The 110,164-nt window shown below is 62.4% G+C and carries 113 protein-coding genes and 2 riboswitches (2 of these 115 cut by a window edge); of the genes, 46 read left to right on the top strand and 67 right to left on the bottom strand.

Translation table 11 applies throughout. The features are described from left to right. The 3 genes from ACIOAU_RS14920 to ACIOAU_RS14910 all read left to right on the top strand — a co-directional run. Positions 1-1,144 carry the 3' portion of a hybrid sensor histidine kinase/response regulator gene (locus tag ACIOAU_RS14920; RefSeq protein WP_101320304.1) on the top strand. The gene continues 83 nt to the left of window position 1, outside the view, so only the last 1,144 of its 1,227 coding nucleotides appear in the window; its start codon lies off the left edge, out of view; the stop codon is at positions 1,142-1,144. A 44-nt stretch (positions 1,145-1,188) separates the two neighbouring features. Continuing rightward, entirely contained in the window at positions 1,189-1,566 is a 378-nt protein-coding gene (locus ACIOAU_RS14915; protein WP_101320302.1) for a response regulator, read from the top strand. Between the two features lie 98 nt (positions 1,567-1,664). Beyond that, positions 1,665-2,066 (top strand): hypothetical protein, encoded by a 402-nt coding sequence (locus ACIOAU_RS14910; RefSeq protein WP_101320300.1) that lies wholly within the window; start codon positions 1,665-1,667, stop codon positions 2,064-2,066. 1 nt (position 2,067) lies between these two features. Here the strand turns inward: ACIOAU_RS14910 and ACIOAU_RS14905 are convergent, their stop codons facing one another. Further along, entirely contained in the window at positions 2,068-2,685 is a 618-nt protein-coding gene (locus tag ACIOAU_RS14905) for a LysE family transporter (RefSeq protein WP_401182895.1), read from the bottom strand. Positions 2,686-2,876: 191 nt separating this feature from the next. Here ACIOAU_RS14905 and ACIOAU_RS14900 point away from each other — a divergent pair, with 191 nt between their 5' ends. The 4 genes from ACIOAU_RS14900 to ACIOAU_RS14885 are packed head-to-tail and all read left to right on the top strand — an operon-like array spanning position 2,877 to position 5,515. After that, positions 2,877-3,098, top strand: coding sequence for an MbtH family protein (locus tag ACIOAU_RS14900; protein ID WP_101320296.1), 222 nt, complete (start codon positions 2,877-2,879; stop codon positions 3,096-3,098). Between the two features lie 10 nt (positions 3,099-3,108). Continuing rightward, positions 3,109-3,828 (top strand): thioesterase II family protein, encoded by a 720-nt coding sequence (locus ACIOAU_RS14895; RefSeq protein ID WP_150568941.1) that lies wholly within the window; start codon positions 3,109-3,111, stop codon positions 3,826-3,828. Positions 3,829-3,884: 56 nt separating this feature from the next. Then, positions 3,885-4,436, top strand: coding sequence for an isochorismatase family protein (locus tag ACIOAU_RS14890; RefSeq protein ID WP_401182892.1), 552 nt, complete (start codon positions 3,885-3,887; stop codon positions 4,434-4,436). A 23-nt stretch (positions 4,437-4,459) separates the two neighbouring features. After that, positions 4,460-5,515: a DUF1615 domain-containing protein gene (locus ACIOAU_RS14885; protein WP_401182889.1), complete on the top strand. Its 1,056-nt coding sequence runs from the start codon at positions 4,460-4,462 to the stop codon at positions 5,513-5,515. Positions 5,516-5,559: 44 nt separating this feature from the next. On the opposite strand, the gene ACIOAU_RS14880 is transcribed toward ACIOAU_RS14885, so the two are convergent. From ACIOAU_RS14880 to ACIOAU_RS14840, 9 genes are all read right to left on the bottom strand, one after another. After that, complete coding sequence (locus tag ACIOAU_RS14880; RefSeq protein WP_101320290.1) at positions 5,560-6,447, bottom strand: metal ABC transporter solute-binding protein, Zn/Mn family; 888 nt, start codon at positions 6,445-6,447, stop codon at positions 5,560-5,562. Continuing rightward, the gene (locus ACIOAU_RS14875; RefSeq protein ID WP_101320288.1) at positions 6,444-7,343 is read right to left on the bottom strand and encodes a metal ABC transporter permease; all 900 of its coding nucleotides are present in this window, start codon (positions 7,341-7,343) and stop codon (positions 6,444-6,446) included. The genes ACIOAU_RS14880 and ACIOAU_RS14875 overlap by 4 nt, the downstream gene beginning before the upstream one ends. Further along, on the bottom strand, positions 7,340-8,089 hold the full coding sequence (locus ACIOAU_RS14870; RefSeq protein WP_188036237.1) for a metal ABC transporter ATP-binding protein: 750 nt from the start codon (positions 8,087-8,089) through the stop codon (positions 7,340-7,342). Before ACIOAU_RS14870 ends, ACIOAU_RS14875 begins: the two co-directional genes overlap by 4 nt. Beyond that, positions 8,086-9,003 (bottom strand): metal ABC transporter substrate-binding protein, encoded by a 918-nt coding sequence (locus tag ACIOAU_RS14865; RefSeq protein WP_101320284.1) that lies wholly within the window; start codon positions 9,001-9,003, stop codon positions 8,086-8,088. Before ACIOAU_RS14865 ends, ACIOAU_RS14870 begins: the two co-directional genes overlap by 4 nt. Before the next feature lie 16 nt (positions 9,004-9,019). Beyond that, entirely contained in the window at positions 9,020-9,589 is a 570-nt protein-coding gene (locus tag ACIOAU_RS14860) for a DUF6162 family protein (protein WP_101320281.1), read from the bottom strand. Next, positions 9,586-9,906 carry a hypothetical protein gene (locus ACIOAU_RS14855; protein ID WP_188036235.1) on the bottom strand — a complete coding sequence of 107 codons (321 nt, stop codon included), beginning with the start codon at positions 9,904-9,906 and terminating at the stop codon, positions 9,586-9,588. The genes ACIOAU_RS14860 and ACIOAU_RS14855 overlap by 4 nt, the downstream gene beginning before the upstream one ends. Further along, positions 9,903-10,442 (bottom strand): thiamine pyrophosphate-binding protein, encoded by a 540-nt coding sequence (locus ACIOAU_RS14850; RefSeq protein WP_101320276.1) that lies wholly within the window; start codon positions 10,440-10,442, stop codon positions 9,903-9,905. The genes ACIOAU_RS14855 and ACIOAU_RS14850 overlap by 4 nt, the downstream gene beginning before the upstream one ends. After that, positions 10,439-11,638, bottom strand: a complete 1,200-nt coding sequence (locus ACIOAU_RS14845) for a PepSY domain-containing protein (RefSeq protein ID WP_312391397.1) — start codon at positions 11,636-11,638, stop codon at positions 10,439-10,441. The genes ACIOAU_RS14850 and ACIOAU_RS14845 overlap by 4 nt, the downstream gene beginning before the upstream one ends. 129 nt (positions 11,639-11,767) lie before the next feature. Continuing rightward, entirely contained in the window at positions 11,768-13,096 is a 1,329-nt protein-coding gene (locus tag ACIOAU_RS14840) for a lysine N(6)-hydroxylase/L-ornithine N(5)-oxygenase family protein (RefSeq protein ID WP_401182882.1), read from the bottom strand. Between the two features lie 192 nt (positions 13,097-13,288). On the opposite strand from ACIOAU_RS14840, the gene ACIOAU_RS14835 reads away from it, so the two are divergent. Next, positions 13,289-13,720 (top strand): hypothetical protein, encoded by a 432-nt coding sequence (locus ACIOAU_RS14835; protein WP_401182879.1) that lies wholly within the window; start codon positions 13,289-13,291, stop codon positions 13,718-13,720. Positions 13,721-13,765: 45 nt separating this feature from the next. On the opposite strand, the gene pbpG is transcribed toward ACIOAU_RS14835, so the two are convergent. Further along, positions 13,766-14,686 (bottom strand): D-alanyl-D-alanine endopeptidase, encoded by a 921-nt coding sequence (pbpG, locus tag ACIOAU_RS14830; protein WP_224785493.1) that lies wholly within the window; start codon positions 14,684-14,686, stop codon positions 13,766-13,768. Between the two features lie 280 nt (positions 14,687-14,966). On the opposite strand from pbpG, the gene ACIOAU_RS14825 reads away from it, so the two are divergent. Together ACIOAU_RS14825 and ACIOAU_RS14820 are read left to right on the top strand one after the other, a co-directional pair. Beyond that, on the top strand, positions 14,967-15,167 hold the full coding sequence (locus ACIOAU_RS14825) for a hypothetical protein (protein WP_150569012.1): 201 nt from the start codon (positions 14,967-14,969) through the stop codon (positions 15,165-15,167). A gap of 156 nt (positions 15,168-15,323) precedes the next feature. Next, the gene (locus tag ACIOAU_RS14820) at positions 15,324-15,509 is read left to right on the top strand and encodes a hypothetical protein (RefSeq protein ID WP_101320128.1); all 186 of its coding nucleotides are present in this window, start codon (positions 15,324-15,326) and stop codon (positions 15,507-15,509) included. Between the two features lie 82 nt (positions 15,510-15,591). On the opposite strand, the gene ACIOAU_RS14815 is transcribed toward ACIOAU_RS14820, so the two are convergent. After that, positions 15,592-15,774, bottom strand: coding sequence for a hypothetical protein (locus ACIOAU_RS14815; RefSeq protein WP_101320126.1), 183 nt, complete (start codon positions 15,772-15,774; stop codon positions 15,592-15,594). 237 nt (positions 15,775-16,011) lie between these two features. Here ACIOAU_RS14815 and ACIOAU_RS14810 point away from each other — a divergent pair, with 237 nt between their 5' ends. Continuing rightward, positions 16,012-16,833, top strand: a complete 822-nt coding sequence (locus ACIOAU_RS14810; protein WP_150571848.1) for a shikimate 5-dehydrogenase — start codon at positions 16,012-16,014, stop codon at positions 16,831-16,833. Positions 16,834-16,843: 10 nt separating this feature from the next. Here the strand turns inward: ACIOAU_RS14810 and gloA are convergent, their stop codons facing one another. Beyond that, positions 16,844-17,365, bottom strand: coding sequence for a lactoylglutathione lyase (gene gloA / locus ACIOAU_RS14805; protein ID WP_101320122.1), 522 nt, complete (start codon positions 17,363-17,365; stop codon positions 16,844-16,846). 224 nt (positions 17,366-17,589) lie between these two features. Next, entirely contained in the window at positions 17,590-17,964 is a 375-nt protein-coding gene (locus ACIOAU_RS14800; RefSeq protein ID WP_150569014.1) for a histone-like nucleoid-structuring protein, MvaT/MvaU family, read from the bottom strand. A 280-nt stretch (positions 17,965-18,244) separates the two neighbouring features. Here ACIOAU_RS14800 and cobF point away from each other — a divergent pair, with 280 nt between their 5' ends. From cobF to pssA, 4 genes are all read left to right on the top strand, one after another. Beyond that, complete coding sequence (gene cobF / locus ACIOAU_RS14795) at positions 18,245-18,994, top strand: precorrin-6A synthase (deacetylating) (RefSeq protein WP_401182872.1); 750 nt, start codon at positions 18,245-18,247, stop codon at positions 18,992-18,994. Positions 18,995-19,187: 193 nt separating this feature from the next. After that, positions 19,188-20,066: a DMT family transporter gene (locus ACIOAU_RS14790; RefSeq protein ID WP_101320118.1), complete on the top strand. Its 879-nt coding sequence runs from the start codon at positions 19,188-19,190 to the stop codon at positions 20,064-20,066. 287 nt (positions 20,067-20,353) lie between these two features. Beyond that, entirely contained in the window at positions 20,354-22,603 is a 2,250-nt protein-coding gene (katG, locus tag ACIOAU_RS14785) for a catalase/peroxidase HPI (RefSeq protein ID WP_401182869.1), read from the top strand. Between the two features lie 193 nt (positions 22,604-22,796). Continuing rightward, positions 22,797-24,110 carry a CDP-diacylglycerol--serine O-phosphatidyltransferase gene (gene pssA, locus ACIOAU_RS14780; protein ID WP_150571851.1) on the top strand — a complete coding sequence of 438 codons (1,314 nt, stop codon included), beginning with the start codon at positions 22,797-22,799 and terminating at the stop codon, positions 24,108-24,110. Here pssA and ACIOAU_RS14775 read toward each other — a convergent pair. The 4 genes from ACIOAU_RS14775 to ACIOAU_RS14760 form a co-directional block, all read right to left on the bottom strand. Continuing rightward, the gene (locus tag ACIOAU_RS14775) at positions 24,094-25,281 is read right to left on the bottom strand and encodes a cupin-like domain-containing protein (protein ID WP_401182865.1); all 1,188 of its coding nucleotides are present in this window, start codon (positions 25,279-25,281) and stop codon (positions 24,094-24,096) included. The two genes, pssA and ACIOAU_RS14775, sit on opposite strands and share 17 nt — an antisense overlap. Positions 25,282-25,340: 59 nt before the next feature. Beyond that, positions 25,341-25,844: a DoxX family protein gene (locus ACIOAU_RS14770; protein WP_150569018.1), complete on the bottom strand. Its 504-nt coding sequence runs from the start codon at positions 25,842-25,844 to the stop codon at positions 25,341-25,343. Positions 25,845-25,952: 108 nt separating this feature from the next. Then, positions 25,953-27,239 (bottom strand): HAMP domain-containing sensor histidine kinase, encoded by a 1,287-nt coding sequence (locus ACIOAU_RS14765; RefSeq protein WP_150569019.1) that lies wholly within the window; start codon positions 27,237-27,239, stop codon positions 25,953-25,955. After that, positions 27,236-27,976 carry a response regulator gene (locus ACIOAU_RS14760; RefSeq protein WP_101320108.1) on the bottom strand — a complete coding sequence of 247 codons (741 nt, stop codon included), beginning with the start codon at positions 27,974-27,976 and terminating at the stop codon, positions 27,236-27,238. Before ACIOAU_RS14760 ends, ACIOAU_RS14765 begins: the two co-directional genes overlap by 4 nt. Positions 27,977-28,186: 210 nt before the next feature. On the opposite strand from ACIOAU_RS14760, the gene ACIOAU_RS14755 reads away from it, so the two are divergent. Then, positions 28,187-28,462: a DUF2790 domain-containing protein gene (locus ACIOAU_RS14755; RefSeq protein WP_101320106.1), complete on the top strand. Its 276-nt coding sequence runs from the start codon at positions 28,187-28,189 to the stop codon at positions 28,460-28,462. 41 nt (positions 28,463-28,503) lie between these two features. Here ACIOAU_RS14755 and ACIOAU_RS14750 read toward each other — a convergent pair whose 3' ends face one another. The 4 genes from ACIOAU_RS14750 to ACIOAU_RS14735 form a co-directional block, all read right to left on the bottom strand. Beyond that, the gene (locus ACIOAU_RS14750; RefSeq protein ID WP_220633779.1) at positions 28,504-29,352 is read right to left on the bottom strand and encodes a shikimate dehydrogenase; all 849 of its coding nucleotides are present in this window, start codon (positions 29,350-29,352) and stop codon (positions 28,504-28,506) included. Continuing rightward, complete coding sequence (gene aroQ / locus ACIOAU_RS14745) at positions 29,349-29,798, bottom strand: type II 3-dehydroquinate dehydratase (RefSeq protein ID WP_150569023.1); 450 nt, start codon at positions 29,796-29,798, stop codon at positions 29,349-29,351. The genes ACIOAU_RS14750 and aroQ overlap by 4 nt, the downstream gene beginning before the upstream one ends. A 113-nt stretch (positions 29,799-29,911) precedes the next feature. Then, complete coding sequence (locus tag ACIOAU_RS14740) at positions 29,912-30,871, bottom strand: FecR domain-containing protein (protein WP_401182859.1); 960 nt, start codon at positions 30,869-30,871, stop codon at positions 29,912-29,914. Further along, positions 30,871-31,401, bottom strand: coding sequence for a sigma-70 family RNA polymerase sigma factor (locus ACIOAU_RS14735; RefSeq protein WP_181087258.1), 531 nt, complete (start codon positions 31,399-31,401; stop codon positions 30,871-30,873). The genes ACIOAU_RS14740 and ACIOAU_RS14735 overlap by 1 nt, the downstream gene beginning before the upstream one ends. 170 nt (positions 31,402-31,571) lie before the next feature. Between ACIOAU_RS14735 and ACIOAU_RS14730 the strand changes: the two genes are divergently transcribed. After that, entirely contained in the window at positions 31,572-33,767 is a 2,196-nt protein-coding gene (locus ACIOAU_RS14730) for an OsmC domain/YcaO domain-containing protein (RefSeq protein ID WP_401182856.1), read from the top strand. 34 nt (positions 33,768-33,801) lie between these two features. On the opposite strand, the gene ACIOAU_RS14725 is transcribed toward ACIOAU_RS14730, so the two are convergent. Further along, positions 33,802-33,984: a DUF1289 domain-containing protein gene (locus tag ACIOAU_RS14725; RefSeq protein ID WP_101320094.1), complete on the bottom strand. Its 183-nt coding sequence runs from the start codon at positions 33,982-33,984 to the stop codon at positions 33,802-33,804. Between the two features lie 148 nt (positions 33,985-34,132). On the opposite strand from ACIOAU_RS14725, the gene ACIOAU_RS14720 reads away from it, so the two are divergent. The 4 genes from ACIOAU_RS14720 to ACIOAU_RS14705 all read left to right on the top strand — a co-directional run bounded on the left by ACIOAU_RS14720 (position 34,133) and on the right by ACIOAU_RS14705 (position 38,529). Further along, the gene (locus ACIOAU_RS14720) at positions 34,133-34,570 is read left to right on the top strand and encodes a DUF2231 domain-containing protein (RefSeq protein WP_188036146.1); all 438 of its coding nucleotides are present in this window, start codon (positions 34,133-34,135) and stop codon (positions 34,568-34,570) included. Next, positions 34,567-35,859 (top strand): sorbosone dehydrogenase family protein, encoded by a 1,293-nt coding sequence (locus tag ACIOAU_RS14715; protein WP_103437662.1) that lies wholly within the window; start codon positions 34,567-34,569, stop codon positions 35,857-35,859. The genes ACIOAU_RS14720 and ACIOAU_RS14715 overlap by 4 nt, the downstream gene beginning before the upstream one ends. Positions 35,860-36,044: 185 nt before the next feature. Beyond that, positions 36,045-37,547 (top strand): glycine betaine/L-proline transporter ProP, encoded by a 1,503-nt coding sequence (gene proP, locus ACIOAU_RS14710; RefSeq protein ID WP_181087254.1) that lies wholly within the window; start codon positions 36,045-36,047, stop codon positions 37,545-37,547. An 85-nt stretch (positions 37,548-37,632) separates the two neighbouring features. Next, positions 37,633-38,529 carry a PA4780 family RIO1-like protein kinase gene (locus ACIOAU_RS14705; protein WP_150571859.1) on the top strand — a complete coding sequence of 299 codons (897 nt, stop codon included), beginning with the start codon at positions 37,633-37,635 and terminating at the stop codon, positions 38,527-38,529. Positions 38,530-38,708: 179 nt separating this feature from the next. Here the strand turns inward: ACIOAU_RS14705 and ACIOAU_RS14700 are convergent, their stop codons facing one another. Then, entirely contained in the window at positions 38,709-39,002 is a 294-nt protein-coding gene (locus ACIOAU_RS14700; RefSeq protein ID WP_101320085.1) for a hypothetical protein, read from the bottom strand. Positions 39,003-39,155: 153 nt separating this feature from the next. Between ACIOAU_RS14700 and ACIOAU_RS14695 the strand changes: the two genes are divergently transcribed. Genes ACIOAU_RS14695 through ACIOAU_RS14685 form a run of 3 tightly spaced genes read left to right on the top strand, consistent with a single transcriptional unit; the run spans position 39,156 to position 43,340 of the window. Beyond that, positions 39,156-39,821 carry an ABC transporter ATP-binding protein gene (locus ACIOAU_RS14695; RefSeq protein ID WP_188036144.1) on the top strand — a complete coding sequence of 222 codons (666 nt, stop codon included), beginning with the start codon at positions 39,156-39,158 and terminating at the stop codon, positions 39,819-39,821. After that, the gene (locus ACIOAU_RS14690; protein ID WP_150569031.1) at positions 39,821-42,283 is read left to right on the top strand and encodes an ABC transporter permease; all 2,463 of its coding nucleotides are present in this window, start codon (positions 39,821-39,823) and stop codon (positions 42,281-42,283) included. Before ACIOAU_RS14695 ends, ACIOAU_RS14690 begins: the two co-directional genes overlap by 1 nt. Next, a complete protein-coding gene (locus ACIOAU_RS14685) occupies positions 42,273-43,340 on the top strand; it encodes a lipocalin-like domain-containing protein (RefSeq protein WP_150569032.1) in 1,068 nt (355 codons plus the stop codon). The genes ACIOAU_RS14690 and ACIOAU_RS14685 overlap by 11 nt, the downstream gene beginning before the upstream one ends. Positions 43,341-43,370: 30 nt before the next feature. Here ACIOAU_RS14685 and ACIOAU_RS14680 read toward each other — a convergent pair whose 3' ends face one another. Next, the gene (locus ACIOAU_RS14680; protein WP_150569033.1) at positions 43,371-44,327 is read right to left on the bottom strand and encodes a ribonuclease Z; all 957 of its coding nucleotides are present in this window, start codon (positions 44,325-44,327) and stop codon (positions 43,371-43,373) included. Positions 44,328-44,548: 221 nt separating this feature from the next. Between ACIOAU_RS14680 and ACIOAU_RS14675 the strand changes: the two genes are divergently transcribed. Then, positions 44,549-45,916, top strand: a complete 1,368-nt coding sequence (locus ACIOAU_RS14675) for a PAAR domain-containing protein (protein WP_401182847.1) — start codon at positions 44,549-44,551, stop codon at positions 45,914-45,916. Positions 45,917-46,544: 628 nt separating this feature from the next. Here ACIOAU_RS14675 and ACIOAU_RS14670 read toward each other — a convergent pair. Continuing rightward, on the bottom strand, positions 46,545-47,093 hold the full coding sequence (locus ACIOAU_RS14670; RefSeq protein WP_101320073.1) for a lipocalin family protein: 549 nt from the start codon (positions 47,091-47,093) through the stop codon (positions 46,545-46,547). Positions 47,094-47,263: 170 nt separating this feature from the next. On the opposite strand from ACIOAU_RS14670, the gene ACIOAU_RS14665 reads away from it, so the two are divergent. From ACIOAU_RS14665 to tcuB, 3 genes are all read left to right on the top strand, one after another. After that, the gene (locus ACIOAU_RS14665) at positions 47,264-48,190 is read left to right on the top strand and encodes a LysR family transcriptional regulator (RefSeq protein ID WP_101320071.1); all 927 of its coding nucleotides are present in this window, start codon (positions 47,264-47,266) and stop codon (positions 48,188-48,190) included. 124 nt (positions 48,191-48,314) lie between these two features. Further along, a complete protein-coding gene (gene tcuA, locus ACIOAU_RS14660) occupies positions 48,315-49,769 on the top strand; it encodes an FAD-dependent tricarballylate dehydrogenase TcuA (protein WP_188036140.1) in 1,455 nt (484 codons plus the stop codon). Further along, on the top strand, positions 49,750-50,931 hold the full coding sequence (gene tcuB, locus ACIOAU_RS14655; RefSeq protein WP_401182843.1) for a tricarballylate utilization 4Fe-4S protein TcuB: 1,182 nt from the start codon (positions 49,750-49,752) through the stop codon (positions 50,929-50,931). The genes tcuA and tcuB overlap by 20 nt, the downstream gene beginning before the upstream one ends. A 41-nt stretch (positions 50,932-50,972) precedes the next feature. On the opposite strand, the gene ACIOAU_RS14650 is transcribed toward tcuB, so the two are convergent. Further along, positions 50,973-51,866 (bottom strand): LysR family transcriptional regulator, encoded by an 894-nt coding sequence (locus ACIOAU_RS14650; protein ID WP_101320065.1) that lies wholly within the window; start codon positions 51,864-51,866, stop codon positions 50,973-50,975. A 147-nt stretch (positions 51,867-52,013) separates the two neighbouring features. On the opposite strand from ACIOAU_RS14650, the gene ACIOAU_RS14645 reads away from it, so the two are divergent. The 3 genes from ACIOAU_RS14645 to ACIOAU_RS14635 all read left to right on the top strand — a co-directional run bounded on the left by ACIOAU_RS14645 (position 52,014) and on the right by ACIOAU_RS14635 (position 55,838). Then, positions 52,014-53,087 (top strand): 4-oxalomesaconate tautomerase, encoded by a 1,074-nt coding sequence (locus tag ACIOAU_RS14645; protein ID WP_101320064.1) that lies wholly within the window; start codon positions 52,014-52,016, stop codon positions 53,085-53,087. A gap of 125 nt (positions 53,088-53,212) precedes the next feature. After that, positions 53,213-54,517, top strand: coding sequence for a CitMHS family transporter (locus ACIOAU_RS14640; protein WP_150572467.1), 1,305 nt, complete (start codon positions 53,213-53,215; stop codon positions 54,515-54,517). 67 nt (positions 54,518-54,584) lie between these two features. Beyond that, positions 54,585-55,838: an OprD family porin gene (locus ACIOAU_RS14635; protein WP_150572466.1), complete on the top strand. Its 1,254-nt coding sequence runs from the start codon at positions 54,585-54,587 to the stop codon at positions 55,836-55,838. Positions 55,839-55,862: 24 nt separating this feature from the next. Here the strand turns inward: ACIOAU_RS14635 and ACIOAU_RS14630 are convergent, their stop codons facing one another. Next, on the bottom strand, positions 55,863-56,924 hold the full coding sequence (locus ACIOAU_RS14630) for an AbrB family transcriptional regulator (protein WP_401182838.1): 1,062 nt from the start codon (positions 56,922-56,924) through the stop codon (positions 55,863-55,865). Between the two features lie 113 nt (positions 56,925-57,037). Between ACIOAU_RS14630 and ACIOAU_RS14625 the strand changes: the two genes are divergently transcribed. Continuing rightward, positions 57,038-57,940: a LysR family transcriptional regulator gene (locus ACIOAU_RS14625; protein WP_401182835.1), complete on the top strand. Its 903-nt coding sequence runs from the start codon at positions 57,038-57,040 to the stop codon at positions 57,938-57,940. A 9-nt stretch (positions 57,941-57,949) separates the two neighbouring features. On the opposite strand, the gene ACIOAU_RS14620 is transcribed toward ACIOAU_RS14625, so the two are convergent. From ACIOAU_RS14620 to nikA, 9 genes are all read right to left on the bottom strand, one after another. Then, positions 57,950-58,312, bottom strand: coding sequence for a VOC family protein (locus ACIOAU_RS14620; RefSeq protein ID WP_401182832.1), 363 nt, complete (start codon positions 58,310-58,312; stop codon positions 57,950-57,952). 116 nt (positions 58,313-58,428) lie between these two features. Next, a complete protein-coding gene (locus ACIOAU_RS14615; protein WP_401182829.1) occupies positions 58,429-59,151 on the bottom strand; it encodes an anti-sigma factor domain-containing protein in 723 nt (240 codons plus the stop codon). Next, positions 59,148-59,714, bottom strand: a complete 567-nt coding sequence (locus tag ACIOAU_RS14610) for a sigma-70 family RNA polymerase sigma factor (protein WP_101320050.1) — start codon at positions 59,712-59,714, stop codon at positions 59,148-59,150. The genes ACIOAU_RS14615 and ACIOAU_RS14610 overlap by 4 nt, the downstream gene beginning before the upstream one ends. Positions 59,715-59,803: 89 nt before the next feature. Then, positions 59,804-60,346, bottom strand: coding sequence for a DUF3455 domain-containing protein (locus ACIOAU_RS14605; protein ID WP_181089267.1), 543 nt, complete (start codon positions 60,344-60,346; stop codon positions 59,804-59,806). 98 nt (positions 60,347-60,444) lie between these two features. Beyond that, positions 60,445-61,254 (bottom strand): nickel import ATP-binding protein NikE, encoded by an 810-nt coding sequence (nikE, locus tag ACIOAU_RS14600; protein ID WP_150569042.1) that lies wholly within the window; start codon positions 61,252-61,254, stop codon positions 60,445-60,447. After that, the gene (locus ACIOAU_RS14595; protein WP_150569043.1) at positions 61,251-62,021 is read right to left on the bottom strand and encodes an ATP-binding cassette domain-containing protein; all 771 of its coding nucleotides are present in this window, start codon (positions 62,019-62,021) and stop codon (positions 61,251-61,253) included. The genes nikE and ACIOAU_RS14595 overlap by 4 nt, the downstream gene beginning before the upstream one ends. Next, on the bottom strand, positions 62,022-62,867 hold the full coding sequence (gene nikC / locus ACIOAU_RS14590; protein ID WP_150569044.1) for a nickel ABC transporter permease subunit NikC: 846 nt from the start codon (positions 62,865-62,867) through the stop codon (positions 62,022-62,024). Next, positions 62,864-63,805 carry a nickel ABC transporter permease subunit NikB gene (nikB, locus tag ACIOAU_RS14585; RefSeq protein WP_401182824.1) on the bottom strand — a complete coding sequence of 314 codons (942 nt, stop codon included), beginning with the start codon at positions 63,803-63,805 and terminating at the stop codon, positions 62,864-62,866. Before nikB ends, nikC begins: the two co-directional genes overlap by 4 nt. A gap of 3 nt (positions 63,806-63,808) precedes the next feature. Beyond that, a complete protein-coding gene (gene nikA, locus ACIOAU_RS14580; RefSeq protein WP_401182821.1) occupies positions 63,809-65,371 on the bottom strand; it encodes a nickel ABC transporter substrate-binding protein in 1,563 nt (520 codons plus the stop codon). Positions 65,372-65,596: 225 nt separating this feature from the next. Between nikA and ACIOAU_RS14575 the strand changes: the two genes are divergently transcribed. Then, positions 65,597-66,703 carry a Gfo/Idh/MocA family protein gene (locus ACIOAU_RS14575; protein WP_150572456.1) on the top strand — a complete coding sequence of 369 codons (1,107 nt, stop codon included), beginning with the start codon at positions 65,597-65,599 and terminating at the stop codon, positions 66,701-66,703. Here the strand turns inward: ACIOAU_RS14575 and ACIOAU_RS14570 are convergent, their stop codons facing one another. The 4 genes from ACIOAU_RS14570 to ACIOAU_RS14555 are packed head-to-tail and all read right to left on the bottom strand — an operon-like array spanning position 66,704 to position 70,168. Then, positions 66,704-67,267 carry a membrane integrity-associated transporter subunit PqiC gene (locus ACIOAU_RS14570; protein WP_401182818.1) on the bottom strand — a complete coding sequence of 188 codons (564 nt, stop codon included), beginning with the start codon at positions 67,265-67,267 and terminating at the stop codon, positions 66,704-66,706. Between the two features lie 15 nt (positions 67,268-67,282). Next, positions 67,283-68,938 carry an intermembrane transport protein PqiB gene (locus tag ACIOAU_RS14565; protein WP_401182815.1) on the bottom strand — a complete coding sequence of 552 codons (1,656 nt, stop codon included), beginning with the start codon at positions 68,936-68,938 and terminating at the stop codon, positions 67,283-67,285. After that, positions 68,919-69,575 (bottom strand): paraquat-inducible protein A, encoded by a 657-nt coding sequence (locus tag ACIOAU_RS14560; RefSeq protein WP_181107412.1) that lies wholly within the window; start codon positions 69,573-69,575, stop codon positions 68,919-68,921. Before ACIOAU_RS14560 ends, ACIOAU_RS14565 begins: the two co-directional genes overlap by 20 nt. Continuing rightward, on the bottom strand, positions 69,572-70,168 hold the full coding sequence (locus tag ACIOAU_RS14555) for a paraquat-inducible protein A (RefSeq protein ID WP_101320028.1): 597 nt from the start codon (positions 70,166-70,168) through the stop codon (positions 69,572-69,574). Before ACIOAU_RS14555 ends, ACIOAU_RS14560 begins: the two co-directional genes overlap by 4 nt. Before the next feature lie 162 nt (positions 70,169-70,330). Between ACIOAU_RS14555 and ACIOAU_RS14550 the strand changes: the two genes are divergently transcribed. After that, positions 70,331-71,047, top strand: a complete 717-nt coding sequence (locus ACIOAU_RS14550) for a DUF72 domain-containing protein (RefSeq protein ID WP_401182812.1) — start codon at positions 70,331-70,333, stop codon at positions 71,045-71,047. Here ACIOAU_RS14550 and ACIOAU_RS14545 read toward each other — a convergent pair. Next, positions 71,033-73,681, bottom strand: coding sequence for an excinuclease ABC subunit A (locus ACIOAU_RS14545; RefSeq protein ID WP_401182809.1), 2,649 nt, complete (start codon positions 73,679-73,681; stop codon positions 71,033-71,035). The two genes, ACIOAU_RS14550 and ACIOAU_RS14545, sit on opposite strands and share 15 nt — an antisense overlap. Positions 73,682-73,877: 196 nt before the next feature. Between ACIOAU_RS14545 and ACIOAU_RS14540 the strand changes: the two genes are divergently transcribed. Both ACIOAU_RS14540 and ACIOAU_RS14535 read left to right on the top strand, forming a co-directional pair. Then, on the top strand, positions 73,878-74,582 hold the full coding sequence (locus tag ACIOAU_RS14540; protein WP_101320024.1) for an SDR family oxidoreductase: 705 nt from the start codon (positions 73,878-73,880) through the stop codon (positions 74,580-74,582). A gap of 85 nt (positions 74,583-74,667) precedes the next feature. Continuing rightward, on the top strand, positions 74,668-74,919 hold the full coding sequence (locus ACIOAU_RS14535; protein ID WP_101320022.1) for a hypothetical protein: 252 nt from the start codon (positions 74,668-74,670) through the stop codon (positions 74,917-74,919). Positions 74,920-74,956: 37 nt separating this feature from the next. Here ACIOAU_RS14535 and ACIOAU_RS14530 read toward each other — a convergent pair whose 3' ends face one another. Both ACIOAU_RS14530 and ACIOAU_RS14525 read right to left on the bottom strand, forming a co-directional pair. Next, the gene (locus tag ACIOAU_RS14530) at positions 74,957-76,282 is read right to left on the bottom strand and encodes an MFS transporter (RefSeq protein WP_101320020.1); all 1,326 of its coding nucleotides are present in this window, start codon (positions 76,280-76,282) and stop codon (positions 74,957-74,959) included. Between the two features lie 164 nt (positions 76,283-76,446). Next, positions 76,447-77,139 (bottom strand): FadR/GntR family transcriptional regulator, encoded by a 693-nt coding sequence (locus ACIOAU_RS14525; protein ID WP_101323040.1) that lies wholly within the window; start codon positions 77,137-77,139, stop codon positions 76,447-76,449. Positions 77,140-77,426: 287 nt separating this feature from the next. Between ACIOAU_RS14525 and ACIOAU_RS14520 the strand changes: the two genes are divergently transcribed. The 5 genes from ACIOAU_RS14520 (at position 77,427) to ACIOAU_RS14500 (ending at position 81,085) form a co-directional block, all read left to right on the top strand. Further along, positions 77,427-78,212 (top strand): transporter substrate-binding domain-containing protein, encoded by a 786-nt coding sequence (locus ACIOAU_RS14520; protein ID WP_103437630.1) that lies wholly within the window; start codon positions 77,427-77,429, stop codon positions 78,210-78,212. 23 nt (positions 78,213-78,235) lie between these two features. After that, positions 78,236-78,901, top strand: coding sequence for an amino acid ABC transporter permease (locus ACIOAU_RS14515; RefSeq protein ID WP_401182803.1), 666 nt, complete (start codon positions 78,236-78,238; stop codon positions 78,899-78,901). Continuing rightward, the gene (locus ACIOAU_RS14510; RefSeq protein WP_181107562.1) at positions 78,898-79,548 is read left to right on the top strand and encodes an amino acid ABC transporter permease; all 651 of its coding nucleotides are present in this window, start codon (positions 78,898-78,900) and stop codon (positions 79,546-79,548) included. The genes ACIOAU_RS14515 and ACIOAU_RS14510 overlap by 4 nt, the downstream gene beginning before the upstream one ends. Continuing rightward, a complete protein-coding gene (locus ACIOAU_RS14505; protein ID WP_103437627.1) occupies positions 79,535-80,272 on the top strand; it encodes an amino acid ABC transporter ATP-binding protein in 738 nt (245 codons plus the stop codon). Before ACIOAU_RS14510 ends, ACIOAU_RS14505 begins: the two co-directional genes overlap by 14 nt. Before the next feature lie 84 nt (positions 80,273-80,356). Then, the gene (locus ACIOAU_RS14500) at positions 80,357-81,085 is read left to right on the top strand and encodes a class I SAM-dependent methyltransferase (RefSeq protein ID WP_401182800.1); all 729 of its coding nucleotides are present in this window, start codon (positions 80,357-80,359) and stop codon (positions 81,083-81,085) included. A 7-nt stretch (positions 81,086-81,092) separates the two neighbouring features. Here the strand turns inward: ACIOAU_RS14500 and ACIOAU_RS14495 are convergent, their stop codons facing one another. The 7 genes from ACIOAU_RS14495 to ACIOAU_RS14465 form a co-directional block, all read right to left on the bottom strand. Continuing rightward, positions 81,093-83,243 (bottom strand): TonB-dependent receptor, encoded by a 2,151-nt coding sequence (locus ACIOAU_RS14495; protein ID WP_401182797.1) that lies wholly within the window; start codon positions 83,241-83,243, stop codon positions 81,093-81,095. Between the two features lie 66 nt (positions 83,244-83,309). Next, the gene (locus ACIOAU_RS14490) at positions 83,310-83,717 is read right to left on the bottom strand and encodes a DUF2946 family protein (protein ID WP_101320004.1); all 408 of its coding nucleotides are present in this window, start codon (positions 83,715-83,717) and stop codon (positions 83,310-83,312) included. A 72-nt stretch (positions 83,718-83,789) separates the two neighbouring features. Further along, positions 83,790-84,563: a ParA family protein gene (locus tag ACIOAU_RS14485; RefSeq protein WP_401182794.1), complete on the bottom strand. Its 774-nt coding sequence runs from the start codon at positions 84,561-84,563 to the stop codon at positions 83,790-83,792. 196 nt (positions 84,564-84,759) lie between these two features. Next, positions 84,760-85,128, bottom strand: coding sequence for a hypothetical protein (locus ACIOAU_RS14480; RefSeq protein ID WP_150569058.1), 369 nt, complete (start codon positions 85,126-85,128; stop codon positions 84,760-84,762). An 85-nt stretch (positions 85,129-85,213) separates the two neighbouring features. Continuing rightward, positions 85,214-86,245 (bottom strand): UV damage endonuclease UvsE, encoded by a 1,032-nt coding sequence (locus ACIOAU_RS14475; protein ID WP_150569613.1) that lies wholly within the window; start codon positions 86,243-86,245, stop codon positions 85,214-85,216. A 62-nt stretch (positions 86,246-86,307) separates the two neighbouring features. Then, positions 86,308-87,903 carry a diguanylate cyclase gene (locus tag ACIOAU_RS14470; protein WP_401182789.1) on the bottom strand — a complete coding sequence of 532 codons (1,596 nt, stop codon included), beginning with the start codon at positions 87,901-87,903 and terminating at the stop codon, positions 86,308-86,310. A 77-nt stretch (positions 87,904-87,980) separates the two neighbouring features. Then, the gene (locus ACIOAU_RS14465; RefSeq protein ID WP_101323038.1) at positions 87,981-88,448 is read right to left on the bottom strand and encodes a hypothetical protein; all 468 of its coding nucleotides are present in this window, start codon (positions 88,446-88,448) and stop codon (positions 87,981-87,983) included. 297 nt (positions 88,449-88,745) lie between these two features. On the opposite strand from ACIOAU_RS14465, the gene ACIOAU_RS14460 reads away from it, so the two are divergent. Next, positions 88,746-89,243 (top strand): GNAT family N-acetyltransferase, encoded by a 498-nt coding sequence (locus ACIOAU_RS14460; RefSeq protein ID WP_401182786.1) that lies wholly within the window; start codon positions 88,746-88,748, stop codon positions 89,241-89,243. Positions 89,244-89,382: 139 nt separating this feature from the next. On the opposite strand, the gene ACIOAU_RS14455 is transcribed toward ACIOAU_RS14460, so the two are convergent. The 7 genes from ACIOAU_RS14455 to ACIOAU_RS14425 all read right to left on the bottom strand — a co-directional run bounded on the left by ACIOAU_RS14455 (position 89,383) and on the right by ACIOAU_RS14425 (position 97,783). After that, positions 89,383-90,729: an OprD family porin gene (locus ACIOAU_RS14455; RefSeq protein ID WP_401182783.1), complete on the bottom strand. Its 1,347-nt coding sequence runs from the start codon at positions 90,727-90,729 to the stop codon at positions 89,383-89,385. Then, positions 90,726-91,166 carry a pseudoazurin gene (locus ACIOAU_RS14450; protein ID WP_312386656.1) on the bottom strand — a complete coding sequence of 147 codons (441 nt, stop codon included), beginning with the start codon at positions 91,164-91,166 and terminating at the stop codon, positions 90,726-90,728. Before ACIOAU_RS14450 ends, ACIOAU_RS14455 begins: the two co-directional genes overlap by 4 nt. A gap of 17 nt (positions 91,167-91,183) precedes the next feature. After that, positions 91,184-91,972 (bottom strand): ABC transporter ATP-binding protein, encoded by a 789-nt coding sequence (locus ACIOAU_RS14445; protein ID WP_401182779.1) that lies wholly within the window; start codon positions 91,970-91,972, stop codon positions 91,184-91,186. Then, positions 91,969-92,985 carry an iron ABC transporter permease gene (locus tag ACIOAU_RS14440; RefSeq protein ID WP_220633756.1) on the bottom strand — a complete coding sequence of 339 codons (1,017 nt, stop codon included), beginning with the start codon at positions 92,983-92,985 and terminating at the stop codon, positions 91,969-91,971. Before ACIOAU_RS14440 ends, ACIOAU_RS14445 begins: the two co-directional genes overlap by 4 nt. Then, positions 92,982-93,995 carry an ABC transporter substrate-binding protein gene (locus tag ACIOAU_RS14435; protein WP_401182776.1) on the bottom strand — a complete coding sequence of 338 codons (1,014 nt, stop codon included), beginning with the start codon at positions 93,993-93,995 and terminating at the stop codon, positions 92,982-92,984. Before ACIOAU_RS14435 ends, ACIOAU_RS14440 begins: the two co-directional genes overlap by 4 nt. A 126-nt stretch (positions 93,996-94,121) precedes the next feature. After that, positions 94,122-94,324, bottom strand: a riboswitch (cobalamin riboswitch). 28 nt (positions 94,325-94,352) lie between these two features. Beyond that, positions 94,353-95,519, bottom strand: coding sequence for a DUF1624 domain-containing protein (locus ACIOAU_RS14430; protein ID WP_150569065.1), 1,167 nt, complete (start codon positions 95,517-95,519; stop codon positions 94,353-94,355). Between the two features lie 140 nt (positions 95,520-95,659). After that, positions 95,660-97,783, bottom strand: coding sequence for a TonB-dependent receptor (locus ACIOAU_RS14425; protein WP_401182773.1), 2,124 nt, complete (start codon positions 97,781-97,783; stop codon positions 95,660-95,662). A gap of 111 nt (positions 97,784-97,894) precedes the next feature. After that, positions 97,895-98,099: riboswitch (cobalamin riboswitch) on the bottom strand. 163 nt (positions 98,100-98,262) lie between these two features. Here ACIOAU_RS14425 and ACIOAU_RS14420 point away from each other — a divergent pair. After that, complete coding sequence (locus ACIOAU_RS14420) at positions 98,263-99,009, top strand: outer membrane beta-barrel protein (protein ID WP_401182770.1); 747 nt, start codon at positions 98,263-98,265, stop codon at positions 99,007-99,009. 57 nt (positions 99,010-99,066) lie between these two features. Here the strand turns inward: ACIOAU_RS14420 and ACIOAU_RS14415 are convergent, their stop codons facing one another. The 3 genes from ACIOAU_RS14415 to lpxO form a co-directional block, all read right to left on the bottom strand. Next, complete coding sequence (locus ACIOAU_RS14415; protein WP_401182767.1) at positions 99,067-99,636, bottom strand: GNAT family N-acetyltransferase; 570 nt, start codon at positions 99,634-99,636, stop codon at positions 99,067-99,069. Between the two features lie 77 nt (positions 99,637-99,713). After that, entirely contained in the window at positions 99,714-100,058 is a 345-nt protein-coding gene (locus ACIOAU_RS14410; protein ID WP_181089237.1) for a carboxymuconolactone decarboxylase family protein, read from the bottom strand. A gap of 145 nt (positions 100,059-100,203) precedes the next feature. After that, the gene (lpxO, locus tag ACIOAU_RS14405) at positions 100,204-101,103 is read right to left on the bottom strand and encodes a lipid A hydroxylase LpxO (protein WP_188036118.1); all 900 of its coding nucleotides are present in this window, start codon (positions 101,101-101,103) and stop codon (positions 100,204-100,206) included. Between the two features lie 216 nt (positions 101,104-101,319). Between lpxO and thpR the strand changes: the two genes are divergently transcribed. Beyond that, a complete protein-coding gene (thpR, locus tag ACIOAU_RS14400; protein WP_401182763.1) occupies positions 101,320-101,865 on the top strand; it encodes an RNA 2',3'-cyclic phosphodiesterase in 546 nt (181 codons plus the stop codon). 8 nt (positions 101,866-101,873) lie between these two features. Here thpR and ACIOAU_RS14395 read toward each other — a convergent pair whose 3' ends face one another. The 4 genes from ACIOAU_RS14395 to ACIOAU_RS14380 form a co-directional block, all read right to left on the bottom strand. Continuing rightward, positions 101,874-104,309 carry a TonB-dependent siderophore receptor gene (locus ACIOAU_RS14395; protein ID WP_401182760.1) on the bottom strand — a complete coding sequence of 812 codons (2,436 nt, stop codon included), beginning with the start codon at positions 104,307-104,309 and terminating at the stop codon, positions 101,874-101,876. A gap of 94 nt (positions 104,310-104,403) precedes the next feature. After that, complete coding sequence (locus ACIOAU_RS14390; protein WP_401182757.1) at positions 104,404-105,378, bottom strand: FecR family protein; 975 nt, start codon at positions 105,376-105,378, stop codon at positions 104,404-104,406. Beyond that, on the bottom strand, positions 105,375-105,881 hold the full coding sequence (locus ACIOAU_RS14385; RefSeq protein WP_150569071.1) for a sigma-70 family RNA polymerase sigma factor: 507 nt from the start codon (positions 105,879-105,881) through the stop codon (positions 105,375-105,377). Before ACIOAU_RS14385 ends, ACIOAU_RS14390 begins: the two co-directional genes overlap by 4 nt. 111 nt (positions 105,882-105,992) lie before the next feature. Next, positions 105,993-106,592: an NAD(P)H-dependent oxidoreductase gene (locus ACIOAU_RS14380; RefSeq protein ID WP_181089231.1), complete on the bottom strand. Its 600-nt coding sequence runs from the start codon at positions 106,590-106,592 to the stop codon at positions 105,993-105,995. A 90-nt stretch (positions 106,593-106,682) separates the two neighbouring features. Between ACIOAU_RS14380 and ACIOAU_RS14375 the strand changes: the two genes are divergently transcribed. Then, complete coding sequence (locus tag ACIOAU_RS14375; RefSeq protein WP_101319968.1) at positions 106,683-107,279, top strand: TetR/AcrR family transcriptional regulator; 597 nt, start codon at positions 106,683-106,685, stop codon at positions 107,277-107,279. Between the two features lie 31 nt (positions 107,280-107,310). Here ACIOAU_RS14375 and ACIOAU_RS14370 read toward each other — a convergent pair whose 3' ends face one another. Next, complete coding sequence (locus ACIOAU_RS14370) at positions 107,311-108,246, bottom strand: AraC family transcriptional regulator (protein WP_101319965.1); 936 nt, start codon at positions 108,244-108,246, stop codon at positions 107,311-107,313. A gap of 179 nt (positions 108,247-108,425) precedes the next feature. Between ACIOAU_RS14370 and ACIOAU_RS14365 the strand changes: the two genes are divergently transcribed. Then, the gene (locus ACIOAU_RS14365; RefSeq protein WP_101319963.1) at positions 108,426-109,478 is read left to right on the top strand and encodes an NAD(P)-dependent alcohol dehydrogenase; all 1,053 of its coding nucleotides are present in this window, start codon (positions 108,426-108,428) and stop codon (positions 109,476-109,478) included. A 15-nt stretch (positions 109,479-109,493) separates the two neighbouring features. Here the strand turns inward: ACIOAU_RS14365 and ACIOAU_RS14360 are convergent, their stop codons facing one another. Then, positions 109,494-110,164: the 3' portion of a hypothetical protein gene (locus tag ACIOAU_RS14360; protein ID WP_401182751.1), read on the bottom strand. It continues 646 nt past the right edge of the window; 671 of the gene's 1,317 nt are visible here — the last part of the coding sequence; its start codon lies beyond the right edge, outside the window — the gene reads right to left on this strand; the stop codon is at positions 109,494-109,496.

The raw sequence follows: 110,164 nt of genomic DNA, 5'->3' as shown, positions 1-110,164 counted from the left end.
CGAAGACCGCGAAGTGCACCAGGCGCAGTCTGCCGAAGACGCGTTGGGGCTGTTGCTTGAACACGAATTTGCCTTGGCCATTCTGGACGTGCAGATGCCCGGCATGAACGGCTTCGAGCTGGCGGAGTTGATGCGCGGCACGGAAAAAACCAAACACATCCCGATCGTCTTCGTCAGCGCCGCCGGGCGCGAGATGAACTACGCGTTCAAGGGCTACGAAAGTGGCGCAGTCGACTTTTTGCACAAACCCCTCGACACCATGGCGGTGAAGAGCAAGGTGTCGGTGTTTGTCGATCTGTACCGCCAGCGCAAGGTGCTCGACCGCCAGCTGCAGGACCTGGAGCGCAGCCGTCAGGAGCAGGAAGTGTTGCTCGGTCAGTTACAGGTGGCGCGGGGCGAGCTGGAGCGCGCTGTGCGCATGCGCGACGACTTCATGTCGATCGTGTCCCATGAAGTGCGCACGCCGCTGAACGGGCTGATTCTGGAAACCCAGCTGCGCAAGATGCACCTGTCGCGAGGCAACCTGGCTGCATTCAGCGAAGACAAGCTACAGGCCATGGTCGAGCGCGACGAGCGGCAGATCAACAGCCTGATCAGGCTGATCGAGGACATGCTCGACGTATCGCGCATCCGCACCGGTAAATTGTCGCTGCGGCCGCGCCAGTTCGACCTGGCGCAGCTGGTCAGCGGCCTGGTGGAGAACTTCGAAGCGCAGGCGCTGGCCTCCAACACCCACATCGAGCTGCAATGCTGCGATACAGTTGAAGGTGAGTGGGATGAGTTTCGGATTGAACAAGTGGTAGCCAACCTGTTGTCCAATGCATTGCGTTACGGTCAACGGCAACCGGTGCAGGTACGGGTGTTCGAGCAGGCCGGGATGGCCTGGGTGCAGGTGCAGGACCACGGTATTGGCGTCAGCGCCGCCAACCAGCAGCGGATCTTCCAGCAGTTCGAGCGTGTTGCAGCAGAGCAGGCCATCGGAGGCCTGGGCTTGGGTCTGTATATCTCCGAGCAGATTGTCAGGGCCCATGGTGGGCAGATCCAGATCGACAGCGAGGTAGGCCAAGGCGCGACATTCAGCGTGCTGCTGCCACTGACGGCGCTGTCACAACAAACCGACCAGGCGCAGGCAACCTCTGCTTAAGCCCGGGGTCAGATGGCCAACTTGCTGAATTCCAAGGCGTTGTCATGAGCGAAGATGCACAAGATGTTGTACTGGTAGTCGAGGATGAACCGGCCATTCGGATGATCTTGCGCGACTATCTTTCAGGTGAGGGCTACCACGTGCTGGTTGCCGAAGACGGCCAGCAGGCGTTCGAGATTCTCGCGCGCAAGCCTCATCTGGACCTGATCGTCACCGATTACCGGTTGCCGGGTGGGATCTCCGGGGTACAGATCGCCGAGCCAGCGGTCAAGCTGCGGCCTGATCTGAAGGTGATTTTCATCAGCGGCTATCCAGCCGAGATCCTCGAATCCGGCAGCCCGATTGCGCGCAAGGCGCCGATCCTGGCCAAGCCGTTCGACCTGGATACGCTGCGTGACAAGATCCAGGATCTGTTGCAATGACAGGTTGCTGGCTGATCTGAGCACGGGTATCGATTTGCCCGTTCTCGGATCAGCAACGGCGGTGGTTGCGGCTCGGTGACAACGGCTATGCTAGGCACATGACAGCCAGCCAGCCGATACGTCAACCTTGCCCGCCCGGTGCCTGCGACTGCGGGCGCGATGACTTGCAAGCCGCATCGCCTGCAGCGCAGCGTATCCTGCGCCTGACCCGCCACGAAGAAAAACGTCTGCTCGAACGCCTGGAAAACCTCAAGGGCCTTGAAGATCTGCACCGCTTGCAGCAGCTGATGCATGATCAGCTTGGCATCCGCGTGCACATTGCTCCCAGTTTCAACGAAGTGCGCACCATGCGCGGTATCCTCATCGAACTGGCCGAGCAGCCCGGTCTGTGCCGCAAGACCCGCCAGGCCATCCCCGCAGCCATCCGCCGGGGGCTGGAGCGCAACCCGGAAGTTGCTTTCCGCCTGCTCGATGCGCACGACCTGTTGCGCGACGCCTGAGTCAGCGCATCGCCGCCAGTTTGATCCCGAAGCCAATCAGGCAAGCACCCGCCAGGCGCTCGAGCATATTCGACAGTTTGGGGCTGGCGCGCATGCGTTCGGCCAGGTGATGGGTCAGCAGCACGGCCACCAGCCCGTAAAGCAATGTCAGCGCGGCGATGGTTACCGCCATGAAGGCGAAAGTGACCATGCCCTGGTGCCGAACCGGGTCGATGAACAGCGGAAAGAACGCCATGTAAAACATGATCGCCTTGGGGTTGAGCAGGGTGATCATCATCGTCTGGCGCAGGTAATGGCCGCTGTCCATGCGGCTGACGCGCGGTGCGACGCCGGCCTTGCTGAGCAGCATGCGCAGTCCCAGATAGGCGAGATAGGCCGCGCCGGCCCACTGCACCACATGGAACGCCGTGGGGTAGGCCGCCAGCAGCGTGGCAACCCCAGCCACCGCCAGCCACATCAATACCTGATCGCCGAGAATCACCCCGCACGTGGCAGCCAGGCCACCTTTGATGCCCGCCTTGCCGGTAGCGGTGATCAGCGCGAAGTTGCCAGGACCGGGGATGGCCAGCAGGATCAGAAAGGCGATGACGAAGGCGCCGTAGTCGGTCACACCGAGCATTGTTGTTCTCCTTGAAGTGCTGGGCAGATGTAACTGGATGTATGACAGCATTGGCGGCGCTTGCAAAGACCACGGGTGACTAATTTTGCCCGGGGCTTTTACGTTCTCTTGAAGTCAGTGCCGTTGAGACGGCCGCAACCATCGCCCCGCGCCGACCGTGCTGGGGCGGGCAACTTCCAAGGAGACAGGCAATGACTTCCGTTTTCGACCGTGACGATATCGTTTTTCAGGTGGTGCTCAACCATGAGGAGCAGTACTCGATCTGGCCTGAATACAAAGCGATCCCGGCGGGCTGGCGCGCAGCGGGCAAAAGCGGCCTGAAGCAGGAATGCCTGGCCTACATCGATGAGGTCTGGACCGACATGCGACCGCTGAGCCTGCGTCAGAAGATGGCAGCAGCGGCGGCGCAGTGAGCGTCTGCCGGTGAGCGTAGTCAACCTGTTGTGCCTTCCCTACTCAGGCGCCAGTGCAATGGTCTATAGCCGCTGGCGGCGCAAGCTGCCTGCCTGGCTGCAGGTGCGTCCAGTGGAGTTGCCAGGTCGCGGTGCGCGCATGGGCGAGGCGTTGCACACGGACCTGCTGGGCCTGGCCAGGCAACTGGCCGCTGAGCAACGGTTGGCAGCCAACGCGCCTTACGCGCTGCTTGGGCATAGCCTTGGCGCACTGCTGGCGTTTGAGTTGGCCCACGAGCTGCAGGCGCTGGGTTGCCCGCCGCCGTTGGCGTTGTTTGCCTGCGGTACCGCCGCGCCCACTCGGCGCGAGGACTACGACGGCAACCGCTGGCGCGAGCCACGCAGCGACGTCGAGTTGATCGCCGAGCTGCGCAGTCTGCAAGGTACGCCTGAGGAGGTGTTGAACAATCAGGAGCTGATGAGCCTGACCTTGCCGATCCTGCGCGCTGACTTTCTCCTGTGTGGCCGCTATGCCTATCGTCAGCGGCCATTACTGCGCTGCCCGTTGCGGGTGCTCGGTGGCGAGACGGATCGCGCCAGCCCCGATCAGTTGCAGGCCTGGAGCCGAGAAACGCTTGGGGAGTTTTCTCTGCAGCACTTCCCGGGTGGGCACTTCTTCATTCATGAGCACGAAGACCGTGTGCTGAGCGTGCTGACCGAGGTCCTCGAGCCGCTGCGCCTGACTGCCTGATTGACGTCCTCCCTTGCTTGCGAGAGGCTTGAGTTTTCCTCTGCAAGGGATGGGCAATGTTGATTGATCCGCTCAAGGCCACGCTGCTGGTCGTCGATATCCAGGAAAAACTGATTGGCGCCATGAGCGACCCGGCCGGTACCCGGGCGCGAGCGCGCTGGTTGCTCGCGGCAACTGCCGAGCTGCAGCTGCCAACGGTAATCTCCGAACAATACCCGCAAGGCCTCGGGTCAACCCTGACCGAGCTCACGGCTTCGGCTCCGGCCGCGCAGGTGGTCAGCAAGCAGCACTTTTCCTGCGTGGCCGCGCAGTGTCTGCCGGCCAGCTTGCTCGAGCGCGAGCAGGTGATCGTGTGCGGCATGGAGACCCACGTGTGCGTACTGCAAACCGTGCTTGGCCTGCTCGGTTTGGGCAAGCAGGTCTTTGTCGTCGAGGATGCCTGCGACAGCCGTACCGTGGCGAATAAAGCAGCAGCGCTGGCGCGCATGCGTGCCGCCGGTGCGCAGATCGTCACCCGCGAGATGGTCGTGTTCGAGCTAATGGGCAGCGCTGCCCATCCGCAGTTCCGCCATATCAGCAAAACCTACATGGTCGGAGACCAACCCTGAACCGCCGTCTGGCCGGGGCCGGCGTGGTGATTCTGGCCCTGCTGCAAGGGTGTGCCGGTCAGCGCGAGAGTGCTCCCGAAGCAGACCCGGCCAAGGTTCGCGCGCAACTGCTGCGGCTGCTGCCCGCCCAACTCAACGACCGCCAGGGCTGGGCCGAAGACATCCAGACGGCGTTTACAGCTCAGCAACTTGATCCGAGCAAGAGCAACCTGTGCGCGGTATTGGCCGTGACCGAGCAGGAATCAACCTTTACCTCCGACCCGCAGGTGCCCAACCTGGGCCGCATCGCCCGCGCCGAGATCGACCGCCGGGCCGGCCGGCTGCATATCCCCAAGCTGCTGGTGGACGCTGCGTTGCTGACGCCCTCCGGCAACGGCAAGTCGTATCAGCAGCGGCTGGCGGCGGTGCGCAGCGAGAAGCAGCTCAGCGCGCTGTACGACGAGGTCATCGAACGTTTGCCGTTGGGCAAGACGCTGCTCGGCGGGCTTAACCCGGTGCACACCGGTGGGCCGATGCAAGTCAGTATCGACTTTGCCCAGCGTCATGCCAGCAATTACCCCTACAGCTATCAGGGTACCATTCGCCAGGAGGTGTTCAGCCGACGCGGCGGCATGTACTTCGGCATCGCCCACCTGTTGGGGTATCCGGCGCATTACCCGCGCCAGCTGTACCGTTTTGGCGACTTCAATGCCGGTTGGTACGCCAGCCGTAACGCGGCGTTTCAGGCGGCGCTGAGTCGCGCCAGTGGCGTCAGCCTGGCGCTCGATGGTGACCTGATTGCACCGGGCTCGATCATGCCCGGCGCTACCGAGCAGGCAGCACGCAAGCTGGGGGTGAAGCTGGGCTTGCGCAACACGCAAATACGCAGCCAGCTGGAGGAGGGCGACAGCCTTGCGTTCGAGGAGAGCGAGTTGTATCGCGAGGTATTTGCTCTGGCAGATGCCAAAGCCGGCAAGTCGCTGCCGCGCGCGGTGTTGCCAGGGATCGAGCTGAAGAGCCCGAAGATCACCCGCAAGCTGACCACGGCGTGGTTCGCTGGTCGAGTAGATGAGCGTTATCAGCGCTGTATGAAGCGCTGATGGATGAGCATTTCAGGGGCTGTTGACAGCCCCTGAAACCAGGTCTAGCCGAGCAGAGCGGCGATGACCTGTTCGACACTGGCTTTGAGCCCGGCAACGCTGTCTTGTGGATCACTTTCAACTATGACCAGTTTTGCTCCGGCCGCCTTGATAACCTCGGCGACTTCGGCAGCGGGTTGGCGATGGTGAACCACCAAGGCCACGTCCTGCCCTTTGAGCGTGTCGGCCAAGGCCTTGAGCGCCGCGGCATCCCACTTGTCATCCGCCGGTAGCGGCTGATCGACCACGTCCAGATTGAGCCCGCTGACCAGATAACCGAGGCGCTCGGACAGGTTCACCACACTGAGGTTGTCGGCCTCGGCCAGGCGTGTCTGGCTGCTGGCGTTGAGTTCCAGCATCTGCCGTTTCAGGCCTGCCAGATTGGCCTGGATCCTGGCCTTGTCGTTCGGCGACAAACGCTCGAGATCGTTGGCCACGACGTCGGCCATGCGCCCCATGTTGGTGGGGTTGAGCCATGGATAGCCGGCAAACGCGTTGTCTCCCTGTACCGCAATGCCTGGCAGCGCGCCGTCTACCGGGCGTGCGGCATCGATCTCGACGATGCGGATGTTGCTGCGTCGGGCCATTGGGTAGAGCGGGTCATCGCGCCAGATCGAACGCAGGCCAATGGCGGCGTCGGCCGTCTGCGCGGCCTTGTCCAGGCTGGCGCCACCGCGGCCACTGAAGTACGACGGCTGGCGGGTCGCTGGCAGGTTTGCCGGCGCCGCGCTGTTGAGCTGTACCGACGTGCCTTCGAGCAGCGCGGTGGCCAGGCTGTGGGTGACCGGCAGGCTGGTCAGCACGGTAACCGTTGCCGGTTTGGCCGCCAGCGTCAGCGCGGGCAGGCCCGCCAGGGCCAAGGCCAGAGTCAGTTGCTTGAGGGTAGAAGTCATGCCGGGTTTCCTTGCAGGCGTGGTACCAGAGCGCGGGCGAGGGCGGCAAGGGCGAAGCAGACGCCGGCCACCAGAATGATCGCCGCACCAGACGGCACCGGCAGGTCGAAGACGATCGGCAGCAGAATGCCGCACAGCGTGCTCACCGTAGCGATCAGCACCGAGATGAAGAAAAAGCCTTTCAGCGACTGGCTGACCAGGCGTGCTGCCGCTGCCGGGATCACCAGCAGGGCGCCGACCAGAATCGCGCCGATGACCTTGACCGAAGCCACGGTTACCAACGTCACCAGCACGACGAACAGATAGTCCAGGGTCTTCACCGCTACACCGCGGACCGCCGCCAGCTGCGGGTTGAAACTGGCCAGCATGATCCGGTTGTACAGCGGCAACGCCAGGGCCAGCACCAGCACTGCGACGATGCCCAGCACCAGCAGGTCCTGAGCACTGACCGTCAGCACCGAGCCGAACAAGACGTTTTCGAGGATGTGCACGTTGATCTTGCCCGCGAGCATCAGCAGCAGGCTTGCGCCCAGTGCCAGCGACACCGACAGGAACACCCCGATCAAGGTGTCCGGCGACAGCCCGGTGCGGTTGCGCAGGAAATTGAGCAGGATGCCGAACAGCAGGCAGTAGCCGAACAGGCTGCCGTACGGCCCGGTGTAGGGCTCGCCGAGCAGGATGCCGATGGCAACCCCGGTCAGCGCGGCATGGCCGACCGCTTCGGAGAAGAAGGCGAAGCGTTTGACCACGACCAGGGTGCCGAGGCCACCCAGCACCGGCCCGATCATCACCCCGGCAATCAGCGCGTTGATGACGAAGCCGTAGGCCAGCGCCTCCGGCAGATAGCCAGCGCTGGCCCATTCCTGGATCAGTTGGCGGAAGGCTTCAAAGCTCATCGGGCGAGGCTCTCGCTGCGAGGGTGGACGGAGAACAGACCAAGCAGCCGCTCGGGGGTCAGGGCTTGGGCCGGTGGCGCATCGAACAGTACTTTGCGGCTGAGGCCGGTCACTCGGTCGGCCAAGCGCAGCACCGCTTCCAGGTCATGCTCGATCCACAGCACGGTGGTGCCGCTCTGGCGCCAGCTGTGCAGCAGTTGCTCGAACACCTGGATACCGGCTTCATCGAGGGCCGACATGGGTTCGTCAAGCACCAGCAGTTGCGGCTCGGGGATCAGCCCTTGGGCCAGCAGCACGCGCTGGCGCTCGCCACCAGACAGCGCGCCCATGCGCCGCTTGCGCTTGTCGAGCATGCCCACCCGGGCCAGTGCTGCATCGATGGCAGGTTGGACCCGGCGCGACAGGCCGAGAAAGGCCGGTCGACGCTGGCACATGGCAGCCATGAAGTCGTCGACAGTCATAGGTAGGCCACGATCGAACTCCAGCGCTTGTGGCACATAGCCGATCACTTCGCGCTCGCCCGGCCAGTGCAAGGTAAGCTGGCCCTGATGCGGCATCTGCCCGAGCAGGGTCTTGATCAGCGAGCTCTTGCCGCCGCCGTTGGGGCCGACGATGGCATGCACGCTGCCGGCGACCACGCTGAAACTGACCTGTTCCAGAATCGAAGTCCGCCCGAGAGTCAGGTCGATGCCGGCGAACTCGATCCGCGGGCCCATAACCACGCTGAGGTTGGCCGGCGCAGTCATGCGTTGTTCTCCTGAATCGCTCGGACCACGGTATCGAGGTTGCGCTGCATCTCGACTTCGTACTTCTCCTTGGTGTATTCGCCGTAGGAGATGTGCGTCAGCGGGTAGATGCGCACGCCAGACTCACGCTGGATGGTTTCGACGTAGGCCGAAGGGAAGTCCATCTCCGAGAAGATCACTTTGACGTCGAGCGCCTTTAGCTGGTCGATGGTCTTTTTCAGCTGCGCTGGGCTTGGCTCGATGCCGTGAGCTGGCTCGACCACGGCGGTGACCTCCAGGCCGAAGTCGCGCACCAGATAGTCGTAGGCGGCATGAATGGTCGCTACGCGAAAATCCGCGTGGGGCGCTTCGGTGACCTTGGCCAGGGCGTCGGCGCGCAGCTTGCGCAGGCGCTTGGCATAGGCACGGGCGTTTTGGGTATAGAACTTGGCGTTGTCCGGGTCGAGCTTGCCCAGCTCGCGGGCGATATTGTTGACCTGGGCGATGGTGGTGCTGATCGACAGGAAGGTGTGCGGGTTGACCACCTTGCCTGCACCACGGGCGGCAATCCCGGTCGCGGCCAGCAGCGGCACGTTGGCATTGGCCTCGATGGTTTTGACATCAGGGGTTTCGCTGGCGGCGATCATGCGGTCGGCGAAGTCATCATGGCCGACGCCGTTGAGCACGATCACATCCAGGCCGCCAATGCGTTTGATGTCTTCGGCGCGCGGCTCGTAGGCGTGCGGGTTGAAACCGGCAGGAATCAACGGCACCACTTCGGCCTTGTCGCCGACGATGTTGCTCACGTAGCTGTAATAAGGATGCAGGGTGATGCCGATGCGCAGTGGCTTGCCGGCCTCGGCATGGGCCAGGGCCGGGAGGGCGCAGGCCATGAGCAGGGCGAGGGCGCGGCGGGCGAGGGCGGAGCGAAGCATGGAGGAGTCCTTGGATTCAGTGACGGTGTTGACGGGTAACCCCGGCGTCGTAATGGCTGACCACTTGCTGCCAGCCAGCGGCGATCAGGGCCACCGGCTGCAGGTCGTCCGGAACCACGGCTGCGGTGTCGCGGCGCAGCCAGACATCGGCCCGTTCATCCGCCTGCGCGGGCACGATCAGCAGGAAGCTGCCGGCGACCGCGCTGTCCTGGCTGCGTCCCAGATAGGCGCCGGCAGCCAGCCACTGCCATTGATGGCCACCGCGGCTGACGCTGCTGGCATCGCTGACAAACGGCGGCAGGCCTTCTTCGGCGAGGCTGGCCACTTCAGGCATGGAACCGGTCTCTTCGCGCAACTGGCGGATCTCGTCGAACGCCACCAACAGGTCTGTGAATACCCCTTGTTCGGCCGCCGTCAGGTCGCGCCGGGCGTCGATCTGGTGGCTCTCGATGCTGACTTCATCCTCACGCTCGCCGCGCAGCGTTACCACTGTGGCGGCCAGCGCCAGGATCAGCAGGGCTGTCAGCAGTACATATAGCGTCTCATGCCCGGCACCGGCCGGGCGGATCACCTGGGCGCGGCTCATGGCTCGCCTATATCGGCATGGTCGATTTCAACGATGTGCCCGGGGCCGGCGTCGAACAGCACGTAGAATTCACCGTCGGGGCGCTTGAAGGTCAGCGTCGAGTCGTCTCCCAGCTTGCTGCCAACCAGCACCTGCTCGTCGTAGCCGATCACGTCCAGGGTCACGCCGGGTGCGCCGCTGCCATCGGAGAAGCCACCGGTGCATTTGATCTGCTCGGCATCAACCGGTGCGCACTCGCACATCGGATTGTGCGCCAGGGCAGGGCCCGCGCAGAGCAGCAGAATTGGCAGGGCCAGCCTGCGAGTCAGGTGTTTCATTTGGTGCCTCCTTGTTTCTCGAGCCAGGCCACGGTTGCCGGTGAGGCCTGGGCCAGGGGGACGGATGCCTGGTGCATGCTGCCGTCCCAGCCTTCGATAGTGATCCAGACCTGTGCGTCAGACCGTGTGCGCGGCGGTACCGGCAGCGAAGTGATCATGCGGTAGGGTGCCCCGAAGAAAATCGTCCCCGCAGCGCGCAGGCTGCGCGGCTTGCCGATACGCAGGTAGACCGCTTTAACCTCCGTGGTGCAGGCTTTGCACAGGGCTGCGTTGAACAGTTTGAAATGACCCGCCGGGCCATCCGCCCTGGGCGCTTCGTCGCGCAGTTCGGCCAGGTCGAGCGTGTACGGGCCTACCTGAATATCGCTGACCTGATTGGCGCCCAAACCACTGTCGCCGCGGAACATGGCCGCGTCGGCGAAGTACTTGGGCATGAACCCCAGCGGGATCAGGATCAGCAGGATGTTGATGTGGAATCGCCACTTCAGCCAGAACTGCTTGAGCGGGCTCACCGGTACTGCTTGCGCCTTGCTCATGGCTGCGCCTCCACTGAAGTTTCACTGCGTTCCGGTTGTGCGCGCGCGACTCGATCGGTGCGCTTGAGCGCTGCGGCGGTGGCCTGGGCGGTGCGCTTGGTCCAGATCAACAGCCCGCTGAGTACCATCAGGGTCAATACCAGGCCGAAGAAGAACCAGATCAGCTTGATCGCCAGGCCGCCGAAGTCGCCGGTGTGCAGTGGACGCATCGACTCGGTGACGAACTCCAGCGCGGAGCGGTCTTCGAGCAGGAACTTGCTGTCGACATTGCTGGTGTAGGGGTTGACCGATGCGGTCTGGAACATCAGCGGGTACCAGCCGCGGCCACCCATTTCGACATGGCTGTAGGCCGTGCTGGGCAGGCTGATGAAGGTGATCTCAAGGCCGGGAATGGCCTCGGTGGCGATGCGCGCCGCTGCATCCAGGTCGATCCGCGGTGCCGGGCTGCCGTCGGCAGTCAGCGGCACGTCTTCGCGGGCAATCACCGGCACGATCGGCTCGCTGGAGATGGTTATATGGTTGTCACCGAGAATGGCCTGGATCAGGAACCAGATGCCGGTAATCGAAATGACCGTGATGAACCAGATCGACCAGACCCCCGCCAGCCGGTGTACGTCACCCCAGAAGATCCGCGAGCCGTGGCCGCTGCGCACCGGCTTGAAAAAGCCGCGCCAGAATTTTTTGTACACCACCAGGCCGGTCACCAGCGAGGCCAGCATTGGCAGGCCGAGCAGCGACACCAGGTACCAGCCCCAGCTGTAGCCATTGGTGAACGGCACCAGCCACCAGCCGTGCAGGGCACGGGTGAAGGCTTCGAAGTTGAAGTCCGGCGCCTTGCCCTGGATCACCCCGGTGTACGGGTTGACGTACAGGGTTGGCGTGGTGCCATCCGGGTTGGTGACGCTGGCGGCGAGGGCAAAGTGCGAACCCTCAGGCTGCACCAGCATGCGCACGGCCATGTCAGGCTCGGCCTTGTGCAGGGCGTCGATGATCTGCTGAAAGCTCAGCCGCTCGGCGCCGTCGCTGGGTTTGCTCGCGCGCACGTCAGAGTTGGCCAGCCAGACGATCTCCTGGCTGACTACGGCCAGCATGCCGGTGAAGCAGACGATCAGGACAAAGAACCAGATCGGCAGGGCGAGCCAGCTGTGGACGAGGAACCACAGCTTGGACTTGGACTTTTTCGTAGATTGGGCCATCGGTCATCTTCTGAAAATAAGGGTCGAGCGCATGCTCAACCGTGTAAGGCTGCATTAATAAAGACGAATGAGAATGAAAATCCTGCCTTTTTAAATGCAACCAGATATTTCAGAAGGCGTCCTGTACCCTCAGGCGTTGCTCGCGGCGGCCATTACCGCCGGGCGGGCGCAGCGCTGGGCGAGGTCCTGATAGAGCGCCTGGCCGATTTCCGCGGCACGGGCGGGCAGCACCGACAGCAACGTATCGCTCAGGCCATGAGTGGTTTCGCAGAAGCCTTGCAGGTACACCGAGGCGTGCATGTCCGGGCTGGCCAGTACTCGATAGTTGCGATCGGCACTGAAGTCGTCCAGGTAGCCCTGCAGCGGCGCCAGCAGTTCTCGGTGCGAACGGCGTTCGTAGCCGGTGGCGAGGATCACCGCGTCATAGCGGTGAGTCTGTTGCTGGCCGGTGGCGAGGTCGCGCAGGGTCAGTTCGATGCCATCGGCAGTGGCTACGACCGCATCCACGTTGCGCCGGCACAGTACGTTGTGGCGATACTGGTGGGAGACCTTCTGCCGGTAGAGGATGCCGTAGATGCGGTCGATCAGGTCGAGGTCGACCACAGAATAGTTGGTGTTGTGGTACTCGCCGATCAGCTTGCTGCGCAGTTCGGCAGGCTCGTTGTAGACGAGGTCGGTGTAGTCGGGGGCAAAGATCTCGTTGACGAAAGGACTGTCATCGGCAGGCTTGAGCGCAGTGGCACGCAGGATCATGTCGACCTTGACCGACGGGTAGCTGTCGTTGAGGTCGATAAAGGCCTCGGCCGCGCTTTGCCCGGAACCGATCACCGCGATACGCATCGGCTTGCCTTCGGCGCAGGGTAGCTTGGCCAGGCCGCTGATGTAGCGGGAGTGGTGGAAGACGCGCTCGTCGTCCTTGAACCCGGCGAATTTCTCCGGGATTTTCGGCGTGCCGCCGCTACCAATTACTACCGAACGCGTGCGCCGGCTGTACTCACGGCCCTGACCGTCGCGCGAGACCAGCCGCAGGTGCTCGACCCGGCCAGCGTGCAGTTCCGGTTCGATACGCAGTACTTCTTCGCCGTACACTGCCTGGTCGGCGAAATGCTCGGCGGCCCAGCGCAGGTAGTCGTTGTACTCCAACCGGCACGGGTAAAAGGTGCCGAGGTTGATGAAGTCGGCCAGGCGCTGCTTCTGGTGCAGGTAATTGACGAAGCTGTACGGGCTGGTAGGGGTGCGCAGCGACACCAGGTCCTTGAGGAAGGAGATCTGCAACTCGCTCTGAGTGGCCAGCGTATCGCCGTGCCAGCGGTAGTCTTGCTGCTTGTCGATGAACAGGGCGTCCAGGGCATGGCCCTGGCTCTGGGCGAGTTCTTCGAGGGCGATGGCCAAGGCCAGGTTGGAAGGGCCGAAACCCACGCCGATCAAATCTTTGACTGTTTCTGGGGTCTGGCTCATGGCTGCGTTCCCTGAAGTTCGAATGAACAGGCGCGCCGGAGTTTGGCCCCTGCGCCTTCTACACATTTTGGAACGAGCCAGCTTTGAGGGAATTTAGCCAGCCTGCAGCGCAGGTGCTGCTCACTTCAAGATCTGCTGCGCGCGGCCGATAACCTGGTCAACGCAAGGACCACTTCAGGGCAGGTACGGAACATGGTTACAGTTACAGGCATCTCGATCGCTGGCGCTGCTTCGGCGCAAGTCGGCGGCAAAACCAATCAGCGTGATGACGTCGAGCAGGTCGAGAAGGGCGGCGCCATGCCTGTCGACCTTTCAAAAGTCGCTGGCGGCGCCAAGGTGGCACAAGCAGATAGCGGCTCGGACAGCAGCGAGCCGCCGCACATCAAGCAACTGCGCGAACTGATCAAGCAACTGCAAAAGCAGCTCGCCGAAGAGCAGAAGCAATTGGCCGAGATGATGGCTAAAGACACAGATGATGGTGCCATGATCGCTTTGATTACCGCCAAGCAAGCCAGCGTCAGCACGCTGACTGGCCAGGTCATGGCGGCGACCGCGCAGTTGCTCGAAGCCCTGACCAAGACCGGTGACAGCAGCGCCGGCGGTACGGTCAATACCCAGGCCTGAGACGACGCCCGGCGGTTGGCCTGGCGTCGCCCTGGAGCGTCAGGCTCAGTCGGCAACGACCTTGCGTCGCTCCGCTTTGTACTGCATGGCCACGGCCGGTGCAGGTTTGGCCGCACCGGTTTCCAGCCACTGGCGCATGCGGCTGGCGTCGGCGAAGTGGGTGTACTTGCCGAAGGCATCCAGAATCACCATCGCCACGGGGCGGTTGTCCATCCGGGTCAGCAGCACCAGGCAGTGCCCTGCTTCATTGGTAAAGCCGGTCTTGGTCAGCTTGATGTCCCAGTTGCTCTTGTTGACCAGATGGTCGGTGTTGCGAAAGCCCAGCGTGTAGTTAGGCTTGCGAAACGCCACGGTCTTTTCGCGAGTGGTCGACAAGTCGCTCAACAACGGGTACTTGCGCGATGCCAACAGCAGCTTGCCAAGGTCGCGTGCGGTCGACACGTTCAGCGTCGACAGGCCTGTAGGCTCGACATAGCGGGTATGGCTCATGCCGAGGCTGCGCGCCTTGGCGTTCATGGCCTTGATAAAGGCACCATAGCCGCCTGGGTAGTGGTTGGCGAGGCTGTTGGCTGCGCGGTTTTCCGACGACATCAAAGTGATCAGCAAGGTCTCGCGGCGATCAAGCTGGCTGCCCAGGCGGACCCGCGAGTACACACCCTTCATTTCCGGGTTGTTGGCGATGGTCATGGTCAACTGCTCGTCCATAGGCAGTTTCGCGTCAAGCACTACCATGGCCGTCATCAGTTTGGTCACCGAGGCAATCGGCACCACCCGGTCGGCATGGCTTGCGTACAGCTCCTTGTTGCTGTTGAGGTCGATCAGCAGCGCGCTGCCCGAGGCCAGGTGCAGTTTGGCCGGATCGCGCTGAGTCTGGCTCGGCGGCGGCGCAGCGGCAGCGGTAGTTGCGAGGGTCGAAGTTCCAGTGAGCAACAGCAGCAGGCTGAGGATGGACAGAGAAGTTTTCACGTTGAGGCTCACTAAAAGGAGGTATGTCGTTGGCTTTGCAGGGTTTTCCCCAAAAAACCGCTGCATTGTGGAGTATGGCCGAAAGCGTGTCGAATGCCTTATGACTAAAGGGCGCAAGGTGAAGGAATTTTAATCCGGTATCCATCTTTTAACGCCATCTGCGGCGAAGCTGTGGGGGTGGGGCGTAGCGCGAGCGGGCTACTTTGTAGCTCGTGGTTGCCGAAGACGATGGGCACTTTGTCGATTCATGATTAAATACCGCACTTCAAGGAGGATCATCATGAGCAAGCACAGCACTACCCCTTTTTACGCCGCAGGCGGGTCCATGCTGGTTATCGGTGTTGTTTTCGCCGCCGTAGGCGCTTCTGGTCAGCCTGCGTTTGGCTGGACCGCGGTCGGCCTGTTGATTCCCAGCGCTGTATTGTTGCTGCAGGCGGTTCGGCGCAAACGTCGTTTTAATGACGATGGAGCGTCGAATTGATCAGCACCGGGAAAAAACGATCGGCTTAGCCAATACCCACTGTTAAGAGTTGCTTCTCGAGAGTTAGCGCCGTTGGTCTCGTCGCGGGCACTTGCGTCAATCCCGCGGCTCTCACGCTAAGGCACGGATCATCCGTGCATTGACGAGGGTAGCGCTATGGATATCGACGAAAAAGCACCTGGCAACATCTCTCAGCAGGGCGTAGGCGGCACGACCGACAACGAGACGGCTCATGACCCAATGCCTCCGCTGCCTGAAGATGAAGATGCCGGCCTGGACGAAGAAATGTCTGACGTAGAGACCAACAACACAGTCTCCAGCGAGCATCCAGATCCAGCCTGAGGCGTGCCCCAGCGCGCAAAAAAAAAGCCCGCCAAAAATGGCGGGCAACAAGGGCACAAGGAGCAACACACAACACATTCGTTCAAGCCATCAAGCTGCCGCTCTGCAGCTGATCGGCCATCGCTACTGCACAGGCTTTGGACGCCAGCGGGCCGCTCACCGGCTCGCCATTGCGCATCAGATACCAGCAGGCCAGCAGCCCCTGCTCACGCAAGCGAGTGGGAACTGCGCTACCAACAACCGACATGATCTGGATAGTGGCCATGCTGACCTCCTGTAAGACGTGCGCCAACCTTACCCAGCTGCTGACGGCGTTTGAAATCAACTTCCTCAATAGTGGTCATCAGCTCTATCAACAGTAGTGTCGAGACCACGCTGCGCGATGGCTCCTACTATGGCCGTTGTTACTGTCAACTGAGCGCCGGGAAAGGGTAAAGGTTGTGTAAGCAATGCCCTCTGGTACGCTGGAGCAACGATTCAGCTCAGGCAAACGGAGCAGTAGATGAGCCACATTCCCAGCAGAAACACGCAGTTGTGCATCTCCCTGGCCGGCCGTCCCGGTACCTTTGGCGTGCGCTTTCACAATCATCTCTATGAACAGCTGGGCCTGGATTACTACTACAAGGCCATGACCACAGATGATCTGCCCGCCGCGGTGGCTGGTATTCGAGCATTGGGGATTCGCGGTTGCGGTGTATCGATGCCGTTCAAGGAAGCTTGCCTGGCGTTGGTCGACGAGGTTGATGCGTCTGCGGCTGCCATCGAGTCGGTTAATACGCTGGTCAACAGCGACGGCTACTTGAAGGCTTACAACACCGATTATCTGGCCGTGCAGCAGTTGCTGGCCAAACATGAGGTAGACCCGGCTACAGCGTTCGCGCTGCGTGGCAGCGGCGGGATGGCCAAGGCAGTAGCCTGTGCGTTGAGTGACGCCGGCTTTCGTGAAGGGCTGATTATTGCCCGTAATGAACAAGCTGGGCGGCAACTGGCCGACATGCTGGGTTATCGCTGGCAGGCAGAACTGGGCGACTTGGCGCCGCCGATGCTGATCAACGTCACGCCGATTGGTATGGCCGGCGGCCCTGAGGCGGAGCAACTGGCGTTCCCCGAAACTGCGATTGCAGTGGCAGAACGGGTATTCGACGTGGTGGCGATGCCGGCGCGCACGCCACTGATCTGCCGCGCCGAAGCGCTCGGCAAACCGGTCATCACAGGGCTTGAGGTGATTGCCCTGCAAGCGCTGGAGCAGTTTGTGCTGTATACCGGCGTGCGCCCCACGGCAACGCAGATCGACGCTGCAATTGCCTATGCGCGGGGCGCCTAGTCAGCTGTGCTTACAAGGGCGTCGGTTGAATCACTTCGACCCAGTAACCATCGGGGTCTTTGATGAATGCCAGATGGTTCATGCGGCCGTCGCTCAGGCGCTTCTGGAACGGCACCTGCAAAGCTTCAAAGCGTTCGCACGCTGCAACTACATCAGGCACCGAAATGCAGATATGACCAAAACCGCGTGGGTCAGTGTTGCCATCGTGATAGGCAAACGCTGCATCACTTTCAGTGCCGTGGTTATGAGTCAGCTCCAGCACGCCCGGGATCGACTTCATCCACTGGTGACGAGCATCGTCATCAGCCGGAATTTGCGCGGGGTCAACCAGTGCCAGGAAGTACAGGCTGAACTTGGCTTCGACGAAGTCGCGCTTGTCCACCAGTTTGAAACCGAGCACGCGGGTGTAGAAGTCCAGCGACTTCTCGATGTCCTTGACGCGCAGCATGGTGTGGTTGAAAACGAATTGCGCAGTGGCAGCGTCCGTTTGAGCGGTAACGCCAGGCAAGGTGTTGAGATCGTTCAGGCTCATGAAGGCTCCAGAGACGAGGCCGGGCCCACAGGCACCAGCGGTAAGACAGGCCGTCCATGATACGGGACGTGAGCGGGGAGGCAAAATGAAAGCGCCCTGCACGAGGGCAGGGCGCTGAAATTAGAGGCCCGCGTGTGCGGGCGCAGATGGGGTCGCTAATCCGTTAGCTGGAATTGATCATGGCCCACAAGCTGTGAAAAAAGTGTGAAGTGTATGTCCATGTTTCATGGACGCAACCAGCCGTCGACAGTGCTGGCGCCGTGTTCTTCTTTCCAGGCTTTCAGACCGCGGTGGTTACCGCCCTTGGTTTCGATCAGTTCGCCGGTGTGCGGGTTCTCGTAAACCTTGACCACGCGGGCGCGGCGCTGCTGTTTTGGGGTCGCCCCGGACGCCTTGGTGGCGGGTTTGCTGCTGCCTTTTGGATCAAGGATGGCGACGATATCGCGCAGGCCCTTTTCGTAAGTTTTCATAAGGCCCAGCAGCTTCTGCTCGAACTCGATTTCGCGTTTGAGACCGGCATCCTGCTTGAGCGCCTCGAGTTGGGCGATCTGTTCCTGAAGCGCTTTTTCGGCAGCGCGAAACTCTGCAAGTCTGGACACTTTCATCACTCCTTAAATACGACTGCGTCAAAACGTGACGAACATTGTAAGAAGATTTAACGTCGGTCACGCAGGGATAGTGCTGTTCGCTAGTCCCGAGTGTAGTTGCCGACGGTGTCACGGTAAACCATAAACTTTGCAAGTAGTCAGGGAACTTTACTAGTTTTATGTGCGTTAATTTATTTGCTGTTCACCCACAGCCTTAACTGCTCGACATAGTGTCGGCTCAAGCCGACACTCAGGGTCTGGCAATCACAGCAAACCCGAGCGGGAGTGGCTAATGAAGCAGTTGTTATTGATCGGCATCGGCCCTGGTGATCCGCGGCAGGTGACGTTCGAGGCAGTCGATGCGCTCAAACGGGCCACGGTATTCTTCGTCCTCGACAAGGGCGCCCGCTCTGATGAGCTGGTGCGCATGCGCCGGGCAATTCTCGAGCGCTACCTGCCCACTGGCGACTACCGGTTGCTGCAAGTCGATGATCCGCAGCGTGATGCATTGGCCAGCGATTACATTGAGGCAGTACAGGACTGGCACCAGCAACGCGCAGCGCTCTACGCAAGATTGATCGATGACGAACTCGGCCCGGACGACGTGGGTGCTTTCTTGCTGTGGGGCGAACCAAGCCTGTACGACAGCACGCTGCGGATTCTCCAGTTGGTACGCCAGCACGGTACACAACTGCAACTCGAAGTCATCCCCGGCATCAGCAGCATTCAGGCCCTGGCAGCTCGTCATCAGATCCCGCTGAACCGCATTGGCGAGCCGCTGACCGTACTTCCCGGGCGGCAGCTCGGCGCAGTTAAGCAGATCGACAATGTGCTGGTCATGCTTGATGGCCAGTGCGCGTTCGCCGATATCGACGACCCACAACTGCATATTTACTGGGGCGCCTATCTCGGCACGGCGGACGAGCTGCTGCTTGCTGGGCCTTTGTTGCAGATGAAGGCCCAGATTGTGGCCGCACGTGAACTAGCGCGGCAACGCAAGGGCTGGATCATGGACACATACCTGTTGCGCCGGGAGCTTTAGCGCATCGGTGCTGTCGTACCTGCTGTGAAAAAGTGTTCGATCAGCGAACGCTAAAGCGGCCGGTAGACACGGCAATCCATTACCGGCTATCGCAATTGCGCGCATCTCTTCTAGAATTCGCCCATATCCAGGCCGCCTTTGATGGCAGCCGGATCTTGGCGGAGTAGCTGCCAAGTCCCTATTTGAGTACGCCATGAGTTCGAGTACACCGCTGTCCGGAGTCAATCAGCCGCTGCGAGGCATCGCCCTGGTAGTGGTCGCCACTTTCCTGTTTGCCAGCCATGATGCGCTGTCCAAGTTCCTCGGTGGTCTGTACCCGATCATCATGGTGGTGTGGGTCCGCTATCTGGTGCATACATTGCTGATGGCTGGGATCTTTCTGCCCAAGTCGGGCATGGCGGTGCTGCGTACCCGCAAGCCTGTGTTGCAGACGCTGCGTGCACTGAGCCTGCTGAGTACCAGTCTGCTGTTTACCGCGGGCCTGCAGTATCTGCCATTGGCCGAGGCCACTTCGGTCAACTTTCTCGCACCGGTGTTGGTGACGGCATTGTCGGTACCGCTGCTCAAAGAGCATGTCACCACTGGCCAGTGGGTCGCGGTAGTAATGGGCTTCATTGGCGTGTTGGTAGTGGTACACCCAGGCGGCTCAATGTTCACCCCGGCGATTCTTTTCCCGTTCGGCTCTGCATTGGGTTTCTGCTTTTATCAGCTACTCACCCGCAAAGTGGCTGCCTACGACAGCCCGACCACCAGCAACTTCTTCGCCGGGCTGTGCAATACCCTGGTGATGACGGCATTGGTGCCGTTTTTCTGGAAGATGCCCGAGTGGGACCACCTGCTGCTGATGCTGGCGCTGGGTGGTTTCGGGATGTCTGCGCACCTGCTGCTGACCCAGGCCTTCCGCTTTGCCGCACCGGCCATGCTGGCGCCGTTCAGCTACTGCCAGATCGTGTTTGCCGGGCTGTTGGGCTTTGTGGTCTTCGGCCAGGTGCCAGACCACCTGAGCATGGTGGGCATCGCGATCATCTGCCTCAGTGGTCTGGGCGCTGCTTGGATGCAACGGCGCAAGTAATCTGCTGGCGGGCACGCTGGCTTCGGGGTGCTGACATATTCACGCTATCGGTGGGTAATACTTGCTCTATTAGACCTCTGCCCGCGCTCAGCTAGTCTTGGTCAAGGGACAAGCCTGCGGCTGCGCAGCGCCTGCTGCACAGCACGCCGTATCCAGGCAACCCCTTTGCACGCTTTTGGCGGCCTGACCGCTCCAACTGATGAGCAGACGGCCGAGCCTATGTGCTCGGCTGATCAAGCTGGCCTAGACCGGAACTCTGACAGAACCCGACCCGAAGGTACCCGCAGATGTCGAACGAATCGAAATGCCCGTTCCATCAAACCGCAGGTGGTGGCACCAGCAATCGTGACTGGTGGCCTGACCAACTCAACCTGAACATTCTGCACCAGCATTCAGACAAGTCCGATCCAATGGACCCCGATTTTGACTACGCCAAAGCCTATGCCAGCCTTGATTTTCAAGCGCTCAAACAGGACCTGACAGCGCTGATGACCGATTCGCAGGAGTGGTGGCCAGCCGACTTTGGCCATTACGGGCCGTTGTTCGTACGCATGGCCTGGCATAGCGCCGGCACCTATCGCATTGGCGACGGGCGCGGTGGTGCAGGCTCCGGACAACAACGCTTCGCGCCGCTCAACAGCTGGCCAGACAACGTCAGCCTGGACAAGGCGAGGCGTCTGCTGTGGCCGATCAAGCAGAAATACGGCAAGGCTATCTCCTGGGCTGACTTGATCGTACTGACCGGCAACGTCGCCCTCGAATCGATGGGCTTCAAGACCTTTGGCTATTCCGGCGGCCGAGCCGATGTGTGGGAACCTGACGAAGACGTCTACTGGGGTTCGGAAAAGGTCTGGCTGGGCGGTGACACCCGCTACGGCAAGGCCCAGGCGCCTGGCCAGGGTGACCTGGTTGCCGAGCCCGCCAAGCATGGTGAGGAACAAAGCCGCACCAATGCCGGGCGCGACCTGGAGAATCCGCTGGCGGCGGTGCAGATGGGCCTGATCTACGTCAACCCGGAAGGCCCCGAAGGCAATCCGGACCCAGTCGCATCGGCCAAGGATATCCGCGAGACTTTCGGCCGCATGGCCATGAATGATGAAGAAACCGTGGCCCTGATCGCTGGCGGGCACGCCTTTGGCAAGACCCACGGCGCCGGTCCGGCCGACAACGTTGGCGCCGAGCCCGAGGCTGCCGGCCTGGAACAGCAGGGTCTGGGTTGGCACAACAAGTTTGGCACCGGCAAAGGCCCCGACACCATCACCAGTGGCCTCGAAGTGACCTGGACCTCGACGCCGACGCGCTGGAGCAACGAGTATCTGGAAAATCTGTTCCGCTTCGACTGGGAACTGAGCAAAAGCCCTGCTGGCGCCCATCAGTGGCAGCCAAAGAACGGTGATGGGGCAGGGCAGATCCCCGACGCGCACGACCCAAGCAAGCGCCATGCGCCGTCAATGCTGACCTCCGACCTGGCGTTGCGCTTTGACCCCATCTATGAGCCGATAGCGCGTCGCTTCAAGGATCACCCCGAGCAGTTGGCGGATGCCTTTGCGCGCGCCTGGTACAAGCTGATCCATCGCGACATGGGCCCGCTGGCGCGCTATCTGGGGCCGGAGCTGCCGCAGGAAGAGCTGCTCTGGCAAGACCCTCTGCCCAAAGCCACCCCCTCGGCACTGAGCGAGCAAGACATCGCCTCGCTCAAGAGCAAAGTGCTCGCCTCGGGCCTGAGCGTAGGCGAGCTGGTCAATACCGCCTGGGCTTCGGCCTCGACCTTCCGTGGCTCGGACAAACGTGGCGGTGCCAACGGCGCGCGCATACGCCTCGCGCCGCAGAAGTTCTGGGCCGCCAATCAGCCGCAGCAGCTGGATAAAGTGCTGGGTGTGCTGGAAGGCATTCGCAGCGGTTTCGCCACTGGCGGCCAGCAGATGTCGATGGCCGACTTGATTGTGCTGGCTGGCAGTGTTGCCGTCGAAAAAGCGGCGCGTGATGCCGGCCATGCCCTGACTGTGCCGTTCCGCCCGGGTCGTGTCGACGCTTCGCAGGAGCAGACCGATGTCGAATCGTTCGGTGCGCTGGAACCGTTGGCTGACGGTTTCCGAAACTTCGCCAAGGGCAGTTACAACGTCAAGGCAGAGCGGCTGTTGCTGGACAAGGCGCAACTGCTGACCTTGACCGCGCCAGAGCTGACCGTGCTGATCGGTGGTCTGCGTGTGCTGGGCGCGAACAACGATGCGAGCAAGCACGGCGTGTTCACCGACAAACCTGGGCAGTTGAGCAATGACTTCTTCCGCAACTTGCTGGATATGAGCGTTGAATGGAAGGCGACCGGCGCGGACAACAATGCGTTCGAAGGCCGTGACCGCAAAACTGGCCAGCCGAAGTGGACGGGTACCCGGGTAGATCTGGTGTTCGGCTCCCACGCGCAGTTACGCGCATTGAGCGAGGTTTACGCCAGCAGTGATGCCAGTGAGAAGTTTGCCAAGGACTTCATCGCGGCCTGGGTGAAGGTGATGGAGTTGGACCGTTTCGATCTGAAGTAGCCGTTGGCGCCCCGGGCAGCCCCAGGCAATCTGGGCTGCTCTGGCGGCGGCGACATCTGATCCCTTCTTTTTTTTGTAATGATCGCGATGGTCGGGCGTGCTGGCGTTATTGCTATGATGGGCGCCACGCAATGCACGGGTGAACCTTGCATTTCACTCGAGACCGGAGGTGATCCGCTTGATCCGCACGTCCATGCCTGTTCCCCAGCTTGGTTTTGCCATTGACCCGCAAGCCATCAGCGCGCTGCCTGATGCTGCAGCTTATCGCACGGTGTTGCTCGAACGCATTGCCAGCGCGCAGCGGCGCATCGTCATCGTGGCGCTGTACCTGCAGGAAGACGAAGCCGGTCAAGAGGTGCTGGACGCGCTTTACCAGGCCAAGGCGGCGCGGCCTGAACTGCAGATTGTCATCGTGGTTGACTGGTTCCGCGCGCGTCGTGGCTTGCTTGGCGCTGGCCGCCAGCCCGGCAACGCCGCCTGGTATCAGGCCCAGCGCGAACAGCGCGGTCTGGACGTCGTCATCCATGGCGTACCGGTACAAACCCGTGAGCTGTTTGGCGTGCTGCACCTCAAAGGCAGCGTCATCGATGATTGCGTGATCTACACCGGTGCCAGCCTCAACAACGTTTACCTGCATCGCTTCGATCGGTATCGCCTCGACCGTTATCATCTGTTCGAGTGCCCAAGCCTTGCCGATGCCATGGTCAGCCTGGTCCACGAGGTGCTGGCCAGCGCTGCCACGCCGCGCCTGGACCAGCCCGCGCCGCCGGCCACGCGCACCATGCGCGCTGCTATCCGTCGCTTGCGCGCACGCTTGCGGCGCATGACCTATCCATTGCCGGCTGAACCGGCCAGTCACGGCCTGCGGGTCATCCCGCTGCTCGGCATTGGCCGTGGCAACCCGCTCAACCGTGCGATCTGCGCGTTACTCGCGGCAGCGGACGAGCAGATCGTCATCAGTACGCCCTATTTCAATCCGCCGCGCCTGGTCATGACCGAGATCGATCGGGCACTGGCGCGTGGTGTGGCGCTGGAAATCATTGTCGGCGACCGTACTGCCAATGATTTTTACGTCGCGCCTGGTGAGCCATTCAGCGCCAGTGGTGTATTGCCGTACCTGTACGAAGACACCCTGCGCGCCTTTGCCAAACGCCGCCAGGCGGCGATCGACGCGGGTCAGTTGACCTTGCGCATCTGGAATGACCCCGGCCACACCTTCCACGCCAAGGGCGTTTGGATCGATCAGCGCTACAGCCTGCTCACCGGCAACAATCTCAACCCGCGCGGCTTCAACCTCGACCTTGAAAACGGGTTGCTCATCGATGACCCGCTGGGCCAGTGGTTGGCGCCGCGCGAGAAAGAGTTGCAAGCGCTCAGGCGCCATGCGCCGGCGCTGCGCTCGGCCAGTGAGCTGGGCGAGCCGGGCGAGCATCCGCAGCAGGTGCGCAAATTCCTCAAACGCTTGCGTTTCAGTCGGCTGGAGCCGCTGATCAAGCGGGTACTGTAGGGCAGGGCGCTGCTTCGACCACCTCAGGCAGTGGTGAGCGTGGCCAGCCGCGCCCTGAATCCACCCAGAAATTCACCGACAACGATGTCGACAGAGACTCGACTTGATGAAACCAGCCTTCGGGCAGGAACAGCAAGTCGCCAGCCTGCAGCACAACTTCCAGGAACCGCACCTCGCGGCAATGCGGGAATTGCGCGTAATCGGGCGCTCTGGGGTCAACGTCACAGCCTTCCAGTCCCCCGTCTGGCGATGTCGCCCAGCAGCCTAGGGCCTCGCGGTGATGGGGCGCGGCGAGTATGAACGACTTTTCTCCCCAGACCTGAGCGAACAGGTTGTCGCTGTCGTCGCGATGCAGGGGCGTCAGCGTGCCTTTGGGGCCGATCCAGATGCGCGGCGGGATGAATTGCTCGGCTTCGAAATAGCCTGGGTAGCGGATGTGTTCGAGCAGTTGTGCCGGCAGGATGTTGTTACCCATGTATGCGGGCGGCTTGCCGTCAGTGCCTGCCGCTATGGGGTTGTCCAGGCTGGAGACAAAATCAGCCATGGACGTCGAGCGGAAGTCGCGCTCGGTGGAGAAGGTTTTCTCGACATAGTCGCCGTGGCGGGTGATGCCTTGCAGGTTGGCGAACAGCTCGAGCGAGGCCTTATGACCATTGCTGAACAACGGCCAGTCGTGCAGCGCCTCGCTGATCACCAGCGGAATGCCGTGCAGCATGTAGTGTTGGCGGAACTCGTCTACGGACAAGCCGTCGCGTGGCCGCCGTTCGATTCGAGTTAACGGCGGCTGCGCTGCAGACAGCGCATCGCTTGGTCGGGCGCTTGGCGGATAGCGGCGATTGGCTTCGACCGCAGGCGCCTGGTTACCGCGCAGCGCCATGTCGATCGCCTGCGGCAGCAGAGTAGCCAGGCCCAGGTTGCCGTCGATGATCAGGCGGCCGCTGGCGAATAGTTCTTCGACATTGGCCTGCCCGGCCATGATCGCCATGAAATCTGCGCTGGCAACGGCAATGCTGACATCTGCCGAGCCGTGCTGGCCGCTGCCGCTTTCGGCATGGCCGCCGGCCTCGTACCAGTACGCAGTATGGCCATCGAAGACGAACTGAACCACGCCCTTGAGGCCAACGCTGGCGGCGTTGGCGAACAAATTGCCCAGAATGCTCTGCAGGTCCACGGCTTACTCGCTTGGTTGGCTCATTTGTACAAATGACGAGGGCCGTGGGCGGAAATTTATCACGCGGTTTTGGTGGTAATCGGGCGTCGCTGCCAGAGCCAATGATCCAGGCTCAATCGGCCGGCGCCCCTCAGCAGCAGGGCCAGCAAGACCACCAGGTAAATCAGGGGTAGTTTGAAGTTGCCATAGCCTTGGTCGGTAATCGCATAACCTTTGGCCAGCTCAGCCAGGCTCGACCAGTCGGCAGGCCAGTGAACTGCGGCAATGGCCACCACGGTCAGGATAATCAGTGTCGCCGAGGCCAGCCGGGTGCCCAGACCCAGCAACAGCAGCAGCGGGGCGACCAGCTCGACCCACATCGACAGCTGCCAGTTGAATTGTGCAGGCACCAGGTTGAAAGGGAACGGGAAACTCGCTTGCAGGTCGCCAAACCAGTTGCCGCCGTTGAATTTTTCCCAGCCTGATTCAAAAAACTCCCAGGCCAGGAACAAGCGCAGCGGTATGTCGGCAGTCCAGCCCGCGAAATTGTCGAAACTGCTGAAGGCGCGGTTCATAGCGTTCATGGTCAGACTCCGCTGCATGAAGAGGGGAAGAGCAGAGTCTGCGACGCTGAGGTATCGGCAATGTGTCGACCAAACAGCGTTGTGTATCGCTGTGTACCGGCTACGCCTTCAAGGCACCTCGATTTGGGCGCAGAGTCCGCCGCCCGAGCGGTTGCTCAACGTCAGCCTGGCGCCCATCGCAAGCGTCAGTTGCTGGGCAATCGCCAATCCCAGGCCGGTGCCACCGGTCTGACGATTGCGTGAGCCTTCAACCCGGTAAAACGGCTTGAGTACCTCGTCGAGCTCTTCCTGAGGTATGCCCGGGCCGTCATCGAGCACGCGGATGATCGTCAGGTCGTTATGCCGGGATACATCCAGCTGCGCAGCCCCGGCAAACTTCAGCGCATTATCGAGCAGGTTGACCAGCACCCGGCGCAAGGCATGCGGCCGGGTCTGCACGGTACCGCCGGTATGGCCCAGCCGCTCGACCTGGGCTCCGCTGTCCTGGTAATCGAAGACGATACTGTCGATGAAGGCGTCAACATCAACGCGGCACGGCGCTTCGGTGCCGCCGTCCATGCTGCGGGCATAGGCCACGCCCTCGCGAACCAGATGCTCCATGGCGCTCAGGTCGCTCGATAATTTGTCCTTTTCCTGCCCATCATCCATCACTTCCACGCGCAGTTTCATGCGGGTAATGGGCGTCTGCAAATCATGGGAAATCGCCGCGAGGATTTGCATGCGCTCTTTCAGGTAGGCAGCGATACGTGCTTGCAGGGCGTTGAAGGCCACTGCCGCATACCTGACCTCACGTGGGCCGCTTTCATCCAGTTGCGGCCCGGGGGCGTTGGGGTCGAGGTTGTCCACCGCCTGCGATAGCCTCGTCAATGGGCCGATCGCCAAGTGCACGGCGAGCCAGGTACAGATCAGCAGCAGCACCAGTTGTATCAGCAGCACAACCGGCAGCCAGCTGGCTACCGGTGCCAGGGCGGGCGTTACATCGATGGTCAGCGGGGCGCCGTCGGCCAGGCGCAGATGGACCTGGAAGTGCGCGTCCTGACCGGGGATCTCCAGGAACGTCAGGTGATGGTCCTTGCCAATTGCCTTGACCACCGACTCGGCCGCCATCGGCGGGTTCTCGCTGGGCATGGCCTGGCCGCTCTGGCCGTTGTCGAGCCGGTAGCGGTAGGTGCTGCGCTCCAGCCGCGGCAGCCAGGCGGCGCGCTCTGCTGCGGGCAGGCGGTCGAGAATTGCCACCGAGGTGGCTACATCCTGTTCGAGATTGGTGAGCATCATCGAGCGGCTGCTGACAAAGCGCTCATAGGCCTGCAGGCTGAACGACAGCCCGTAGGCCAGCACCAGCCCGCTGAAGAAGATCAAGGCCAGCCGCGAAGCCAGCGTGTGCGGCCATTTCATAGTGTTGGCTCGAGCAGTTGAACCGCCAGCGAGAACACGTAACCTTCGCTGCGTACGGTTTTGATGCAGGTCGGCTCACGAGCATCGTCGCCCAGACGCTGACGCAGGCGGCTGACCAGCAGGTCGATCGAGCGATCGAAGATATCCGCCTCACGGCCCTGGGTAAGGTTGAGCAACTGCTCGCGGCTGAGCACCCGCTGCGGGTGGTCGAGGAACACCCGCAGCAGCCGGTACTCGGCGCCGCTCAGGGCCACCAGCGTGCCTTGCTGGTCAAGCAGGTGGCGTGCGCTGGTATCCAGCCGCCACTGGCCGAAGGCCAATAATCGGCTGCTTTCACTGATGGTCAGATTCGGCGGCAGCATCCGGGTGCGGCGCAGCACTGCGTTGATCCGCGCCAGTAGCTCACGGGCGGAAAACGGTTTGGTCAGGTAATCATCGGCGCCCATCTCCAGACCGACAATGCGATCGGTCTCGTCATTGCGCGCGGTAAGCATCAGAACCGGCGTAGTACGCTGGCGACCGGCGCGCAACTCACGGCACAGCAGCAGGCCGTCGTCGCCGGGCATCATGATGTCGAGGACGATCAGATCGACCGTGTTCGATTCCAGAAAGCTGCGCATCTGCCGGCCATCGGCGACAATGCTGGTGCGCAGGCCGTTCTTCTTCAGGTAATTGCCGACCAGCTCGCGGATTTCGCGATCGTCGTCGACGATTAGGATGTGGTCGATGTGATCCATCAGGCAAGTCCGTCTCAGCGAGAATGGACGCAGTGTACCGAGCGCCAAGGCGCTTGACTGCGCGGCTTTGTATTGCAGTGTATCTCGCAGTGCTGCAGATACACGGGCTCGCAATAACGCCGCTTCGGCGACACAGGGCAGATACCTGTCGGGGGTGAAATGGCACTCAACGGGAAGCGTGGTCTTCCCCACCTAGCCAGGAGCGTTGCCATGAACTTCAAGACTATTGCCCGTGCAGCCTTGTTCGCCGTTGCCAGCAGCGCCACCATCGCTGCGCAAGCCAGCAGCGTATCGATGGAAAGCAGCAGCGCCATGCACTATCGCTATGGCGATCGGCTGGACGTGAAGAAAGTACTGTCGGTAGAAGATGACCGCAGCAATGCGTGCGGGGTAGTCAACTCGCGCATCGAGTATCTCGATTCGCACGGCCAGCGCCAGAGCGTTGAATACCGCAGCTATGCCACCAGTGGCTGCCATGAAAGCTGAGGCAAGCGGGCTGCAGCCTCGGCAGCCCGTCGCCCGGCATTTCAATTCATGCTGGCGAAATGCGCCTGCATCCTGCTGGCGTCTGCGACTCTGCCGCTGATCAGCTCGAATGCCTTGACCGCTTGAAACACCGCCATGTTGCCACCGTCGAGGGTGCGGCAGCCGAGCGCACGGGCGTGGCGCAGCAGTGCTGTCTCAAGCGGGAAGTAGATGATCTCGGCAACCCATAGCCGCGCGTGCAGCAGTTCCACTGGCAAGGGTGTGCCTGGCAGCTTGGCCATGCCCACCGGTGTGGTGTTGACCAGGCCATCGGCATCGGCCAGGGTGGCAGCGAGATCACCGCCTAGGGCAGCTCGGCCTGCGCCGAAGCGCTGGTTCAGGTTGTCGACCAGGGCTTGCCCGCGCGCAACATCGACTTCGAACAGCACCAGCTGTTCGACTCCTTCAGCGAGCAGGGCATGGGCCACTGCAGCACCGGCGCCACCGGCGCCCATCTGCACCACCAAGCGCTTGCTGACGTCGCCCAGCCCGCGTCGGAAACCCTCGGCGAAGCCCAGGCAATCAGTGTTATGACCAATGCGCTTGCCGTCCTTGAACACCACTGTGTTCACCGCGCCAATGCCACGCGCTTCATCAGACAGCTCATCGAGCAACGGCAGGATCGCCTGCTTGAACGGGAAGGTGATGTTGAGGCCGGTAAAGCCGGTGCGTTGCGCGGCCTCAAGCAGATCGGGCAGGGCGCTGTCTTCCAACCCCAGCTGGTCGGCATCGATCAGCCGATACAGGTAACGCAGCGATTGCGCGTCGCCCTCGTGCTCATGCAGGGCAGGGGTGCGGGATGCCTGGATGCCGCGGCCAATCAGGCCGGCCAGAATGCTTGGTTGGCTCATGCTGCTTGCTCCGCGAACATCTGCCCAAAGTGCGCCAGCGCCATGCGATAGCCATGGCTACCCAGGCCGCAGATCACCCCAACGGCAATCGACGAGACGAACGAGATATGCCGGAACGGCTCACGCTTGTGCACATTGGACAGGTGTACTTCGATCACTGGCAGCTCGCTGGCGACCAGCGCATCACGGATGGCCACCGAGGTGTGGGTCCACGCACCAGGGTTGATCACGATGCCGGCGCAACGACCGCGGGCGGCGTGGATCCAGTCGATCAGTTCGCCTTCGTGGTTGGTCTGGCGGAACTCGATATCCAGGCCCAGATCGCGGGCGCTGTCGGCGCAGCTGTTGGCGAGGTCGGCGAGCGTCTCGCGGCCATACTGTTCAGGTTCGCGGGTGCCGAGCAGATTGAGATTGGGGCCGTTGAGCACGAGAATTCGGGGCGTCATGGCAGATCACTTTGTTGTTTTTGATTGCCCCGATATTTGTACTATCTGGTTAATTCGTCAATCGGCTAGCACGTTTGCTGGTTGAAAATGGGCGATTACCGAACCAGGATGCTTTATAGCGCTACCACTGTGACCCAATAGCGTGTGGTTTGTACTACGCGCACGGGCAGGGTCGTGCTCAGTGCGCGCAAGGTCTGGTCGCTGTCGTCGATCGCGAAGGCGCCGCTGATGCGCAGCCCTGCGACCGCGGGGTCGCAGCGTAACCAGCCGGGGCGATAGCGGCTCAGTTCAGCGAGAAACGCATCCAGACGCTGATCATTGGCCACCAGCATGCCCTCGCTCCAGGCGTCCTGACCGGCATTGATCGGTTGCACCGCGCCAAGCTGGCTGGCGTTGAAGCGGCATTGGGTGCCTGCATCGAGCACCACTGGCGCAGCGCCGTTTGGGGTGACACGCACCTGATGTTGAAAAACGCTGACCAGCGTGCTCGCGCCGTCGGCCCTGACGGCGAAGCGCGTGCCCAGCGCCTGAATGCTGCCCTGTGCGGTCTGCACCTGCAGCGGCCGACGAGCAGGGTCGGCGGCGCTGGTAAGCAGCAGCTCGCCTCTGTGCAGTTGTATTCGGCGTTGAGTTGCGCTGTAGAGCACGTCGACGGCACTGGCGGTGTTCAGTTGCAGGCGCGATCCGTCGGCGAGCACCGTATTGAGCCGCTCGCCGGTGCGTGTCTGGTAGTCAGCCATCCAGCCTGCGCGTTGGCCTTGGCGATAACCTGCGTAGCCAAGCGCGCCGGTACCCATCATCAAGGCGAAACCTTTGAGCACGGCGCGTCTGCTATCCAGCGCGGGCTGATCGGCTAGGCGCAGCGCTCGCCCGGTAACGTTCGTGGGCATGCCATGCAGACGTTGTTGCAGTTGTTCGATCTGAGCCCAGGCCCAGCGATTGTATTCATCGCGGTCGAGCCATGCTTGCCAGCCAGCCTGGTCTGCAACCGAGGCTTCCTCGCATTGCAAAAGCCCAAACCATCCTGCGGCTTGTTCCAGGGCTGCGCGTTGTCGAGCGTGGAGAACGGTCATCAGCGTTCGGCGCCCAGGCTGAACAGCACGCAATGCTGGGTGGCCTTGGCTACATAGCGGGTAACCGTCACCACCGAAACCTGCAATTGCTCTGCAATCAGCTTGTAGCTCATGCCGTCGAGTTGCGACAGCAAAAACGCCTGGCGCACGTTTGGGCCCAGGCCGGCGAGCATCGCATCCAGTTCGCACAGGCTTTCGAGCAAAATCGCGCGGGTTTCTTCGCTGATGCTGACCGCCTCGGGTTGCTCGGCCAGGGCCTGCAGCCAGGCGCGTTCGAGTCGAGCCCGGCGAAAATGGTCGATCATCAGGCGGCGGGCGATGGTGGCCAGGTAACTCTTGGGTTCGCGCACTGCCTCAAGCTGATTCTGCGCATCCTTGGCACTGAGCACCCGAATGAACACATCCTGCACCAGGTCTGCGGCAAGCTCACGGCAGTCGACGCGGGGGCGCAGCCAGCTCAACAGCCAACGCTGATGTTCCTGGTAAAGGCACTGCACCTGACGGTTCAGCGGGCGATGGCTGGAGGTCATAAAAGGCTCGAAGCGCAATTGGGAGTCATTATCATTTTATGAGCGGCCTTGACGCTAAGCAAGCACGCCAGCGGCTGCAACCTGTACGCCGCGCTGATCGGCAAAGACTTGCGCGGCAAAAATCCGGATAATGGCGGCCATTTCGTTTCGCTTTATCATGGTAATCCCGCATGGAAATCAAGGTTAACTTTCTCGACAACCTCCGACTTGAAGCCAAGTTCGATGATTTCACGGTGGTCGCCGATCAGCCCATTCGCTACAAGGGCGATGGCTCGGCGCCGGGTCCGTTCGACTACTTCCTGGCTTCGTCGGCATTGTGTGCGGCTTACTTCGTGAAGTTGTATTGCGAAACGCGCAACATCCCCACCGACAACATTCGCCTGTCGCAAAACAATATCGTCGACCCGGAAAACCGCTACAACCAGATCTTCAAGATCCAGGTCGAACTGCCGGCGGATATCTCCGACAAGGACCGCCAGGGCATCCTGCGTTCGATCGACCGTTGCACGGTGAAGAAGGTGGTACAGGCCGGCCCAGAGTTCGTCATCGAACAGGTGGCTAACCTGGATGCTGATGCGCAAGCCTTGTTGATGCTCGACAGCGATCCGCAGGCAAGCACGTACATCGCTGGCAAGGACCTGCCACTGGAGCAGACCATTGCCAACATGTCGGGCATTCTCGCGGGCCTTGGGATGAAGATCGAAATCGCCTCGTGGCGCAATATCGTGCCCAACGTCTGGTCATTGCACGTGCGCGATGCGCATTCGCCCATGTGCTTTACCAACGGCAAGGGCGCCACCAAGGAAGGAGCCCTGGCTTCGGCGCTGGGCGAGTTCATCGAACGCCTCAACTGCAACTTCTTCTACAACGATCAGTTCTGGGGCGAAGACATCGCCAACGCCGAGTTCGTGCATTACCCGGACGAGCGCTGGTTCAAACCCGGCAGCAAGGACGCCTTGCCTGTCGAGATCCTCGATGAGTACTGCCTCGAGATCTACAACCCCGACGGCGAACTGCGCGGCTCGCACCTGTACGACACCAACTCGGGCAATGTGAAGCGCGGCATTTGTTCGCTGCCGTTCGTTCGTCAGTCTGACGGTGAAGTGGTGTACTTCCCCTCCAACCTGATCGAAAACCTGTACCTGAGCAACGGCATGAGCGCCGGCAACACTCTGGCCGAGGCGCAGGTGCAGTGCCTGTCAGAGATTTTCGAACGTGCGGTAAAACGGGAAATTCTTGAGGGTGAACTGGCCCTGCCTGATGTTCCTGAGGACGTGCTGGCCAAATACCCGGGCATCCTCGCCGGGATCAAGGGGCTGGAAGAGCAGGGCTTCCCGGTGCTGGTCAAGGATGCCTCGCTGGGCGGCGAATTCCCGGTCATGTGTGTGACCTTGATGAATCCGCGCACCGGCGGCGTGTTCGCCTCGTTCGGCGCGCACCCAAGCCTGGAAGTCGCGCTTGAGCGCAGCCTCACCGAGTTGCTTCAGGGACGCAGCTTCGAAGGTCTCAATGACCTGCCGCAGCCGACGTTCGAGAGCCACGCAGTGACCGAGCCGAACAACTTCGTCGAGCACTTCATCGACTCCAGCGGTGTCGTCTCATGGCGCTTCTTCAGTGCCAAGGCCGACTTCGAATTCGTTGAGTGGGACTTCTCTGGTGAAGGGGAAAACTCCAACGAGGAAGAGGCTGCAACCCTGTTCGGCATCCTCGAATTGCTGGGCAAGGAAGTGTACATGGCCGTGTACGAGCACCTTGGCGCCAAGGCCTGCCGTATCCTGGTGCCGGACTATTCCGAGATCTATCCGGTTGAAGACTTGATCTGGGATAACACCAACAAGGCGCTGCTGTTCCGCGAAGACATCCTCAACCTGCACCGCCTGGACGATCGCAGCCTGAAGGCGCTGGTCAAGCGTCTGGATAACTGCGAAGTGGACGAATACACCGACATCACCACCTTGATCGGTGTGGAGTTCGACGACAACACGGTGTGGGGCCAGTTGACCATTCTGGAATTGAAGCTGCTGATCAAGCTCGCCTTGAAGCGCTTCGACGAAGCCAAGGAACTGGTAGAAGCGTTCCTGCAGTTCAACGACAACACCGTTGAGCGCGGCCTGTTCTATCAGGCGCTCAACGTGGTGCTGGAAGTGGTGCTCGATGATGAACTGGAACTGGCCGACTACGAGGTCAACTTGCGCCGCATGTTCGGCAATGCGCGGATGGATGCGGTCGTGGGCTCGGTCGAGGGCAACGTGCGCTTCCATGGCTTGACGCCGACCAGTATGAAGCTGGAGGGGCTCGATCGGCACCTGCGCTTGGTCGACAGCTACAAGAAGCTGCACGCAGCGCGGGCCAAGTTCGCGGGCTAAGCGGTTACCACGCGGGGCTGCTCTGCGGCCCCCCTTATTTTTTGCCTTTCTTGATAGCCTTCAAGCGCGCCTTGGCCTTTTGCACAGCCTCGATGCGCTCGCTCTTCTTCATCTTCTTCCACTTGCGAATATCGTCTTTGCTGCGCCCGCAGCCCAGGCAAACTTCGTCGCGGATCTGGCATTTGGATATGCACGGGTTGTCTGCGTCTTTGCCCAAAACTCTAGTCCTCAACCGGCACCGCTCAGCAAACGGGTAGCGGCCAGATTACAGCCCTGTCTGCAATTGCGCTGAACTATCGCTTTGGCCGAGCGATCTTTCATTAGGCCTCCAGGCGCAGTCTGTGCAGGGAGGGACCTCTGGATCGATGAAAGGAGCCACCGTGAACGACTCAACCCTCTATCGCTGCCGGCCAGGAGCGCTGCACGCGACTCTGTTGGCCGGTACCGTGCCGCTGTTTCTCGGCGCCTTGCTCAGTGACATAGCCTATTACCAAAGCTACCAGATTCAATGGGCCAACTTTGCTGCCTGGCTGATTGCCGGTGGCTTGCTGTTCTGCGGATTGGCATTGCTGTTTGCCCTGGTCAATCTGATCCGCGCCGAGCACAAGGGTGGGCGCCCAGTGGTGTACTTCGCGCTGCTGCTGGCTACCTGGCTGCTGGGCCTGATGAACGCCTTTGAGCATGCCAAGGATGCCTGGGCCGTTATGCCGTCGGGGCTGGTGTTGTCGGTCATCGTCAGTGCGTTGGCGTGCATCGCAACCGGCCTCGGCCTGACCAATCTGCGCTCCGGAGGTGTGCGATGAACCGCGTACATGCACTGACAGCCTTGAGCATGGCGCTGCTGCTCAGCGCCTGCGGTGGCGAGGGCGACGCCACGCAAACCTACGGCGCCAACCCGAAACTGCCTGATCAGCAGCGCGGCCTGTTGCCGAGCATGAAAATCGCCGAGCCGACCGCCTGGGGCGATCTCAAGCCAACCGTACCGCAGGGCTTCAACGTCACTGCGATTGCCACTGACCTGAAGATCCCGCGGCAGACGCTGGTGCTGCCCAACGGCGATATTCTGGTAGCGGAAGGGCGCGGCGGCAGTGCGGCCAAACTCAAGCCCAAGGACGTCATCGCCAGCTCTATCAAGGCCAAGGGCAATACCCAGGTCAAGGGCGGTAACCGCCTGACCTTGCTGCGTGACGCTGATGGTGACGGCAAGTACGAAGTGAAAACGGTGTTCGCCGAAGGCCTCAACGCACCCTATGGCCTGGCCTACTTCGAGGGCAGCGTGTACGTGGCCAATCAGGATGCGCTGGTGCGCTTTGACTACGCGGATGGCCAGACCAAGGCCAGTGGCCCGCCCAGTAAGGTCAGCGACCTGCCGGCCGAGATCAACCACCACTGGACCAAGGCGCTGACGATCAGCCCCGACGGGCGCTACCTGTACGTCGGCATCGGCTCCAACAGCAATATCACCGAGCGCGGCATGGAGGTCGAAATAGATCGGGCCATGGTCTGGCAGATCGACGCCCAGACCGGCGCGCACAAGCCGTATGCGACTGGCCTGCGTAACCCGACTGCGCTGAGTATCGAACCCACCAGCGGTGAACTGTGGGCTGTGGTCAACGAGCGCGATGAGCTTGGCCCTGACCTGGTGCCTGACTACCTGACCTCAGTCAAAGCGGGGGGCTTCTACGGCTGGCCCTATAGCTACTGGGGGCAGAACGTCGACCCACGTGCGCAGCCGCAGAACCCCGAAAAAGTTGCTGCGGCGATCAAGCCGGATTACAGCCTCGGCTCCCACGTTGCGGCTCTGGGCGTTGATTTTTCGGTGGCGGCCATGGGCGCGCAGTTTGCCGAGGGCGCGTTCGTCGGTGAGCACGGTAGCTGGAACCGCCCCAACCCCGTGGGCTACAAGGTGATTTTCGTGCCGTTCAGCAATGGCAAGCCGGCCGGCGAGCCGATCGACTTTGCCACCGGCTTCCGTGGTGAAGATGGCAAGACCCGCGGTCGCCCGGTGGGTGTGACGGTGGATCCGCGTGGTGCGCTGATCATCGCCGACGACCTCGCCAACACCATTTGGCGAGTAACGCGCAGTCAGTAATGCTGCGCTGAGCACCAATACCAGGCCATCTGCGTGGAGCCTCAGAGCGGATGGCCTGTTTGCTGGCGCGAAAAATGTCGGCGCTCAGTGAATTTTTTCGTAACCCTTTGTATCTGATGCCTTAGAGCCTGGCCATTAAAACAATGGCAACCGGTAATGGACACGTCAGTAACAGAGTGGCAGATATGAAATCACGCAAAAAAAGCGTCAAGCCGATCGGCTTGAAAGACATCACCATTGTTGACGACGCCAAGATGCGCAAGGCGATCACCGCCGCAGCGCTTGGCAACGCCATGGAGTGGTTCGACTTCGGCGTCTATGGCTTTGTCGCCTATGTGCTCGGCAAGGTCTTTTTCCCCGGCGCTGACCCCAGCGTACAGATGATCGCAGCCTTGGGTACGTTCTCGGTGCCATTCCTGATTCGGCCCCTGGGCGGGCTGTTCTTCGGCGCCCTCGGCGACAAATACGGCAGGCAGAAGGTCCTCGCCGCCACCATTGTGATCATGTCCCTGAGCACCTTCGCCATTGGCTTGATTCCGTCCTATGCCGCGATTGGTATCTGGGCGCCCATCCTGCTACTGCTGTGCAAGATGGCCCAGGGCTTCTCGGTAGGGGGTGAATACACCGGTGCCTCGATCTTCGTCGCCGAGTACGCCCCGGACCGCAAGCGCGGCTTCCTCGGCAGTTGGCTCGACTTCGGCTCGATCGCAGGCTTTGTTGCCGGCGCCGGCCTGGTGGTGTTCATCTCGGCCATGATCGGTGAAGAGAGGTTCCAGGAGTGGGGCTGGCGGGTGCCGTTTCTGCTGGCGCTGCCGCTGGGCATGATCGGCCTGTACCTGCGTCATGCGCTGGAAGAGACCCCCGCCTTCCAGCAGCATGTCGACAAGCTCGAGCAGGGCGATCGCGAAGGCCTGGCTGGCGGTCCGAAGGTGTCGTTCAAGGAGGTGGCTACCAAGCACTGGCGCAGCCTGCTGACCTGCGTAGGCGTAGTCATCGCCACCAACGTCACCTATTACATGCTGCTGACTTACATGCCCAGCTACTTGTCGCACAACCTGCATTACAGCGAGAACCGCGGGGTGCTGATCATCATCGCGATCATGGTGGGCATGCTCTTCGTGCAGCCTCTGATCGGCTTCCTCAGCGATAAATACGGCCGCCGCCCGTTCATCCTGTGCGGCAGCATCGGCTTGTTCGCACTGGCCATCCCGGCCTTCATGCTGATCACCAGCGGTGTGCTCGGGCTGATCTTCGCCGGTTTGCTGATGTTGGCGGTGCTGCTCAACTTCTTCATCGGGGTGATGGCTTCGACGCTGCCGGCGATGTTCCCTACGCACATTCGCTACAGCGCGCTGGCCAGTGCCTTCAATATTTCTGTGCTGATTGCCGGCCTGACCCCGACCATCGCCGCCTGGCTGGTAGAAAGCACCAACAACCTGTACATGCCGGCTTACTACCTGATGGTCATTGCCCTGATCGGTCTGATCACCGGTATCACCATGAAAGAAACTGCCAATCAGCCATTGCGCGGCGCTGCGCCCGCCGCCTCGGACATCGATGAAGCGCGTGAACTGCTGCAGGAACACCACGACAACATTGAACAAAAAATCGAGGACATTGACGAGCAGATTGCTGAACTTGAGGCCAAACGCACGCATTTGGTACAACAACATCCGCGTATTGATTAGCTCGAAACGAGCAAGTCGGATCAGGCTGTGAGAGGATGGCCGGCAAACCATGTGTCTGGCAGAACAGGACCCTGAATTAAACCTGATGAAGACTCCAAAACGTATTGAGCCGCTGATCGAAGACGGTCTGGTCGACGAGGTGTTGCGGCCCTTGATGAGTGGCAAGGAAGCAGCGGTGTATGTGGTGCGCTGCGGTAACCAGGTGCGTTGTGCCAAGGTCTACAAGGAGGCCAACAAACGTAGCTTCCGCCAGGCGGCCGAGTACCAGGAAGGGCGCACGGTGCGCAACAGCCGCCAGGCGCGGGCCATGGCCAAGGGTTCCAAGTACGGTCGCAAGGAAGCCGAAGATGCCTGGCAGAACGCCGAGGTGGCCGCCTTGTTCCGCCTCGCGCATGCCGGCGTGCGAGTGCCCAAGCCCTACGACTTCCAGGACGGCGTGCTGTTGATGGAGCTGGTGGTCGATGCCGACGGCAACGCCGCGCCACGCCTCAACGACGTTCACCTGGAGCCGGATCAGGCGCGTGAATACCACGCGTTCGTGATCCGCCAGATCGTCTTGATGCTCTGTGCAGGGCTGGTGCACGGTGACTTGTCCGAATTCAACGTCCTGCTCGGCCCGGATGGCCCGGTGATCATCGACTTGCCGCAGGCCGTCGATGCTGCCGCCAACAACCATGCTTTCAGCATGCTCGATCGTGACGTGGCGAACATGAGCGGTTACTTCGGGCGCTTTGCTCCCGAGCTCAAGGACACCCGCTACGCCCGGGAGATGTGGTCGCTGTTCGAGGCCGGGGAATTGTTGCCCGATAGCCCGCTGACCGGCGAGTTCGAGGATGACGACCACGACGCCGATGTCGGCGGCGTGCTGCGCGAGATCGAAGCGGCGCGGATGGATGACGAACGTCGCCGTGCCGGTCGTGAAGAAGCCGAGCGTGGCCCGGTCAAGAGCGAGGAGCCGCCACCGCCGCCGTGGCTGCAGTAATCCCTGGCAATAAGATTCGCCTGATTGCTGCCTGCCCACTGGCCGACCATGATTGCGCGATTGTTCAGGTGCAATGCCTGAACAATCGCAATGGTGGCTGCGGGCGGGCGGTCTTACGACCAACCGAGTGAACCAACCTTATAGCTCGAACTAGCGGGCCCGCTCGTAGCCGCCACCCATCACTTGCACTTGGCCATCACCACCTGACAGGTCTTCGGCGTACCGCCTGAACGGCTCGCATAGCGCATGCAGCTGTCCATGGATTTCTTGCGCGCCGCGCTCAACGTGTTGCCCCATGCCAGGCCACCCTCGCCAGCGGTCGGCACTGCCTTGGCGAAGCAGTTCGCGCCTGCTTGGGCATAGCGCGTAGCGCTGGATTTGTTCGAGCATCCCGTCAGCGATGCAAGGCTGCCGATGAGCAGGATCAGCAGCAACCACGATGGGTGGTAGCCAGGTATCGCAGTGCGGGCCATGGAGGTTCCTGTAAGCCTGATGATGTTCTTACCTCAGTTTAGCCCCGATTGCGCCTACCCTTGAAGGGCAGAACGATGCAACCTATGGCTGCAACGCTGTGCCCAAGAGTTAGTGATTAACGCCCGTTGTGCCCTGAGAGGAAGCCCCCACCGATGTTGGTCGTCGAGCAGCTGCGCAAGTCATTCAATACCGCCCAGGGCGTTCTGCCTGTGCTGCAGGGCGTCGACCTGCAACTGGCGCGGGGCAGCAGCCTGGCGCTGATGGGCGAATCCGGTAGTGGCAAAAGCACGTTGCTGCATCTGCTCGCCGGACTTGATCGGGCTGACAGCGGCAGGATACTGATCGAGGATGTACCCCTCGATACGCGGGACGAAACGGCGCTGGCACGCTGGCGGCGCGACAGCATTGGCCTGGTGTTCCAGCAGTACAACTTGATCAGCAGCCTCGACGTTGCCGCCAATCTGGCGTTTCAAGCCCGCTTAGCCGGGCGCCACGATCCTGCCTGGACCGCGCAGCTGGCGGAGCGGCTTGGGTTGACCGAGTTGTTGCAGCGCTACCCCGAGCAGCTGTCGGGCGGCCAGCAGCAACGTGTGGCGATTGGTCGTGCGTTGGCGGGACGGCCGGCGCTGGTGCTGGCCGACGAGCCCACCGGCAGCCTCGATGAAGCAAGCAGTGAAGAAGTCCTGCAACTGATGCTCGAGCTGGTTGCCCAGGCGGGCAGCAGCCTGTTGATGGTGACCCACAGCCGGCAGTTGGCGGCGCGGCTCGAACATCGGTGCTTCCTCAAGGCTGGACGTGTTCAGCCGGAGCCGGATTGATGGCCAGCCTGCTGATCACCTTGCAGGCGCTGCTCAGCCATTGGCGCCGGCACCGCTTGCAGTGCTTCAGTATCTTTACCGGGCTATGGCTGGCAACGGCATTGTGGACCGGCGTGCAGGCGCTCAACAGCCAGGCCCGCAGCGACTATGCCCGTGCCAGTGGTGTGCTTTCGGGTGCCAGCCAGACGCAACTGGTGCCGCGTCAGGGCGAGCATCTAGCGCAAGCGCTGTATGTGCAACTGCGCACTAGAGGCGTGCCGGTGACGCCGGTTCTGGAAGGCCGCCTGCAACTTTCAGGAAGCGCGACTCAGGCAGTGCGCTTGATCGGTATTGAACCGCTGAGCCTGCCAGCGAAGATGGCCGTGGCCGGGGTACAGGCGCAAGCGTTCGAGCTTGCGGCTTTCATCGACAGCCCTGGGCAAGCCTGGATCAGTCCAGACACGCTACGCCAGTTGAACCTGCAACCGGGTGAGCGCGCGCGCACCCGCGATGGTCAGCTGATGCCGCCGTTGGTCCTGCAAGCGGAACTGGCGCCTGGGGTGATCGTGGTCGATATCGGCCACGCGCAGGCGCTGCTCGGCGCGCCAGGACAACTGTCGCGTCTGCTGCTCGAAAAACAACCCACCGCGCTGCCTGCCGACATCGCCGCCCAGCTTATGCTGCAAACCGGTGGCGACGACGGTGATCTGCAGCGCCTGACCGACAGCTTTCACCTCAACCTGACTGCGCTGGGCTTGCTGGCATTCGTGGTCGGCCTGTTCATTGCCCATGCGGCCATTGGCCTGGCGCTGGAGCAACGGCGCGGCTTGATCAGAACCTTGCGTGCCTGCGGTGTCAGCTTGCGGGTGCTGTTGACCGGGCTGGCGCTGGAGCTGGGTGCGTTCGCGTTGCTCGGCGGCCTCGCCGGGGTGGTCAGTGGTTATCTGCTGGCCAGCCTGTTGTTGCCTGACTTCGCGGCCAGCGTGCGCGGCTTGTATGGAGCGCAGATCGCCGGGCAGCTGAGCCTGTCGCCGCAGTGGTGGTTGGCCGGCGTCGGCGTGAGTCTGCTCGGTGCGTTGTTGGCCGGTGTCAGCAGCGTGCTGCGCGCTGCGCGCCTGCCGCTGCTGGCGCTTGCCCAGCCACAGGCCTGGCGCCTGGCCCAAGGGCCGTGGCTGCTTCGTCAGGCGTTGGTCGCCTTGTTGCTTGGTTTGGTAGCGCTGGGGTGCTGGCAGTGGGGCAATAACCTGAGCAGCGCCTTTGTCCTGCTCGCGGCATTGCTGCTGGCAGCGGCGCTATTGCTGCCGGCCTTGCTCGAGCTTGCCCTGGCCGGTTTGGCGCGCTTGTGCCGGCGGCCATTGCCGCAATGGTTCGTGGCCGACAGCCGCCAGCAATTGCCGGCGCTGAGCCTGGCGCTGATGGCCTTGCTGCTGGCGTTGGCCGCCAGCGTCGGTGTGGGCAGCATGACCGAGGGCTTTCGCCGCACCTTTACCGGCTGGCTCGATCAGCGCCTGTCGGCAGACCTGTACCTGACCCCACGCGACACTGCCCAGGCAGTGCAGATCAGCGACTGGCTGGCACGCCAGCCCGAAGTCACCGCGGTGCTGCCCAACTGGCGCGTCGAGTGGCGGCTGCAGCAATGGCCGACGCAGGTCCAGGGCATCGTCGATCACCCGTACTACAACAATCACTGGCCGCTGCTGGAAAAATCCGCCGGTGCCTGGGAGCAGCTTGCGCAGGGGCGCGGGATCATGCTCAGCGAACAGTTGGCCAGGCGCCTGCAGCTGGGTCTTGGCGACGCCTTGCAACTGCCCGAGCCATCAGCCCAAACGATGCCGGTAGTGGGCATCTATGCCGATTATGGCAATCCCAAAGGGCACCTGCTGATCAGCGCCGACTGGTTACGCCAGCACTGGCCGCAGGCGACGTTGAGCAATCTGGGCCTGACCTTGGCTGGCGAGCATTTGCCGGCGCTAAAGCGGGCGCTGGGCCAACAGTTCAGCCTCGATGACAGCCGCATGGTTGAGCAGACCACGCTCAAGCGATGGTCTGCTGCGGTGTTCGAGCGCACCTTTGCCGCTACCGCCGCACTCAACAGCCTGACCCTCGGTATCGCTGGTGTGGCGTTGTTCATCAGCCTGCTGAGCCTCGGCCAGAGCCGCCTGGGCCAGTTGGCGCCGTTGTGGGCGCTGGGGGTCGAACGCCGTCGGTTGATCTGGCTGACACTCGGCCAGACCCTGATGCTGAGCAGTTGCACCGTGTTGCTGGCGATTCCGCTTGGCTTGCTGCTGGCCTGGTGCCTGGTGGCCGTGGTCAACGTGCAGGCGTTTGGTTGGCGTCTGCCGCTCTATGTGTTCCCCGGTCAGCTGCTGCAACTGGCAGTGCTCGGCGTGCTGACCAGCTTTCTGGCCAGCGTCTGGCCGCTCTGGCAACTGGCACGCAGGCAACCCAGCGATCTCTTGAGGCAGTTTGCCAATGAACGTTAAACCCTGGCTGACCGCGCTGTGCCTGCTGCTTGCAGGCTGCGATGCGCCTGCACCCGAGCCCAACAGTTTTGCCGGCTTGGGGCAGGAGGCCAGCGCCTTCCAGCAGGTCACGCCGGGCCATGAGCTGCAGTTCCCGCGTGATCATGGCGCCCACGACGGCTTCCGCATCGAGTGGTGGTACGTCACCGCCAACTTGCAGGATGCCCAGGGGCGGCAGTGGGGCGCGCAGTGGACCTTGTTTCGTTCGGCATTGCGCCCTGGCGCAGAAACCGCCGACTGGAACAGCCCCAATCTGTGGATGGGCCACGCGGCGCTGACCGGGCCGGGCGGTCATCAGTCCAGTGAGGTGCTCGCCCGCGGTGGCATCGGCCAGGCTGGGGTTGAGGCGCAGCCATTTCGCGCCTGGATAGATGATTGGTCGCTGCAGGGCGGCAATGGGATTGGCCAGTTGCAGATGAAAGCCGCAGGCGAGGATTTCCGCTTTGATCTGCACTTGGTCAGTGAGCGGCCATTGGTGCTGCACGGGGCCAAGGGCTACAGCGAAAAATCCGGCAAAGGCCAGGCTTCCTATTACTACAGCCAACCGTTCTATCAGGTCAGTGGCGAAGTCGAGCGTGACGGCCAGCACGTGGCCGTTACCGGTCAGGCCTGGCTCGATCGCGAATGGAGCAGCCAACCTCTGGCGGCCGGGCAGTCAGGCTGGGACTGGTTTTCCCTGCACCTGGACAGCGGCGCCAAGGTAATGCTGTTTCAGGTGCGCGAAGCTCACGGCGATGCCTATAAAGCCGGCACCTGGGTCAGCGCCGACGGCAAGACCCAGCCACTCCAGGGGGCGCAGATCGAGCTGCAAGTGCTGGCCTCGAGCAAGCAGGCAAACGGTAAAACCGTACCGACCCGCTGGCGCGTGCGGCTGCCGGAGCAGGGCGTCGATGTCCAGGTCGAAGCGCTGTACAAGCAGGCCTGGATGAGCACCCGGTTCCCGTATTGGGAAGGGCCGGTGCGGGTCGAGGGCGGCAGCGGGCAGGGCAGGGGTTACCTGGAAATGACCGGTTACTGATCTTTGTGGAGAAGCGCACTGTCGGCCAACTCACAGCGCTGCGAGCAGGCCATCCTTGCCCAGGTGATAACGCTGCAGGTCCCGAGCCAGCGTCAGTTGCCCGCTGTAATGGGCCTGCGCCTCCTGGCGCACATCATCGATGGACGGGCTGCGCTGCGGGTTGTCCTGATAACGGGCGCTGAAGTGAGTCAGCACCAGGTTCGGTACACCTGCAGCCTCGGCAAATTGCGCGACAGCCGCCGCAGTGCTGTGGCCGAAGTTCGATTGCGAGCGTTGCAGCACAGGTTCGGTGAAGGTGGCTTCATGCACTAGCACATCGGCACCTTTGGCAACCTCGGCCAACAGAGCGGGTGAGTCGTTGTCGCCGCAGACGACGATGCGCCGGGCCGCTCGGGAGGCCTTCAGGTAAGTCAGCGTGTCGAGCACACGACCTTCATGTTCGACTTGCCGGCCATGGGCCAGATCACCCCACAGCGGCCCGCGCGGGATGCCGTCGGCTTGCAGGCGCTCGGTGTCCAGGCGCGGCTCCGGGTTGATCTCGGTGAACACAAAGCCATAGCTCGGCACCCGGTGCGACAGCTCTACGGTAGTCACCGCAACCTGCGCGCTGCGCCAGTCCTGCAGCGTTTCTACCGCCAGCAGATGCAGCTCGAAGGGCAGATAGGTCTGGCTCACCGCCAGGCTCAGGCGCAGCCACTCATGCAGTGCCAGCGGCATGATCAGTTCGAGCGGTTCGCTGCGCCCGGACATTCCCGCGCTGGCGAGCAATCCCGGCAGCCCGTAGCAGTGGTCACCGTGGACATGGGTGATGAATATCCCGCGCAGATCACGCATCGACAGTGATGTGTGAAGTAACTGATGCTGGGTGCCTTCGCCGCAATCGACCAGATACCAGCTTTTGCCGGACGCTTCGATGACTGCTGTCGCGCTGACGTTGCGGGCCTTGGTGGGTACCCCAGACGAGGTGCCCAGAAACTGCAGGTCCATTGCAGGATCCTCTTGGGTTCGGAGGGCTATTTTAGCCTTGCGTTGGCTGACTGATGAAGACTCTCAAAGCAGGTTTGAGCGTTTTGGCTGTCAGGAAAAGTCTCCGGCCGTAAGACTTTTCGCTCAATGTAGTAGGGCGCATCCTGTTCGCTTTTGGCGGGGAAAAATACCGGTCAGCAGCTGCTAGTTTTCCTGGCTCAACAAGCACAGGGCGTTTGCAGATGCGCGTGATAATTGACGGTAAAGGTCAAGCTGTCGATGGCGATGATACGACAACGGGTGCGGTGTGCATCGCCACGGGTGATGGCTACATCTGTGATGGGCGCATGGTCCTGCGTGTCGGCGACAAGACCACGGCCTGCCCGTTGTGCGCCGAACCAGGCACTGTCGCCGAAGGCGCGCCATGCTTTATCTCCGATGGCAGCGAAGTGGCGGTCGATGGTTCGCTGGTGCTGTGCGCTTGCCCGCCCGGTACCAACCGAGTTGTAGCGCCACCTGACTTTGTTCCACCCTGGCGGGAGACAAGGTCTTCGCGCGTGGTCGGCCCAAGCGCGCAGAGCTTTGGTCAGCCTGTGCACTTCGTTGACAGCCGGCCGTATATCAATGAGCCAGGCTTCCATATTGTCCAGCGCAACATGTCCTTCCCGCAGGTGCTGCTGCATTTGGCTGAGCAGGACAGCACCTTGCCGATCTCGCGCCTGCAGATGCTCAACCCGACCTTCAAGGACGGCTTCAAGGCCGGAGAGATTTTCGTCATCGGTAACCCCGACATCGGCGACGCCTGCACCCGCGAAGAAGCTCAACTGATGGCAGCCGCAAAGCAGGCCCGCGACTCGCTGGCGCTGCTCGACTACGACGAAGCCGAATTCATGATGGAGCACCAGGCTGAAATTGCAGGGCTGCTGACAGGCGCCAGCCAGTCCATGGGTGTCGGTAAGGATGTACTGGAGCAAGGCCTGAGGCAGGTCCGGGCGACCTTGCTCGAAGTCGACCAGTTACACAAACAGCAGTTCGCCAAGTTCGGCCACCTGAACAGCCCGGAGTTTTTTGCTAGTCGACAGAAGTTGCTCAGGCAGCTGGATAGACAGTTGAAGGCGGCGTTTTTGAACAAGCGATTGAACCTTGGCCCTTACGAGCGTCTTCGTCGTGATTTGAAGATTTCTACCAAAAGCCTGGTTCATCATTGGTCAAAAGCCGGTGGGCCGGGGCAGATTCCGGGGTATGCCACGCATTTGGATGAGGTGGCGAAGGCGGCCAAGTACGTCAAGTATGGCGGACACATCGGCACAGCCTTGGGAGGTACATCGTCTTATTTGAAGGTGGAGGAAGTATGTCGAGCGGGCGAGACGGAGGAGTGCAAGCGGATTCGGTTTACAGAGGCGGGTAGTTTTATAGGCGGACTCTCTGGCGGATCTCTCGGTGCAGCCGGTGGCAAGGGAGCCGCTGTAGCGGTATGTGGCTTCGCTGGTCCTTATGCCCCTGTTTGTAGCCTAGTGATGGTGGGCGCCGGTGCAATAATCGGTGGTAAGTATGGTGGGTCGCTTGGAGAGGTGGAAGGTGAGGTTATCTATGAGGAAACAACACAGTGATGAATATCCCTGAATCATGGTCGCTAGACCTAAAGCTGTGGCTCTTCGTGACCCCATTTGTATTGATGTGGGCCGGGATGGGTTTGTATGTGTTTGTGATTCTGAGTCGGGATTTCAAAGGTCTGCAACAGATCGTCTCTACCAATCCGAGATTAATTGTTGTGATGCCGAGCAATTTTCGAGCGTTTCATGATAGGTGGTGGTTCGTTATAAATTTTTCTTGGTTGCTTCACTGTCGTCGTCTATATATACGGCGCGGTCAAATCACTGATGAAGATTTGAGGCTTATCCCTAGGGGCTTGCGTATTCGTCTCAATGTCGGAGGGCTGCTGATGTGTGTAGGGTTCGCGTGGATGCCGCTACTTCATTTAGTTATAACGTTGTGGTGAACCCGTCGCGGCTGGTCTGCGTACCTCTATCGGTGATTTGCTGTGAGTTGAGGTCGGGTGTCCCTGTGGAAAGTCTTTTAGTCTGAAAGAAACTGGGGAATCACATTTTTCAATGTTATAGCTTGAGGGTATCAGTGAGTGAATTAAATCGGAATGATTGTTGTCGAAAAGAAGCTGGAACTGTAAGTATATAGGTCGGAAGGTGTCGTGACACGTTAGCCCCTTCCGACCTATATCATCTAATCCGCCTTACGCCACACCAACTCACTCACGTCATACCCTTGCTCACGCGCCGTAGTCAGCAATTTCTCACGCGTTTCACTGCTGATGGTCGGCGTGCGCGACAGCAGCCACAGATACTCGCGGTTCGGGTGGCCGACCAATGCAACCTGGTAATCCTGATCGTGGTACAGCACCCAGTACTCGCCCTTGGTCAAGCCGGGCAGGAGCTTGCTGAACCAGTTGTCGAACTTGACCCAGAGCTTGTCGGTCTTGCCCGGCACCTGTGGTTCGGCGGTGCCGTGGACTTCGTTCCACTTGCCGTCTTCTTCACGGCAGCGATTGGTGACGTCGATCAGGCCGTCGGCGCGCAGGCCATATCGCGCTTCTGACTGTACGCAGTTGCGCTGGAAGAACATCGGCAGGCGGGCGACTTCATACCAGGTGCCCTGGTAACGCTGCAGGTCGACCTGCATGGTTGCCGGCGGTTTCTGGTTGTCGCTGGAGCTTGCGCAGCCGGCCAGCGCCAAGGCCAGGCATGACAGCAGCAAAGTGTTGCGTAGGATCATCAGGCACCTCCTGGAAACAGTCGAATGGTTTGTCTGCAACGTTCGATCCCAACGCGCTGGGAAAGTGCCGATGTGCGGCCCAGCAGGTTGCAACATCACCGTGGAGCCAGCCATTGAGTTGTGCAAAGCTTTGAGTATAGGGTAGCCGCCCACCATCGCCCGAGGTCTCCATGGAACTGCGCCAATTACGCTACTACCTCGGTGTACTCGAACACGGCAGCCTCGGCCGCGCCGCCCTTGAGCTGGGTGTTGGCGCTTCGGCGTTGAGCCAGCAGCTGTCCAAGCTCGAAGGTGAGCTGTGCACGCGACTGTTGACCCGCACCAGCACCGGCGTGACGCCGACTGCGGCCGGTTTGGCGTTCCAGCACCATGCCCGGCTGACACTGCGTCAGGCCGAGCACGCTGTGCTGGCCGCGCAGAGCGGGCGCATGAGCGGCTATGCCAGCGTTGGCCTGGCGCCCACAACAGCATCGATCCTCGGCCTGCCGCTGATTGCGCGCATGCGCGAGCGTTATCCAGACGTGCGCCTGCATCTGGTCGAGATGCTTTCGGGTTATCTGGTCAACCAGCTCAACGCGCGCCATCTGGACCTGGCGGTACTGTTCCAGGCCGATGTGGGGCCGCGTTTGAGCCTGCGACCGCTGCTGCAAGAGCGCTTGTTTGCGTTGGTGCCAGCGGCGCTGGTGCGGGCGGAGTGGGGCGATAGCCTTAGCCTGGCACAGCTCAAGGATCTGCCGCTGGTGTTGCCCAGCGCCCAGCACGGTTTGCGCACGACACTGCGTTCAGCCTTCGAGCGGGTGGGGCATGAGCCTGACATCGTCATGGAGATCGACGGCCTGTCGTTGTTGATGGACGCGGTGTGTGCCGGCCACGCCGCAACCATCCAGCCAGGCGCCACGGTAGCGCGATCGCTGCAGGCGGGGCTGAAGGTGTTCGAGATCAGCGATGCCGACGCCGAGCGGCGCAATGTGATGGTCAGCCTGGCCGAAGACGAACTGTCACCGGCGGCACTGGCCACGCGCATCGTGCTGTTCGACGTGGCGCGTGAGCTGGTCGAGCAAGGCCGTTGGCCCGGTGCACGGATGCTCTCGACCTGACCCTTTAGCAAAACTGCAGGCCCCTGTGCCGACAGCCCGTTTCGCCGTCCTGGGCAGCGCTCTAAAGTCGCCGCCATCGCGAGGAGCAACCGAACGCCCGTCTCCTCGCTGAACAGGAGGCGATATGATTGATGTGCTCGTCATAGGGGGCGGCAACGCAGCCCTGTGCGCTGCGCTGATGGCGCGCGAGGCCGGTGCCAGCGTGCTGTTGCTGGAAGCCGCACCGCGCGAATGGCGCGGTGGCAACTCGCAGCACACGCGCAACCTCAGGTGCATGCACGATGCGCCGCAGGATGTGCTGGTCGAGAGCTACCCGGAAGAAGAGTTCTGGCAGGACCTGCTCAAGGTCACCGGCGGCATGACCGATGAAAAGCTGGCGCGCCTGGTTATCAGAGCTTCGGCGACCTGCCGGGACTGGATGCGCAGCCATGGCGTGCACTTTCAGCCGTCGTTGTCCGGTGCACTGCATACCGCGCGCACCAACGCCTTTTTCATGGGTGGCGGCAAGGCGCTGGTCAATGCCTATTTCCGCAGCGCCGAGCAGCTCGGCGTAGGCGTTCGCTACAACGCACCGGTCAGCCACATCGAACTTGACGGTGATCGTTTTGTGGCCGCCCATATTGGCCCTCGTCACGTCGATGGCCGCGACCTGCCCGCCGAACGTATCGAGGCGCGGGCGTGTGTGCTCGCCGCCGGTGGCTTTGAGTCCAATCGTGAATGGCTACGCGAGGCCTGGGGCCAGAACGAACGTGGCGAGTGGACTGCAGACAATTTCCTGATCCGTGGCACACGCTTCAACACCGGCGTGCTATTGCGTGGCTTGATGGAGCAGGGCGCCGACACCATCGGCGACCCGACCCAGGCACACATGGTTGCCATCGACGCGCGTGCTCCGCTGTATGACGGCGGCATCTGCACCCGTATCGACTGCGTGTCGCTCGGCGTGGTGGTCAACCGTGACGGCCAGCGCTTCTACGACGAGGGCGAAGATTTCTGGCCCAAACGCTATGCCATCTGGGGCCGCCTGGTCGCCCAGCAGCCAGGGCAGGTGGGCTTTTCGATCATTGACCAAAAGGCGCTCGGGCGCTTCATGCCGCCGGTGTTTGCCGGCACCAAGGCCAATACCCTCGGCGAACTGGCACAGCAGCTCGGCCTGCCCGAGGGCGAATTCGTCGCCACCGTGCAGGCCTACAACGCAGCCTGCCAGGTCGGCACATTTGATCACACTCGGCTTGATGACTGCCATACCCAAGGCGTGCAACCGGTCAAGAGCCATTGGGCGCGCCCGCTGGATACCCCACCTTTCTACGGCTACCCGTTGCGCCCCGGCGTGACCTTTACCTACCTGGGCCTGCGCACCGATCACACCGCCGCCGTGCACTTTGCCGGCAAGCCCAGCCCGAACCTGTTCGTTGCCGGTGAAATGATGGCCGGCAACGTCTTGGGCAAGGGCTACACCGCCGGCGTCGGCATGTCCATCGGCACCGCTTTCGGCCGGATTGCCGGCACCCAGGCGGCGGCAGCGCTCGGCTATCACCATCCTTCCAGCGAGATTACCCATGACTGCGCAACTGCTTGAACCGCGGCTGGTCGAGCCCAGCAAGGGCCACGGCGAACTGATCGCCGTGCTGAATGTGGACGAAAGCGAAGTCGACCGGCAGATGCGCATCTGTAATGCCTGCCGTTATTGCGAGGGCTTTTGCGCGGTGTTCCCGGCAATGACCCGGCGGCTGGACTTCAACAAGGCCGACATCCACTACCTGGCCAACCTGTGTCACAACTGTGGTGCCTGCCTGCATGCCTGCCAGTACGCCGCACCGCATGAGTTTGCCGTAAATGTGCCGAAGGCGCTGGCCACCGTGCGCGGCCAGACTTACTCGGACTACGCCTGGCCAAGCGCGTTCGGCCGGCTCTACCGGCATAACGGCACGCTGCTCGCCAGTGCACTGGCAGCTGGGTTGTCGCTGTTCCTGCTGCTGGCGCTGCTGATCAATGGCACGCTGCTACCAGGGCGGTTGGCGGGGGATTTCTATGCGGTGTTCCCGCATAACACCCTGGCGTTGATGTTTGGCGTGGTCTTCGCCGCGGCCATGCTGGCGTTGAGCATCGCCGTCAGACGCTTCTGGCGCGAGGTCGCACCGGCAGACAGCCCGCCCGCAAGCAAGCATGCTGCGGTGGTGGAAGCCTCGACTGCGGTTCTGACACTGAAGTATCTGGACGGTGGTCATGGCCAGGGCTGCACCAACGAGAGCGACCGCTACACCTTGTGGCGCCGGCGTTTTCATCACCTGACCTTCTACGGTTTCATGCTCTGTTTCGCGGCGACGGTGGTCGCCACCGGTTACCACTACCTGCTGGGTGAAATGGCGCCTTATCCGTTGCTCAGCTGGCCGGTAGTGCTGGGTACTGTCGGCGGTGTGGGCCTGGTCATCGGCCCTGTCGGCCTGCTGCTGCTCAACCTGCGCCGCGACCCAGCGCATGGCGATGTCAGCCAGCGGCCGATGGACCGCGCGTTCATCCTGCTGTTGCTGCTGGTCAGTCTGACTGGCCTGGCCTTGCTCGGCTGGCGCGACACCGGAGCGATGGCCATCTTGCTCGCGGTGCACCTGGGTTGCGTGATGGCGCTGTTCCTGACCTTGCCCTACGGCAAGTTCGCCCACGGCATTTTCCGCAGCGCGGCGTTGCTCAAGTTTGCCATCGAAAAACGCCAGCCCGATCCGCACGGCCTGGGGGGCGAATGACGTCCGCTCAGTACCAGCGCAAGCCAGTCGCCGTGCACGGCTCAGCTGTTCGGCCATTTCTCCAGCAGAATGGCCACGAACTTCTCGGCAGCCGGCGACAGCGAGGCGCCGCGCCGGTAGACCAGGCCGAGGGTACGGGTCACCTCTGGCTCGCTCAGCGGCACGCTGACCAGGGTAGGGTGGTCGGCGGCCGGCATGGCCAGGCTGGGCATGGCGGAGACGCCAAGGCCAGCCTCGACCATGCCCAGCGACGTCGACAAGTGCTGCACCTCATAGAACCACTTGGGACGCCAGCTCAGGCCGGACAAGGCATGGTCGAGCAGCATCCGGTTGCCGCTCAAGCGGCCTACGCCGATCAGGCGATAGTCGGCCAGTTGCGTCCAGGTCACCGACGCGCGGCTGGCCAGCTCGTGGTCACGGCGGCAGGCGAGGACGAACTTCTCCTCGACCAGCGGCACGAACTCAATGTCCGGGTGCTGGCCACTCATCATGTTGATGCCGAAGTCGGCTTCACCGCGCAGTACGGCCTCAAGCCCGTCGTTGGCGCTGAGATCGAGCAGGCGAATACGGATCTTCGGGTATTGCTCGTTGTACAGGCGAATCACCGACGGCAAAAAGTAGAACGCTGCCGTCGGGATGCAGGCCAGGGTCACCTGGCCGGTCTGGCGTTCGGCCAGTTCGCGGATGCTCAGGATCGAGTCCTCGAAGTCATCCAGCAGGCGCCTGGCCTTGGGCAGGAAGTCGCGGCCGACACTGGTCAGGCTGACCCGGCGCGTAGTCCGTTCGAGCAACGGCGTACCCAGGCCTTCTTCTAGCTTCTTGATCCGCCGGCTCAGTGCCGGTTGAGACAGATGGAGCACATCAGCAGCTTCGTGGAAGCTGCCAAGTTCGGCGATTTTCACGAAAGATCTTATATCCTGGAGCTCATATTCCATGACGATTCTCTTCAGCAGTCCACGACTTGATTCATTTGCTGCACGCAATAATAGCTACGATCTTTGCATTGGATTGATTTATCGGTCCCTGTCACTCTTGTTTCCAACACATCAATACCCCCTATTGATCAACAAGAGTCAGTAGTCATGCAACGAATTCCTTGTGTTCTGATGCGCGGCGGTACCTCCAAGGGTCCGTTTTTCCATGCCTGGGACTTGCCGACCAATGTGGTCGAGCGTGACGAAATGCTGATCAACCTGATGGGCTCTGGCCATGAGCTGGAAATCGACGGCATCGGCGGCGGCAGCCCGCAGACCAGCAAAGTGGCGATCCTCAGCCCCTCGCTACACGCCGATGCCGATGTCGACTACCTGTTCGTTCAGGTCATGGTCGCTCAGCGCCGCGTCGATACTGCACCTAATTGCGGCAACATGCTCTGCGCAGTCGGCCCATTCGCCATCGAAGAGGGCCTGGTCAAGGCCACCGAAGGCAAGACCCTGGTGCGCATCCGCAACTTGAACACCGGAACCTTCGTCAACTCGCTGGTGGAAACCCCCGGCGGTATCGTCCGCTACGAGGGCCGCACTGCGATCGACGGCGTGCCGGGTACCGCAGCGCCGGTGCAGTTGACCTTCCTCGATGCCGTTGGTAGCAAGACCGGCAAGCTGTTCCCCACCGGTCAGGCCAGCGATGTGATCGATGGTGTCGAGCTGACCTGCATCGACATGGCCATGCCGATGATGATCATCGAAGCCAGCAAGCTTGGCGTTACCGGCGGCGAAAGCCCGGCCGAGCTCGAGGGCAACAGCGCGTTGATGCAAAAGATCGAAGCGCTACGGATCAAGGCCGGCGCGGCGATGGGCCTGGGCGATGTCAGCGGTATGGTCATTCCCAAACCCGTGCTGATCTCGCCCGCCAAATTCGACGGCACCCTGCAGGTGCGTTACTTCATGCCGCACGACTGCCATCGGGCATTGGCCATCACCGGCGCCATAGGCCTGGCGACGGCCTGCGTCAGCCCAGGCACGGTGGTCATGCAGATGCTCGGCGAGCGCGCCAATGGCCTTACTCAGGTGCGCCTGGAACACCCGAGCGGCAGCATCGATATTGCCCTGGAACGCACCGAAGGCAAGCCGATTCAAGCCTCGGTGGTACGCACTGCCCGGCGGCTCTTCTCCGGCTACGTCTACGCGCCGTCCGTGCGCAGGCTCGCCGGCTGATCGCTTTAAACGCTTTGTTTAACGATTGACATACAATCGCTCGCTGCCTTGCCGGGCATCGAGCGAGTCAGGCGCCGTCTGCCCGGCAGACGTGCACATTTACAATAAAAACAAGAGATACAGACATGCTCGCACTCCTCGGTTTGGTCATGGTAGTGACGTTCACCTACCTGATCATGAGCAAACGCTTATCCCCAATCGTGGCCTTGACGGTCGTGCCTATCGTATTTGCGGTGATCGGCGGCTTCGCCCCGGAAACCGGCAAGATGATGCTCGACGGCCTGAAAATGGTTGCGCCGTCGGCAGCCCTGTTGCTGTTTGCCATTCTCTTCTTCGGCCTGATGATCGATGCGGGCTTGTTCGACCCGCTGATCCGCAAGATCCTCAAAAGGGTCAATGGCGACCCGCTGAAAATTGCCATCGGCACCGCGCTGCTGTCGCTGCTGGTCGCACTGGATGGTGACGGCACCACCACCTACATGATCACCTGCGCCGCGATGCTGCCGCTGTACAAGCGCATCGGCATGAACCCGATGATTCTGGCGACCATCTCGATGCTGTCGCTGAGCATCATGAGCGGCATGAGCCCATGGGGCGGGCCGGCTACTCGCGCCATCGCTGCCTTGGGCCTGGACGCCACCCACTATTTCATCCCGATGCTGCCAACCATGATCGGCGGCGCCGCCTGGGTTGTGTTCACCGCGTTCCTGCTGGGCCGTAGCGAGCGCAAGCGCATTGGTAACATCAAGCTCGAGTCCGGTGGTGGCGACTGCTACATCAAGGCGATTCTGGAAGACACCCCGCACAAGCGTCCGCGCCTGGCCTACGTCAACCTGGTGCTGGTGATCGCGGTGATGACTGCGCTGGTGCTGGGTGTGATGCACGCGGCGATCCTGTTCATGATCGGTTTCGTTGCTGCGCTGATGATCAACTACCCGCAGCTGGACATCCAGAAAGAGCGCATCCTCGCCCACTCGGGCAATGCCATGACCGTGGTCCTGCTGGTGTTTGCCGCCGGTATCTTCGCGGGCATCTTCTCAGGCACGAAGATGGTCGACGCGCTGGCGCAGACTTTGGTTGACTGGATCCCGGATGCCTGGGGGCACTGGTTCCCGCTGGTGGTGGCGATCACCAGCATGCCGCTGACCTTCGTCCTGTCCAACGATGCCTACTACTTCGGCGTGGTGCCGATCCTGGCCAACGCCGCTGCTGCATACGGCATCGACCCGGTGGAAATCGCTCGCGCCTCGGTACTTGGCCAGCCGGTACACCTGATGAGCCCGCTGGTGGCTTCGACCCTGCTGCTGGTGGGGATGGTTGACCGCGATATCGGCGACTTCCAGAAAGCCACGGTTAAATGGGCGGTGTATACCTCCCTGGTAATCACCGCCCTGGCAGTCCTGACCGGCGCCATTTCGTTCTTCGCCTGACCTTGTTGGACGGGCACCGCTCGGTGCCCGCGCAGCCCTTCAAAAAACAATAAAAGAGTCCTCTGACATGCAATCACTCCTTCTGCGTGGGGCCGCCTGCGGCCTGTTCTGCGGCTGCCTGCCTGTGGCCGTCGCCGGCGGCTTTATCGAAGACAGCAAACTCAAGCTGCAACTGCGCAATGTCTACTTCAACGAGAACTTCCGTGACGAGCAGGGCATGACTGCCCGTGCTGCCGCCACTGCCAAGAGCGAGCGCACCGAATGGGCGCAGGGCTTTTTGCTGGATTACCAGTCAGGTTTCACCCAGGGCACCATCGGTGTTGGCCTCGATGCCATGGCGCTGGTCGGGGTCAAGCTCGACTCCGGTCGCGGCCGCAGTGGCACCGGCCTGTTGCCGGTGCATGACGATGGCCGCGCGGCCGACGAGTTCGCCAGCGCGGGTGTAACCGCCAAAGCCAAGCTGGCCAATACCGTGGTCAAGCACGGCACCTTGCTGCCCAAGACCCCGGTGCTGGTGCACAACGATGCACGCTTGTTGCCGCAGACCTACCAGGGCACTCAACTGGTCAGCACCGATATCGATGGACTGACCCTGACTGCCGGCCAGCTGGACCGCTTCAAGCAGCGCGATTCGTCCGACAGCACCGGGCTCTATGTCGACGGCTATCGCGGCGACGAGACCGGCGATTTCCGCTACGCCGGTGCTGACTATGCCGCCAGCAAAACACTGCGCCTGAGCTACTTCCATGGCGAACTGGAAAACTTCTACCGCCAGGACTTCGCCGGTATCCAGCACGACCTCAAGCTCGGTGGCGGCGTGCTGACCAGCGACCTGCGCTACTTCAGCAGCCATGACAGCGGTTCGGCCTACGCCGGCCGGATCGACAACGACATGCTCAGCGGCCAGTTGGCCTACGCCCACAGCGGCCATACCGTAGGTGCCGGTTACCAGGTGCTCAACGGCGACGCCGGGCTGCCGTACATCAGCGGTGCGACCGTGTACTCGTTCAGCAACGTCGGCATCGGCAAGTTCATCGAGGAAGAAGAAAAGACCTGGATGGCCAGCTACGCCTACAACTTTGCTGCAGCCGGTGTGCCAGGCCTGACCTTCATGACCCGCTACCTGAGCGGTGACAATGGCCGTTCCGGCGATGCTGGCCTGAGCGAGTGGGAACGTGACATCGAGCTGGCCTACGTGGTCCAGTCGGGCACCTTCAAGGGGCTTGGCATCAAGGCACGTAACTACGTCTATCGCGCTGACTTCGCCCGCGGTCGTGACAGCAATCGGCTGTACCTGACCTACGACATTGCGCTCTGGTAAACGCGCAGCAGGGGTAAGCGGGTTTCAGGCCTTGGCCAGGCGGATGATCTGTCTGGCGCAAAAGGCACCGGTAATGATCACGGCAAACAGGCGCAAGGTCTGCATTGCCAGCACCAGCCCGACATCTGAGTGGGTTTCCACCGCAATGATGGCCATGGCATCCAGCCCGCCTGGGCTGGTTGCCAAGTACATCGAAAGAAAATCATGCCCAGTGACCCATGCCAGCAACCAGGCGCAGCCGGCGCACAGCGCGATCAAGCCGGTCGCTCCGGCGATCATGGTCGGCAAGCGGCTCCCCACATAACGCACCGTGGCGCGATCGAAACGCAGGCCTACGTAGCATCCGATGGCGCCATAGGCAAAGGCCAGCAACCAGCCGGGCAGGGTGATCTGCATCAGGCCACTCAGTTGCAGCGCACTACCGATCAACAACGGTGCCAGCAGCGCGCCCGCAGGCAGTTTGGCGGCCAGGGTTATCCCGATCACAATCACTGCCAGGCATGGCAGCAGTTGGTTCAGCTGTACCGCAGGGGTGCTGGCGGCTGGTACCAACGCCTTGCTGGCGATATCGCCGGCGCCAAGCAAGTGGCTGACCAGCGCGCCGATCATCACTACGCAGACGACCCGCACGTATTGCATGGTTGCCACTACCCGAGGATCGGCACCGTGTGCTTCCGCCATCGAGACCATCGCCGAAGCTGCGCCAGGGGCTGTGCCCCAGGCTGCAGTCGCGGCCGAGATACCGCCGTAACGCACAGTGGCCAGGCCTACCATGGCGCTCAACAGCACAGTGAGCAGCGTGGTTATCAGCATCACCGGCCACGACTGCGCCAAGGCCGCCAGTACCGTCCAGCTCATCGAGTGGGCAACCATCAGGCCGACGCAGCCCTGGCCAAAGCGAAACACCTGTTTGTGCAGGCGCAGCCCGGCGCCACTGACGCCAAAGGCGATCGCGGTCAGCATCGGCCCGAGAAACAATCCTGCAGGCACTGCCAACGCATGCAGTAGTTGGCCGCTGACGGCAGCGCAACCGATCAGGGCCAGCCAGCGTAGGATCAGCAGGGGATTTGATAGGAACAACTGCACGTGGTGATTCTCCTCGACCCGGTAACGGCGCTTGCTGGAGAAAATTATCGACGGCGCGATCGATCAAGTCTATTTTCTACTTTCGATGAACCTATAACTGAAATTCATGAATCATGGACCTTCGCGACCTGACGTACTTCGCCACCATCGCTGAGCTTGGTCATCTTGGCCGGGCTGCCGAACGGCTCAACCGCAGCCAGCCCGCCTTGAGCAAAAGTATCCAGCGGCTGGAAGAATCACTTGGCACGCGGCTATTCAAGCGCGATGGTCGACGTATCAAACTGACCGACGTAGGCGAGTTGCTGCTTGAACGAGGTCGGCAATTGCAGCTGAACATCGCCGAAACCGAGCGCGAGGTCCGCGATTTTGCCGGTGGTCTGATTGGCAACATCCGCCTCGGTTGCGCGGCGAGCATGGCTGAGTACTTGTTGCCGCGGCTGACCGAGTCGCTGTTGCAGCGCGCGCCCGAGCTGACCTTGCAGCTGTCCATCGGCCAGGACGATCTGCTCAAGGAGTCGCTGCGCTCGGGGCGGTTGGATGCCATCATCTGCCCGCTGATCGTCGATGATCCGCACGTCAGCAGTTACCCGATCCTGCAGGATGAGGCCGTGGTGGTAGCCAGTGCCGACCATCCGCTGTTTGCCGCGCCGATCACCTTGCACAGCCTTTGCCAATACCGCTGGGTGCTGCCGGCGATCACGGTCAGTTCCAGGCGCTGGATCGACAACGTGTTTGCCACTCACCATTTGCCGATGCCACAGGTGCAGATCGAAGCCAACAGCATCTCGATGCTGCCCCGCCTGATCGAGCGCACCCGGCTGCTGAGCTTTGTAGCGAGGGAAACCCTCGAGCACGGCCACGGTATGTCGCGCTTGCGTGCGGTGACCCTGGATGCAACCACCATGCACCGCACTGTGGCGGTGTCGATTCGCGCCGAGGGCTATCTGCCACCGGCCGTGGCCGCGATGGTCGAATTGCTCAAGGAACGCGGGCGCAGTTTTTTCGGCGACAACTGAACGGGGCGATCAAGCAGTGCTTGTTGCAGTCCACACCGCCAGCTCGTAGCCGTCCGGGTCGATGAAGTGGAAGCGGCTGCCGCCGGGGAATGAGAAGGTCTGCAGGCTGATCTGCGCGCCAGCAGCCAGCAGCCGCTGCTGAGTCGCATCCAGATCGTCGGCGTACAGAATCACCAGCGGGCCGCCGGGGCGTACCGGTTCGCCGGTAGTGAAACCGCCGCTCAGGCGACCGTCACTGAATTCGGTGTAGGTCGGGCCGTAATCGACGAAGGTCCAGTCGAATGCCTTGGCGTAAAACGCTTTGCTGCGGGCAATGTCGCTGACATTGAATTCGATGTTGTCGATCTGCCGGTCGTTACCGCGAACAGTCATGATGGCTTCCTTGCTCGGTCGTGAACTTGAAGCCGTGAGCATGAGGGCTTTTGGACAGCTTTGTCCACATAGCTCATGCGTGCTCAACCTCGAAGCCACAGGCTCCATGCCGACAATCAGATGACTTTTACCGCCCGGCCAATAAACTGAATCGGCCCAGTCGGCTTGCCAGTCTTCGATCCGCCGGCATTCTCCAGTGTCAGTTCGAACAACTGGTTCGCTTCAAGCGGCGGCAGTTTGTCCAGCGGCACCGAAATCTTCTCCCCTGGCTGGACCAGACCTAGCGAGACCGGCCCTTGCCAGTCATCACCCTTGGTCCAGAACTGCAGGGTTTTGTCGGCCGGCACAGTGACTTGGCCGAGTGGAATCAGCTCGACCTCACGCGGACTGCTGGCCTGAATCACCCAGCCCGGGGCGCGGTCTTGCGGGGCGACCAGCACGACCAGATAGGAGGTCTGCGGCGGCGTGACAGTCTGGCTCGACAGCGCCACGGCCATCACCAGACATGCCGCCAGGCCAGCACCTGCCAGGCCACGCCACAGCGGCAGCAGGTTCCACCAGGAGGTGTTCACGCTGCGTTCGGGGGCTGCTTCACGTGGAGCGAGGTTGTCCAGGCTGCGGCCAATGCGCTGCCACAGTTGCCTCGAGGGTTGTTGCGCCGGGGCGAGGGCAGTCAACTCCAGCAGGCGTTGCTCCCAAGCATCGACAGCGGCGCGCAAGGCACCGTCATAGGCCAGGCGTTGTTGCACGGCGGCACGTTGCTCGGCGTCGAGCGTGCCCAGTACGTATTCACCGGCCAGTTGCTCCAGCTCATCGGCGTTGCTCTGGTCGTTGTTCATCCCATGCACTCCCGCAATGCTGCCAGGCTGCGTTTGATCCAGGCCTTGACCGTGCCCAGCGGCGTGCTCATGCGCTGGGCGATTTCTGCATGGGTGCAGCCGTCGACGTAGGCGTGCAGGATGCAGTCGCGCCGCGCCGGCTCCAACTGCTCCAGGCAGTGGTAAATCCGCGCCGAATGCGCCTGCGCGGTAAAGTCCACTGGCTGCCACTGCGCAGAGGCTTGCAGCGCCTCGTCGTGTTGCTCATCCAGAGGCACCTGGCGGGCGCCATCACGCACGAAGTTCAATGCCAGATGCCGGGTGACGCTGTAGATCCAGCCACGTGCCGAACCTCTGTCTGGGTCGAAGCTTGCGGCATGCGTCCAGATGCGCACGAAGGCGTCATGGACGATGTCTTCAGCGACCGCCGGTTCGCGTGCGATGCGCAGGGCGACCCCGAGCAAACGCGCGCTTTCCTGCTGATACAGCTCGCGCAGGGCTCTACGATCGCCTGCAGCGCAGGCCAGCAGGCAACGTTGATAATCAAACGCGGTTTCAGGCAAGGACAAATTCTGTTCAGCCATTGGCAAGGGGTGCGGACCCCAGCCGGCTGGCCGGGGTTTGTCGCAGAGCTTAGACGACTTTTGTAGTCAGCACTTGCCGTGCACGTCGATCACTTGGCAGACCAGAAGATGTAGTCGGCCTGATATTTGACAACCTGTTTCTCACCCTTGTTGGCGGCAGTGCATGCGCTGGCGGGAGCTACGCCGCCTTTGGTCGCGGTGCGCTGAATGTAACTCACGCCCTGCATCGCGCCTTTGCCGTCGGCGGGGTTGGCCTTGACCAGTTGGTAGGGGATGTCGCCTTTGCTGGCTGGGGAGACGGCGACCTGGGTGCCGGTGACTTTCGAACCATCCTTGGCCTGCCAGGTTGCAGGTGGGCCAAAGTAGTCGCCGACTGCTTTGCCCTTGCGGTCATTGAGCACGGCTTTGGGGCCGACGAAGAACCACTCGGTCTGGCCGGCGGCATCTACCTTGTCGCGGCACTCGTAGGTGATCTCGCCTACGCCGACGGTTTCCATCATCACTTTGTTGCCGTCCGGCACCTTGACTGCATCCGGCAGGCCCATTTGCGCCTGGGCGGTCTGCATGAACAGGGACAGGCCGCCGATGGCCAGGGAAGCGCTGATCAGGCTGAGAGTACGTTTGCCATTCATGGTGTATCTCCTGGTGAGTAACCGAGTGGCAGCGATGGGCTGCTGACAGTACTACCCGCCAGGAACGGGTTTGGATGCAGGCTGTTGAAAATATTTTTTCACGCGAGATCAAACTCGCTACGCGCACGCTCAGGACGGCTTGGCAGCATCGCTGCCTGCAACTGCTGGCCTGCTGAGTGCTGAAAACTGAGCTCCTGATCGACGGATCGATCCTCGACGATGCGGCCATCCGCAAGCACCATTACACGCTGGCAGAAGTAGCGCACCAGGCTCAGGTCGTGGCTGATCAGCACGAACGCGGTGCCGGTGTCGCGGCGCAGTTGCTCAAGCCGCTGCAACAGTTGCACCTGCAACACCCGGTCGAGATTGGACAGGGCTTCATCGAGCACCACCAGCTGGGGTGAAATCGCCAGAGCTCGAGCGATATTGGCCCGCTGCAATTGACCGCCACTGAGTTGTTGCGGCAAACGCTCGGCGTGTTCGGCCGACAGGCCCAGTTGCTCCAGCAACTGCAACACGCGCTGGCGTTGGGCTGCTTGGCTGATCGTGCTCAGATGACGCAGGGGCTCAGCGATGCTCCAGCCAATCGAGCGCTGTGGATTGAACGCGCTCGGCGCGTCCTGAAACACCAATTGGACGGCGCGCTGAAAATCGCGCGCCGCCTCGCCACGCAAGCGGCTGACGTCCCGCCCGGCGAAGCTGACCTGGCCCTGGCTGGGCCGCTCAAGCCCGAGCAGCAGGCGGGCGAGAGTGCTTTTGCCGCTGCCGCTGCTACCGAGCAGGCCGGTGGTCTGGCCGGCCTCGAACTGTACATCGATGCCTTCCAGCACCTGCAGCCACTTACCTCTGCCGAGCAGCCCGCCACTGCGATAACCGTGTTCAACTTGCTGTACTCGCAGCAGGCTCATGGATGACCCCCGGTCAGCAGATGGTGCGCGTCTAGCAGTGTACGGGCGCTGGCGCTCGCGGGTGCGTCGAACAGACCTTGGGTGTCTTGCCGTTCGACGATGCGCCCGGCGTCCATCACCAGCACGTGGTCGGCGCAGCGTGCGACCACGCCCATGTCGTGAGTCACCAGCAGCACGCCTAGCCCGTGTCCTTCAACCAGCTCCATCAACAGTTCGAGGAAGCGTGCCTGGCTCAGTGCATCGAGGTCGCTGGTCGGCTCATCGGCCAGCAGATAAGGGGTCTGCGCCATCAAGGCCAAGGCGATCATCATGCGCTGAAGCATGCCGCCACTGAGCTGGAAGGCGAACGATTCGAGCACCCGCTGGTGATCGCCCAAGCCAACTGCGGCAAGGCATTCGATCATTTGCTGACGGGCATCGGCGCCATGCACGCCACGCAGCTTGAGCGTTTCCTGAGCATGACTGGCCATGCTCCGCACTGGGTTGAATGCGCTGCGCGGGTTTTGCAGAACCAGGCTCGCAACGTGCCCGCGCACCTGCGCAGGTGCCAGCGAAACGCCGTCTAGCAACAGCTCGCCACCGCTACGCAGCAGGCCCTGCGGCAGCAGATCAAGCATGCCCAGACAGCTCAGCGACTTGCCCGAACCGCTGCTGCCAACCAGCGCGCAGACCTTGCCCCGGTGCAGCTGCAGACTGAGTTGATCGACCAGCAGCGTGTTCCGGCTGGCAACGCTGAGGGTGCGCAACTCGAGGGTGGGGGTGGGCATCTAGTGGCGCTCCTGAGCAGGGTCGAGGCGGTCGCGCAGGGCGTCGCCGAGCAGGTTGAAGGCCATCACCGAGAAAAAGATCATAAGCCCCGGCCACAACAGCAGTTGTGGATGGGTCCAGATGAACTCCTTGGCGTCGTTGATCATCACCCCCCACTCGGCAGTTGGCGGCGTCACCCCAAGGCCGAGAAACGACAGCCCGGAGACGTGTAGCATCATATGGCCGATATCCATAGTGGCGAGCACCAGCAGCGGCCCGGCGATGTTGGGCACTACATGCTGGCGCAGCCGGCTCCAGCGCGAAGCGCCGGCCAGCCGTGCTGCCAGTAGGTACTCGCGGCCACGCTGGGCGATGACCAGGCCGCGCACCATCCGCGCGTACCAGGCCCAGTGGGAGAGGGCGATGGCGACGATGACATTGGTCAAGCCGGTGCCGAGCAGGGTGACGAAAAAAAACGCCAGCACCAGCGTGGGGAAGGTCATGAACATGTCGCAAAGACGCATCAGCAGCAGGTCCAGCTTGCCGCCGACAAACCCCGCGACGCCGCCGACCAGCAGACCTAGTGCCAACACCAGGGACAGCGTCAACAGCACGCTGCCCAGCGACAAGCGGGTGCCGACAATCAGCCGCGAGAGCAGGTCGCGGCCGAGGTGGTCGGTGCCCAGCCAGTGACTCATGCTGGCCGGTTGCAGGCGTTGGCCGACGTCGATCAAGTCCGGATCATGTGGTGCCAGCCACTGGCCGAACACTGCCAGCAGCACCAGCAAGCTGACCAGCAGCGCGCCTGCCGCAAGGCTCCAGCGAAGTCGCAACGGTTTGTGCGGCACCGCGGCAAAGGCGCTCATGCGTCGACCCCCTGCAGGCGGCTGCGCGGATCAAGCCAGGCATAGCAGATATCCACCAGCAGGTTGCACAGCATCAGCAGGCCGGTCAGCAGCAGGGTGAAGCACTGCATCACCGGGAAATCACGGTTGAGCACCGCCGATACGGCAAAGCGGCCGACCCCGGGCCAGGCAAAAATGGTTTCGATCACCAGCGCACCGCCGATCAGTTCGCCAACGTGCATGCCGGTCGCGGTCACCAGTGGCAGCCAGGCATTGCGCAGGATGTGCCCGCGCCACACCCGCCGCTCGGGCAAACCCCGGGCACGGGCGTAGGTGACATGCCGTTGGCCGCTGGCTTCAAGCAGGCTTGCACGCAGCAGGCGGGCGTTGATCGACATCGACATCAGCGCGATCGCCAGTACTGGCATCACCAGCTGGCCGGGGCTGCCGCGGCCCAGCGCCGGCAGCCAGCCCAGCCACAGCGAGAACAGCGCAATCAGCAAAAACGCCAGCCAGAAGTTGGGCATCGACACGCCGATGAAGGTCACCGCGCGCACTGCGTGATCTGGCCAGCGCCCCTGCCAACGCGCCGCCAGCAGGCCCAGCGGCACTGCGAAGAGCAGGGTGCAGGCCAGGGCCAGGCCGCCCAATTGCAAAGTCGCCGGCAGGTAATAGAGCAGATCGTCAAGCACCGGCCGACCGGTCAGGTAAGAGATACCGAAATCCAGCTGCAGCGCCTTGCACAGCCAGATCCAGTATTGCTGGTGCAGGGGCAGATCCAGCCCCAGCGCCTGGCGCACTTCAGCGACTGCCGCGTCGGTGGGCGGGATATGCGACAGGCGCAGGTAGTCCAGCGCAGGGTCGGTACTGCCCAGATGCAGCAAGACAAATACCAGCAACGACACGGCCAGCATGACCGGTACCAGCAACAGTAGGCGCAACAGGATATAGCGCAGCATCGGTCAATGTTCCTGGCTGGGAGTCATGGCTTCGAACGGCACATCGAACAGGGTGCTGCCGAACTGCACGTGGTCGACCACGTCGCGGCGCAGGCTGATCGCAGTCAGGTAGGAGATCGGCACATACACCGCCTGCTCGTGCAGGGTGGTGAGGATGAAACGGTACTCCTCGGCGCGTTGCTGTGGGTCGGTGCTGGCGAGTACCTTGGTGATGCGCTGGTCGAGTTGGTCCTTGATCGCCAAGCCACGTTGGGCCATGTAGTCGGCATGGCCGGGGTAGCGCATCGAGCTGACGAACGAGTGTGGATCGTAGGGCGCGCCCCAGGTGTCAGCGAAGATCATGCCGAAGTCGCCCTCGCGCTGGCGGCTCACCAGCGCACCTTCCTCAACAGCGCGCAGGGTAATCTGCATGCCAAGCTTGGCCAACTCGCCCTGGAACACTTCGGCGAGGCTCTTTTGCAGAGCGCTGGTGCCGAGGAACACCAGTTCGACTGCCAGTGGCTCGCCACCCTTGCTGCGCACGCTTGCCCCGGGCACCAGTTGCCAGCCTGCAGCATCCAGTTCGCGGGCGGCGAGGGCAGGGTCGTAGGCATACGGCGCAAGGCCGAGGTCGGCATAAGGTAGGTTGGGCGCGAACAGTGTGTCGGCGCGGGGCTCCAGGCCATACAGAATATTGTCGATGATCGCCTGTTTGTTCAGGCCATGGTTGATCGCCCTGCGCACCGCCAGGTCGCGGGTTGCGCCTCTGCCAGTATTGATCGCCAGGCTGCGAGTCGCCAACGGTGCTGACAGTGCACTGGCAAAGCCCTGATCGCGCAGACGCACAAAAGTACTGGCGGTGATCTCGCCGGCAGCGCCCTGGATCAGGTCGATCTGCCCCGTCTGCAGAGCCAGCGCGCGGCTGTTGGGGTCGGGGATGACTTTGACCAGCACCTCGCCGTAGGCGGGTTGCGCGCCCCAGTAATACGGGTTGCGGGTGAACCGATCAAATTCGCCCAGGCGGCTCTCGACCCGCTGCCAAGGACCGGTGCCGACTGGCTCGCCAGGTTTGGCCAGCGGCGCACCGAAGCGCAGTGGGCGTACCTGGGCCAGTTCCATCAGGGTCGGGTAGTAGGGGTGTTTGAGGAACAGTTGCAGGGTCCGCCGGTCCGGCGCTTCGACCCGCTCCAGCGTAGTGACCAACTCCAGCCAGCGATGGCGTTTGCTGTTGGCCAGCACCGCATCCAGATTGGCCTTGGCGGCAGCCGCATCGAACGGCGTGCCGTCACTGAAGCGCACGCCGTCGCGCAGGGTGAAGGTGTAAGTCTTGCCGTCGTCGCTGACGTGCCAGCTACTGGCCAGCCAGGGTTCGACCGTGCCGGCTGCGGTGTAGCGCACCAGCGGCTCGTAGACCATGGCCTGTGCGTACATCTGGTCGGGTGCGTAGCCGCGCGGGTCGAGCGGGCCCGCATTGACCGGCCACGAATAAACCAGCGTTGGTGCCTCGCGGTCGGCGTGCGCGCACAGGCTGGTAGCCAGCAGCAAGCCCCAGAGGGCGGACTTTAATGTGCCGGAGGACTGCTTCACAGGTGGGACCCTATCTTGACGGAGGCCGTAGCCTAGAGAGGTCGCCGGGGGGAGTCCAGACAAAATCACTGGCCTGCAGGTAACAAAATACGACTACAGCACAAGCTGATTGCGTTGCATCACTTGTACGCCCCTGGTGAGAACCACAAAGAAAAAAATCGAACTCGCGCCCCGGCTTGCTTGCCCACTTCCTAGCTAGTGAATAATTCCCGCAAGGAGACAGCAATGCCCAGTTCAGATGGCAAAATCCGCTACGCAGTGGTTGGCGGCGGTTCGATCTCACAGGGTGCATTCATGCCTGGGGTCGGCCAGACCGACAATTCGGCGCTCGCTGCACTGGTGACTGGCGACCCTGAGAAGGCCCGTCAGCTGGCCAGCCGCTATCAGCTCAAGGCGTGGGCCTACACCGATTACGCAGCACTGCTCGCCTCAGGTGAAATAGATGCGGTTTACATTGCCACGCCCAACTACCGCCATCGCGAGTTCGTCATCCCGGCGCTGGAAGCCGGCATTCATGTGCTGTTGGAAAAGCCCATGGCGGCCAGCGATGACGACTGCGTGGCCATCCGCGATGTGGCGCAACGCACAGGCACTAAATTGATGGTCGCCTACCGTTTGCATTGTGAGCCAGGCACGCTGGAGATGATCGAGCGTGTGAATAGCGGCGAGTTTGGCCAACCACGGTTGTTCACCTCGATCTTCACCCAGACCGTCAAGCCGAGCAATCACCGTGCCCACAGCGGCTTTGCCGCAGGCCCGGTAGCTGACATGGGCCCATACCCGCTGAACATGGTGCGCCAGCTGTTCAATGCCGAGCCGATCGAGGTCAGTGCGCAGGGCAGCCATTCTCCAGGCAGTCGGATCGACACCTGGGACACCGTCAGCGTGTCGCTGCGTTTTCCTGACGAGCGCCTGGCGCAGTTTACCGTCAGCTACTGCCTACCCGACTCGGAGCGTTTCCAGTTGCTTGGTAGCGGGGGCGAAATCGAAGCCTCGCCTTGTTATGGCTATGGTGAAGATGTCGCGATCAGCTACCGCGCAACCCTCGACGGCACCACCCGCGTGCATGTGCATCCAGTGGTGGATCAGTTTGCTGGCGAGACGGCGTACTTTTCTGATTGCATCCTCAACGACCAGGCGCCGGAGCCAGACGCGGAGGAGGGATGGCGCGATGTCCGCGTGATCATGGCAATCGAGCGGGCGTTGATCACCGGGCAGGCGCAGATGCTCGAGCCGCTGCCGGCCAGGCGCCTGCCGCAGCGTGAGCAGCGTCGCGCGTTGGCCCTCGCCGAAGTGCCGCCCTATGTGAATACCGAATCGCCTACCGAGTAGTCAGACGCCCGGGCCTAGGCTTGGGCTGGCCGCGCAGCCTGCTTGCGGATTGCGCGCGGTCTGGTTGATCAGCGAGGCCAGCCGCATCAGGTTGCGCTGATGGGCCGTAACCACTGCATCGATTGATGCGCCGGCGGGGCTTTGCACCACACTGCGACAATCCAGGCTGGCGCCTGCGGCGACCCGCAGGCGCCACTTGGTATCCAGCAGGGCGTATTGGCCGGGCACGGAATCAAAGCGCTGCACAATGATTCTTACCGAGCGTTGCTGGCCAGGCACGCCACTGCTTAGTTGCTCGGCCAAGGCGCTGCGCAGCTCATCGGCCAGGCTGGCGCCCCACCATTGCGTTTCCAGAATGGCCAGCCCGCTGGCACCTTGGCGGACCACGATCTGGGCACGGTCGACCTGCGCGGGCACGCTGACGCCTTCAATGGCGATCTCGCTGCCGGCCGGGGAGCGGCTGACCTGGGTTGGCATCAGCGTGTGAAACTGGATCGGCTCGCTGCGACACGCTGCCATCAGCGCCAGCGTGACGAGCAGCATGAGCTTGCAGGGTGAAGTCATGGCTATCGCTCCGGGTCAGTTGCGCGGCGGGCCTTGTAGGTCGATTGGTGGCGCATTGCTTGGTCGACCACGGATCAACGCCTCTGGGTTACGCCCCAGGTAATCGGACAGATCGCGCAACGAGCGCGACATTCGGCCGAGTTCGTCGAGGGTCTCGCTGAGCTTCTCACGCTGCGGTGAGTCTTCGGCGAGCGTGGCGCTGGCCGACTGCAAGGTCTTGCTGACATCCGCCAGGGTGCTCTGCACCCCCGGCAGGGTGCGGCTGTTGAACTGCATCAGGCCTTTGCGCAGCTCGACCAGGTTGCCATCAAGGTTGCCGGCGATGCGCTCGACCGGCAACTTGTTGATTTTTTCCAGCATCGCCTGGAGTTGCTCCTGGAGGATTTCCAGGCTGCCGGGCAGGGTCGGGATCGCAATTGGCCTGGCGTTCAGGTCGAAGGCGACCTTGGGCGCCTTGGGGAAGAAGTCCAGGGCGATGTATAGCTGACCGGTCAGCAGGTTGCCATTGCGTGCCTGCGCGCGCAGTCCGTTGGCAACGAACGAACTGAACACCTGGGCGGTGGCGGTCATGTCATCCGGATCATGCTTGAGCGCTTTGAGCATTTTCTGGTGCGCCTGGCCCAATCGCTGCGCATACACCACGATGCCAACGTTGATCGGGAAGCTGCGTTGCACTTCATCAAAGTCCAGATTGACCGAGACCACTCGGCCGATCTCGATACCGAGAAACTCCACCGGCGCGCCCACTTTGAGGCCGCGCATGGCTTGGTCGAAACGCAATGTCAGGTACTGGGCTTTGCCGCTCGGCGGGGCCAGCGCGGTTTGCTGATCGTCGAACAGCTCATAGGTGCTTTCTTCGGCGGCGGCGCTATCGTTGGGGCTGTACTCCGGTGCGCGGAAGGCGATGCCGCCAACCAGCAGGGTCGACAGCGATTCAGTCTTGATCGCCACGCCGTTGGCGCCGACGTTGACGTCGATGCCGCTGGCGTTCCAGAAGCGCGTGTTGTCGGTGACATAGGCGTCGTTGGGGGCGTGGATGAACACTTCGATATTGACGCCTTTGCCGTCGGCATCCAGCGCGTAGGCGACTACCTGGCCGACCGGGATCTTGCGGTAGTACACCGGCGAGCCAATATCCAGCGAGCCGAGGTCCTGGGTGTGCAGGGTGAAGCGCTTGCCGGGTTCGCCGTAGGTGATCGGCGGCGGGTTTTCCAGGCCTTTGAAGCGCTTGGCGCGGCCCTCGGCCTGGCCGATGTCGGCGCCGATATAGTCACCCGACAGGAGCGTATCGATACCGGACACGCCGCCGGCGCCAATGCGCGGGCGTACCACCCAGAACTGCGAGTCTTCGCGGGTGAAGCCCTCGGCTTGCTTGTCCAGCTGGACGGTGGCGTTGACGCTGCGTTGATCATCGCTCAGGGCCACCGCCGAAACGTGACCGATGACCACGCTGCGGTATTTGACCTCGGTCTTGTTCGCCACCAGGCCACTGCCGGTCTTGAAGTTGAGGGTGATGGTCGGGCCTTCCTGCAGTTTGCTGTGAATCACCAACGACAGGCCGACCAGTACCGCCACCAGCGGGACCAGCCACACCAGTGACACGCTGAAACGGCGCGTCTTGATCGGTGGCGGTCCCGGTTCTGCCGGTGCTTCAGTGGCGGGCGACTTCATCCGTGGCCTCCTCAGGTCCTGCTTGCCAGATCAGACGCGGGTCAAAGCTCATCGCCGCGAGCATGGTGAACACCACCACCAGGCCAAAGAACAGAATCCCTACGCGCGGCTCGATATCGCCCAGCGCCTGGAACTTGACCAGCGCTGCAACCAGCGCCACTACCAGCACGTCGAGCATCGACCAGTAGCCGATCAACTCGACAAACCGGTACAACTGCGAACGCTCGCGGCACGCCCACCGGCTGCGCCGTTGGACGGTGATCAGCAGCAGCGACAGCGCGACGAACTTGACCCCCGGCACCGCGATGCTGGCGATGAAGATGATCAGCGCGATGTCCCACGCGCCGTGCGCCCAGAACTCCAGCACGCCGCTCATGATGGTGCTGTCGGCACCGTCGCCGAGCATGGTCGTGTTCATCACCGGCAGCAGGTTGGCCGGGATGTAGAACACCAGCGCGGCCAGCATGAACGCCCAGGTGCGGGCCAGCGAGTTGACCTTGCGCCGGTGCAGTGGTGCGTCGCAGCGCGGGCAACTAAGTGGCTCGTCGCGCATGTCGCAGGCCAGGCCGCAGCTGTGACACAGGCACAGGTTGAGCTCGGCGGCCGTCGGTGGGCGATTGCTGGCAGTGCGGTTCATGGCAGCGCCCACAGTTCGCGGATATCGCGACCAGCGATGCGGATCAGCAGCAGGCTCAGCGCGGCGAGGGCGAACAGGCCGATACCGGGCAGCACCGCCAGCATCCCGGCCAGCTTGAAAACCGCGACCATGGCGCCGAGCAGGCAGACTTCGAGCATGCTCCACGGGCGCAGGGTTTCCAGCCAGCGCATGCACAGTTTGAACGCCGGCGCGCGGCGCTGGCTGAGGGCAAAGGCCAGCACCCAGATCAGCAGCATCAACTGAAACGCCGGCGCGATGATGATGGCGATGGCTGCGACCATGGCAATGAAGGTGATGGGTCCCTGGCTCAGCGCCAGTACTGAATCCCACAAGGTGGCGCTGTTTTTCAGGCCCTGCAGGCTGATGGTCATGATCGGGTAGAAGTTGGCGAACAGCCACAGCATGGCTGCGGTGATGGTCAGCGCCAGGCGTTGTTCCACCGTCAGGCCGTTGTAGCGCTCCAGCACGCCGGCGCAGCGCACGCACAAGGACTTTTGATGTTTGCCGAGCACAACCTGCTGATAAACGCAGTCGCAGTGCTCGCAAATGATCAGCTGGGCGGTGCTGGCCATGGTCGCCATCGCATGAGGCAGGGTTAAGTGAATATAGAAGTGCTGGCTTATTCGGCAACTTTTTCCTGGAGGTAATCCGCTGACAACGGGTGATGCCGGCTGAACCTCGACCCCGTTCTGCAACTCCACTGGCTGACGGGCAAGTCAAGCAGGGAGGGGCTGATGATTTATCTGGGTTGTGCCGGCTGGAGCATCTCACGTATTTACGCTGCACAGCTGGCAGGCGAGGGCAGCCATCTGCAGCGCTACGCCCGCCAGCTCACGGCGGTAGAGATCAACAGTTCGTTCTATCGACCGCATCGCCCAGCCACGTATGCGCGCTGGGCAGGTGCGGTGCCGCCGGGGTTTCGCTTCTCGGTCAAGCTGCCGCGTGCCATCAGCCATGAACGGCGTCTGGTCGATTGCGCGCAAGCTTTGGCTGAGTTCTTTGCGCAGTGCACGGCGCTCGGGTCAGCGCTGGGTTGCGTGCTGGTGCAACTGCCGCCGTCGTTGGCTTTCGAGCCGCTGCTAGTGGAGCGTTTCATGGCTGATGTGCGCGAGGTGTATCCAGGGCCTGTGGCATTGGAAGCGCGCCACCCCAGCTGGGCCGAGGCCGGAGCGCTGATGGAGCAGTTGCAGGTGGCACTGGTGGGCGCAGACCCGGCGCGCTTTGCCCTGGACGCGCAGCCGCGTGGCTGGCCAGGCCTTGCGTACTGGCGCCTGCATGGCTCACCGCGTGCCTATTTCAGCGATTACCCCAGCACCTGGCTGCAGGCGCTGGGGCCGCAGTTGCTGGCCCGCGCCGAGTCCGGCTCGGCGACCTGGTGCATTTTTGACAACACGGCAGGCGATGCAGCCTTGGGCGATGCCCTTGAACTGCAAACGCTAATGGGTAGTTGAGCGCAGCACACTTTGCAGAAATGGCGCCGTACGGCTGTGCTTGCAGCGGGCAACCTCAGCGGGCACGCCGCTGGCGACGACCTGGCCACCCGCAGTGCCGGCGCCGGGGCCAATATCGATGACCCAATCGCTTTGCGCCACCACGCGCATATCGTGCTCGACCACCACCACCGTGTGCCCGCCGTCGACCAGCCGGTTCAGTTGCAGCAGCAGGCGGTCGACGTCCTGCGGGTGCAGGCCGTTGGTGGGCTCATCTAGCACATACAGGGTGGCGCCGCGCGCGCTGCGTTGCAGCTCGGCGGCCAGCTTGATCCGTTGCGCTTCGCCACCGGACAGCTCGGTGGCCGGTTGGCCAAGGCGCAGATAACCGAGGCCAATATCGGCCAGCACCTGCAAGCTGCGCCGCACGGGCGGCTGTTCGGCAAACACCTGCAGCGCTTGTTCGACGGTCATGCCGAGCACATCGGCAATGCTCATGTCCTGCCAGGTCACTGCCAGCGTTGCCGGGTTATAGCGGGCGCCGTGGCAGGTCGGGCAGGGCGCGTAGACGCTGGGCATGAACAGCAACTCGACGCTGACAAAACCTTCGCCTTCGCAGGTTTCACAACGGCCCTTGGCAACGTTGAAAGAGAAACGTCCGGCGTCGAAGCCCTGCGCCTTGGCCTGTTCGGTGGCGGCAAACAGCTTGCGGACGTGATCGAACAGCCCGGTGTAGGTGGCCAGGTTGGAGCGCGGGGTACGCCCGATCGGCTTCTGGTCGACCTTGACCAGCCGCTTGATCGCCTCCAGGCCGGCGACTATGCGGCCGCTGCTGGCCTGCTCAGGCTCGTCTTCCAGGCTCTGTTCGTCAGCCTCTGTGGCTTGCTCCGGCTGGCCCAGGTGAGCGCTGACCAGTTCCAGCAGCGCCTGGCTGACCAGGCTGGACTTGCCCGAGCCGGAGATCCCGGTAACCGCCGTGAAGCAGCCCAGCGGGAACTGCGCACTGAGGTCCTGCAGGTTGTTGCGGGTTACGCCCTCCAGTGTCAGCCAACCCTGGGGGGCCCTTGGTTGCTGATGTTGCGGCCCGGCCTCGGCGAACAGATACGCGCGGGTACACGACTGCTCGATCTCGGCCAGGCCCGCTGGCGGGCCGCTGTAGAGAATCTGCCCGCCGTGCTCGCCGGCGGCTGGGCCCACATCGATCAGCCAGTCGGCGCGGCGCATGGTGTCCAGGTCGTGCTCAACCACAAACACTGAATTGCCGCTGCTTTTCAGCCGTTGCAGGGCCGCGTACAGCGCCTCGCTATCGGCCGGGTGCAAGCCGGCCGAGGGTTCGTCGAGTACATAGATCACGCCGAACAGTTGCGAGTTGAGCTGAGTGGCCAGGCGCAGCCGCTGCAGCTCGCCGGACGACAGCGTGGGCGTGCTGCGCTCGAGTGCCAGATACCCCAGACCAAGGTCGATCAAGGTGTTGATCCGTTCCAGCAGTTCGGCGGCAATGCGCTGCGCGGCCAGGCGTTTCTCCAGCGACAGATTGGGCGTGTGGCGCACGTCCGGGCCGCCGCTGTGCGCCGGCTCGCCCTTGGCTGCGCGTTGCTGGCGGGCCTCGCGGGTTTGCTGATGGGAGAGGGTAGCGCCGCTTTGCTCTGCGTTGGTCAGGTAGTCGGGATTGGCCACCGTGCGCAATACCACGGCCAGGTCCTGCAACGGCAGCTGCGACAGCTCGGCAATGTCCAGGCCGGCGAAGGTGACGGTCAGGGCTTCGCGCTTGAGGCGTTTGCCGGCGCACAGCGGGCATGCGCTTGGGCGCATGTACTGGCTGACGCGCTTGCGCATCTGCGCGCTTTGCGAGTGCATGAAGGTGTGCAGCACATAGCGCTTGGCGCCACTGAATGTGCCTTGATAACTCGGCTCCAGCTTGCGTTTGAGCGCTGTGCGGGTCTGCTCGGGAGTCAGCCCGGCGTACACCGGCACAGTCGGGGTTTCCTCGGTGAACAGGATCCAGTCACGCTGTTCTTGCGGTAGATCGCGCCATGGCTTGTCGATGTCGTAGCCGAGGGTGACGAGGATATCGCGCTGATTCTGCCCGCCCCAGGCCAACGGCCAGGCCGCCACCGCACGCTCGCGGATAGTCAGAGAAGGATCGGGCACCATGCTCGCCTCGGTGACTTCATAGACGCGGCCCAGGCCATGGCACTCCGGGCAAGCGCCCTGCGGCGTATTCGGCGAGAAGTCCTCGGCGTACAGCATTGGTTGCCCGTCGGGGTAACTGCCGGCGCGCGAGTAGAGCATGCGGATCGAACTCGACAAGGTGGTCACGCTGCCCACCGAGGAGCGCGCACTGGGGCTGCCGCGTTGCTGCTGCAGGGCTACCGCTGGCGGCAAGCCTTCAATGGCGTCGACATCGGGTACGCCGACCTGATCGATCAGGCGCCGTGCGTAAGGCGCCACTGATTCGAAATAACGCCGCTGCGCTTCGGCATACACGGTGGAAAACGCCAGCGAGGATTTGCCTGAGCCGGACACACCGGTAAACACCACCAGCGCGTCGCGAGGGATGTCGACGTCGACGTTCTGCAAGTTGTGTTCGCGGGCGCCGCGCACGCTGACGAAGCCGGTGAAGGCGTGCTCTGGGGATGTGCTGCGTGGTGGCATGGAAGACGGCCCTGATCTACTGGAAATAACACCTTGATGAGTAGGACCGCATCGGCCAATAGCCGTGCGGGTGAGTTTCAAATCCGGATCTACTCAGAAGTTTTTCTACTGGCTCTCGTGATTATTCATGACTGCTGACGAGCCTGCTCTCGGGTGTAGCCTTTTTAGCGTCATCAATGTGTACTCAGGAGCAATCATGTCAGCAGACAAAGTAGCCATTATCACCGCCGGCGGCAGCGGCATGGGCGCCGCCGCCGCCCGCCGACTCGCCGCCGACGGCTTTCACGTGGCGATCCTGTCCTCTTCCGGCAAAGGCGAGGCCCTTGCCGCTGAACTAGGCGGTATCGGCCTGACCGGCAGCAATCAGTCCCCTGCCGATCTGCAAGCACTGGTCGATGCGGTCATGACCAAATGGGGCCGCGTCGATGTGCTGGTCAACAGCGCAGGCCACGGCCCACGGGCGCCGATTCTGGAGCTGAGCGATCAGGACTGGCAGCTTGGCATGGACACGTACCTGCTCAATGTAATCCGTCCCAGTCGCCTGATTACCCCTATCATGCAGCGCCAGCAAGGTGGGGTGATCATCAATATTTCTACCGCCTGGGCTTTTGAACCTAGCTCCCTGTTCCCGACTTCAGCGGTATTCCGCGCAGGGCTGGCCGCGTTCACCAAGATTTTTGCCGACGAATTTGCCGGCGATAACGTGCGCATCAACAACGTCTTGCCCGGCTGGATCGACAGCTTGCCCAGCACCGAGCAACGCCGCGACAGCGTACCGCTCAAGCGCTATGGCACCAGCGAAGAAATCGCCGCCACCGTGGCATTTCTGGCCAGTGAAGGCGCCGCCTACATTACTGGGCAGAACATCCGCGTCGATGGCGGCATTACCCGCAGCCTCTAACCGCTGAGCAGGCCATGGGAAAGTTCGCAGGAACCCCTCGGCGCTGGGCTGACTCAACCGGGAAACCAGCGCCGGGTAACTGCCAATGAATGTCTTCGATGCCTCCTTGCAGCCACAGGATGAACAGCGGATCTCGGCACTGTCGGGGTGGTATCACCTGCTTGAGGACCGCCAGCAGCGCATGGACTGCCCCAACACCTACCACGAGCGGCTGCTCTATCAGGCTGACGAAATGGACCGCCTGGGCTTGGTGACGTGGCAAGAGTGGCGTGACCTGAGGCTTGAGGCAGACAAAGCCTACCTTTGGGCAGTGCACGGTGGCGACTACCGCAACTAACTGTGCCACGGGGCCTCAACGACCCCGCACACATAGCTCAAACAGCGGGATTAGGCTGCCCTGTCGGCACCTCGTCATGCAGTGAAACCCGCGCAGTCTCCGGCAGCGCCAGGCCACCGATCAACGCCAGCAAGGCGATCACCACCAGATAAAACGCAGGTGCCAGGCTGCTGCCGGTCTGGCCAATCAGCCAGGTCGCAACCAGCGGCGCGGTGCCGCCGAACAGCGTGTAGGCAACGTTGTAGGTGATCGCCGAAGCGGTGTAGCGGGTGCGGGTAGGGAAGCTTTCCGACAGCAGCGCGGCAGTGACTACGCCACTCATCAGCGCACCGACCGCCAGCAGGATCACGCCGAGCAAGGCGCCGGACATCGACCCCGAGCTCGCCAGCCAGTAGGCCGGGAACACCGCAACCATCACCCACAGGCAGGTAAAACCAATGGTCTTGCGTCGGCCAATGCGGTCCGAAAGCAACCCGGCCAGTGGGCAGCCGGCAGCGGCGAACAGCAGTGCCACAGTTGTCACCAGCAATGACTGCGCGCGGGTCAGGTTGCCGACCAGTTGCAGGTAGGTGGCAAAGTAGGTGGTGAACATATAGAACGACAGCGCCGTCAGCGAAATGAACGCGCCGAGGTTGCGGATCGCCCGGCCGTGATTGCGCAGGGTCTGCTTGAGCGGCGAATGGCTGTGCACCTTGCCTTCGGCGATGGCCGCGCGGAACGCCGGGGTTTCCTCCATGCGCCAGCGCAGGTACAGACCGACCAGGCCCAATGGCGCCGCGATCAGAAACGGCACCCGCCAGCCCCAGCTGTTCATCGCGTCACTGCTCAGGTTTGCCTCGAGGGCGTAGGCGATCACTGCCGCGCAGGCAAACGCCGAGAAGGTCGACACCGGCACGAAGCTGCCATAGAACGCGCGTCTGTTTTGCGGTGCGTGTTCCATCAGATAAGCGCATGCACCGGCGTACTCGCCACCAGCGGAAAAGCCTTGCAGGCAGCGCGCCAGGGTCAGCAACAGCGGCGCGGCGATACCGATGCTGGCGTAGGTGGGCAGCAGGCCGATGAGGGTGGTCGAGCCCGCCATCAGCAGAATGGTCATCGACAACACGCGTTTGCGCCCGAGCCGATCTCCTAAAGCACCAAACACGATGCCGCCCAATGGCCGCAAGGCAAAGGCCACGGCGAATACGGCAAAGGTTTTCAGCAGGCCGGCGCCGGGATCGGAGCTGGCGAAGAACTGGCTGGCGATCAGTGTGGCAAGGAAGCCGTAGACGGCGAAGTCGAACCACTCGACGAAATTGCCAACGGCCGAGGCCGCGATGACCCGGCGCAAGGTGGCCGGTGATACCTCATGGGAAGTGGACATGCGGAGACGCTCCGATTTGCCATGGCAGCCTGATTGAAAGTGCCGCAGTCGGGCCGCAGCATCGTTGTTATGGCTATCAGTAGATCGGCAGGTTGCGCCGCGCGCATATTCGGGGGCGACACTGAGCTATCTGTTTCAACCAGCAGGCAAGCGGTTGCGCAGGCCTAGACCGGGAACACCACGCCGGTACGCGAAGCCGCGTTGCGGATATGCTCCTGCATGGCACGCTGCGCGCCCAGTTGCGAGCGTCGGGCCAGGGCGCGGAGGATCTTGCTGTGCTCCTGCCAGGTTTCCATGGCCCGCTCCGGACGTATGAACGGCAGCTTCTGGCTTTCCAGAAAGATGTCCTGGCTGGCGGTGATCACGTGCAGCATGGCGCGGTTGCCGGCGGCCTGCAGCAGCGCCTGGTGGAAGGCAAAGTCCAGCCGCGCTGCCGCTTCGAAGTTACCCGCACGCAACTCCTGGCGCATGGCCTCGACATTGGCGGCAAGCCGGTCGAGATCGTCGGCCGTCAGGTTCAGCGCCGCCTGCCCGGCGGCAAAGCCTTCCAGTGCATAGCGCAGTTGGAAGGTGTCGGCGGCAGACACCTGCTCGGCGTACGGCCAACTGAAGCCCACCGGGGTGGCCGGCACCGGGGCCAGCACGAACACGCCCTTGCCGGGCTGCACGCTGACCAGGCCCAACGCGCTGAGGGTCGATAATGCTTCGCGCAACGAGGCCCGGCTGACCCCTAGTTGCTCGGCCAGGTCGCGCTGCGAGGGCAGGGCATCACCGGGCAGATAACCACCGTCATCGATCAGTTTGCGGATTGCCTGCAAGGCGATTTCCGGGACGGCGCGGGGGAGGGTATCGAGCATGCAGTTCAGACCGGTCAGAGGGCAGGGTTCGACCCTTTTACGGGCAATGCGCGGCGCTGGCAAGCCTTGCTCCGTGCTGGCGCAGGGTGAACGGGCTTTGCACAAATGCAGGGCGCAGCGCGGCGTGCTTACCTCAGTCAGCAGGCAACTGTTCAGACCAGTAAGACCGTGGCGCAGACGGGCTGGCCTGCTTTTGCGGGGTTTCGCGAGCTTTCTGGCATGGCCCGTGCACTTGTCCTGTGTAACTGCCTGTCCAGTTGCCCACTCTGACCCTGCGAGGCTCGTGCATGACCAAGTTCCGTACCCTGTTTCTGGCTACCGTGTTCTGCGGCGGTGCCCTTGGCGCAGTTCAGGCCCAAGCCGATGCGCTGGCCGACATCACCGCCCGTGGTGTATTGAAAGTCGCTGTGCCGCAAGACTTCCCGCCATTCGGTTCGGTCGGCCCTGACCTCAAACCGCGCGGCCTGGACATCGACACCGCGCAGCTGCTGGCCGACAAGCTTGGGGTCAAGCTGGCGCTGACGCCGGTCAACAGCACCAACCGTATCCCGTTCCTCACCACCGGCAAGGTTGACCTGGTGATCTCAAGCCTGGGCAAAAATCCGGAGCGGGCGGCGGTGATCGACTTCTCGAAACCCTACGCACCGTTCTACCTGGCTGTGTTCGGCCCGGCCGAGACCAAGATCGACAGCATCGATGCCATTGCTGGCAAGACCATCAGCGTCACCCGCGGCTCGATCGAAGACATGGAGCTGTCGGCAGTGGCCCCCAAGGGCGCAACCATCAAGCGCTTTGAAGACAACAACTCGACCATCGCCGCCTACCTGGCTGGGCAGGTCGAGCTGATCGCCAGTGGCAGCGTGGTCATGGCGGTGATCGCCGAGAAGAACCCGGCCAAGGTGCCGGTACTCAAGGTCAAGCTCAAGGACTCGCCGGTGTATGTCGGCCTGGCCAAGCAGGAGCCGGCACTGCTGGACAAGGTCAACGCCACGCTGGATGCAGCCAAGGCTGACGGCAGCCTCAATCGCAATGCGGAAAAATGGCTGAAGCAGCCGCTTCCGGCTGACCTTTAAGCCGCGCCTGGAGTTGCTGTTCGATGGCCTATCAATTTGATTTCGCCCCGGTGCTGGCCCAGGCTGACCTGCTCCTCAAGGGCGCGCTGTTCACCCTGCAACTGACGGTGGTCGGCACCGTGCTGGGGCTGGCCATCGGCGTGCTCGGCGCGGTGGTCCGGGGCTGGCGTCTGCAGCCGTTTTCCGCGGTGTTCGGGGTGTATGTGGAGCTGATCCGCAACACGCCGTTCCTGGTCCAGCTGTTTTTCATCTTCTTTGGCTTGCCGGCGCTTGGCGTGCGCCTGAGTGAATGGGAAGCGGCAGTGCTGGCGATGGTAATCAACCTCGGCGCGTACTCCACCGAGATCATCCGCGCCGGCATCATGGCCATCCCCAAGGGCCAGCTGGAAGCGGCTGCAGCGTTGGCCATGAGCCGCTTCGAGGCGTTTCGACATGTGATTCTGCAGCCGGCACTGGCCAAGGTCTGGCCGGCGCTGAGCAGCCAGATCGTGATCGTCATGCTCGGTTCGGCGGTGTGTTCGCAGATCGCCACCGAGGAGTTGTCGTTCGCGGCCAACTTCATTCAATCGCGTAATTTCCGCGCGTTCGAGACTTATCTGCTGACCACCGTGCTGTACCTGCTCATGGCTATCGGCGTGCGGCAGTTGCTGGCCTGGCTCGGCCAGCGCTGGCTGATGGGGAGACGCTGATGGACTTCACCTTGTGGGATATCGTCCGCAACCTGCTGACCGGCTTGCAATGGACCTTGTTGCTGTCGCTGGTGGCGTTTGTCTGCGGCGGCGTTGCCGGCTTGCTGTTGCTGCTCGCACGGATCTCGGAAAACCCTTATCTGCGCGGCCTGGCCCGGGGCTATATCGAGTTGTTCCAGGGCACGCCATTGCTGATGCAGCTGTTCATGGTGTTCTTCGGCATCGCGCTGTTCGGCATCGACGTTTCGGCGTGGATGGCAGCAGCAATTGCCCTGACGCTGTTTACCAGCGCGTTCCTTGCCGAGATCTGGCGCGGTTGTGTCGAGTCGATCGGCCGTGGCCAGTGGGAAGCGTCCGGCAGCCTGGCGCTGAGCCGGCTCGAACAACTGCGCTATGTGATCCTGCCGCAGGCCATGCGCATCGCCATCGCGCCGACGGTGGGCTTCTCGGTGCAGGTGGTCAAGGGTACGGCGGTCACGTCGATCATCGGCTTCACCGAACTGACCAAGACCGGCGGCATGCTCGCCAACGCCACCTTCGAGCCGTTCCTGACCTACGGCCTGGTCGCCGTGGGCTACTTCATCCTCTGCTACCCGCTCTCATTGAGCGCCCGTTATCTGGAAAGGAGGCTGCATGCCCCTGCTTAGAGTGTCTGCGCTGCACAAGTATTACGGCGACAACCACGTGCTCAAGGGCGTTGACCTGAGCATCGAAGAGGGCGAAGTGGTCGCGATCATCGGCCGCAGCGGTTCGGGCAAGAGCACCTTGTTGCGCACCCTCAACGGCCTGGAGTCGATCAGTGACGGCGTCATCGAAGTCGACGGCGAGTACCTCGACGCTGCCCGCGCCGACCTGCGCAGCCTGCGCCAGAAGGTGGGCATGGTGTTTCAGCAGTTCAACCTGTTCCCGCACCTGAGCGTCGGCGAGAACGTGATGCTGGCGCCGCAGGTGGTGAAGAAGACCAGCAAGGGCGAAGCGCGGCAACTGGCTGAGCAGATGCTGGCGCGGGTCGGCCTGGGCGAGAAATTCAACGCCTACCCGGATCAACTCTCCGGCGGCCAGCAACAGCGGGTGGCCATCGCCCGTGCGCTGGCGATGTCGCCGAAAGTGCTGCTGTGTGACGAGATCACTTCGGCATTGGACCCGGAACTGGTGACCGAGGTGCTGGGGGTGGTACGCCAGCTGGCCAAGGAGGGCATGACCCTGATCATGGTCACTCACGAGATGCGCTTTGCCCGGGAAGTGGGCGACAAGCTGGTGTTCATGCACCAGGGCAAGGTGCATGAAGTGGGCAATCCGCGGGAGGTGTTCGCCGCGCCGCAAACCGCTGAGCTGGCCAACTTCATTGGTGCGGTGGCGCAAGCGTCCTGAGCTGCTCGACCAACTGAGCAGCTAGTGGCCGTGCTCTGCGATCTCAGGTTAGAGTTCGCGCTTGTGCCACTCACGGACCCTGTCATGGCCCAGAATATCTACGACACTCCTGCATTTTTCGCCGGTTACAGCCAGTTGCCACGTCAGACTCAGGGGCTCGCTGGCGCTCCCGAGTGGCCCAGCTTGCGCGCCATGTTGCCTGTACTCGCCGGCAAACGTGTGGTCGATCTGGGTTGCGGCTTTGGTTGGGCGTCGCGCTGGATGCGCGAGCAAGGCGCGGCCTCGGTGCTAGGGCTGGACCTGTCGCAGAACATGCTCGCGCGTGCCCGGCACGATACCCATGATCCGGCGATCGAGTACCGCATCGCTGATCTGGAGAGCCTCACGCTGCCAGCAGCAGCGTTCGATCTGGCCTACAGTGCGCTCACCTTCCACTACATCGAAGACTTGCCACGCCTGATCGCAACGCTGTACCAGGCACTGGTACCGGGCGGCCAGTTGGTGTTCAGTTGTGAACACCCGATCTACATGGCCGCTGCCGGCGCGCACTGGCAGCACGCCGAGAACGGCAGCCTGAGTTGGCCGGTGAGCCGCTACGCAGTTGAAGGCGAGCGGCGCAGTGACTGGTTTGCCAAAGATGTGTTGAAGTATCACCGCACCCTGGCCAGCACGCTCAACAGCTTGATCGAGGCGGGTTTCCAGGTTGCCCGGATTGAGGAGTTTGCACCGAGCCCAGAGCAGATCGAGGCCTGGCGGGCGCTGGCTGAAGAGCTTGAACGGCCAATGATGTTGCTGGTCTCGGCACGACGTTGAGGCACCATCAGAAACGCACGTCCATGGCCAACTCGAGCGTACGCGGTGCGCCCATGTAGTACTGCAGGCCGTATGCCTGCTTGGCGTAGACCTCGTCGGTGAGGTTGCGCACCCGTGCGGTCAGCGCGGTGTTGCGGTCGACCTGATAGCGCGCGAATGCACCGAACAGGGTATAGGCCGGCGCCTGCAACGTGTTGGCGTTGTCGGCGTAGACCGAGCCGACATAACGCCCGTCAACGCCCATCGACCAAACCGTATCGAAGCTGTAGGTCAGCCACAGGTTGCCGACATTGGCCGGCACGTTGACCGGCGCGTTGCCTTTACGCGATACCGAGACGCCATTGGCGGCCTCGTTGAACTCATCGTACTGCGCATCGACATAGGCATAGTTGGCTTCGGCCAGCAGCGTTGGCGTGACTTGAAAACGCCCAGCCAGTTCGATCCCGCGTGAGGTCTGCTGACCGGCTTGCACCGTCAGGTTGGGGTTGCTCGAATCGCGCACGGCAAAGTCCTTGCGCACGATCTGATACAGCGCAACGGTTGCCGCGCCGCGACCTTCGAGAAAGTCGAACTTGCTGCCGGCTTCCCACTGCTCGCCCTTGGACAGATCGAACAGGCCGACGTTGGAATAGGTGGCGGCGGCCAACGACCCGGCCGGCAGGTCGGCAGCGGTGCTGTACTGCAGGTACACGTTGGCGCTAGGTGTCAGTTCATAGGTCAAGCCGACCCGCCCGCTGAGCGGTTCCCAACGGCGTTCAAAGTAGGCTGGGCTGGTGGGCGAAACCGTGCCGTAGTTGTCCACCTGCATTTCCAGGTAGTCGTAGCGCAGGCCTGTGAGCAAGGCCAGGCGATCGGTCAACTGCAGGCGGTTTTCAGCGAACACTGCGCGATTGTCGATCTGGTGATGGCGCTGGCGGGTCAGGCCGGTATTGACCCCCGGGATGTCACCGAAACTGCCAGGGTCGAAATGGTCTGGGTCGACCACGTCGCTCCAGCTGCCCGCAGTGGGGTAGAGGTCCTGGCGCATGCGCGAGTAATCCACGCCCATCGCCCACTGGCTCGACAGGCCAAGCAGGCTGTTGGCGTGGCGCAGTTCGATACGGTCGCCCAGTACCGTTTGCTCATGGCGCTGCAGGTATGGGCTGCCGCGCTGCACATTGCCCGCGGCGTTGTAGCTGTACCGCTCAAGGTTGCGGTAATCGCGTTGGGCGTCGTAGTGGTACAGGGTGTTGTGCACGCTGGTGGCGTCGCTGATCTGGTAGTCGAGCATCGACCGCAACCAGCGCACGCGCTGTTCATAGCGGCCGTCGGCGACGTTGTAGTTCTCGAAGCGGCGGCTGTTGTCGATCTTCATGGTGCTGCGCCCCGGCAGGATCGGCGCGCCCCAGTAGGGGCTGACTTCCTTGTCCTGCTGGTACTCGATGGCCAGCGTGTGGGTGAGGTCGGGGGTCAGCTCACTGAGCAAGGACAACGCCAGGCTGTCGGTATCGCGCTCATTGCGGTCGATGTATCCGTTACTGTGGCCGCGGCTGAAATCCAGGCGCACGAAGTGGTGGGCCTCGGCCGGGTTGCTGGCCAGCGCCTGATTGATACCGAAGGCGATTTCCGAATCGTCGAAGCTGCCATAGCGCAGGCGGCCATCGATGGTCTGCTGATCGCGGCTGGCCAGCTTGCTGATGTAGTTGATCGAGCCGCCGACTGCACCGGCACCATGCAGGAACGACGACGGCCCACCGATCAGTTCGACGCGATCAATGACCCAGGCGTCCACCGGGCGAGTAGCGCTGCTATAGCCGAGGTTGATGCCGTTGAAGAGCTGGGTGACCTGGTTCTGGGTGAAGCCGCGGTAGCTGACAAAGCCTCCGTAGCCGGGGTTGGCCGAGGCGTTTACGCCGGTCATGGCGTTGATCACGTCCTGGGTGTCCTTGGCCCCGCGTTGTTCGATCACGCTGCGGTCGGAAACACTGACCGAGGCGGGCGTTTGCCGCGCGGTCAGGCCGAGCTTGGAGCCGGTACGGATCGGCTCGTCCAGTTGCACGCCCGAGGGCGCTGCGCGGCTGGCGTCGATGCTGGTGGCGGTGAGTTCGATGGCCGAGTGGTCGGCCCAGGCGATACTGCAGGTGCTCGCCAGGAGCACCAGGGAAGTCTGACGGATCATGTTGTTGTGGTTTCCACGCAAAAGTCATGGCTGAGCACACACCTGCGGGCAAGTGGCCCGGGCGACTCAGACGAAGGTTGCTGGCGCTGCGTGGATGGCAGGGGAGGCGCGTGGGTTGAGGGCAGGGCGCACATAGCGTGGCGGCGGTTGGGCCCAGCTGCGCTGGACCATCGGCGACGGCGCGCTGCCGCGTTGGCGCTCGAACCACCAGCCGGTGCTGCTCGGTGCCACCGCTTGAACAAACGATGAGCACACCGGGCAGTCCAGCTGCGCCATGTGCTGATCACCGCTGGAGTCGCCAAGGTCGACCGCCGGCCCGTGCTCGCTGGACAGCGAACAGAAGCCACCGTTGAGCCCGGACAGTTGCAGGCCGCTCATCTGGCCGTGGTGCAAACCGCAGATCAATAGGCTGAAGAGGACGCTGGCATACAGCGCCCAGGCAGTCAGCGCACGGCTCTGGCGGGGGATTTTCATGGCGGTGAATCTACCATCAGCTCAGCATCGCCTGAGTGCTGACTGGCTGTGGTGGATTGTCGCACCTGGGTGTCAGGCGGCGCGTTCCAATACATCGAGCAGGTCGACGAACTCGCGGGCCAATTTGTGCGTGGGCGCCAGATGGACCAGCGGCACGGCCGCCTGGTGCGACTCGCGCATCTTGATCGAGGCGCTCAGGTACACCGGCAGAATCGGCAGGCCTTCACCGCGCAGTTGCTCGACCAGGGTCTGGTGCAGTGCGGTGCGCCCGGCGTACTGATTGACCACCACGCCCTCGACGGTAAGTTCGGCATTGTGGTCGTGGCGCAGGTCTGCAACTTCGGCCATGACGTTGAGCAGTGCCTGGCGCGAGAAGCTGTCGCAGTCGAACGGAATCAGCAGGCGCTCGGCGGCGAGCAGGGCGCTGAAGGTATAGAAGTTCAGCGCAGGCGGGGTGTCGATATAGATCCGCTCGTAATCTTCCGACAGCGCGACCAGCAGCTTGCGCAGCTTGTTGATCTTGAATTTGCTTTCCAGACGGGTCTGCAAATCGGCCAGCTCTGGGCTGGCAGTGACCAGATGCAGGTTGGCGTAGCGTGTCTCGCTGATGGCCACACGGTTCTTCTTGCCTTCAGGGCTGGTACTGAGGGTCTGCCTGAAGAAGTCGGCAATGCCGGGGGGGATCTGATCGTTGCTCAAACCGGTCAGGTAGTAGGTGGCATTGGCCTGGGGATCGAGATCGACGAGCAGCGTGCGGTAACCCTCTGCAGCACTGGCGGCGGCGAGATTGCAGGCAATGCTCGATTTGCCCACGCCACCTTTTTGATTGAATACGACTCGACGCATGCTGCGGTTCATCCCTGAAATAAGCCGTGGGGCCATAGATGGCAGTTCAGAGACAATCCTATGAAGTAAACATGACAGTATTAAGACAAGGGTTGTTACATTTTGCCCGGTGCTTGAAACCCGCATCCTGAGCGAAGCCGGCACGCTCGAATCGCAACTCGAACATGCCGGCGTTTAACGTGCAAAGGCCAGTGAATTAGCCGCCGCCACCGCCGCCTGCACCGCCGGAGCTGCCGCTACCGGAACTGCCCGAGCCAGTGCCGCTGCCTGAGCCGCCCATGCCACTGCCGCCGGTGCCGCCTTGGTTGTCATCGCTGTCAGTGGTGCTGCCGCCCATGCCGCTGCCACCGGTACCGCTGCCGTTCATGGTGCCACTGCCAGTGCCGTCACGCTGCATGGTGCCGGTGCCCGTGCCGTCGCTGTTCATGGTGCCCGGGCCAACGCCGGTAGCGCCGCCGGTCTGGGTGCTTGGCGCGTCGTTGTCATTCATGTTGGTCGCGGCCATGGCCAGTGGCGCGGTGGCGCCCAGGCAGACTGCGAGACAAAGTGCATGCATCCGCTTCATGGTGTATCTCCCGTTCATGTGAGTACATGCATTGGGCCTTGCCTCGTCGATGAGGGTGCCCCGGGACTGACGGACGGTGTTCCAATCAAATGCCGGCGGCAGCGCCATCAACGTAGCGCTGATAGAAGTCGAGGGTGGCGAGGTTCTTGTGCTTGGCCTCGAACATGATGTCGAAGTCGCCCATGAAGCCCAGCGCGTAACGGTTGGTCCAGTCGTTCCACATGCGCTCGCTGTGCTGGTACAGATCACGCTTGTTGACCTGCTCCAGCAAGGCTGGAATCTCCAGCTTCTGCTGCGCGGTAAAGCCCAGTTCCTGCAGGCGCTCGGGCGGCTGCGAGTAGTGCATCACCGGGCGCACGCCGCGCCAGCTGGCGATGATCGGCGCCAGCCGTGGGTCGTCATGGGCGATGTAGTCGTTCTCGTGAATCCAGCAGTGATGGATATCCAGCACCACCGGCGCAAGGTCGGCCAGGCCCAGGCAATCGTCGACGCCGTAGGTCTTTTCATCGTTCTCGAAGGTGATGACATTGCGCGCTTCCTGCGACAGGCGCGGCCATACGGCACGCACGCCAGCGGCACCCAGACGCCCGGCAATGTGCACGTTGCACTTGAAGTCCTGAAAGCGCTGGCCGTAGCCCATCATGCGGATCATGTCGGCGTGGTACTCGAACTCGGCCAGGCTGTTTTCGACTACGTCGGGGCGGTCCGAGCCGAGTACGCAGTACTGGCCGGGATGAAACGACAGGCGAATATCCGCGCTGCGGGCAAACGCGCCAATCGCGCCGAGGCGTGTCTGCAGGTCAGCCTGAACGTTCGGGTTACGGTAGAACTCCGCCACTTGCGGGTGGCTGTAGAGCGGCAGCAGGTCGCTGCTCAAACGCACCATGCGCAGGGTTGGCGGCAGCTCCGCCACGTACGCCAGCAGGCGCAACTGGGCATCGAGATTGTGTTCGACCAGCTCCAGCAGCTTTGCCGCAGCGGCTTCGACGCTGGCGCTGTTGAGCCAGCGCAAGGTCGTGGTGCGCGGATTGAAGGCCTTTTCGATGGCCTCCAGTTCCTTGATCGCCAGGCTGCGATGCGGGTGGCGGTACATACAGGCAAAGCCCAGACGGGGCATGGTTATCTCCGGGTCGATAGGGGGCTGCAGCTTGGACACCAGCGCCGCGGCAAACGCTCAGTTCAGCTGTGCGCCGCCTCGCCACTGCGCGCGACCTGGACCTGATTGCGCCCGTTCTGCTTGGCCACATACAACGCAGCGTCGGCCTCGCTGAGCACCTCGGCCGGCAGGCTGCCAGAGTTGGCCTGCCAATGGGCTACGCCCAGCGACACGGTGATCGCACCGACCGCAGCGAGCGGTGTGTCCTGCACGCAAATGCGCAACCGCTGGGCAACCACGATGGCGATCTCCAGGCTGGCGCCAGGCAGGATCATGATGAACTCCTCGCCACCGGTGCGGCAGAGCACGTCGACTTCACGGCAACAGCTGCGCATCAGCTCGGCCAACTGGCGCAGGGCCTGATCACCCACTGCATGGCCGTAAGTGTCGTTGATCCGTTTGAAGTGATCGATGTCGAGCACGACAGCGGCGAAGTTACGCTCCTCGGCCTTGAGCAGCGACAGGTTGTATTCGAGGCTGCGGCGGTTACCGAGCCCGGTCAAGGGGTCGGTTTGCGCGTCCCGGTTGAGCCGGCCGATGCGCTCCTGCAGCAGATTGAGGCCAAACAGCAAAGCGCGCTTCAACTCGGCCGCTTCGAAGTACCAAGCACGCACCTTGTGCAGATGTTCGGCCGTGCCAGGGCGGTCCAGCGCCAGCGCGCCCGCCGCCAGTTGCCACAGCGGCCGGGTGATGGCCAGGGCAAACCACCACAGGGCGAGAAAACCAAGCAATGCCAACGGCGCCGACAGTAGCACCACATTCAGAATCAGCTGACGCATTGGCGCTACTGTCTGGCTCAGCGGCTGCTGCGCGATAACGCCCCAGCCCGTGCTTGGCACTGTGGCAAAACCGGCGAGCATCTCCACGCCGGCACTGTTGTGGATCTGCAGGGTGCCCTCAGACAGGGCGGGGAGCTGATCGATCAGGGAATTACCCTCGACCACTGTCCCGACCCGCTCCGGGTCTGGGTGATAGAGCAGACGCCGGTTACGGTCGACCACGTACAGGTACGAGCCATCCTTGTAGTAGTGCTCGCCGAGCATGCTGTTGAGGAAGTTGCGTTCACGCAGGTACACGCTGCCGCCGACATAGCCCAGGTATTTGCCTTGCCCATCGAAGATCGGCTGTGACAGCACCACCACCAGGTTATTGGCTGCCGACAGAAAAGGTGTTGATACCAGCGGGCGGCGTTCGCGCAGGGCCTCTTGCGAGCCTGGCGTCTGCACATGGGTGCCGATCAGGTGGCGCAGTGGCGCGGGCGAAACGGCGCGCAGAAACCCCTGGGCGTCGACCAGAAAGGTCGAGTTGAAGGCGATGCTCTGCTGCAGCACCCGCTCGGTCTCGGCCAGCAGCGAGGGCGCATCGTTCAGGTTGTGCGCCTGCACCCCGGCACTGAAGCCCAGTTGCTGCAGCGCGTTGCCCAGAAACGTATCGGTGATTGCTGCAAGTTTTGCCGCGTAGACCCGGTTGGCTTCCAGTGAGTGGTCGATCAGCAGTTGGCGTTGTACCCGGTAACTGGCGAAATAGCTGGTCAGCAGCATGGTCACTGCAGTCAGCGCCGAGAGTACGAGGATGAGTGTGCGCAGATCCAGGCGCAGTCCTTTCTTGGCGTGTGGCAATCCTGACCTCACTGACGGGTTACTGCGAAATACCTTATGCGTTTCGCGTGATTACAGCTACAGCTAAACCGGGCTGTTCAAGGCAGCGCTTGCAGATCGTCCTCGACCTGCTGCATACGTTGCGCGGCGAGGGCCTGTACCGCTTTGTCCTGGGCGCTGGCGCGCATCAGACCGGTGAGCTTCTCGCTGAGGCGTTTGCCCTGCTCGGTGTCACCGAGTGCCTTGGCTTTCTCGGGGTTTTGCGTTGCCTCGACGATGGTCTCGAATTCGGCATCGCTGAAGTTGGCTGTGCTGTACAGCTTGAACAGGTCGTTGCGCTGGTCCTCGACGGTGAGGTGCTTGCGCAGTACCTGCTTGATCTGCTCTTCGGGGACCTGCGGGTGGGTCATGGCCAGCAGTGAGGCCATCCTGCCGATGTTGTGCTCGTAGGCGGCTTGCAAGGGCAGCTTGGCGAGGATCTGTTGTTCGCGGCTGGGCTGCTGGTCGCAGGCAGCGAGGGCACCGAGCAAGAGCACGGGCAGCAGCAGGTTGAGCAAGCGATTCATCGAGCAGCCCTTGGGCACAGTGGGGTGGCAAGTTTACCGTTTTTCCAGGGCCTGCGTGGCAGTTGCGCTGCGTGGGAAACGGCCTGCACAGATGTCCGGAAAGTAAACACATCGTTTTTGACGGCGGCTGCCCAGCTGCAGCTGAATACCCCCTCAAGAACAGTTTTGCCGCGACGTTGCGGACTGATCCGCAGCGCCTGCCGTTTCGCCAGTCAGCTTGAGCGCGCCCGTGCAATTGCGCACGGGCTGGCGATCGGGTAGAAGTTGGCTTTCACCTCGCTTCAAGGCCTGAGCGCAATGACAGACTGGATTATCACTTCGGTAGCCGCCGATGCCATCGACGAGGTGGTCGCGTTCGTCAACGACTCGCGGCGGGAGCTGTTTCCGCTGCTGGCTGACGCACCGCTGCCGGCTGACCTTGCCCGGTTCAGCGATACCTACCTGCAAGGTGGCGGCTGTTTCTTGACCGCGCGCGACAACGGCCGGCTGGTCGCAGCCATCGGCTACCGGCCTTACGACCACCGCTTCAGCCAGCTGAATTATCACGACTTCACTGTGGTGGAAGTGGTGCGGCTGTTCGTTTTGCCCGAGTACCGCCGCTTTGGTCTGGCCGCAGCGCTGTTTGCAGAGCTGCGGTTGCGGGCCAAGGCTGCTGGAATCGAATGTTTGTATCTGCATACGCATCCGTTTCTGCCAGGAGCGATTCGCTTCTGGGAGCGGCAAGGGTTTGTCGTCACCGATATTGAACAGGACCCTGTATGGCAAACGACGCATATGCAGTTGCTGCTGGTGTAGTGGGTGAGAAGGCACTGTCGGGGTTGAGCTAAGGCGTCGCCGTCGGCAGGTTGCCGGGACCGTTTGGCGAACCGACTGAGGTAGATAAGCGCAGACGCAGTCAGAGTTTCTCGTTCTGATCAGCTTCGCTCTGCCTGCCTCAAAACCCACCCGTAAGCGGATACTCCACCGCTACCCGAATCTGATCCGCATCCAGCTCAGCTTGCGCCGTGTTCCCACGATGCACGTCATGCCGCAGAGAGAACACCGTGCCTTTGGCCTTGCCGCTCTGTACTACATAGCGCGCTTCCAGGTCGCGTTCCCAATGTTTGCCGCCGCGGCCATAACCGAGATAGGCATAACCGCCGCGTGGATCGACACGACTGCCGTCGATGTCGAAACCGCGTACATACAGCGCCGTCAGGTTCAACCCAGGCACGCCGTAGGCGCCCATGTTCAGGTCGTAGCGCGCCTGCCAGGACTTCTCATTGGGGGCGTTGAAGTCGGACAGCTGCACCGCGTTGCTGATGAAAATGGCGCCGCGGCTGACGTAGTCGAACGGGGTGTCGCCGTGCACTTGCTGCCAGCCGAGACTGAAACCGTGTGGCCCGTGGTTGTAGCGCGAGACCAGGCTCCAGGTGGTGTTGTCGATCTGCCCGGACAAGGCCTTGCCGGTGTCGCGGGTGCGGTACAGGTTGAGGTCGAGGCTGACGCTGCGTTGGTCGCTCAACGCGTGGCTGAGGGTGCTGCCCAGGTAGTGCTGGTTCCAGGTGTCTTCATAGCGCGAGGTGTACAGGCTGGCGCTGACGGAGTCGCTCGGGTTCCAGACCATGCCGGCGAGGTCGAAGCTGTCGCCCTTGAGGGCATTCGAGTAGTTCACCACCAGGCCTTGGTTGTGGCTGCTGGCGTTACGGTCGGCGCTCTCGGTGAAGTGCCCGGCAACCAGTTTCAAGGTGTCAACTTCGTTGCTGGTCAACAACCAGCCGGTTGCAGTCTCTGGCAGCAGGCGGCTGTCGGAGGCGTTGAATACCGGCGTTTTTACCCGTTGTTCACCGTAGCTCAGCACCGTGTCGGCCATTCGCAGGTTAAGTGCGGCGCCAGCGCGGCTGTACTCGGTTTTCGGGTGGCCTTGATTGTCCACGCTGAGCAAGCGCGCCTTGCCCGCACGGCCGCCGCCGCTGTCGAGTTGCACGCCGAGGTAAGCGTGGGCATCGACGCCAACCCCGATCAGGCCCTGGGTGAAACCTGACTGCAAGGTGCCCATCAGGCCATAGCCCCACTCTTCGGCTTTGCCGCTACGCTCGCTACGCGGTTTGTAGGCGTTGCGCGCGCCGCTGTTGCTGGCGCCGTGACGATAATCGCGCTGGTCGAATACGCTGCGGTTGAGCAGGCTCCAGCTGCTGTCTTCAATCAGTCCGTTGGCCTTTGCCTGGGCAGACTCGGCGGCTGCCAGAGGGGAGACAGTGATCAGCGGGAGCAGAGCAGCAGCGCGCTTGAAATGGCTCACTGACCTGTTCCCAGTTTCTCCAGCTGTACTTGCAGACGGGCCTTGGCCCGGGCTGGCAAGGTCGCCGGCAGGGCCGGCATATCGACCGCCGGTTCGCCAACCTGGATCAACATGACCATGCCCATCGCCAGGTGCGGAATGCACTGAATTGCATACAACCCCGGTACGCTGAACTGCTGCTCGTGGGGCTGATTGAGCTTGCTCTTGAAGGCTTCGGCGCCGGCTGGCAGCAGCTCGGCCAGGGTCGCGGCATTGTGCCCGCTCATGGTCGGCACAAAGCGCACGCTGTCGCCGGGAGCGATGTGCAGGTGGTCCGGTTCATAGACCATGGCGCCGTCGCTGCCGCGGTTGAGCATCTTTACTTCATGGATTTCGGCGTGAGCCGGCGGGGCGAGTAGGGCGCTGCACAGCAGCAAGGCGAGAGGGCGCGAAAACATAGTGGGAACATCCGTGTTCAAGGGGCGCGAAAACGCAGTATGCGGGCGCCGTCATAAGGATCGGTGAGGTAGTGAGCGTGCACGCCGAAGGTGCGCAGCAGGCGCTCTGGGGTCAGCACGTCATGCGGCTTGCCGAGGGCTACCAAGCGGCCTTGGTCGAGCACCGCGAGGCGGTCGCAGGTCAGCGCCTGGTTCAAATCATGTAAAGCCACCAAGGTCGTCACCGGCAGTGCCTGGACCTGCTGCAGCAGGCTCAGTTGGTGCTGGATATCGAGGTGGTTGGTTGGCTCATCGAGCAGCAATACGCCTGGCCGCTGGGCCAGGGCGCGGGCGATGTGCACGCGCTGCCGCTCGCCGCCGGACAGGCTGTGCCAGAGGCGCTGGCGCAAGTGCAGGGCGTCAAGATCGGTAAGGGCCTGCTCGACGATACGCCGATCATCGGGGGAGTACGGCGCCAGCGCCGACAGCCATGGTGTGCGGCCCAGGGCCACGGCGTCATACACGCTGATGGCATCGCTGGTGTCGGCTTGCTGCTCGACCAGAGCCAAAGCCTGGGCGATCTGCCGCCGGGGCATGCGCGCCAGTGGCTGGCCGAGCAGCTGCACTTCGCCGCTACTCGGTTTGAGCAGGCCGGCAAGCAGTTTGAGCAGGGTCGATTTGCCGGAGCCATTTGGGCCAACCACGCCGAGGGTTTCCCCGGCGATCACCTCAAGCTCGACCGCTTCGAGCACATCGTTGCCACCCAGACGCAGGCCAAGGCCTCGGCAACTGAGCGGCGCGAGATTCACGCTGTTGAGGTTGGTCATGCGCGCCCCCGGCGGCTTACCAGAATCAAGGCGAACAGCGGCGCGCCAATCAGCGCAGTGACCACGCCGACCGGAATCACCTGCCCAGGAATCAAGGTCCGCGAGAGGATATCGGCGCTGATCAGGAACAGCGCACCTCCCAGGGCACTGGCCGGCAGCAGGCGGCTGTGCCCGGTGCCGAGCAGCAGGCGCAGTGCGTGCGGAATGACCAGGCCGACAAAGCCGATGGCGCCGACAATCGATACCATCACTGCCGTAACCAGCGCCGCGCAGCTGATCAGCAGCAGTTGGCTGCGGCGCACCGGAATACCCAGCGAGGCCGCCGAGTCGGCGCCGAAGGTAAAGGCGTCGAGGGTGCGCCGATGCCACAGGCATACCGCCAAACCCAGCAGCGCCACCGGCACCGCCAGCCACACCGACGGCCAACGCACGCCGCTCAGGTTACCCAGCAGCCAGAACAGAATGCCGCGCGCCTGTTCGGCAGTCGCCGACTTGGTGATCAAGAATGCCGTAAGCGCGCTGAACAACTGCGAGCCAGCGATCCCGGCCAGAATCACCTGGGCATTGCCGCCGCCAGCACCGCTGGCCCGCGACAGCAACAGGACTAGGCCGAACGCTGCCAGTGCACCAATGAACGCGCCGCCCGACATCGACAGCGCAGCGCCACCAAGCCCAAGCAAGGCTACCGCGACCGCACCCGTCGAGGCGCCCGCCGACAACCCAAGCAGATACGGCTCGGCCAGCGGATTGCGCAGCAGCGCCTGCAGGATCACCCCGCAGGTCGCCAGCCCGGCGCCGCATGCGGCAGCCACCAGGGTGCGGGTCAGGCGATAGTTCCAGACGATGCCCGCGTCGATCGGGTCGACTGGGTAACCGGCGTCCCACAGGTGGTTGGCCAGGACCTGCACGACCACGCTGGGCGCCACTGGCGTTTCACCAATGGCGATACCGGCAAGCATCGCCCCCAGCAAGGCGAGCAGGGCAGCGGCGCAGTAGGGCAGCAGACGCATCATGGTTGCTCGGCTTTCCCCGAAGCAAACGCGTTGGACAGCGTCTCCAGGCCACGGAACAGGCGAATACCGGCCTGCATCGCGTCGGCATCGAGGACGATGATGCGGCCCTCGCGAACGGCGTCCATGTGTTTGGTGACGGGGTCACTACGGAGGAATTCGAGCTTCTTCTGGTAGTCATCGGCAGGGAAGCGGCGGCGGTCCATGCGGGCGATGATCAGCCAGGTCGGGTTGGCCTTGGCCAGGGTTTCCCAGCCAACCGTTGGCCACTCTTCGCTGGACTCGACCACGTTGCGCACGCCCAGGGTCTGCAACATGAAGTCGGCCACGCCCTGGCGGCCGGCGACATATGGGTCGATGTCGAGGTCGGCACTGGAGAACCAGAACAGGGCGGAGGTCTGCGTCAGGTCGTGGTCGGCCAGTTGATTGCGGGCAGTGTCCAGGCTCTGCTTGAGCTCGTTGTTGAGCGCTTCGCCACGCGCCTGCACGTCGAAGATCTCGGCCAGTTGGCTGACGCTTTTGTAGATGCTGGCGATCTGGAACGGCTGCAGCCGGGTGCCGTCGGCACCGACCAGGTTGTCCTTGCCTTCGCAATCGGACGGCAGCACATAGGTCGGCACGTTCAGCTCGTTGAACTGCTCACGGGTGCCGACCACACCCTGTGCGCCGATCATCCATTCGAACTGCGCAGCTACCAGTTGCGGCCGCTTGCCGACCACTGCTTCAAAGCTTGGGTCGTTGTCAGCGAGGCGCTCGACCTGGTCGTTCTGCGCCTTGAACTCGGGCAGCACGTTGTTGAACCACAGCGAGGTGCCCACCAGCTTGTCGCCCAGGCCCAGTGCATAGAGCATTTCGGTACCGGCCTGGCCGATGGTCACTGCGCGCTGCGGCGCCTGGGCAAAGGTCTGCACCGCGCCGCAGTTGTCGATGGTCAGCGGATAGTGGGTGGCGGCGGCCTGGGCCAGGCCAGACAGGCTCAGGCCTGCCAGCAGGGTCACGAAACGGGGCAGCATGGGTGGGCGATCTCCTATCGAACAATGCGGGGAATGAACCCACGGACAGGCATCGCCTTGCCCATAGCGCACGGCAACGGGAAGCACCCTGGGAAGGGTGGAGATGGCCAGCCCGGACACCCCGCCGGTTGGTAAATGTTTGCCGGCAGGTCTCCTGACTGGTGCGTCATGGCCTGGCTCCAGCCTTCCCGGGTCAGCAACCCAGTGGCATCGATGGAGCAGGCTCGGCACTTACAGTTGCGGGGGCAGTTCCGTTTCGCCTGCATTCAAGGGCAGGCCTGGGATTCCCTGTTAGTTCCGTGATGGAAACCGGCGGGCGGCATGGTAGACCATCACGCCGCCGGGGGAAAACGCTTTTCAGAGATACTTGAGCCAGCTGATGTCGCGGCGGCGTGCCTTGAGTTGGGCAAACTGGCGCACCGGCAGGTACAACGCCGCCGCCAGCAAGCCGGCAGTCAGCCAGATGAAGCCGATGCTGTCGAAGCCGAAATAACCACCCTGATTGAGCCCGAACAGCGCGACACAGGCCAGGTACAGCAGCTTGAGCACATACAGGTGCAGCAGGTAGAAAAACATCGGCGCCGCGCCGAACACCGCCAGCACATTGATCCAGCGCGCCTGGCCGGCGCGTTCGAAACCGCGCAGCAACAGCAGCCCGGCGCCCAGCGTCAGCGCCAGGAACAGCAGCGACGGTGGGTACTTGGTGATGTTGCAAATGCTCATCACGGTCTGCATCAGGCTTGGGTAGCTGCTCCACGGCGCTTCGCCGTAGCCATTGAGCAGGCGCAGGCCGACGAAGCCGAGCAGGGCCGCTACTCCCGCCAGCAGCAAGCGCCGTTGGCGCATGCTGGCGACGCTGCTGCGGGCGAACCACGGGCCGAGGGCGTAGCCAAGGGCAATCACGCCAATCCACGGCAGCACCGGGTAGGAAGTGCGCATGCGCAGGCTGTCGGACACTTCCAGCCAGCCGCGGTCATGCAGGATCGCCCACGGCACATGCATGACCGAGCCGGGCGCAAAGTGCACGCCGTCGAGCAGGTTATGCCCGGCGATGATCAGCGCACCAAGCGCGATCAGCGCCGGGCGTGGCAGCCAGACCAGCAGTGACAGCGCGATCATGCTTACGCCGATCGCCCAGATCACCTGCATGTAGATCACCGTCGGGGGCAACTGGAAGGTCCAGGCGAAGTTGACCAGGGTGAATTCCAGCACCACCAGAAACAGCCCGCGCTTGAACAGGAACGCCGAGGTGGCGCCGCGGCCTTGATACTTCTCGCCATACAGCCAGGCCGAAAGACCGGTCAGCAGGACAAACACCGGGGCGCACAGATGCGCCAGGGTGCGGCTGAAAAACAGCGAAGGTTCGGTGCTTTCGATGGTCATCGGATCAACCACCTGGTGATGCATGAAGAAGGTCTCGCGTACGTGATCGAGCAGCATGAACAGAATGACCAGTCCGCGCAGGGCATCGATGCTCTGCAGGCGTCGGCTGACGAGGGTGGGAGAAGTCAGGGCGGTTGTCATGAAAATTCGCTGGTGAGGTTTCGTGTAACGTTATCTTATAACGATTGGTTTTCCTGTTGAAAGTCTTTTGTCGGTGAGCGTAGTGCCCATGAAGGCCCTGGCTAGCCCGTTGCAGCGCGGCCAGCCAGGGTGAATCGTGTTTAGAAGCTGTAGTCAAGCGTGGCGAAATACGAGCGTGGTGCGCCCAGCAGCCACTGCTCGCCGCTGTAGGCGGCCGTCACGTAGTTGCGGTTTAGCAGGTTGTTCAACTGCAGGCCCAGGCGCACGTCAGGCTGCACTTGCCAGCCCAGGTTGGCATCGACCACGGTGTAGCTGGGGATGCTCTGGCTATTGCCGGTGTCGGCGTAACGCGTGTCGACATAACGCAGGCCGACGCCGGCATCGACGTCCTGGCCAAAGCCTTTGCTCAGCCACAGGTTGGCACTGCGTCGCGGCACATTGGCCGGGCGTTTGCCGCTGCGGTCGGTGGCAACGCCTGCCACGCTTTCATTGAAGTCGTCGTACTTGGCCCGTAGCAGCGCGGCGTTGGCCGACAGCTGCCACTGGTTGGCCAAGGCCAATTCGAGGGTCGCTTCCAGGCCATCGGAGGTCTGCTGGCCGGCCTGTTGCGGTTGATGGCTGACAGGGTCGTCGACCAGCAGCTTTTTCTTGACGATGTGATAAGCGGCCAAGGTCCACTCGCCACGGCCATCAAGAAAGCGCTGCTTGACGCCAAGTTCGGTCTGGCGCGCTTCGGTCAGGTCGAAGTTCATCTGTGCCGGGCTGAGGCTGACCAGGTTTTCCACACCGTCTTCACTGGTCGAGTACTGGCCGTACAGCGCCAGGTCCGGCGTCAGCGCATAGACCAGCCCTGCGCGCCAGTTGCCGCCGCTGAGACTGCGGTCGGTGCGGCTGCCGTCGACCAGGTTATCGCGCTCGATGTGGTTTTGATCACGGCGAATACCGGTGACCAGCGACAGCTGCTCAGTCAACTGCGTGCGGTTTTCGGCGAACAGCGCTGCGCTGTGGGTGGTACTGAACGAGCGCGGTTGCAGCGGCGTGGCGCTGACGAACTGGCCGGGCGCGGGCTGCCACGGGTCAATGTAGTCGTTGCCGATATCGTTGTAGGGCCAGTTGTTGGTCAGGCGGAAACGGATCTTGTTGTATTCGGCGCCCACCACGGTCGTGCTGGCCAGGCCAAACAGGCTGTGCTGGAAGGTGAAGCTCTGGCGATCACCGATCTGCTCCTGGTTGTGCTTGATCTCTAGAAAGCCATTGCGCAGCAGTTGGCCGACGTCTGCGTCCCAGTTGTAGTTTTCGGCGTTGCGCCAGTGGCGACGGCTCTTGATGTAATAGAGCTGGTTGCTGGCGCTGACGTTGTCGCTGATAGCCCACTCGCTGCTCAGGCGGGTCCATTCATCGTGGTAGCGCAATTCGGCGTCACGCACGTTGTAGTTCTTGTCGCGCAGGCTGTCACGGTAGTGCCCGGCAATCAGCGGTGTGCCGAAGTAGTTCATCGGCTCGGCGTCGCCGCGTTCGTGGGCGAGGGTGAAACTCAGGTCTTCGTTGGCATCGAAGCGCAGTGCCAGGCTCAGGGCCAGGTTGCGTGAGTCGCCGCGGTCGATATGGCCATTGCCTTGCTGCTTGTTGATGGTGGCACGGTAGCTGAGGCGCTCGCTCAGGCTGCCGCCGCTGTCCAGGCCCAGTTGCTGGCGGTCCCATGAGCCGTAGCCCAGGCGCAGCTGGTTGTGGATCTCGCCTTGCACGGGCTTTTTCGGGATGACGTTGACCACCGCGCCGGTGGCGCCTTCGCCGTATAACACCGACGCCGGACCGCGCAGCACTTCGATACGTTCGACCAGCCATGGGTCGACCGGGAAAGTCTGGGTGCCGGCACCGGTGTACAGGCGCGCGCCGTCGAACAGGGTCATCACCGAACCATGGCCGTTGAAGCCGCGTGCGCTGAGGCCAGTGCCGCCATCGCCTGGGGTGCCGATGGAGGTGATACCCGGGGTGCGGGTGACCGCATCCTGCACGGTGAGGTTGCTGCGCTGCTGGATCTGTTCGGCGCTAAGGCTGCTGACACTGGCTGGTGTTTCGAAGGCAGTCAGGCCGAGGCGCGAGCCGGTCTCGCTGCTGCTGGTGAGGTCGGCGCTTGCGTCGCGGCGTTCGCTGATCGCGATAGAGGGCAGGGCGACGACCTTGCTCGTCGGCTCTGCGGCCACGGCTGGCGAAGCGGCGGCAATGCAGGCCGCCAGAAGAGTAAAGGTATTGGTACGGGACATGTCGTTCCACTGGTGCAGGAAGTAAGGATCCCGGTGGAAACAACGCAAAGACAAGCGGGCACGAACGCTGGGCGCACGCGCAAACCGGCCTGCGCCCGCCCACCGCGGGTTTGCCAACTGAAAGTTGCAGGCCGGTCTCCGGGCTTGCGAGGGCTGGAAACCTTCACCTTCCCGTGCACGGGCACAGTGGTGTGTCGAAGGTTTCACTCGCTTACCGTTGCGGGGGCAGCGCCGGACTAATCATGCAGATGACGCACCGGCTTCCCGTTTCACCCTGCGCACGGCGGCGCAGGACACCTGAAACTGGCGCGCATCTGAGCATCGAAAGTGGCCTTAGTCAAACCTTGGCGCTAAGAAAAATTTGTGACGCATTAGAGGTTTGCGAGTTTTTACTGATTCTTTTTCGAACTTTTCACATTTGGTGTGCATCGAACCGCTCGATTGTCACAGAAACACCCACGTCATGGAGACCTTTACCAATGTCCACCCGTAACCTGTTGCGTCATTCTTGCCTGCTGGCCCTGATCGCTGCCCCGCTTGCTGCCAGCGCTGCGCCAAGTACCGATCCGCTGTTCACTTTCGGCCTGCTCGGCAGCTACGACAAATTCAAGTTCGAAGGCGGTTCTGAATCGGAGACCGATCACCTCGGTCAAGGTGGCCTGTTCGCCAACTATGGCAACAAGATGACCGCCGAATCCGGTTTCATCTACCAGATTGGCGCGGACGCCAAGTATGGCAAGAAGAGCGACAACAAGCTCAAGGAGGCCAAGGTTGATCTGGACCTGGGCTGGCGTGCTGCGATGGACGCGCGCAACTTCCTCGACTTCACCGTGGGCGGTGGTTATGACTGGTCGCGCTTCGAACCGGAGCTCAACGAGCTGGATACCGAGCTGACCTACAAGTCGCCGTTCGCCAAGGCTGCCGTCGGCTACAACCACCAGTTCGATGCTTCGACGCTGCGCGTGGAAGTCGGTGCCCGCCGCACCCTCGACGGCCGCGCCAAGCTCAAGGTCGACGATTTCGGCAGCGACACCGTCGATATGAAAGACCGCACCAACCCTTATGCCGAAGTCAGCCTGCTGATGAACCAGCAGGGCGGTATGCCCATTTACGGCAGCGTCTACTACACCCGCACCGAGTACAAACTCGATGAAGAGTCGGATGCAGCCGACAATACCAAGCTCAAGCGTGATGAGTTCGGCGTGAAGGTAGGTCTGGCGTTCTGATTCAGCGCGTTAGCAGGGGGCCGCATAGCGGTCCCCGTTTACTACGCAGATACGCGGCTACTTGCCACGCCGCCGCGACACCCGCGCTTCAATGTTCATGCGCCCGATCAGCAGCGCAGGTTTCTCCACCACCGGCTCATCCGCCAGCCATTTGTACATCACCAGGCAATCCACCAGCCCCAGCCGGGCATGCCGGTAGGCCTTGGGCAGGCGGCCGACCTCATCGAAGCCAAGCTTGCGCCACAGCGCTACGGCAACCTCGTTACTCGCCACCACCGAATTGAACTGCAACGCCAGAAACCCTTCCTGACGGGCAAGCTTCTGCGAGTGCTCGCACATCAGCCTGGCCACGCCACGCCCGCGTGCAGCCGGGCAGACCATGTAACCACAATTGCCCACATGGGCGCCGGGTCCGGCGGCATTGGCTTTGAGGTAATACGAGCCAAGCAGCTCGCCGTCCTGCTCCGCCACCAGCGTATGCAGCGGTGCTTCCAGCCACAGTTGGCGCGCCTGCTCGAAGCTGATCTGCGGGTCGAAGGCGTAGGTTTCGCGGGCCTGGACGATGTTTTGCATAGTGGGCCAGAAGGCCTCGAAGTCGGCGGCGGTCATGGGGCGAATGTGGATCATGGCGGTACCTGCACGGGCTGAGCCGGCAAGTCTGGTGGTGCAGGCGCCGCCGCGCAAGTGCGGCGACGCCGACAGGCTTACTCGTCGGCTTTGCCCAGCGCATCCAGAGCTCGGGTCGAATAGACCAGCGCAGCTCCAGCGTTCATTGCCACGGCGACACCGAGCGCCTCGGCGATCTGCTCGCGGGTCGCGCCCTGCTTGAGGGCTTCCTTGGAGTGCACGGCAATGCAGCCGTCGCAGCGGGTGGTGACGGCAACCGCCAGCGAGATCAATTCGCGGGTCTTGGCATCCAGGTGGTTGGTCTTGGCCCCGGCGCCGCTGGCGGTCATGTAGCCCGCGACGGTGTCCGGTGAGAGTTGCTTGAGGTCGCCGATGCCAGCCATCAGCTGCTTACGGTAGGCGTCCCAGTCCATCATGCTCATTGTCTTCACCTTGTAGGGTTGCGGCAGGAGCTTTCAGGCTAGTCGAGTGGAGAGCGTTGGCGAGCGGGATAATAGTCGAAAGCGTGTTGCACTTAGGTAGCAAGCATTCAGCGCCGCCGGCATGACGGCGCCTTGCCAGGCTGCATCAGATGTAGATGAACACCAGCACCAGGGCCGCTACCACCAGCCACTTTTCCAGGTAATAGCGCATGCGGTTGCGTTTTTTCAACGCCTTGCCACGCTCGCGGATTTTGTAGATGCGGGTGAACAGGCGGTTGATTGCGCCAGTCTTGTCATTGGCGTTGTTGGGCGCTGCAGCCGCGGCCATCACCTTGCGGCTGAACCAGCGGTTGAAGGCGCTAGCCCAGCGGTACTTGAGCGGCCGCTCGACATCGCAAAAGAGGATGATGCGGTTGTGCTCGGTGGTGTTGGCGGCGTAGTGGATGTAAGTTTCGTCGAAAATCACCGCCTCGCCGTCGCGCCACGAGTATTTTTCGCCGTCGACATCGATATAGCAGCCATCGTCGTTCGGCGTGTCCAGGCCCAGGTGATAACGATAGGAGCCGGCATACGGGTCACGGTGGCGAACCAGCTTGGCGCCTGGGGGCAGGGTGGCGAACATGGCCGCCTTGACCGTACCGATGCCTTGCAGCAGCTCGGTGGTGCGCGGGCACAGGGTCATCGCCGACGGGTGGGTCTCGCCATACCACTTCAGGTAGAAGCGCTTCCAGCCGGTCTTGAAGAACGAATTGAAGCCGACGTCGTCATGGTTGTCGGACTTTTTGATTTCGCCAACGTGCAGCAGTTGCTGGGCTTCAGCGCGGATTTCCTGCCAGTTGTCCTTGAGTGGTTGCAGCTCAGGGAAGGCATCGACCGGCAGGTAGGGTTTGGCCGGCAGCCTGGAAAACAGGTAGAGGAAGCTGTTGATCGGCGCGAGGAAACTCGAATGATCGCCCAGCTGGCGCGTCAGTTTGTGGCGCACACGACCACGCAGATGCACATAGGCAATCGAGAGGACGAAGATTAGTACGAAAGCAATTTTCATCGACAAACACTTGTAGAGAATGGCCATGAGCCATGGCTAGAGCGCGCCAGCATAAACAAACCGCGTACGACTTTGTACTTATTGTTACATTTGATCGACGGTACTTTGGTGGCATTGCCTAGGTGTCGCGCAAACGTTTCCGCTAGGATTTTCGGCTCATCTCCGATCCGCGAGGCCGGTACACTCGACTGATCCGTTCATTAATCCGGAGCGAACATGGCCAAGGAAACGCGCCCCAGCGGCAGCCCGTTCAAGCGACTGTTTTTTGCCCTGCCAGTCAGTGATGACCAGCGCCGCAGCGTCGCTCAGTGGCGCCGTGAACTTGAGTTGCGCAGCGGCAAGCCAGTGCCCGCCGACAACTTCCATCTGACCCTGCTGTTTCTCGGGGATGTCGACAGTGCGCAGTTACCCGCTCTGTGCGCTGCGGTCGACCAGATCAAACGGCCGGTCGCGCCGTTACGCGTGCTGCTCGATCAATTGCAGGTGTGGCCACGGGCGCAAGCGCTGGTGTTGCAGGCAAGTGATGCGCCGCCCGCCCTGCGCCAGTTGGTGTACGCCCTGGAACAGGCCGCGCTGGGCCTGGGCATCGCCCGCAGCAGCCGTGAGTACCGCGCGCACCTGACCCTGGCGCGTGACTTTCAGGGGCAGGTGCCGGAGGCCAGCGTGGCGGCTGATTTTTACCTCAGTGCGCGGCACTTCACCTTGTACGAGTCACGCAAGGGCCGCTATTGGCCGTTGGCGCAGTGGCCGCTGGAGGTCTGAGAAGCGCTTCAGAACTGCGGCGTGTACTTGACCGAGAACATCAGATTGCGCGGCTCGCCATAGTTGTTGCTGCCGTTGAGCTGGTTGAAGCCGGCGACCCAGTATTTCTTGTCGAACAGGTTGTTGGCGTTCAGCGCAAGATTCACTTCTGGGCTCAGCTGATACGCCACCCGCGCGCTCCATACCGTGTAGCCGGGCACCTCGTAGCTGCGCTCGTAACCCAGGGTGTGGCTCTGGCTGGTGAAGCCCATGCCAGTGCTCCAGCGCTGGCCGTCGACTGGCAGCTGGTAATCGGCCCAGGTGCGCAACATGTGCTTGGGCGTCCACTGGCTGAAAGTGCGGCCTTCGTTTTCCGGGTCATCAAGAAACGTGGTGGTGTTGTAGGTGTAGCCGGCGAACAGCTGCAGGCCGCTGACCAGCTCGCCGCTGATCTCGGCTTCGACCCCCTGGCTGCGGACCTTGCCGGAGGCCATCGAGCAGTACCAGCCATCACATTCCTGGCCCGATGCGATATCGGTAACCGCGCGGTTTTCCTGGTCATAACGGAAGATCGCCAGCGAGGTGTTGACCCGGCCATCGAGCAACTCGCCTTTGAGGCCGGTCTCGTAGTTGCTGCCAACGATCGGCTTGAGTGGGGCATTGCCCAGGGCACGTTCGGTCTGCGGCACGAACACGTCGGTATAGCTGGCGTACCACGACCATTGCTCGGTGAGGTCATAGATGAAGCCGGCATACGGGGTGACCTCACCTGACTCGGTCATACGGCTGGTGGGGTAGCGCGTGCCCGGATCGGTCGGGTTGTTGAAGTCGATCGAGTCCCAGCTGTAGTCGAACCAGCTGACGCGGGTACCTGCAATCAGCGTCAGGTCCTGAACCGGCTTGACGCGCCAGACGCCGTACAGGCCCTTTTGCCGAACGTCGTAGCTGGCTTGGTTATGGCGACCAAAAGGACCGGCCAGCAGGCTGTCGCGGCTCGGTTCCGGGCGGTCATGATCGATGTCGAAGATGTTGCCGCTGCCGGCGTTGAATTTGCGCCAGTAGGCGTCATCCGAGGTCAGCTTGGCGTAGTTGCCGCCGACGGTGATTTCGTGCGCCACCGAGCCGGTATCGAAGTGGCCGACCACGTTCATATCCAGCCCCAGCTTGCTGGAGTGGAAGTCAGTGATCCAGTCGGCGTAGCTGACGCCATCGCCGTTGGCCTCCAGGCCTTCGCCGGACGTCTGCACGCGCTGATGGGTGGAGGTGTTGGTCTCGTCCATGCGCACGGCGGCAGTCTTGAATGTCCAGTCGTCGTTGAAGCGGTGCTCGAGGTCCAGGTAGTAGGTGGTGACGTCGGTTTCGGCGCGGCTCCAGCGTGCGCCGGTGAAGGTCGAGCGGGGTAGATCGACCGGCTTGCCGCTGGCGTAACGCGGGATACCGCGCAGCATCGGCCGAGACTGTTCGCGGCTGTAGCTGATACCTGCGCCAACCGTGGTGGCGTCGTTCAGGTCGATGTCCAGCGCGCCATACAGCGAGTGGGTTTTGCTCCATTGATAGTCGATGAAGCTGTCGCTCTGGTCTTCATCCAGCACCATCCGCCCGCGCACCTTGCCGTCGCTGGTCAACGGCCCGCCGGTATCCAGTTGCAGGCCATAGTGGTCCCAGGTGCCGGCCTTGCCGGTGATGGCCACGGTCGGCGCCGCCTGGCCGCGCTTGCGCACCAGGTTGATCGCACCACCCGGGCTGCCGGTGCCTTGCAGCAACCCAGAGGAGCCGCGCAGCACTTCAACGCGATCGAAGAACACCAGATCCTGGGTCGCCCAGTTGCCCAGCGAGTAGCTGTTGCGCTGGATCGGTACGCCGTCGTACTGCCAGTCATCGATCTGGAAACCGCGCGAAGTCACTACCATGCCCGGGCCGATACCCTGCGCGCCGACGATGCCGGTGGTGTGATTGAGCGCGTCCTTGAGGTCGGTGATGCCCTGGTCGTCCAACTGCTTACGGGTGATCACCGTGACCGACTGGGGAATCTCTCGCAGGGTATGGGTACCTTTGCCCAAGGTGACTGCGCGCGCGGCATAGGAGCCGCTGCCTTCGCTGGTGGCGTCGAGGTAGTTGTTATTGATGCTAGTCGCGCCCAGCTCCAGCGCGTCGCCGCCGACATTGGCCGGGGCCACGCTGAAATGGCCGCTGCCAGTCACCCGCAGTTTCAGGCCGCTGCCGCTCAGGGCGGTCTGCATGGCCTGTTCGGCGCTCATCTGGCCGACCACTGCTGGCGCCTGCTTGCCGCGCACCAGGTCTGGCTCCAGCGCGATAATGCTGCCGCTCTGGCTGGCGATGCGGTTGAGGGTGGCGGCCAGGCTTGCGGCCGGCAGGTTGAAGGTCAGGGTCTGCGCCTGAGCCAGGGCACTCAGGCTGCTCAGAGCGAGTACCAGGGGCAGGGCGCGGGGCCAGGTGTTGTGCACGGTGTTCTCCCGTTGAAAAGTGGCTGTCAGGAGATAGGTGCGACGAGAAATGAAAACCGGACACGGCTGCGAATGATTTTTAAAAATATTCTCACTAAGCCGGCACTGGGCCGATCAGGGTCAGCCACGGTGCGTAGTACTCGACCTTTATAGGCAAAGCTTCGGCGAGGGCGGCCAAGGCCTGTTGCGGCTGGTCCAGCGGGAACACACCCTGCACGCGCAGGCCGCGCACTGCCGGGGCCAGGCGAATGTAACCACGCTGGTAAGGGCGCAGCGCCTCGACCACGGCGTGCAGTGGCTCATCCAGGACCTCCAGCTTGCCGTCGACCCAGGCGGCGCGCTGCAGCTGCTCACCACTGAGTAGCTGAATGCCGTCAGCGCCAAGCAGCGCGGCCTGACCTTGCTGCAGGACTTGCTCCTGTCCATTCGGCAGGCTGGCGCGCACGCTGTGCTGCAGCACGGTAACCCGTGTTGTGGCTGGTTCCTGGCCGACCAGAAAACGCGTGCCCAGGGCCTGGATCTGACCTTGCGCGGCGCGCACCCGCAGCGGCCGCAGTGGGTCTTTGGCAACGTCGATCAACAGCTCGCCGTGACGCAGCACCACCAGCCGTTGCTCGCGATCAAAGCGCAGGTCAACCGCGCTGGCGCTGTTCATGCTGAGACGGCTGCCGTCTTCGAGGGTGAAGGTGCGGCGCTGGCCGCTAGCGGTGTGCAGATCAGCCATCCAGTCCTGCGCCGCGTCGCTGCGCCAGCCGGCCCACAGGCCGCCACCCAGCAACCCAAGCCCGGCGAGACTGCGCAGCACCTCGCGGCGTGTGCGCGTCGGTTGCAGCAGCAGTTGGCGGGCCTCACTGGCTTGCCCGGGCACGCGCTGATCCAGTGCTCTCAGCGCTGCGCACGGCCGACCCAGGCGTTGCTGTAACAGATCCCAGGCGTGTTGATGGCGCGGGTCTTGCGCCAGCCACTGGTCGACCCGGCGCAGCAGCGCTGGGTCCGGGCTAGCGGCATTGAGCTCGACCATCCAGTCGATGGCTTGCTCGGTCACGTTGTCCAGGCTGCGCGCACTCATGGCTGCAGCTCGCTCAGGTAGCACTGGCGCAGCGCCTGCTTCATGTAGCGGCTGACAGTGCGTTCGGACAGCTGCAATTTGGCCGCGATGTCGACGTAGCTCATGCCGTCGAGCTGACTGTAAAGGAATGTGCTCTTGACGATCGCGGGGAGGCCATCGAGCGCCTGGTCGATAGTCACCAGCGCCTCGATTAGCAGCAGTTGTTCTTCAACTGACGGCGCCACCTGCTCCGGCAGATGGCTCAGGCGTTCCAGGTAAGCCTGCTCAAGTTGACGGCGGCGGTGACGATCGAAAATCAGTCGACGGGCAATCGTCGACAGGTAGGCCCGCGGCTGCAGGATACTGTCTGGATCAACCCGCGCACCGAGCATCTGGCAAAACGCTTCGGCAGCCGTGTCTTCAGCATCGGCGCGGTTACGCAGGCGCTTGTGGATGTGTTGGAGCAGCCAGCGATGGTGATCGCTGAAAAAGAAGCCCAGCTTGCGGGTCGAGGTGCTGTCCAACGGTTGATATCCGATCGTGAGTGTGAATCGTTCTCAATGGTAGCTGGATCGGGAGAACTCCCGCAATGGCAGTGTGCTGACGTCTCACTGCCGTATCAGGGGGCAGAGAGGTCAGGCGCTTATCGCAACCTTGTCGAACAGCTTCTGCCCGATCGAGCGCGCGCTCGCCAGATGGGCAAGGCTCTGGCCGCTCTCGCTGTCATCCAGAAGCGCCGAGCCAAGCACCCGAGCACCGCAGTAATCAAAGATTCCATGCTCGATCTGAGTCGCCATGGCATGGCCGTAACCATGCCGAACGAACGTGCCCGCGTCGGCGCCAGCCAGGCCAACCAGCTGTACCGGGAGGCCGTTGAGCTTTTTGATCAGCCGCCCGTCTGGCAAATAATCGAAGGCCCAGCCGTTGCTGAATACCCGCTCGACCCAGCCCTTGAGCAAAGCTGGCATCGACCACCAATAAACGGGGTAGACCAGCACCAGAGCATCGGCGCGTTCAATCCGCGCCTGTTCGCGCAGGACATCAGCCGGGGCTGTCGCCAGGCGCCGATGTACGGCGTGGTCAGCAAGGCCAAAGCGCGGGTCGAATCGCTCAGTGGCCAGGTCAGCAAGGCTGCTGCTGTGGCCTGCGTCGGCAAGGCCCTCCGCGATCTGGGCGGCAAGCGCATGGGTAAGGGACTCAGGATCATGGTGGCCGATGACGATCAGTGCGTGCATGAAGTTTCTCCACAAAGGGCTGCGAGACGCCAGGTGTCGCTATATACTTTCGGTAAGTTACCGCAGGTAAGTTACTTTTGGTAGGTTGTGATGTCAAGTGAGCAAAATCCGCAGTCGCGCAAGCGCCTGTCGCGGGAGCAGCGCCGGAGCCAATTGCTGGAAGTGGCTCGGGAAATAGTCAGGCTGGAGGGCACCGATGCGCTCAGCCTCGGCCGGCTGGCACAGCAGTCCGGTGTGACCAAGCCAGTGGTCTACGACCATTTCGTATCGCGAAACGGCTTATTGGTTGCGCTCTATCAGGAATACGACGCGCGTCAGTCGACGATGCTGGATGCATTGCTGGCGAGCTGTGAACCGACGCTGGCGGATCGCGCACGGGTGATTGCCGCGGCGTATATCGATTGCGTGATCAGCCAGGGGCGGGAGATTCCCGGCGTCAGTGCAGCCTTGACCGGTTCGCCCGAGATGGAAGCGCTGAAAAACCAGTGCGAAGCGCCGTTTCTGGACAAATGCAGGCTCGCGCTGGCGCCGTTCGCGCCGAGTGGCGATATTGCTGCGGCAGGGTTGCGCGTGCTGGTGGGAGCGGCGGATGCCTTGTCGCAGGCCGCGGCAACCGGCGCGCTTGAACCAGAGCAGGCCAGGCAGGAGTTGCAGGCGACGATTGTCGACATGGTCCTGCGTCAGTAACGCTTTGCAGCGCGCTGCCTGGCTGAGCTGCTCAGACCGAAGCGGACAGATCGTTCAGGCTGCCCGGAGCAAAGCGTTGATAAGGCTGCTCATCTCCCGGGCTCTGGGCGAACTGGCGCTTGTACTCGCGGCTGAACTGCGAGGTGCTCTGATAACCGACCCGGTGCGCCGCCTGTGCCACGCCCAGGCCTTCGCCGATCAGCATCTGCTGCGCCTTGAGCAGGCGCAGACGCTTGAGGTACTGCATTGGCGCCATGTCGGTGCAGCGCTTGAAGTGCTCATGGAAGGTCGACACGCTCATGTTAGCGCAACTGGCCAAGGCTTCGACGCTGAGTGGCTCGGCGTAATGCTCGCGCAGATAAGCAAGCGAGGCAGCTACTCGGGCAAAGTGCCCTTGCTGCTCGACCAAGGCCCTCAGCACACCGGCCTGCGGCCCACGCAAAGCGGTGTAGAGCACTTCGCGCACCCGCGCCGGGCCCAGCACCTGGGCATCCAGCGGGTCCTGCAGGCACTGCAGCAGGCGCTCGACGCTATCGCGCATGGCCGCATCGAGTGCCGCCGAGGTCATCGACTGCGGGGTTTGCGCCTGCACACGGGCATCTGGCGCCAGCTGCATGCTCTGCACCAGTTCGCTGAGTACGCTGCGGTCGATGTCCACGGCCACGCCCAGCAGTGGCGCTTCGGCAGTCGCGAAGGTCTCGCACATGAACGGTACCGACAGCGCCTGCACCAGGTAATGACCGGCGCCGTACTCCAGGGTACGCGGCCCTAGCCTTGCCAGTTTGCTGCCCTGGGCGAGGATCATCAGGCTCGGTTCATAGATCTGCGGGCTGCTGGCGACGTAGTGATCCCAGCTGAGCACCTGCACCTGCGGCAGATGGGTGGGGACAAACCCCGGGCGCGTTGCCAGGCGGCGAATCAGGTCGCAGAGCGGGGCGTTGGCGTCGACATGGCGGGTAAGCTGCATAAAGGGCCTGGGCAGAGAATCAGACACTGGCATTCTCGCAGATTGATAGCCTGGCGCCATATCGGATGTAGCGGTTTCGGAGAATCAGGCAAGCATGCCGGAGAATTCACGGTGGTCTCGCTCGCCATCTGGCAGGAGAATGGCTGGCATTGAATCGTTTCACTTGAGAGGTCTTCGCCATGTATACCGCAATCGGTTATGCCGCCCAAACCCCGACCAGCCCGCTGCTGCCGATGAGCTTCGAGCGTCGCAGCCCGCGTGCCGATGACGTCGCCATCGAGATCCTTTATTGCGGCGTCTGCCACTCCGACATTCACCAGGCGCGCAACGAGTGGGGCATCGCTGTGTACCCGCTGATGCCGGGCCACGAAATCGTCGGCCGGGTGACGGCGGTCGGTGCCAACGTCAGCAAGCACAAAGTCGGCGACCTGGTCGGGGTTGGCTGCATGGTCGACTCGTGCCGCGAGTGCCAGGCCTGCGCCAAGGACCTCGAGCAGTACTGCCTGGCCGGCCCGACCATGACCTACGCGACCCCGGACCGGGTCGATGGCAGCAACACCATGGGCGGCTACTCCAACAGCATCGTCGTCAGCGAGCATTTCGTCCTGCGCATGCCGCAAGGGCTGGACCTGGCCAGCGCCGCGCCGCTGCTGTGCGCCGGCATCACCACCTACTCGCCGCTCAAGCACCACGGCGTCGGCCCTGGCCACAAGGTCGGCATTCTCGGCATGGGTGGCCTGGGCCACATGGGCATCAAGTTCGCCAAGGCACTGGGCGCTGAAGTGACCTTGTTCACCCGCTCCGCAGCCAAGGCTGAAGAAGCTCGCCGCCAGGGCGCCGATCACGTCATCGTGTCCAGCGATGCCGAGCAGATGCGCGCCGCCGCCGGGCGTTTCGACTTCCTGCTCGACACTATCCCAGTGCAGCACGACCTGAACCCCTACCTCGACACCCTGACTTTTGATGGCGTGCACATCCTGGTCGGCTTGATCGAGCCGGTCGAGCCACCACTGCATGCAGCCAACCTGGTGCTGAAGCGTCGCGTACTGGCCGGTTCGTTGATCGGTGGCATCGCCGAAACCCAGGAAATGCTCGACTTCAGCGCCGAGCATGGCATCACCTGTGACATCGAGATGCTCGATATCCGCAGCATCAACGAAGCGTTCGAGCGGGTGATCGCTGGCGATGTGAAATACCGCTTCGTCATCGACATGGCCACGCTGAAAGCCTGACTGGCAGGTGAAGGGTCACCAGGCCAGTGGCTTGTCCAGGCCCTTCCAGAACAGCCAGCGGCGTAGCTCGCCGTGCTCGCCAGTGCCGATCTGCCAGTCAGGTCGGCCGCTGTCGAGGGCGATCAGCGAGATGATGCCGGCATAGCTGGCGGCGACCAGGGTTTTGCCATCTGCGCTGATGTCCATGGCGCACAAGGTCGAGCCCAGGTAGTGCTGCCAGCGCTCCTGACCGTCTTCGCCAAATGCCCGCAGATAGCCGTGCGCATCACCCACGATGTACTCACCGGCGCGGGCTACGCCAGCGTAGATCCGCGCGCCATCCTCGACCAGCGGCGTGCGCGGGTCTTCGCTGTAGTAGTCGGTATTGAGCCCCGGCAGGTCAGCCGTGCGCACACCCAGGGTGTTGCCGTTGTAGAAATGGCAGGCATTCAGGATCAAATGGTCGCCGCGCTGATTGAACAAGGCAAAGTGTGGGTATTCACCGACGGGGCCGACTTCGGCGACCACCTGCAGTTGATCATCCAGCACCAGATGGCGCACGCCTTGTTCGCCGATGGCGAGCAGGCGGCCATCGGGCGAGACTGCGCCATGCTCCATCGACAGGCCCAGGGCGATATCGTCGGGGTCGATCCCTTCTGCCAGATCATCGAGAATCGTCTGCTGCTGCGGCAACAGGCGAGTCGCCC

Source organism: Pseudomonas sp. NPDC088322 (assembly GCF_044740745.1).
Lineage (GTDB): Bacteria > Pseudomonadota > Gammaproteobacteria > Pseudomonadales > Pseudomonadaceae > Aquipseudomonas > Aquipseudomonas shirazensis.
This window is presented reverse-complemented; position numbering and strand designations above follow the sequence as displayed.

Bases quoted from the DNA above. Each gene is read 5' to 3' on its own strand.
- ACIOAU_RS14915 (WP_101320302.1), top strand. From the start codon at position 1,189: ATGAGCGAAGATGCACAAGATGTTGTACTGGTAGTCGAGGATGAACCG.
- ACIOAU_RS14910 (WP_101320300.1), top strand. From the start codon at position 1,665: ATGACAGCCAGCCAGCCGATACGTCAACCTTGCCCGCCCGGTGCCTGC.
- ACIOAU_RS14905 (WP_401182895.1), bottom strand. From the start codon at position 2,685: ATGCTCGGTGTGACCGACTACGGCGCCTTCGTCATCGCCTTTCTGATC.
- ACIOAU_RS14900 (WP_101320296.1), top strand. From the start codon at position 2,877: ATGACTTCCGTTTTCGACCGTGACGATATCGTTTTTCAGGTGGTGCTC.
- ACIOAU_RS14890 (WP_401182892.1), top strand. From the start codon at position 3,885: ATGTTGATTGATCCGCTCAAGGCCACGCTGCTGGTCGTCGATATCCAG.
- ACIOAU_RS14880 (WP_101320290.1), bottom strand. From the start codon at position 6,447: ATGACTTCTACCCTCAAGCAACTGACTCTGGCCTTGGCCCTGGCGGGC.
- ACIOAU_RS14875 (WP_101320288.1), bottom strand. From the start codon at position 7,343: ATGAGCTTTGAAGCCTTCCGCCAACTGATCCAGGAATGGGCCAGCGCT.
- ACIOAU_RS14870 (WP_188036237.1), bottom strand. From the start codon at position 8,089: ATGACTGCGCCGGCCAACCTCAGCGTGGTTATGGGCCCGCGGATCGAG.
- ACIOAU_RS14865 (WP_101320284.1), bottom strand. From the start codon at position 9,003: ATGCTTCGCTCCGCCCTCGCCCGCCGCGCCCTCGCCCTGCTCATGGCC.
- ACIOAU_RS14860 (WP_101320281.1), bottom strand. From the start codon at position 9,589: ATGAGCCGCGCCCAGGTGATCCGCCCGGCCGGTGCCGGGCATGAGACG.
- ACIOAU_RS14855 (WP_188036235.1), bottom strand. From the start codon at position 9,906: ATGAAACACCTGACTCGCAGGCTGGCCCTGCCAATTCTGCTGCTCTGC.
- ACIOAU_RS14850 (WP_101320276.1), bottom strand. From the start codon at position 10,442: ATGAGCAAGGCGCAAGCAGTACCGGTGAGCCCGCTCAAGCAGTTCTGG.
- ACIOAU_RS14845 (WP_312391397.1), bottom strand. From the start codon at position 11,638: ATGGCCCAATCTACGAAAAAGTCCAAGTCCAAGCTGTGGTTCCTCGTC.
- ACIOAU_RS14840 (WP_401182882.1), bottom strand. From the start codon at position 13,096: ATGAGCCAGACCCCAGAAACAGTCAAAGATTTGATCGGCGTGGGTTTC.
- ACIOAU_RS14835 (WP_401182879.1), top strand. From the start codon at position 13,289: ATGGTTACAGTTACAGGCATCTCGATCGCTGGCGCTGCTTCGGCGCAA.
- ACIOAU_RS14825 (WP_150569012.1), top strand. From the start codon at position 14,967: ATGAGCAAGCACAGCACTACCCCTTTTTACGCCGCAGGCGGGTCCATG.
- ACIOAU_RS14820 (WP_101320128.1), top strand. From the start codon at position 15,324: ATGGATATCGACGAAAAAGCACCTGGCAACATCTCTCAGCAGGGCGTA.
- ACIOAU_RS14815 (WP_101320126.1), bottom strand. From the start codon at position 15,774: ATGGCCACTATCCAGATCATGTCGGTTGTTGGTAGCGCAGTTCCCACT.
- ACIOAU_RS14810 (WP_150571848.1), top strand. From the start codon at position 16,012: ATGAGCCACATTCCCAGCAGAAACACGCAGTTGTGCATCTCCCTGGCC.
- gloA (WP_101320122.1), bottom strand. From the start codon at position 17,365: ATGAGCCTGAACGATCTCAACACCTTGCCTGGCGTTACCGCTCAAACG.
- cobF (WP_401182872.1), top strand. From the start codon at position 18,245: ATGAAGCAGTTGTTATTGATCGGCATCGGCCCTGGTGATCCGCGGCAG.
- ACIOAU_RS14790 (WP_101320118.1), top strand. From the start codon at position 19,188: ATGAGTTCGAGTACACCGCTGTCCGGAGTCAATCAGCCGCTGCGAGGC.
- katG (WP_401182869.1), top strand. From the start codon at position 20,354: ATGTCGAACGAATCGAAATGCCCGTTCCATCAAACCGCAGGTGGTGGC.
- pssA (WP_150571851.1), top strand. From the start codon at position 22,797: ATGCCTGTTCCCCAGCTTGGTTTTGCCATTGACCCGCAAGCCATCAGC.
- ACIOAU_RS14770 (WP_150569018.1), bottom strand. From the start codon at position 25,844: ATGAACGCTATGAACCGCGCCTTCAGCAGTTTCGACAATTTCGCGGGC.
- ACIOAU_RS14765 (WP_150569019.1), bottom strand. From the start codon at position 27,239: ATGAAATGGCCGCACACGCTGGCTTCGCGGCTGGCCTTGATCTTCTTC.
- ACIOAU_RS14760 (WP_101320108.1), bottom strand. From the start codon at position 27,976: ATGGATCACATCGACCACATCCTAATCGTCGACGACGATCGCGAAATC.
- ACIOAU_RS14755 (WP_101320106.1), top strand. From the start codon at position 28,187: ATGAACTTCAAGACTATTGCCCGTGCAGCCTTGTTCGCCGTTGCCAGC.
- ACIOAU_RS14750 (WP_220633779.1), bottom strand. From the start codon at position 29,352: ATGAGCCAACCAAGCATTCTGGCCGGCCTGATTGGCCGCGGCATCCAG.
- aroQ (WP_150569023.1), bottom strand. From the start codon at position 29,798: ATGACGCCCCGAATTCTCGTGCTCAACGGCCCCAATCTCAATCTGCTC.
- ACIOAU_RS14740 (WP_401182859.1), bottom strand. From the start codon at position 30,871: ATGACCGTTCTCCACGCTCGACAACGCGCAGCCCTGGAACAAGCCGCA.
- ACIOAU_RS14735 (WP_181087258.1), bottom strand. From the start codon at position 31,401: ATGACCTCCAGCCATCGCCCGCTGAACCGTCAGGTGCAGTGCCTTTAC.
- ACIOAU_RS14730 (WP_401182856.1), top strand. From the start codon at position 31,572: ATGGAAATCAAGGTTAACTTTCTCGACAACCTCCGACTTGAAGCCAAG.
- ACIOAU_RS14720 (WP_188036146.1), top strand. From the start codon at position 34,133: ATGAAAGGAGCCACCGTGAACGACTCAACCCTCTATCGCTGCCGGCCA.
- ACIOAU_RS14715 (WP_103437662.1), top strand. From the start codon at position 34,567: ATGAACCGCGTACATGCACTGACAGCCTTGAGCATGGCGCTGCTGCTC.
- proP (WP_181087254.1), top strand. From the start codon at position 36,045: ATGAAATCACGCAAAAAAAGCGTCAAGCCGATCGGCTTGAAAGACATC.
- ACIOAU_RS14705 (WP_150571859.1), top strand. From the start codon at position 37,633: ATGAAGACTCCAAAACGTATTGAGCCGCTGATCGAAGACGGTCTGGTC.
- ACIOAU_RS14700 (WP_101320085.1), bottom strand. From the start codon at position 39,002: ATGGCCCGCACTGCGATACCTGGCTACCACCCATCGTGGTTGCTGCTG.
- ACIOAU_RS14695 (WP_188036144.1), top strand. From the start codon at position 39,156: ATGTTGGTCGTCGAGCAGCTGCGCAAGTCATTCAATACCGCCCAGGGC.
- ACIOAU_RS14690 (WP_150569031.1), top strand. From the start codon at position 39,821: ATGGCCAGCCTGCTGATCACCTTGCAGGCGCTGCTCAGCCATTGGCGC.
- ACIOAU_RS14685 (WP_150569032.1), top strand. From the start codon at position 42,273: ATGAACGTTAAACCCTGGCTGACCGCGCTGTGCCTGCTGCTTGCAGGC.
- ACIOAU_RS14680 (WP_150569033.1), bottom strand. From the start codon at position 44,327: ATGGACCTGCAGTTTCTGGGCACCTCGTCTGGGGTACCCACCAAGGCC.
- ACIOAU_RS14675 (WP_401182847.1), top strand. From the start codon at position 44,549: ATGCGCGTGATAATTGACGGTAAAGGTCAAGCTGTCGATGGCGATGAT.
- ACIOAU_RS14670 (WP_101320073.1), bottom strand. From the start codon at position 47,093: ATGATCCTACGCAACACTTTGCTGCTGTCATGCCTGGCCTTGGCGCTG.
- ACIOAU_RS14665 (WP_101320071.1), top strand. From the start codon at position 47,264: ATGGAACTGCGCCAATTACGCTACTACCTCGGTGTACTCGAACACGGC.
- tcuA (WP_188036140.1), top strand. From the start codon at position 48,315: ATGATTGATGTGCTCGTCATAGGGGGCGGCAACGCAGCCCTGTGCGCT.
- tcuB (WP_401182843.1), top strand. From the start codon at position 49,750: ATGACTGCGCAACTGCTTGAACCGCGGCTGGTCGAGCCCAGCAAGGGC.
- ACIOAU_RS14650 (WP_101320065.1), bottom strand. From the start codon at position 51,866: ATGGAATATGAGCTCCAGGATATAAGATCTTTCGTGAAAATCGCCGAA.
- ACIOAU_RS14645 (WP_101320064.1), top strand. From the start codon at position 52,014: ATGCAACGAATTCCTTGTGTTCTGATGCGCGGCGGTACCTCCAAGGGT.
- ACIOAU_RS14640 (WP_150572467.1), top strand. From the start codon at position 53,213: ATGCTCGCACTCCTCGGTTTGGTCATGGTAGTGACGTTCACCTACCTG.
- ACIOAU_RS14635 (WP_150572466.1), top strand. From the start codon at position 54,585: ATGCAATCACTCCTTCTGCGTGGGGCCGCCTGCGGCCTGTTCTGCGGC.
- ACIOAU_RS14625 (WP_401182835.1), top strand. From the start codon at position 57,038: ATGGACCTTCGCGACCTGACGTACTTCGCCACCATCGCTGAGCTTGGT.
- ACIOAU_RS14620 (WP_401182832.1), bottom strand. From the start codon at position 58,312: ATGACTGTTCGCGGTAACGACCGGCAGATCGACAACATCGAATTCAAT.
- ACIOAU_RS14615 (WP_401182829.1), bottom strand. From the start codon at position 59,151: ATGAACAACGACCAGAGCAACGCCGATGAGCTGGAGCAACTGGCCGGT.
- ACIOAU_RS14610 (WP_101320050.1), bottom strand. From the start codon at position 59,714: ATGGCTGAACAGAATTTGTCCTTGCCTGAAACCGCGTTTGATTATCAA.
- ACIOAU_RS14605 (WP_181089267.1), bottom strand. From the start codon at position 60,346: ATGAATGGCAAACGTACTCTCAGCCTGATCAGCGCTTCCCTGGCCATC.
- nikE (WP_150569042.1), bottom strand. From the start codon at position 61,254: ATGAGCCTGCTGCGAGTACAGCAAGTTGAACACGGTTATCGCAGTGGC.
- ACIOAU_RS14595 (WP_150569043.1), bottom strand. From the start codon at position 62,021: ATGCCCACCCCCACCCTCGAGTTGCGCACCCTCAGCGTTGCCAGCCGG.
- nikC (WP_150569044.1), bottom strand. From the start codon at position 62,867: ATGAGCGCCTTTGCCGCGGTGCCGCACAAACCGTTGCGACTTCGCTGG.
- nikB (WP_401182824.1), bottom strand. From the start codon at position 63,805: ATGCTGCGCTATATCCTGTTGCGCCTACTGTTGCTGGTACCGGTCATG.
- ACIOAU_RS14575 (WP_150572456.1), top strand. From the start codon at position 65,597: ATGCCCAGTTCAGATGGCAAAATCCGCTACGCAGTGGTTGGCGGCGGT.
- ACIOAU_RS14570 (WP_401182818.1), bottom strand. From the start codon at position 67,267: ATGACTTCACCCTGCAAGCTCATGCTGCTCGTCACGCTGGCGCTGATG.
- ACIOAU_RS14565 (WP_401182815.1), bottom strand. From the start codon at position 68,938: ATGAAGTCGCCCGCCACTGAAGCACCGGCAGAACCGGGACCGCCACCG.
- ACIOAU_RS14560 (WP_181107412.1), bottom strand. From the start codon at position 69,575: ATGAACCGCACTGCCAGCAATCGCCCACCGACGGCCGCCGAGCTCAAC.
- ACIOAU_RS14555 (WP_101320028.1), bottom strand. From the start codon at position 70,168: ATGGCCAGCACCGCCCAGCTGATCATTTGCGAGCACTGCGACTGCGTT.
- ACIOAU_RS14550 (WP_401182812.1), top strand. From the start codon at position 70,331: ATGATTTATCTGGGTTGTGCCGGCTGGAGCATCTCACGTATTTACGCT.
- ACIOAU_RS14545 (WP_401182809.1), bottom strand. From the start codon at position 73,681: ATGCCACCACGCAGCACATCCCCAGAGCACGCCTTCACCGGCTTCGTC.
- ACIOAU_RS14540 (WP_101320024.1), top strand. From the start codon at position 73,878: ATGTCAGCAGACAAAGTAGCCATTATCACCGCCGGCGGCAGCGGCATG.
- ACIOAU_RS14535 (WP_101320022.1), top strand. From the start codon at position 74,668: ATGAATGTCTTCGATGCCTCCTTGCAGCCACAGGATGAACAGCGGATC.
- ACIOAU_RS14530 (WP_101320020.1), bottom strand. From the start codon at position 76,282: ATGTCCACTTCCCATGAGGTATCACCGGCCACCTTGCGCCGGGTCATC.
- ACIOAU_RS14525 (WP_101323040.1), bottom strand. From the start codon at position 77,139: ATGCTCGATACCCTCCCCCGCGCCGTCCCGGAAATCGCCTTGCAGGCA.
- ACIOAU_RS14520 (WP_103437630.1), top strand. From the start codon at position 77,427: ATGACCAAGTTCCGTACCCTGTTTCTGGCTACCGTGTTCTGCGGCGGT.
- ACIOAU_RS14515 (WP_401182803.1), top strand. From the start codon at position 78,236: ATGGCCTATCAATTTGATTTCGCCCCGGTGCTGGCCCAGGCTGACCTG.
- ACIOAU_RS14505 (WP_103437627.1), top strand. From the start codon at position 79,535: ATGCCCCTGCTTAGAGTGTCTGCGCTGCACAAGTATTACGGCGACAAC.
- ACIOAU_RS14500 (WP_401182800.1), top strand. From the start codon at position 80,357: ATGGCCCAGAATATCTACGACACTCCTGCATTTTTCGCCGGTTACAGC.
- ACIOAU_RS14495 (WP_401182797.1), bottom strand. From the start codon at position 83,243: ATGATCCGTCAGACTTCCCTGGTGCTCCTGGCGAGCACCTGCAGTATC.
- ACIOAU_RS14490 (WP_101320004.1), bottom strand. From the start codon at position 83,717: ATGAAAATCCCCCGCCAGAGCCGTGCGCTGACTGCCTGGGCGCTGTAT.
- ACIOAU_RS14485 (WP_401182794.1), bottom strand. From the start codon at position 84,563: ATGCGTCGAGTCGTATTCAATCAAAAAGGTGGCGTGGGCAAATCGAGC.
- ACIOAU_RS14480 (WP_150569058.1), bottom strand. From the start codon at position 85,128: ATGAAGCGGATGCATGCACTTTGTCTCGCAGTCTGCCTGGGCGCCACC.
- ACIOAU_RS14475 (WP_150569613.1), bottom strand. From the start codon at position 86,245: ATGCCCCGTCTGGGCTTTGCCTGTATGTACCGCCACCCGCATCGCAGC.
- ACIOAU_RS14465 (WP_101323038.1), bottom strand. From the start codon at position 88,448: ATGAATCGCTTGCTCAACCTGCTGCTGCCCGTGCTCTTGCTCGGTGCC.
- ACIOAU_RS14460 (WP_401182786.1), top strand. From the start codon at position 88,746: ATGACAGACTGGATTATCACTTCGGTAGCCGCCGATGCCATCGACGAG.
- ACIOAU_RS14450 (WP_312386656.1), bottom strand. From the start codon at position 91,166: ATGTTTTCGCGCCCTCTCGCCTTGCTGCTGTGCAGCGCCCTACTCGCC.
- ACIOAU_RS14445 (WP_401182779.1), bottom strand. From the start codon at position 91,972: ATGACCAACCTCAACAGCGTGAATCTCGCGCCGCTCAGTTGCCGAGGC.
- ACIOAU_RS14440 (WP_220633756.1), bottom strand. From the start codon at position 92,985: ATGATGCGTCTGCTGCCCTACTGCGCCGCTGCCCTGCTCGCCTTGCTG.
- ACIOAU_RS14435 (WP_401182776.1), bottom strand. From the start codon at position 93,995: ATGCTGCCCCGTTTCGTGACCCTGCTGGCAGGCCTGAGCCTGTCTGGC.
- ACIOAU_RS14430 (WP_150569065.1), bottom strand. From the start codon at position 95,519: ATGACAACCGCCCTGACTTCTCCCACCCTCGTCAGCCGACGCCTGCAG.
- ACIOAU_RS14425 (WP_401182773.1), bottom strand. From the start codon at position 97,783: ATGTCCCGTACCAATACCTTTACTCTTCTGGCGGCCTGCATTGCCGCC.
- ACIOAU_RS14420 (WP_401182770.1), top strand. From the start codon at position 98,263: ATGTCCACCCGTAACCTGTTGCGTCATTCTTGCCTGCTGGCCCTGATC.
- ACIOAU_RS14415 (WP_401182767.1), bottom strand. From the start codon at position 99,636: ATGATCCACATTCGCCCCATGACCGCCGCCGACTTCGAGGCCTTCTGG.
- ACIOAU_RS14410 (WP_181089237.1), bottom strand. From the start codon at position 100,058: ATGAGCATGATGGACTGGGACGCCTACCGTAAGCAGCTGATGGCTGGC.
- lpxO (WP_188036118.1), bottom strand. From the start codon at position 101,103: ATGAAAATTGCTTTCGTACTAATCTTCGTCCTCTCGATTGCCTATGTG.
- thpR (WP_401182763.1), top strand. From the start codon at position 101,320: ATGGCCAAGGAAACGCGCCCCAGCGGCAGCCCGTTCAAGCGACTGTTT.
- ACIOAU_RS14390 (WP_401182757.1), bottom strand. From the start codon at position 105,378: ATGAGTGCGCGCAGCCTGGACAACGTGACCGAGCAAGCCATCGACTGG.
- ACIOAU_RS14380 (WP_181089231.1), bottom strand. From the start codon at position 106,592: ATGCACGCACTGATCGTCATCGGCCACCATGATCCTGAGTCCCTTACC.
- ACIOAU_RS14375 (WP_101319968.1), top strand. From the start codon at position 106,683: ATGTCAAGTGAGCAAAATCCGCAGTCGCGCAAGCGCCTGTCGCGGGAG.
- ACIOAU_RS14370 (WP_101319965.1), bottom strand. From the start codon at position 108,246: ATGCAGCTTACCCGCCATGTCGACGCCAACGCCCCGCTCTGCGACCTG.
- ACIOAU_RS14365 (WP_101319963.1), top strand. From the start codon at position 108,426: ATGTATACCGCAATCGGTTATGCCGCCCAAACCCCGACCAGCCCGCTG.